This window comes from Burkholderia diffusa (assembly GCF_902499115.1).
In the GTDB taxonomy this organism is placed as follows: Bacteria; Pseudomonadota; Gammaproteobacteria; order Burkholderiales; family Burkholderiaceae; genus Burkholderia; species Burkholderia diffusa.
The window spans coordinates 1-114,104 of record NZ_CABVPN010000027.1 but is presented as its reverse complement, the minus strand read 5'-3'; the positions used below and the strand labels follow the sequence as shown (position 1 = coordinate 114,104).

The 114,104-nt window shown below is 65.8% G+C and carries 100 protein-coding genes and 2 pseudogenes (1 of these 102 running past the window's edge); 55 read left to right on the top strand and 47 right to left on the bottom strand.

The annotated features are described in order from the left end of the window. From BTE28158_RS25290 to BTE28158_RS25270, 5 genes are all read right to left on the bottom strand, one after another. Nucleotides 1-2,249 carry the 5' portion of a YhaN family protein gene (locus BTE28158_RS25290; RefSeq protein WP_151048486.1) on the bottom strand. 1,222 nt of this gene lie to the left of the window's left edge, so only the first 2,249 of its 3,471 coding nucleotides appear in the window; its start codon is at nt 2,247-2,249; its stop codon lies beyond the left edge, outside the window. 3 nt (nt 2,250-2,252) lie between these two features. Then, nucleotides 2,253-3,503: a metallophosphoesterase family protein gene (locus BTE28158_RS25285; protein ID WP_151048485.1), complete on the bottom strand. Its 1,251-nt coding sequence runs from the start codon at nt 3,501-3,503 to the stop codon at nt 2,253-2,255. A 534-nt stretch (nt 3,504-4,037) separates the two neighbouring features. Further along, a complete protein-coding gene (locus BTE28158_RS25280; protein WP_124629238.1) occupies nt 4,038-4,577 on the bottom strand; it encodes a hypothetical protein in 540 nt (179 codons plus the stop codon). 566 nt (nt 4,578-5,143) lie between these two features. Further along, nucleotides 5,144-5,413, bottom strand: coding sequence for a hypothetical protein (locus tag BTE28158_RS25275; protein WP_151048484.1), 270 nt, complete (start codon nt 5,411-5,413; stop codon nt 5,144-5,146). Then, complete coding sequence (locus BTE28158_RS25270) at nt 5,410-5,691, bottom strand: DUF4148 domain-containing protein (RefSeq protein WP_151048483.1); 282 nt, start codon at nt 5,689-5,691, stop codon at nt 5,410-5,412. Before BTE28158_RS25270 ends, BTE28158_RS25275 begins: the two co-directional genes overlap by 4 nt. A 269-nt stretch (nt 5,692-5,960) precedes the next feature. On the opposite strand from BTE28158_RS25270, the gene BTE28158_RS25265 reads away from it, so the two are divergent. From BTE28158_RS25265 to BTE28158_RS25255, 3 genes are read left to right on the top strand one after another with little or no spacing between them, the layout of a single operon-like run. Further along, nucleotides 5,961-9,191, top strand: coding sequence for an efflux RND transporter permease subunit (locus BTE28158_RS25265; protein WP_151048482.1), 3,231 nt, complete (start codon nt 5,961-5,963; stop codon nt 9,189-9,191). Between the two features lie 49 nt (nt 9,192-9,240). Continuing rightward, nucleotides 9,241-10,608 (top strand): efflux RND transporter periplasmic adaptor subunit, encoded by a 1,368-nt coding sequence (locus BTE28158_RS25260; RefSeq protein ID WP_151048481.1) that lies wholly within the window; start codon nt 9,241-9,243, stop codon nt 10,606-10,608. 30 nt (nt 10,609-10,638) lie between these two features. Beyond that, nucleotides 10,639-12,132 (top strand): efflux transporter outer membrane subunit, encoded by a 1,494-nt coding sequence (locus tag BTE28158_RS25255; protein WP_151048480.1) that lies wholly within the window; start codon nt 10,639-10,641, stop codon nt 12,130-12,132. On the opposite strand, the gene BTE28158_RS25250 is transcribed toward BTE28158_RS25255, so the two are convergent. The 5 genes from BTE28158_RS25250 to BTE28158_RS25230 all read right to left on the bottom strand — a co-directional run bounded on the left by BTE28158_RS25250 (nt 12,113) and on the right by BTE28158_RS25230 (nt 16,489). Continuing rightward, a complete protein-coding gene (locus tag BTE28158_RS25250; RefSeq protein ID WP_151048479.1) occupies nt 12,113-13,594 on the bottom strand; it encodes a heavy metal sensor histidine kinase in 1,482 nt (493 codons plus the stop codon). The genes BTE28158_RS25255 and BTE28158_RS25250 overlap by 20 nt on opposite strands. Continuing rightward, entirely contained in the window at nt 13,591-14,268 is a 678-nt protein-coding gene (locus BTE28158_RS25245) for a heavy metal response regulator transcription factor (RefSeq protein WP_006759651.1), read from the bottom strand. The genes BTE28158_RS25250 and BTE28158_RS25245 overlap by 4 nt, the downstream gene beginning before the upstream one ends. A 335-nt stretch (nt 14,269-14,603) precedes the next feature. Further along, the gene (locus tag BTE28158_RS25240) at nt 14,604-15,083 is read right to left on the bottom strand and encodes an RES family NAD+ phosphorylase (RefSeq protein ID WP_124904301.1); all 480 of its coding nucleotides are present in this window, start codon (nt 15,081-15,083) and stop codon (nt 14,604-14,606) included. Further along, nucleotides 15,080-15,535, bottom strand: coding sequence for an Xre family toxin-antitoxin system antitoxin (locus BTE28158_RS25235; RefSeq protein ID WP_151048478.1), 456 nt, complete (start codon nt 15,533-15,535; stop codon nt 15,080-15,082). The genes BTE28158_RS25240 and BTE28158_RS25235 overlap by 4 nt, the downstream gene beginning before the upstream one ends. 312 nt (nt 15,536-15,847) lie before the next feature. After that, complete coding sequence (locus tag BTE28158_RS25230; protein ID WP_059600803.1) at nt 15,848-16,489, bottom strand: HD domain-containing protein; 642 nt, start codon at nt 16,487-16,489, stop codon at nt 15,848-15,850. Nucleotides 16,490-16,711: 222 nt separating this feature from the next. Between BTE28158_RS25230 and BTE28158_RS25225 the strand changes: the two genes are divergently transcribed. From BTE28158_RS25225 to BTE28158_RS25215, 3 genes are all read left to right on the top strand, one after another. Then, the gene (locus BTE28158_RS25225; RefSeq protein ID WP_151048477.1) at nt 16,712-17,677 is read left to right on the top strand and encodes a GlxA family transcriptional regulator; all 966 of its coding nucleotides are present in this window, start codon (nt 16,712-16,714) and stop codon (nt 17,675-17,677) included. A 414-nt stretch (nt 17,678-18,091) separates the two neighbouring features. Further along, nucleotides 18,092-18,403: a DUF4148 domain-containing protein gene (locus BTE28158_RS25220; RefSeq protein ID WP_059600798.1), complete on the top strand. Its 312-nt coding sequence runs from the start codon at nt 18,092-18,094 to the stop codon at nt 18,401-18,403. A 312-nt stretch (nt 18,404-18,715) separates the two neighbouring features. Further along, a complete protein-coding gene (locus BTE28158_RS25215) occupies nt 18,716-19,429 on the top strand; it encodes a dienelactone hydrolase family protein (protein WP_124629259.1) in 714 nt (237 codons plus the stop codon). A 351-nt stretch (nt 19,430-19,780) separates the two neighbouring features. Here BTE28158_RS25215 and BTE28158_RS25210 read toward each other — a convergent pair whose 3' ends face one another. Then, nucleotides 19,781-20,722 carry a LysR family transcriptional regulator gene (locus BTE28158_RS25210; protein ID WP_124629261.1) on the bottom strand — a complete coding sequence of 314 codons (942 nt, stop codon included), beginning with the start codon at nt 20,720-20,722 and terminating at the stop codon, nt 19,781-19,783. Nucleotides 20,723-20,947: 225 nt separating this feature from the next. Beyond that, a complete protein-coding gene (locus BTE28158_RS25205) occupies nt 20,948-22,237 on the bottom strand; it encodes an adenylosuccinate synthase (RefSeq protein WP_151048476.1) in 1,290 nt (429 codons plus the stop codon). Between the two features lie 140 nt (nt 22,238-22,377). On the opposite strand from BTE28158_RS25205, the gene gcvA reads away from it, so the two are divergent. Next, nucleotides 22,378-23,280, top strand: coding sequence for a transcriptional regulator GcvA (gene gcvA / locus BTE28158_RS25200; RefSeq protein WP_059600791.1), 903 nt, complete (start codon nt 22,378-22,380; stop codon nt 23,278-23,280). Between the two features lie 366 nt (nt 23,281-23,646). Here the strand turns inward: gcvA and BTE28158_RS25195 are convergent, their stop codons facing one another. Further along, complete coding sequence (locus BTE28158_RS25195; protein WP_151048475.1) at nt 23,647-23,973, bottom strand: DUF4148 domain-containing protein; 327 nt, start codon at nt 23,971-23,973, stop codon at nt 23,647-23,649. A gap of 2,524 nt (nt 23,974-26,497) precedes the next feature. Between BTE28158_RS25195 and BTE28158_RS25190 the strand changes: the two genes are divergently transcribed. Beyond that, nucleotides 26,498-27,814, top strand: a complete 1,317-nt coding sequence (locus BTE28158_RS25190) for a replication initiation protein (RefSeq protein ID WP_059682318.1) — start codon at nt 26,498-26,500, stop codon at nt 27,812-27,814. Nucleotides 27,815-27,909: 95 nt separating this feature from the next. Here BTE28158_RS25190 and BTE28158_RS25185 read toward each other — a convergent pair whose 3' ends face one another. Then, nucleotides 27,910-28,941 (bottom strand): ParB/RepB/Spo0J family partition protein, encoded by a 1,032-nt coding sequence (locus tag BTE28158_RS25185; RefSeq protein ID WP_059600783.1) that lies wholly within the window; start codon nt 28,939-28,941, stop codon nt 27,910-27,912. Continuing rightward, complete coding sequence (locus tag BTE28158_RS25180) at nt 28,934-29,629, bottom strand: AAA family ATPase (protein WP_006759638.1); 696 nt, start codon at nt 29,627-29,629, stop codon at nt 28,934-28,936. The genes BTE28158_RS25185 and BTE28158_RS25180 overlap by 8 nt, the downstream gene beginning before the upstream one ends. Before the next feature lie 376 nt (nt 29,630-30,005). Between BTE28158_RS25180 and BTE28158_RS25175 the strand changes: the two genes are divergently transcribed. Next, the gene (locus BTE28158_RS25175) at nt 30,006-30,320 is read left to right on the top strand and encodes a hypothetical protein (protein WP_174920148.1); all 315 of its coding nucleotides are present in this window, start codon (nt 30,006-30,008) and stop codon (nt 30,318-30,320) included. A 1,106-nt stretch (nt 30,321-31,426) separates the two neighbouring features. Here BTE28158_RS25175 and BTE28158_RS25170 read toward each other — a convergent pair. Next, nucleotides 31,427-32,554, bottom strand: coding sequence for an MBL fold metallo-hydrolase (locus BTE28158_RS25170; RefSeq protein WP_151048474.1), 1,128 nt, complete (start codon nt 32,552-32,554; stop codon nt 31,427-31,429). Nucleotides 32,555-32,638: 84 nt separating this feature from the next. Here BTE28158_RS25170 and BTE28158_RS25165 point away from each other — a divergent pair, with 84 nt between their 5' ends. Both BTE28158_RS25165 and BTE28158_RS25160 read left to right on the top strand, forming a co-directional pair. Further along, the gene (locus tag BTE28158_RS25165; RefSeq protein WP_059600777.1) at nt 32,639-33,274 is read left to right on the top strand and encodes a TetR/AcrR family transcriptional regulator; all 636 of its coding nucleotides are present in this window, start codon (nt 32,639-32,641) and stop codon (nt 33,272-33,274) included. A 211-nt stretch (nt 33,275-33,485) separates the two neighbouring features. Further along, on the top strand, nt 33,486-33,977 hold the full coding sequence (locus BTE28158_RS25160; protein ID WP_151048473.1) for a flavodoxin family protein: 492 nt from the start codon (nt 33,486-33,488) through the stop codon (nt 33,975-33,977). Between the two features lie 177 nt (nt 33,978-34,154). Here the strand turns inward: BTE28158_RS25160 and BTE28158_RS33115 are convergent. Next, nucleotides 34,155-34,250: pseudogene (locus BTE28158_RS33115) on the bottom strand (DUF2889 domain-containing protein); the annotation flags it as partial. 568 nt (nt 34,251-34,818) lie between these two features. On the opposite strand from BTE28158_RS33115, the gene BTE28158_RS25155 reads away from it, so the two are divergent. Continuing rightward, nucleotides 34,819-35,475, top strand: coding sequence for a ProQ/FinO family protein (locus BTE28158_RS25155; protein ID WP_059600773.1), 657 nt, complete (start codon nt 34,819-34,821; stop codon nt 35,473-35,475). Between the two features lie 780 nt (nt 35,476-36,255). Further along, nucleotides 36,256-37,317: a DMT family transporter gene (locus tag BTE28158_RS25150; protein ID WP_151048472.1), complete on the top strand. Its 1,062-nt coding sequence runs from the start codon at nt 36,256-36,258 to the stop codon at nt 37,315-37,317. 129 nt (nt 37,318-37,446) lie between these two features. Here the strand turns inward: BTE28158_RS25150 and BTE28158_RS25145 are convergent, their stop codons facing one another. From BTE28158_RS25145 to BTE28158_RS25105, 9 genes are all read right to left on the bottom strand, one after another. Further along, the gene (locus tag BTE28158_RS25145; RefSeq protein WP_151048490.1) at nt 37,447-37,812 is read right to left on the bottom strand and encodes a bleomycin resistance protein; all 366 of its coding nucleotides are present in this window, start codon (nt 37,810-37,812) and stop codon (nt 37,447-37,449) included. 118 nt (nt 37,813-37,930) lie between these two features. Continuing rightward, entirely contained in the window at nt 37,931-38,521 is a 591-nt protein-coding gene (locus BTE28158_RS25140) for a nitrogen fixation protein NifQ (RefSeq protein ID WP_151048471.1), read from the bottom strand. A gap of 85 nt (nt 38,522-38,606) precedes the next feature. After that, nucleotides 38,607-39,032 (bottom strand): TOBE domain-containing protein, encoded by a 426-nt coding sequence (locus BTE28158_RS25135; RefSeq protein ID WP_151048470.1) that lies wholly within the window; start codon nt 39,030-39,032, stop codon nt 38,607-38,609. A 180-nt stretch (nt 39,033-39,212) separates the two neighbouring features. Continuing rightward, on the bottom strand, nt 39,213-40,712 hold the full coding sequence (locus tag BTE28158_RS25130; protein ID WP_151048469.1) for an efflux transporter outer membrane subunit: 1,500 nt from the start codon (nt 40,710-40,712) through the stop codon (nt 39,213-39,215). After that, nucleotides 40,709-41,680, bottom strand: a complete 972-nt coding sequence (locus tag BTE28158_RS25125; protein WP_059600760.1) for an efflux RND transporter periplasmic adaptor subunit — start codon at nt 41,678-41,680, stop codon at nt 40,709-40,711. The genes BTE28158_RS25130 and BTE28158_RS25125 overlap by 4 nt, the downstream gene beginning before the upstream one ends. A gap of 2 nt (nt 41,681-41,682) precedes the next feature. Then, the gene (locus BTE28158_RS25120; protein WP_044849171.1) at nt 41,683-41,895 is read right to left on the bottom strand and encodes a DUF1656 domain-containing protein; all 213 of its coding nucleotides are present in this window, start codon (nt 41,893-41,895) and stop codon (nt 41,683-41,685) included. Nucleotides 41,896-41,929: 34 nt separating this feature from the next. After that, a complete protein-coding gene (locus tag BTE28158_RS25115) occupies nt 41,930-44,080 on the bottom strand; it encodes an FUSC family protein (RefSeq protein ID WP_151048468.1) in 2,151 nt (716 codons plus the stop codon). Next, entirely contained in the window at nt 44,077-44,556 is a 480-nt protein-coding gene (locus BTE28158_RS25110; protein ID WP_059600755.1) for a MarR family winged helix-turn-helix transcriptional regulator, read from the bottom strand. The genes BTE28158_RS25115 and BTE28158_RS25110 overlap by 4 nt, the downstream gene beginning before the upstream one ends. Before the next feature lie 519 nt (nt 44,557-45,075). After that, nucleotides 45,076-46,785, bottom strand: coding sequence for a dihydroxyacetone kinase family protein (locus tag BTE28158_RS25105; RefSeq protein WP_174920146.1), 1,710 nt, complete (start codon nt 46,783-46,785; stop codon nt 45,076-45,078). A gap of 336 nt (nt 46,786-47,121) precedes the next feature. Between BTE28158_RS25105 and BTE28158_RS25100 the strand changes: the two genes are divergently transcribed. Next, nucleotides 47,122-48,318 (top strand): collagen-like triple helix repeat-containing protein, encoded by a 1,197-nt coding sequence (locus BTE28158_RS25100; RefSeq protein ID WP_151048019.1) that lies wholly within the window; start codon nt 47,122-47,124, stop codon nt 48,316-48,318. A gap of 165 nt (nt 48,319-48,483) precedes the next feature. Here the strand turns inward: BTE28158_RS25100 and BTE28158_RS25095 are convergent, their stop codons facing one another. Then, the gene (locus BTE28158_RS25095; RefSeq protein WP_151048020.1) at nt 48,484-49,608 is read right to left on the bottom strand and encodes a sigma-54 interaction domain-containing protein; all 1,125 of its coding nucleotides are present in this window, start codon (nt 49,606-49,608) and stop codon (nt 48,484-48,486) included. Nucleotides 49,609-50,066: 458 nt separating this feature from the next. On the opposite strand from BTE28158_RS25095, the gene BTE28158_RS25090 reads away from it, so the two are divergent. From BTE28158_RS25090 to BTE28158_RS25075, 4 genes are all read left to right on the top strand, one after another. Beyond that, on the top strand, nt 50,067-50,270 hold the full coding sequence (locus BTE28158_RS25090; protein ID WP_409364590.1) for a hypothetical protein: 204 nt from the start codon (nt 50,067-50,069) through the stop codon (nt 50,268-50,270). A gap of 36 nt (nt 50,271-50,306) precedes the next feature. After that, nucleotides 50,307-51,410 carry a dimethylsulfone monooxygenase SfnG gene (gene sfnG / locus BTE28158_RS25085; protein WP_124629296.1) on the top strand — a complete coding sequence of 368 codons (1,104 nt, stop codon included), beginning with the start codon at nt 50,307-50,309 and terminating at the stop codon, nt 51,408-51,410. Between the two features lie 175 nt (nt 51,411-51,585). After that, nucleotides 51,586-52,815: an SfnB family sulfur acquisition oxidoreductase gene (locus tag BTE28158_RS25080; protein WP_151048021.1), complete on the top strand. Its 1,230-nt coding sequence runs from the start codon at nt 51,586-51,588 to the stop codon at nt 52,813-52,815. A gap of 63 nt (nt 52,816-52,878) precedes the next feature. After that, nucleotides 52,879-54,327 (top strand): APC family permease, encoded by a 1,449-nt coding sequence (locus BTE28158_RS25075; RefSeq protein ID WP_151048022.1) that lies wholly within the window; start codon nt 52,879-52,881, stop codon nt 54,325-54,327. 97 nt (nt 54,328-54,424) lie between these two features. On the opposite strand, the gene BTE28158_RS25070 is transcribed toward BTE28158_RS25075, so the two are convergent. Next, nucleotides 54,425-55,072: a LysE family translocator gene (locus BTE28158_RS25070; protein WP_151048023.1), complete on the bottom strand. Its 648-nt coding sequence runs from the start codon at nt 55,070-55,072 to the stop codon at nt 54,425-54,427. Between the two features lie 106 nt (nt 55,073-55,178). Here BTE28158_RS25070 and BTE28158_RS25065 point away from each other — a divergent pair, with 106 nt between their 5' ends. Next, entirely contained in the window at nt 55,179-56,030 is an 852-nt protein-coding gene (locus BTE28158_RS25065) for a LysR substrate-binding domain-containing protein (RefSeq protein ID WP_124629304.1), read from the top strand. A gap of 37 nt (nt 56,031-56,067) precedes the next feature. Here BTE28158_RS25065 and BTE28158_RS25060 read toward each other — a convergent pair whose 3' ends face one another. Then, a complete protein-coding gene (locus BTE28158_RS25060) occupies nt 56,068-56,958 on the bottom strand; it encodes a LysR substrate-binding domain-containing protein (protein WP_151048024.1) in 891 nt (296 codons plus the stop codon). Nucleotides 56,959-57,110: 152 nt separating this feature from the next. Between BTE28158_RS25060 and ydiJ the strand changes: the two genes are divergently transcribed. Continuing rightward, entirely contained in the window at nt 57,111-60,170 is a 3,060-nt protein-coding gene (ydiJ, locus tag BTE28158_RS25055; protein ID WP_151048025.1) for a D-2-hydroxyglutarate dehydrogenase YdiJ, read from the top strand. A 100-nt stretch (nt 60,171-60,270) separates the two neighbouring features. On the opposite strand, the gene BTE28158_RS25050 is transcribed toward ydiJ, so the two are convergent. The 3 genes from BTE28158_RS25050 to BTE28158_RS25040 form a co-directional block, all read right to left on the bottom strand. Then, entirely contained in the window at nt 60,271-60,573 is a 303-nt protein-coding gene (locus BTE28158_RS25050; RefSeq protein ID WP_059509270.1) for a hypothetical protein, read from the bottom strand. Nucleotides 60,574-60,661: 88 nt separating this feature from the next. Next, nucleotides 60,662-61,816, bottom strand: a complete 1,155-nt coding sequence (locus BTE28158_RS25045; RefSeq protein ID WP_151048026.1) for a branched-chain amino acid ABC transporter substrate-binding protein — start codon at nt 61,814-61,816, stop codon at nt 60,662-60,664. Between the two features lie 593 nt (nt 61,817-62,409). Next, entirely contained in the window at nt 62,410-63,330 is a 921-nt protein-coding gene (locus BTE28158_RS25040) for a DMT family transporter (protein WP_124904255.1), read from the bottom strand. 57 nt (nt 63,331-63,387) lie between these two features. On the opposite strand from BTE28158_RS25040, the gene BTE28158_RS25035 reads away from it, so the two are divergent. The 4 genes from BTE28158_RS25035 to BTE28158_RS25020 all read left to right on the top strand — a co-directional run bounded on the left by BTE28158_RS25035 (nt 63,388) and on the right by BTE28158_RS25020 (nt 66,497). Beyond that, nucleotides 63,388-64,374, top strand: coding sequence for a LysR substrate-binding domain-containing protein (locus BTE28158_RS25035; RefSeq protein ID WP_151048027.1), 987 nt, complete (start codon nt 63,388-63,390; stop codon nt 64,372-64,374). A gap of 170 nt (nt 64,375-64,544) precedes the next feature. Further along, complete coding sequence (locus BTE28158_RS25030) at nt 64,545-65,207, top strand: hypothetical protein (RefSeq protein ID WP_059600726.1); 663 nt, start codon at nt 64,545-64,547, stop codon at nt 65,205-65,207. A 112-nt stretch (nt 65,208-65,319) separates the two neighbouring features. Next, on the top strand, nt 65,320-65,781 hold the full coding sequence (locus BTE28158_RS25025; RefSeq protein WP_151048028.1) for a sodium:proline symporter: 462 nt from the start codon (nt 65,320-65,322) through the stop codon (nt 65,779-65,781). A 224-nt stretch (nt 65,782-66,005) separates the two neighbouring features. Continuing rightward, complete coding sequence (locus BTE28158_RS25020; RefSeq protein WP_124629330.1) at nt 66,006-66,497, top strand: hypothetical protein; 492 nt, start codon at nt 66,006-66,008, stop codon at nt 66,495-66,497. Between the two features lie 146 nt (nt 66,498-66,643). On the opposite strand, the gene BTE28158_RS25015 is transcribed toward BTE28158_RS25020, so the two are convergent. Together BTE28158_RS25015 and BTE28158_RS25010 are read right to left on the bottom strand one after the other, a co-directional pair. Beyond that, entirely contained in the window at nt 66,644-67,816 is a 1,173-nt protein-coding gene (locus BTE28158_RS25015) for a porin (protein ID WP_151048029.1), read from the bottom strand. 202 nt (nt 67,817-68,018) lie between these two features. After that, nucleotides 68,019-69,872, bottom strand: a complete 1,854-nt coding sequence (locus tag BTE28158_RS25010) for an ABC transporter ATP-binding protein (RefSeq protein WP_151048030.1) — start codon at nt 69,870-69,872, stop codon at nt 68,019-68,021. A 327-nt stretch (nt 69,873-70,199) separates the two neighbouring features. Here BTE28158_RS25010 and BTE28158_RS25005 point away from each other — a divergent pair, with 327 nt between their 5' ends. The 6 genes from BTE28158_RS25005 to BTE28158_RS24980 all read left to right on the top strand — a co-directional run bounded on the left by BTE28158_RS25005 (nt 70,200) and on the right by BTE28158_RS24980 (nt 74,507). After that, the gene (locus tag BTE28158_RS25005) at nt 70,200-70,766 is read left to right on the top strand and encodes a TetR/AcrR family transcriptional regulator (protein WP_151048031.1); all 567 of its coding nucleotides are present in this window, start codon (nt 70,200-70,202) and stop codon (nt 70,764-70,766) included. 224 nt (nt 70,767-70,990) lie between these two features. Beyond that, nucleotides 70,991-71,416 carry an organic hydroperoxide resistance protein gene (locus BTE28158_RS25000; RefSeq protein ID WP_059449252.1) on the top strand — a complete coding sequence of 142 codons (426 nt, stop codon included), beginning with the start codon at nt 70,991-70,993 and terminating at the stop codon, nt 71,414-71,416. A gap of 58 nt (nt 71,417-71,474) precedes the next feature. Beyond that, complete coding sequence (locus BTE28158_RS24995; RefSeq protein WP_151048032.1) at nt 71,475-72,509, top strand: alpha/beta hydrolase; 1,035 nt, start codon at nt 71,475-71,477, stop codon at nt 72,507-72,509. Between the two features lie 337 nt (nt 72,510-72,846). Then, nucleotides 72,847-73,218, top strand: coding sequence for a CidA/LrgA family protein (locus BTE28158_RS24990; RefSeq protein ID WP_059600713.1), 372 nt, complete (start codon nt 72,847-72,849; stop codon nt 73,216-73,218). Then, complete coding sequence (locus BTE28158_RS24985; RefSeq protein ID WP_124629464.1) at nt 73,215-73,949, top strand: LrgB family protein; 735 nt, start codon at nt 73,215-73,217, stop codon at nt 73,947-73,949. The genes BTE28158_RS24990 and BTE28158_RS24985 overlap by 4 nt, the downstream gene beginning before the upstream one ends. Nucleotides 73,950-74,192: 243 nt before the next feature. Continuing rightward, on the top strand, nt 74,193-74,507 hold the full coding sequence (locus tag BTE28158_RS24980; RefSeq protein ID WP_124904239.1) for a hypothetical protein: 315 nt from the start codon (nt 74,193-74,195) through the stop codon (nt 74,505-74,507). Nucleotides 74,508-74,610: 103 nt separating this feature from the next. On the opposite strand, the gene wrbA is transcribed toward BTE28158_RS24980, so the two are convergent. Together wrbA and BTE28158_RS24970 are read right to left on the bottom strand one after the other, a co-directional pair. Further along, a complete protein-coding gene (gene wrbA / locus BTE28158_RS24975; RefSeq protein ID WP_059600705.1) occupies nt 74,611-75,213 on the bottom strand; it encodes an NAD(P)H:quinone oxidoreductase in 603 nt (200 codons plus the stop codon). A gap of 61 nt (nt 75,214-75,274) precedes the next feature. After that, nucleotides 75,275-76,000 carry a pirin family protein gene (locus tag BTE28158_RS24970; protein ID WP_151048033.1) on the bottom strand — a complete coding sequence of 242 codons (726 nt, stop codon included), beginning with the start codon at nt 75,998-76,000 and terminating at the stop codon, nt 75,275-75,277. A gap of 127 nt (nt 76,001-76,127) precedes the next feature. On the opposite strand from BTE28158_RS24970, the gene BTE28158_RS24965 reads away from it, so the two are divergent. From BTE28158_RS24965 to BTE28158_RS24935, 7 genes are all read left to right on the top strand, one after another. Continuing rightward, nucleotides 76,128-77,012: a LysR family transcriptional regulator gene (locus tag BTE28158_RS24965; protein WP_151048034.1), complete on the top strand. Its 885-nt coding sequence runs from the start codon at nt 76,128-76,130 to the stop codon at nt 77,010-77,012. 457 nt (nt 77,013-77,469) lie between these two features. After that, nucleotides 77,470-78,453 (top strand): lysozyme inhibitor LprI family protein, encoded by a 984-nt coding sequence (locus tag BTE28158_RS24960; protein WP_239007400.1) that lies wholly within the window; start codon nt 77,470-77,472, stop codon nt 78,451-78,453. A gap of 317 nt (nt 78,454-78,770) precedes the next feature. After that, nucleotides 78,771-79,184 carry a DoxX family protein gene (locus tag BTE28158_RS24955; RefSeq protein WP_151048036.1) on the top strand — a complete coding sequence of 138 codons (414 nt, stop codon included), beginning with the start codon at nt 78,771-78,773 and terminating at the stop codon, nt 79,182-79,184. A 163-nt stretch (nt 79,185-79,347) separates the two neighbouring features. After that, the gene (locus BTE28158_RS24950; RefSeq protein ID WP_151048037.1) at nt 79,348-80,292 is read left to right on the top strand and encodes a dTDP-4-dehydrorhamnose reductase family protein; all 945 of its coding nucleotides are present in this window, start codon (nt 79,348-79,350) and stop codon (nt 80,290-80,292) included. Nucleotides 80,293-81,052: 760 nt separating this feature from the next. Then, nucleotides 81,053-81,382: an H-NS histone family protein gene (locus BTE28158_RS24945; protein WP_124904229.1), complete on the top strand. Its 330-nt coding sequence runs from the start codon at nt 81,053-81,055 to the stop codon at nt 81,380-81,382. Nucleotides 81,383-81,648: 266 nt separating this feature from the next. Next, nucleotides 81,649-82,896 carry an MFS transporter gene (locus BTE28158_RS24940; RefSeq protein ID WP_151048038.1) on the top strand — a complete coding sequence of 416 codons (1,248 nt, stop codon included), beginning with the start codon at nt 81,649-81,651 and terminating at the stop codon, nt 82,894-82,896. A 77-nt stretch (nt 82,897-82,973) separates the two neighbouring features. Further along, on the top strand, nt 82,974-83,540 hold the full coding sequence (locus BTE28158_RS24935) for an SLOG cluster 4 domain-containing protein (protein WP_151048039.1): 567 nt from the start codon (nt 82,974-82,976) through the stop codon (nt 83,538-83,540). Between the two features lie 42 nt (nt 83,541-83,582). On the opposite strand, the pseudogene BTE28158_RS24930 reads toward BTE28158_RS24935, so the two are convergent. The 3 genes and pseudogenes from BTE28158_RS24930 to BTE28158_RS24920 form a co-directional block, all read right to left on the bottom strand. After that, nucleotides 83,583-83,726 (bottom strand): annotated as a pseudogene (locus BTE28158_RS24930) (polyamine ABC transporter substrate-binding protein); the annotation flags it as partial. A gap of 211 nt (nt 83,727-83,937) precedes the next feature. Then, nucleotides 83,938-84,630: a pentapeptide repeat-containing protein gene (locus BTE28158_RS24925; RefSeq protein WP_059600681.1), complete on the bottom strand. Its 693-nt coding sequence runs from the start codon at nt 84,628-84,630 to the stop codon at nt 83,938-83,940. An 84-nt stretch (nt 84,631-84,714) separates the two neighbouring features. Beyond that, nucleotides 84,715-85,353 (bottom strand): TetR/AcrR family transcriptional regulator, encoded by a 639-nt coding sequence (locus BTE28158_RS24920; RefSeq protein ID WP_059600679.1) that lies wholly within the window; start codon nt 85,351-85,353, stop codon nt 84,715-84,717. A gap of 264 nt (nt 85,354-85,617) precedes the next feature. Between BTE28158_RS24920 and BTE28158_RS24915 the strand changes: the two genes are divergently transcribed. Further along, a complete protein-coding gene (locus tag BTE28158_RS24915; RefSeq protein WP_151048040.1) occupies nt 85,618-86,805 on the top strand; it encodes a beta-propeller fold lactonase family protein in 1,188 nt (395 codons plus the stop codon). A gap of 168 nt (nt 86,806-86,973) precedes the next feature. Here BTE28158_RS24915 and BTE28158_RS24910 read toward each other — a convergent pair whose 3' ends face one another. Both BTE28158_RS24910 and BTE28158_RS32850 read right to left on the bottom strand, forming a co-directional pair. Next, nucleotides 86,974-87,732: a hypothetical protein gene (locus BTE28158_RS24910; protein WP_151048041.1), complete on the bottom strand. Its 759-nt coding sequence runs from the start codon at nt 87,730-87,732 to the stop codon at nt 86,974-86,976. Nucleotides 87,733-87,876: 144 nt separating this feature from the next. Then, nucleotides 87,877-88,011, bottom strand: coding sequence for a hypothetical protein (locus tag BTE28158_RS32850; protein ID WP_006750603.1), 135 nt, complete (start codon nt 88,009-88,011; stop codon nt 87,877-87,879). Nucleotides 88,012-88,402: 391 nt separating this feature from the next. Between BTE28158_RS32850 and BTE28158_RS24905 the strand changes: the two genes are divergently transcribed. From BTE28158_RS24905 to BTE28158_RS24880, 6 genes are all read left to right on the top strand, one after another. Continuing rightward, entirely contained in the window at nt 88,403-88,834 is a 432-nt protein-coding gene (locus BTE28158_RS24905; protein ID WP_151048042.1) for a hypothetical protein, read from the top strand. Nucleotides 88,835-88,936: 102 nt separating this feature from the next. After that, nucleotides 88,937-89,749 carry an alpha/beta fold hydrolase gene (locus tag BTE28158_RS24900; protein WP_151048043.1) on the top strand — a complete coding sequence of 271 codons (813 nt, stop codon included), beginning with the start codon at nt 88,937-88,939 and terminating at the stop codon, nt 89,747-89,749. A 185-nt stretch (nt 89,750-89,934) separates the two neighbouring features. Continuing rightward, nucleotides 89,935-91,104 (top strand): class C beta-lactamase, encoded by a 1,170-nt coding sequence (gene ampC, locus BTE28158_RS24895; protein ID WP_151048044.1) that lies wholly within the window; start codon nt 89,935-89,937, stop codon nt 91,102-91,104. Between the two features lie 93 nt (nt 91,105-91,197). After that, on the top strand, nt 91,198-91,551 hold the full coding sequence (locus BTE28158_RS24890) for a hypothetical protein (protein ID WP_151048045.1): 354 nt from the start codon (nt 91,198-91,200) through the stop codon (nt 91,549-91,551). Nucleotides 91,552-91,711: 160 nt separating this feature from the next. After that, nucleotides 91,712-91,966 (top strand): hypothetical protein, encoded by a 255-nt coding sequence (locus tag BTE28158_RS24885; protein WP_151048055.1) that lies wholly within the window; start codon nt 91,712-91,714, stop codon nt 91,964-91,966. 144 nt (nt 91,967-92,110) lie between these two features. After that, on the top strand, nt 92,111-93,283 hold the full coding sequence (locus BTE28158_RS24880; RefSeq protein WP_151048046.1) for a 4-hydroxybenzoate 3-monooxygenase: 1,173 nt from the start codon (nt 92,111-92,113) through the stop codon (nt 93,281-93,283). A 78-nt stretch (nt 93,284-93,361) separates the two neighbouring features. Here the strand turns inward: BTE28158_RS24880 and BTE28158_RS24875 are convergent, their stop codons facing one another. After that, entirely contained in the window at nt 93,362-94,261 is a 900-nt protein-coding gene (locus BTE28158_RS24875) for a helix-turn-helix domain-containing protein (RefSeq protein ID WP_151048047.1), read from the bottom strand. Nucleotides 94,262-94,444: 183 nt separating this feature from the next. On the opposite strand from BTE28158_RS24875, the gene BTE28158_RS24870 reads away from it, so the two are divergent. The 4 genes from BTE28158_RS24870 (at nt 94,445) to BTE28158_RS24855 (ending at nt 99,100) form a co-directional block, all read left to right on the top strand. After that, nucleotides 94,445-95,281 carry an SDR family NAD(P)-dependent oxidoreductase gene (locus BTE28158_RS24870; protein WP_151048048.1) on the top strand — a complete coding sequence of 279 codons (837 nt, stop codon included), beginning with the start codon at nt 94,445-94,447 and terminating at the stop codon, nt 95,279-95,281. Between the two features lie 85 nt (nt 95,282-95,366). Continuing rightward, on the top strand, nt 95,367-97,148 hold the full coding sequence (locus tag BTE28158_RS24865) for an FAD-dependent oxidoreductase (protein ID WP_239007403.1): 1,782 nt from the start codon (nt 95,367-95,369) through the stop codon (nt 97,146-97,148). A gap of 14 nt (nt 97,149-97,162) precedes the next feature. Continuing rightward, nucleotides 97,163-97,504, top strand: a complete 342-nt coding sequence (locus tag BTE28158_RS24860) for an NIPSNAP family protein (protein WP_059600837.1) — start codon at nt 97,163-97,165, stop codon at nt 97,502-97,504. Between the two features lie 222 nt (nt 97,505-97,726). Further along, nucleotides 97,727-99,100, top strand: a complete 1,374-nt coding sequence (locus BTE28158_RS24855) for an MFS transporter (protein WP_059600660.1) — start codon at nt 97,727-97,729, stop codon at nt 99,098-99,100. A 146-nt stretch (nt 99,101-99,246) separates the two neighbouring features. Here the strand turns inward: BTE28158_RS24855 and BTE28158_RS24850 are convergent, their stop codons facing one another. Continuing rightward, on the bottom strand, nt 99,247-100,188 hold the full coding sequence (locus tag BTE28158_RS24850; RefSeq protein ID WP_059525958.1) for a dihydrodipicolinate synthase family protein: 942 nt from the start codon (nt 100,186-100,188) through the stop codon (nt 99,247-99,249). Between the two features lie 591 nt (nt 100,189-100,779). On the opposite strand from BTE28158_RS24850, the gene abaF reads away from it, so the two are divergent. Then, nucleotides 100,780-102,159 carry a fosfomycin efflux MFS transporter AbaF gene (abaF, locus tag BTE28158_RS24845; RefSeq protein ID WP_124629442.1) on the top strand — a complete coding sequence of 460 codons (1,380 nt, stop codon included), beginning with the start codon at nt 100,780-100,782 and terminating at the stop codon, nt 102,157-102,159. A 288-nt stretch (nt 102,160-102,447) separates the two neighbouring features. Here abaF and BTE28158_RS24840 read toward each other — a convergent pair whose 3' ends face one another. Continuing rightward, on the bottom strand, nt 102,448-103,371 hold the full coding sequence (locus BTE28158_RS24840; protein ID WP_059600656.1) for a recombination-associated protein RdgC: 924 nt from the start codon (nt 103,369-103,371) through the stop codon (nt 102,448-102,450). A 230-nt stretch (nt 103,372-103,601) separates the two neighbouring features. Between BTE28158_RS24840 and BTE28158_RS24835 the strand changes: the two genes are divergently transcribed. Continuing rightward, complete coding sequence (locus BTE28158_RS24835) at nt 103,602-104,546, top strand: DMT family transporter (RefSeq protein ID WP_151048050.1); 945 nt, start codon at nt 103,602-103,604, stop codon at nt 104,544-104,546. Nucleotides 104,547-104,797: 251 nt separating this feature from the next. Then, on the top strand, nt 104,798-105,478 hold the full coding sequence (locus tag BTE28158_RS24830; RefSeq protein WP_059600652.1) for a GntR family transcriptional regulator: 681 nt from the start codon (nt 104,798-104,800) through the stop codon (nt 105,476-105,478). Between the two features lie 122 nt (nt 105,479-105,600). Here the strand turns inward: BTE28158_RS24830 and BTE28158_RS24825 are convergent, their stop codons facing one another. Further along, nucleotides 105,601-105,795: a hypothetical protein gene (locus BTE28158_RS24825; protein ID WP_151048051.1), complete on the bottom strand. Its 195-nt coding sequence runs from the start codon at nt 105,793-105,795 to the stop codon at nt 105,601-105,603. A gap of 742 nt (nt 105,796-106,537) precedes the next feature. Between BTE28158_RS24825 and BTE28158_RS24820 the strand changes: the two genes are divergently transcribed. From BTE28158_RS24820 to BTE28158_RS24805, 4 genes are all read left to right on the top strand, one after another. Beyond that, entirely contained in the window at nt 106,538-107,524 is a 987-nt protein-coding gene (locus BTE28158_RS24820) for a TRAP transporter substrate-binding protein (RefSeq protein ID WP_059600647.1), read from the top strand. After that, nucleotides 107,521-108,099, top strand: coding sequence for a TRAP transporter small permease (locus BTE28158_RS24815; protein WP_124629435.1), 579 nt, complete (start codon nt 107,521-107,523; stop codon nt 108,097-108,099). The genes BTE28158_RS24820 and BTE28158_RS24815 overlap by 4 nt, the downstream gene beginning before the upstream one ends. Before the next feature lie 4 nt (nt 108,100-108,103). Beyond that, complete coding sequence (locus BTE28158_RS24810; RefSeq protein WP_059449222.1) at nt 108,104-109,456, top strand: TRAP transporter large permease; 1,353 nt, start codon at nt 108,104-108,106, stop codon at nt 109,454-109,456. A gap of 396 nt (nt 109,457-109,852) precedes the next feature. Beyond that, nucleotides 109,853-110,677 carry an alpha/beta fold hydrolase gene (locus BTE28158_RS24805; protein ID WP_151048052.1) on the top strand — a complete coding sequence of 275 codons (825 nt, stop codon included), beginning with the start codon at nt 109,853-109,855 and terminating at the stop codon, nt 110,675-110,677. A gap of 82 nt (nt 110,678-110,759) precedes the next feature. Here BTE28158_RS24805 and proP read toward each other — a convergent pair whose 3' ends face one another. After that, nucleotides 110,760-112,229 carry a glycine betaine/L-proline transporter ProP gene (gene proP / locus BTE28158_RS24800; protein ID WP_151048053.1) on the bottom strand — a complete coding sequence of 490 codons (1,470 nt, stop codon included), beginning with the start codon at nt 112,227-112,229 and terminating at the stop codon, nt 110,760-110,762. A gap of 489 nt (nt 112,230-112,718) precedes the next feature. Beyond that, a complete protein-coding gene (locus BTE28158_RS24795; protein WP_151048054.1) occupies nt 112,719-113,786 on the bottom strand; it encodes a porin in 1,068 nt (355 codons plus the stop codon). Nucleotides 113,787-114,104 lie beyond the last annotated feature (318 nt).

Sequence of the window (114,104 nt, the reverse complement as noted above, 5' to 3'; positions counted from 1 at the left end):
AGCGCATCGCGCCATTGCGCTTGCCACCCATCGTAGGCCGCCTGGGCCTGGCCGGCGCGTGAACGGGCCGTCGCGCAGCCGCGTTCGGCTTCGCGCGCGCGGTCCTCCAGGCTGTCCTTCTGCGCGAGCGTCTTTTCAGCCGATTGCACGAACGTCTCGGCGATCGCGATGAGCGCCGCCAGCCCGTCGGCGTCGCTGCCGCGCGAAACCAGGCGCAGCGCCGTACGCAACGTAGCCTCCGCGCCGGCCCGTGCTTCGCGGATCGTCTCGAATTCGCGGCGCTGGCGGTCAAGCTCGAGCTGCGCGGCAAACACCACGTCGCGCTTCGCGAGCCAGTCGCCCATCGCTGCCAGCGGCATGCCGGGCACGCCGGCCGTCGTCGCGAGGTCGGACCATGCGTCGCGGTGCGCGGCCAGCTCGCGCTCACGCTCGTCGACTGCCGCCTGCCGGCGCGTCAATACGGCGCGGGCGGACTCGACCTGCTGACGCAGCGATTGCAACGTCGCCGCCGCTTGCATGGCACCGAGCTGCGCATCGACCAGTTCGTCGGCGAGGCGTATCGCATCGTCGACGGCCGGCGCACCCGTTGCGAGATCGACCGCGCCGCTGCGGATATCGCCCCACGCATCGTCGCGGCGTGCGCGCGCCGCCAGCACCTCGGCGGTCGTGACGACCTTGTGAGTCTCGGCGAAATGCTTCTCCTGCAGTTCGAGCCGCTCGAGTTCCTCCTGCGCGCCGTCCCGCGCATCGCGTGCGGCAGCCGCCGCACTCGCGCGCTCGCTTGCTTCGTTGAGCAGCGCGCCGAGCCGCGCCGCCGACGGCACATCGAGCACCCGCAGCGCGTCGACCGGCTTGCGCCACTGGCCGAGCGCATCGAGCGCATCGGCGAGCGCGCGCTCTGCGGCGGCAATGTCGCGTTCGAGCGCCTGTTCGCGCTGGCCGCTGCTGCGAAAGCCCTGCGCGTCGGCAAGCGCCGCTCGAAGCACTTCCGGCACGTCGACCGTCGACAGGCGCGCCAGTTGTTCCTGCGCCTGCGCGAGTTCCTGCGTGCGTTCGTCGAGCGATTCGCGCGCGCCGGCCAGCGCCTGATGCAGCGCGCCGTGATCGCGCAACAGGTTCGCGACCGTCTTCAGCGACAGTGCGCTCGGCAGTGCCGCGCGCAGTGACGCCTCGTCGGTCGGCCAGCCGAGCTGAGCCGCGGCGGAAGCGGCAGCGGACAGATGCCGCTCGACGTCCGCGCCGAGCAACAGCAGATCCTGTGCGTGATTCATGCAGGCGCCGCGCAACCGGTCGAGTGCTTCGATGTCGCCTTCGAGAGCCAGCGCGTCGGCATCCGGATCGATCGCGTCGCGCGCCTGCCGTTTCGCGAGCAGGTCCGCGCGGCGCTCCTCGAGCACCTTCTGTTCGGCCGCGAGATCGCCTTGCGCTTTCAGCAGGTCTGCGTACGCGGTCGGCGGCAATTCGACGACGGCGCCCAGTTCGGCAAGCGCCGCTTCCTTGATCGTCAATTCCTTCAGGTACGGCGCCAGCCGCCGCACGCGCTCGAGCTTCGAGCGCAGCGCTTCAAGCCGGCGCTGCTCCGCGCGCGCCTGCTCGATCTCCTGCTCGACCGCATCGCGCGCTTCCTTGCGATCGACCCAGTCGCGCGTGCGCACCTGGACCGCCTTCAGTTCGCCGACCGCTTCGTTGAACGAGGTCTCCGCCTGCGCGAACGCGCTGCCGCTGCGTCGCGGCGCCCACAGCTCGCCCGCGCGCGCGTCGAGTTCCTCGCGCACAGACCCGAGCGTGCCGACGCCCGCCGCCGATTCGAACAGCACCTGACCGAGTTTGTCGGACGCATCGAGTATGCTCCGGCCGCCGTCGACGAGCCGACCGTGGTCGAGCCCGAACATCTGCTCGAAGAATTCGCGCGTCGCGCCGTCGACGATGGCGTTCAGATAGTCGTCCGGCAGCTTGTCGTCGGCGGGTGTGCGCAGCGGGCTGCGCCCGCGGGCGCGATGAAATGCGAGCGCGCCCGTGCCGCTCTCCAGCACGCCGCCGAGCCGGAGTTCGGGCGTCGCATGCAGGAAGTCGAGCGGCGTCTGCAGCTTCATCCCGAACAGCAGTTCCGACACGGCCGTCCGGATCGTCGACTTGCCGGCCTCGTTCGGCCCCACGATCACGTGGAAATCCTGGCCGGCCGACGGAAAGCGCAGCGTCTCGTCGGTGAACTTGCCGTATTTGATCAGATCGAGCTGGCTGATGCGCATCGCTTATTCCCCCCGCGCCAGCCGCGCGAGCAACGCGGGCCCGACCTGCTCGACCATCGCCGTGAGTTCGCCGGCGCGCGCCATCGTCAGCAGCGGCACCTCCTCCTTCACGTCGCTGCGCACCTTGCCGATGAACGGCTTCAGGTCGCGCTCAAGCAGCGCGAGGAAATCCGGATCGTGCGCGGCATCGGCCAGGATCTGCTTGAGATCCTCCAGCGCCTCGAGTTGCTCGCTCTCGCCCTGCGGCTGCTCGGGCGCGGATGTCGCGAGCCGAACCTTCTCCAGCCACAGCCGTTCGTTGCCGATGACGCCGATCTGGTTCAGCACCTCCGCGCGCAGTTGCGGGGCGCGCCCGAAAAAGAGGCCGTGCGCGGGCGTACGCCCCGTGACCGTCACGCGCACCGCGCGCGGCACATGGCCATCGACGTTCAGCAGCGCCTCCAGCGACTGGCCGATCTTTCTCGACAGGTCGGCGACCGTGAGGCAGTCGGACGCGTCGACCGACACGGCTTCCCAGCGCAATACGTCGAGATACAGACGTTCGATGTGCGTGCGCCCCTGCTCGATCGTCACGAGCACCGCGCCGCGGCGGCCCGTCTCGCGGATATGACGACCCTGCAGGTTGCCGGGAAACACGACGGTCGACGGCCCGGACCATTGCTGGAACTCGTGCACGTGGCCGAGCGCCCAGTAGTCGTAGCCCTTCGCGTGCAGTTCCGCCAGCGTGCACGGCGCATAGTTCGCATGCGCCGCATAGCCTTCGAGCGCGGTGTGCAGCACGCCGATGTTGTAGTAACCCGGCACCGGGTCCGGATAGCCGATCGCGAGATTGTCGACGACAGCCTTGTCCTTGAAGCTCTGCCCGTGCAACGCCACGTCGAATTCCGGCAGCCGGTGGGTTTCCGGCTTGCGGTGGCCGAACACGGTGACGTTGTCGGGCAACGTGAGCTTCTTCGTCATCTCGCTTTCGGCATCGTGATTGCCGCCGAGCACGAATGCGCGAATCCCGGCCTTGCGCAGGCGGCCCATTTGCTGGCCGAAGAAAATGCCGGTGTTGTGGTCCTTCCAGTCGCCGTCGTACAGGTCGCCGGCGATCACGAGGAACGCAATTTCCTCTTCGATCGCACGATCCACGAGCTGCCGCAGCGCCTCGCGCGACGCGTTGCGCAACTGCGCGGCCGGCGCGTCGGGATACGCGCTCAGGCCGTGCAACGGACTGTCAAGGTGAATGTCTGCCGCGTGGATGAACTTCACGAAGATTCCTCTGTTTCATGACGATGGGGCGATGTCGACCGGCATCGTGCGCGATCGAACGCCGGGCACGGCCGCCCGTCGCCAGCGGGTCGGGATGGTACCTGAAAGCGGGTACCGCGCAGACCACGGCCCAGCATCCCGACGACGGCGAAGTTCGTCGCGCCGCGTCACTCGCCGCGCGTCACGGGCGGCAGTGCAAAGCCGTTGTCGTTGTCCGGGGCGGATTCGCGTTGCGACGCAGCGCTTCCTCGGCGCTTTCCTTCCGCGCGAACAATGCGACGCCGATCACACCGGCGTTCGCCGTCTCCCCGTACTTCGAATTCGTGATGCCTCGGCATGTTACCGGACCATGCCGGGAGCCCCGGTGACCGGGAGCCCCGCTATTTAAGCATGGCGTGCAGGCAATGGGCAGAGAGTATACGGACCGCCTGTTTCGGTCTGCGGCCCACGCTTCCTGTCACGATGCACGGCGCATCAATAAAAAAAGCCCGGCCCGCATCGAAGCGGGCCGGGCCTGTGCGGGAGGCAGGTTGCTTACAGCGCGCCGCCTTGCGCCGACGCCGAACCCTTCAAGCCGACCGATGCACCGCCCTGCACCGAGTTCGCCGCGCCTTCGAGCGCTTCGCCAGCCTTCGCCTTCGCGCCGCCGGCGACATCGCCCGCCGTCGACACCGCGCCTTGCGCATGGTTCTTCGCCGAGCTCGCGACGTGCTTCACGTGCGACTTCGCCGCGTGCGTGGCCGATACCGCCGCGTCCTTCGCCGAACCGGCGGCCGAGCCGACTGCCTGCGTCGCGCCACCGACAGCGTTACCGGCCGCCGAGCCGACGCCGCCAACCGTCTTGCCCACGCCGTTCAGCGCACCGCCGACGACGTTGCCTGCGCCCGAACCCGAGCCCGCGGCATTCGCGCCGGCACCTGCCTGCACGCCCACGCCGCCGCCGAGCAGCGGCGTCTGGACTTGGGCGCCGACGCCGGCGGAACCCTCAGCGCCCGTCTGGGCCGTTTGTGCGAAAGCCGCCGATGCGATTGCCGTCAGCGCGGCGCCAAGCAGAATCGTGCGAATCTTGTTCATGGTCATTCTCCCCAAAGACGTTGTTGCTGCGGGCCGCGTTCCGCGGCTGGTCGCATGCCTCACCGCGACGTGCGGCAGGTGGAGCTAATGTAGCGGCGGCGCCGCCCAAAACCGTCGAATTGCGGGGACTGTTACTTCCGTTGCAAATGCTGACGATTGACTCACACTGCTTGACAATCATCGGAACCGGCTCGTGATTGGCGCCGTCCCATGGCTTGCTTCGGTGCGCCGGGCACGACGCACCGGCTAGCAGGGAAAGCGACCATTCCTGTAGGCATCCCAAAGGCTTGCTTGACGACGCCGGCGCTTACTCCGCCGCTCTCCCGTGCCAATCCGCACGACACCTTTTTGACACCATCGTCCGGGCCGGCATGCGGGCTCCGCATGCGTGACCGTGCGTACGGATTCGGTATCGGGACTTCAGACACGGTGGGCGAAACTGGCGATGCGAACCAGCCGATCGCCTGCGTGATGGCCGACGCGCGACAGGGTTGCACCGTCGCGGCTCACTGTCGCGCCGACTTCGACATACGTGCGTGAAAAGGATCTCGAGGCGGCCCCCCGGATCACCCCTGTGGGCGCGACGAGGCTCGGACCCGCCAGGTCGCGGCAGTCCCGTGTGCACTGCCGACGCCATGCGAGGAGGCGAATGCCGTGCGCGATCGCGCAACATCCGACGCCTGCGTCGGATCGAGCTCGCGCAGCACACTCGCACGGCTGCCGTCGTCGCTCGGCAATTCCGGCTGCCCGCGCGCAAAGGCCGGCATGGCCGTCGCCGCGAGCAGCGCGGCGACCACCATCCGGGAACGGAGCTTCGTCGCGTTCCCCTGCTTCATTGCGCGCTCGCGGTCGATACGGTCGTTGCCGCGGCGGCCATGCCGGTGCGCTGGTCACCGTGCGCGAGCGCGTAGAGCTCGCGGTTGCGTGCGACCGTCGCCGCGCTCGGCGGATAGTCGGAGTTCGACGTGGGCACGGTGCCGTCGCGTTGTGCCTGAACGAGATCGGCGATTACCTCGGCACGGGTCACGCCGGACGACGAAGTTTGTGCGAAGGCGGCGACCGGCGTTCCGACGACGACGGCGAGCAGCGCGGCTGCGATCAGTTTGCGATTCATGATGAAACTCCCGAGAACGGTTCAATGAAGACGCATCGTCGATGCGCCGCCGGCGTGACCGCAATTGCGATTCGCCGCCTGACACGTCCATTCTGGCGATCGACCCGCACCCCACGCTGACCGGCAGATGACAACTTTGAAATCCGTCGCCCACGCACGGATAACGGTTTCGTAATGTTCAGGTCAGCAACGGGTCAACGCCGCGCCAGCAGACTGCATGCTCACCGCATCGAATGCGGCACCCATGCCCTGCTTCGAGGAAAAAAATCATGTGGATCGTCCGGCTGGCGTTGCGCAGGCCCTATACATTCGTCGTACTCGCACTGCTGATCTTCATCGCGGGACCGCTCGCGATCCTGCGCATGCCGACCGACATCTTCCCGAACATCGACATTCCGGTCGTCAGCATCGTCTGGTCATACAACGGCTTTTCCGCCGAGGACATGGCCAAGCGAATCACGTCCAACTACGAGCGCGCACTGACGTCGGACGTCGACGACATCGAGCACATCGAATCGCAGTCGCTGAACGGGGTGTCGGTCGTGAAGATCTTCTTCCACCCCGGCGCGGACATCAATCGCGCGATCGCGGAAGCCGCGAGCAATTCCGCGTCGATCCTGCGGATCCTGCCGCCCGGCACGCTGCCGCCGAACATCATCACGTACAACGCGTCGACGGTGCCGATCCTGCAGCTCGGACTGTCGAGCAACACGCTTGCCGAACAGCAACTGTACGACCTCGGCAACAGCTTCATCCGCACGCAGCTCGCGACGGTGCAAGGCGCGGCGGTACCGCTGCCGTTCGGCGGCAAGATTCGCCAGATCGTCGTCGATCTCGACACGCGCGCGCTGCAGGCGAAGGGGCTCGCGCCGATCGACGTGGTGAACGCGATCAACGCGCAGAACCTGATCCTGCCGGGCGGCACCGCGAAGATCGGCACGCGCGAGTACAACGTGCAGATGAACGGCAGCACACAGACGGTCGCCGCGCTGAACAACCTGCCCGTCAAGACGATCGACGGCAACGTGGTCTATGTGCACGACGTCGCGCACGTTCGCGACGGCTACGCACCGCAGACCAACATCGTGCGCGTCGACGGCAAGCGCGCGGCGCTGCTGACCGTCGAGAAGACCGGCAGCGCGTCGACACTGACGATCATCGACCAGGTCAAGGCGATGCTGCCGAAGATCGCGGCCGGCTTGCCGAAAGCGCTGCACATCTCCGCGCTCGGCGATCAGTCGGTGTTCGTGAAGGCGGCGGTGCAGGGCGTCGTGCGCGAAGCGCTGATCGCCGCCTGCCTGACCGCGCTGATGATCCTGTTGTTCCTCGGCAGCTGGCGCGCGACGTTGATCATCGCCGTATCGATTCCGCTCGCCGTGCTCACATCGCTGCTCGCGCTGGGCGCGCTCGGTCAGACCATCAACATCATGACGCTCGGCGGGCTCGCGCTCGCGGTCGGGATACTCGTCGACGACGCGACCGTCGCGATCGAGAACATCACGCACCATCTCGAACGCGGCGCGCCGCTGGAAGACGCCATTCTGACCGGCTCGGGCGAAATTGCCGTGCCGACCTTCGTATCGACGCTGTCGATCTGCATCGTGTTCGTGCCGATGTTCATGCTCACGGGCGTCGCGCGCTACCTGTTCGTGCCGTTGGCCGAAGCAGTGATCTTCGCGATGGTCGCGTCGTATTTCTTCTCGCGTACGCTGGTGCCGACGCTCGCCATGGTCCTGATGCGCGCAAAGGCACAAGGCCGCCCGCCGCGTGGCGTGTTCGCGCGCATCGCACGATTCCAGGCCGCGTTCGAACGTCGCTTCGAGGCGGTCCGGCTGCGCTATCGCGCGCTGCTGTCGGCAGCAATCTCGAATCGCCGCCGTTTCGCGGCCGCATTTCTTCTTGCGTGCGCCGCATCGACCGGCCTGTTCGCATTCGCCGGCCAGGACTTCTTCCCGTCGGTCGACACGGGCGAGATCCGTCTGCATCTGCGCGCACCGACCGGCACGCGGATCGAGGAAACCGCGCGCCTCACCGACGAAGTGGAAGCGCGCATCCGTACCGTGATTCCGGCGAACCAGCTGGCCGGCATGCTCGACAACATCGGCGTGCCGGTGAGCGGGATCAACCTCACGTACGACTCGTCCGACCCGATCGGCACCGAAGATGCGGACGTGAACATCACGCTGAAGCCGAACCATGCGCCGACGGCGGCGTATGTCGCGAAGCTGCGCAACCTGCTGGCCCAATCGTTCCCGGGTGTAACGTTCGCATTCCTGCCGGCCGACATCGTCAGCCAGATTCTCAATTTCGGACTGCCCGCGCCGGTCGACATCCAGATCGTCGGCAACAAGCTGGACCAGAACCGCGCGGTGGCGAACGCGCTGCTTGCGAAGCTGCGCGGCGTGCGCGGCCTCGTCGATACGCGCATCCAGCAGCCGGGCGACGAGCCGGCGATCAACGTCGACGTGGACCGCACGAAGGCGATTCAGGCCGGCCTCGAACAACGCGACGTCGCGCAGAACTTGCTGATCGCGCTGTCGGGCAGTTCGCAGACGACGCCGAACTTCTGGCTCGATCCGCGCAACGGCGTCAGCTACCCGTTGATCGTGCAGGCCCCGCAGTATTCGGTCGATTCGCTGCAGGCGCTGGCGAACATACCGCTGCCTGCGGGCACCGCGCGCCCGCCGCAGACGCCCGCCGGCGGTCCGGCCGCAGGCGCGCCCGCACAGAACCTGCTCGGCGCAATGGGTGCGTTCTCCCGCGCGACGCAGCAGGCCGTGGTGTCGCACTACAACGTGCAACCCGTGCTCGACATCTTCGCGTCGGTGCACGGACGCGATCTGGGCGGCGTCACGGCCGACGTGACGAAGCTCGTCGACGATGCGCGCGCCCAACTGCCGCCCGGTTCGTCGATCGTGCTGCGCGGCCAGGTGCAGGCGATGCACGAATCGTTTACCGGACTGCTCGGCGGCCTCGCGATCGCGATCGCGCTCGTCTACTTGCTGATGGTCGTCAACTTCCAGTCGTGGCTGGACCCGCTCGTGATCGTTGGCGGCCTGCCCGCGTCGCTGGCGGGCATCGCGTGGATGCTGTTCGTCACGCGCACCACGCTGTCGGTGCCCGCGCTGACCGGCACGATCCTGTGCATCGGCATCGCGACCGCGAACAGCATCCTCGTCGTCAACGCGGCGCGCGAGCTGATCGCAAGCGGAGCGTCACCGTGGCAGGCTGCGCTCGAGGCCGGATTCAGCCGCTTCCGTCCGGTCGTGATGACCGCGCTCGCGATGCTGATCGGCATGCTGCCGATGGCGCTCGGCCTCGGCGACGGCGGCGAACAAAATGCCCCGCTTGGCCGTGCGGTGATCGGCGGGCTGGCGTTCGGCACGCTGTCGACACTGCTGTTCGTACCCGTGCTGTTCGGCTTCATCCACGCGTGGCTCGACCGACGCCGCGAAGCGGCCGCCGCCCGCCGCGTGCAGGACATGCCGGTGGTGCGCTGATCAAGAACGCATCCCGATTCCCTACGACTCGCCCGACATCGAACTCATCATGAACGACACGATCGAACCGCTGACCCCGCCGCCGGCTGCCGAACCGGCAACGATGCCGCCTACCGCGCGCGACGCAACGCCAGAAACACCGCCGTCCCGGCGCGGCCGCAAGCTGGCCGTCCCGCTTGCCGCGATTGCCTTCGCCGCCACGCTGCTCGCGATCGGCATCGTGCCGCGCATCGCCGCGCGCGCCGCGCAGCGCCACCAGGTGGCGGCGCAGCAGGCGCTGCCGGTGACCGTGATCCAGCCCGGCGCCGCACCGGCCGATCAGACGCTCACGCTGCCGGGTGCCGTGACGCCGTATGCGGAAGCGTCGATCTACGCGCGTACCAGCGGCTACATCGCCCACTGGAGCGCGGACATCGGCACGCATGTGAAGGCCGGGCAAACGCTCGCGCAGATCACCGCGCCCGACCTCGATGCGCAGCTGCGCCAGGCGCGCGCGGACGCGGCGACCGCGCAAGCGAACTACGACTATGCGAAATCGACCGCGCAGCGCTGGCAGGACATGCTGAAGACGCAATCGGTGTCGCAGCAGGACACCGACACGAAGGTGGCCGACATGAACGCGAAGCGCGCGATGCTCTCATCCGCGCAGGCCAATACCGCCCATCTGAACGAACTCGTATCGTTCGAATCGGTGAGCGCGCCATTCGACGGCGTGATTACCGCGCGCAACGTCGACGTCGGCACGCTCGTGACGGCGGGCGGCACGCCGGGCAGCCCCGGACTGTCGGGCGAACTGTTCCATCTGGAGCAGACGGACACGCTGCGCGTGTTCGTCGACGTGCCGCAGGACAGCGCGGCCGGCGTCTCCACCGGCACGGCCGCCTACCTGACCACGCAGCAGTATCCGGGGCGGCGCTTCGCCGCGCACGTCGCCCGCAGCGCGGGCGCGATCGACCCGGTCACGCGCACGCTGCGTGTCGAGATCGACGTCGACAATCGCGATGGCGCGTTGCTGCCCGGCGCGTATGCGCAGGCGCACCTGCTCGTGCCGAGCGCGGCGCCGACGTTCGAGCTGCCGGTCAGTGCACTGCTGTATCGACCGAACGGCGTGACGGTTGCAACGGTCGACGCGAATGGACGCACGGCGCTGAAGACCGTGCAGATCGGACGCGATTTCGGCACGCATGTCGAGATCGTCGCCGGGCTCGGCGCGACCGATCGCGTGATCGACAACCCGGGCGATTCGATCGCAAGCGGCGAAACCGTGAAGATCGTGTCGGTCGAGCACAGCGCGGTGCCGGCCGCTTCGCCGGCAGCGCAACCGGCCACGGCAAGCGGTGTGCCGTCAGCGCCACGCGCGGCGACGTCCATGCCCGCCTCCGCGCCGGTTGCGCGTACCTCGAACGCCCGCACCTGACCCGCCATGCCTACCTGTGAGATTCCCGCCATGCGCCTTCCTCACCCACTCCCCTTCGCCCGCCGCGTCGTCGCGCTCGGCGTTGTCACCGCGCTGGCCGCTTGCTCGACGCTGCCGCCCTATTCGCCGCCGACCGTCTCGGTACCCACGCACTATGCCGGCACGTCGGCCGCGCAACCGGGCTGGCAAGTCGCGGCGCCGGCCGATGCCGCGTCGCGCGGCGCGTGGTGGACGGTGTTCAACGACGCGGATCTGAACGCGCTCGAAGCGCGCGTCGACGTGTCGAACCAGACCGTCAAGAAGGCCGTTGCCGACCTCGAGCAAGCGCGCGCGACGGTCGACTACCAGCATGCGGGGTTTCTGCCGACAGTCACGGCGGGCGTGGCGCAAAGCCGTTCACGCATATCGCGGAACAAGCTGGGTTCGTCGCTCGCCGGCAAGACGACACCCGACCATCAGGTCGGCGTGGCGGCAAGCTGGGAACCCGACGTGTTCGGCCGCGTGCGCGATGCGGTAGCAGGTGCGCAGGCGAACGCCGACGCAAGTGCGGCCGATCTGCAAGCCGTCAAACTGTCGGTCACGGCCGAACTCGCGACCGACTATTTCGCGCTGCGTTCGCTCGACACGCAAAAGCAGCTGCTCGACGACACGGTGCGGGCCTATGCGGATGCGCTGAAGCTGCTGAAACAGCAGCTCGCGGCCGGCGCGATCGATGCGTCCGCCGTCGCACAAGCCGAAACGCAACTGGAAGCGACGCGCACGCAGGATACCGACATCGACGCGTCGCGTGCGCAGCTCCAGCATGCGATCGCAACGCTCGTCGGCGAAAACGCATCGACGTTCGCATTGCCGGCGCGCGTTCAAGCGTTCGACGTGCCTGCCATTCCGGCAGGCATGCCGTCGCAACTGCTCGAACGACGGCCGGACATCGCAGCTGCCGAGCGCCGCGTCGCGGCCGCGAACGCGCAGATCGGCGAAGCGCGCGCCGCGTTCTTCCCCGACCTCGTGCTGTCGGCGAGCGCGGGGCTCGAAAGCGGGTTCTTCACGCCGTGGCTGACCGCGCCAAGCCTGTTCTGGTCGCTCGGCCCGCAACTCGTCGGCACGCTGTTCGACGGCGGCAGGCGCAGCGCGACGCTGCGCGGCACGCACGCGCAGTACGATGGCGAGGTCGCCGACTATCGGCAGACCGTGCTGGGCGCATTCCAGCAGGTGGAGGATCAATTGTCCGCGCTCGATGCGCTCGCGTCCGAGGCCGCCAGTCAGCAGCGCGCGACCGACGCGGCCGACCTGTCGCTGCGGCTGACGACGAATCGCTTCAATGCCGGCGCCGTCAGCTATCTGGACGTGGTGACCGCGCAGACGATCGCGCTGACCAATCGGCGCCAGGCCGACGAGATCGCCGCACGTCGGATGGAAGCATCGGTCGGATTGCTGAAGGCGCTGGGCGGCGGCTGGCACTCGGGCGCGGATATCGCCGCTCGCGCCGCCGGATCGGGTACAGCGATCAAGACGCAGGGTTCCTGACGAAGATGAGGATGAACCGCGTGCCCGCCGCGTCGCTTTCGACGCGCGCGCTGCCGCCGTGCAGCTCCATCACCGAGCGCACGATCGCGAGCCCGAGCCCGGCCGTGCCGCCCGGCACGCCGCCGCTGCGCGCGGGGTCGCCGCGCACGAATCGGTCGAAGATGCGCGGCAGCAGCGCGGGATCGATCGGCTCGCCCGGATTCTCGACGACGACGCGTACCGTGTCCGCCGTTTCGTCGACGCTCAGCGCAATGACGCCGCCCGCAGGCGTATAGCGCAGCGCATTCGCGAGCAGGTTGCCGACCGCGCGGCGAAACAGTTCGACATCGGCAATCAGCTGGCCGTGCCCTTCGACGCGCAGCGTCGAACCCGCTTCATCGGCGAGCCCTTCGAAGTATTCGGCGATGCGCGTCAGCTCGTCATGCACGTCAAACGCGCGCTGCCGCGTCACGAAGGTCGGGTGTTCGGCGCGCGCGAGAAACAGCACGTTCTCGATCATGCGTGCGAGACGGTCGTATTCCTCGAGATTCGATTCGAGCAGCGCCTGGTATTCGCCGGGCGAACGCGGCCGCGCAAGTGCCACTTCGGTCGCGCCGCGCATGTTGTTCAGCGGCGTGCGCAGGTCGTGCGCGAGATCGGCGCTGAATTGCGACAAATGTCCGAAAGCTTGCTGCAGGCGGCCGAGCATCGCGTTCTGCGCATCGACGAGCGCACGCAGTTCGCGCGGCGCACGCGCGGCGTCGAGCCGCGCGTCGAGCTTGTCGACGGTGATCCGGCCGGTGTTCGCGACGATCTCGCGCAGCGGTGCGAGCGCCGTGCGGATCAGCCAGTAGCTTAGCAGCATTGCGCACAACGCGCCCAGCCCGCCGGCGAGCTTCAGCTTGTTGCGATAGCCGTCGAGCAGTTCGGCGCGATCGCTCATGTCGCGCGCGATCGCGATGCGGATCTGCGTACCGTCGCGCAGCATTGCGCCGGCCACGACACCGCGCACGGACGTGCCGTCGTCGGCGCGCCATGTCGCGATCCGGTCGACGGTGATCCGTTCGGCCGCCGGCACCGGCGTCGCGTGGGGCGGAAACAGTTCGGCATCGGGCAACGCAGGCGGTGCGGGCGACGCCGTGCCCGACGCAGGTGGGGGCAGATCCTCGCGCTCGGTCCGCCTGACGTTGTGCCGCGCGAGCACATTGCCCCGATCGTCGACCACGGCCATCGAGAGTGCCGCGTTCCCGAGCACCTGGCTCGTCAGCCGGTCCGCGTGCGCGCGCACGGCGTCGAGCGAATCGAGTTCGCCCGCGAGCCGGCGCGTGTGCCGTGCGGCAAGCACGATGTCCAGATCGTCCTGCGTCCTCACTTGCCGGTCGAGGCCGGTATACACGTACGTGCCGACGAGCGCGAAGACCGCGAGCATCGTCGCGCCAAACGAGAGCGCGAGCGTCGCGCCAAGCGATCGACCGAGCGTCATGCACCGTCCTTCGGTTCGAGCACGTAGCCTACGCCGCGCACCGTGTGGATCAGCTTGACCGGAAACGCATCGTCGATCTTCGCGCGCAGTCGCCGAATGGCGACTTCGACGACGTTGGTGTCGCTATCGAAGTTCATGTCCCACACATACGACGCGATCTGCGTGCGGCTCAGCACTTCGCCTTGTCGACGCGCGAGCAACTGCAACAGCGAGAACTCGCGTGGCGTCAGGTCGATCCGCACCGTGCCGCGCTTCACGCGGCGGCGTACGACGTCGATTTCCAGGTCGCCGACCACAATGCGCTCGGTCTCGCGTGGTGGGCCGCGGCGAGCAAGCGTGCGGATGCGAGCGAGCAGTTCGACGAATGCGAACGGCTTCACGAGGTAATCATCCGCGCCCAGTTCGAGACCGTGCACGCGGTCCTGCACATCGTCGCGCGCGGTCAGGAACAGCACCGGCGTGGTATGGGTATCGCGCAGGCGCTTGAGCACGCCCCACCCGTCGAGCACGGGCAGCATCACGTCGAGCACGATCACGTCGTAGTTCTCTTCCTGCGCGAGCATCAGCCCTTCCGCGCCGTCCTTTGCGAGATCGATGCTGAAGCCGGATTCCTCGAGCCCTTTCTTCAAGTACGCGGCCGTCTTCGGTTCGTCTTCGACTATCAGGATGCGCATGCTCGGCTCCATCGCATTCGGTTGGAATATGCGGCGATGTTACCGGTAAACCGGCGGGTGAAAGTCTTCGCCGACCAGCGGGACAGCTCGATTACGAAAATGTAATCCGAGGGTCAGCGCATTGACTGTCGCGGCATTGCGCACGTCATGACGACGCGTCGGCGATTTGCCATACCGCGGCCTGCGCCGCACGTTCGCTTCCTGCGTAATGGGCTGCTGGTGGGATGGCGGTCGATGTCGGCGGGTGCGCCTGCGGCGGCGCTACCGTTTCCCGCGGCACGCTGCGGCGACGCAATGAACGACATGTTCCTGCGGCTCGTCGTGCGCGACGCGCTCTATTCGCTCTTGTTCGACTGGACCAGCCGCAGAATCCGGCTGTCATACGGCGACTCCATGACTTCCGCGACGCGGACGTCGGATGCGGCCGGGTGCAGCGGATTCAACAGGAAGTTGTGCGCGTGCGGCACGACGACGCTCGGTACGCGCAGCAGTGCGCTCGGCTGCGTGTGCAGCCACTCGGTGCCGGCGCTGCGGGTCCAGTCGACGTTCTCCCGCCAGTCGGCCGGCGCATCGCCTTCCGCGATCTCGGCAACGTCCACCGATTCGGACACCTCGACGCGCAGCAACTGGTATGCGCTCGGCAATTGCGCAACGGTGGCCATTTCGAAGTGGACGAGCGTCTCGAGCAGCGCGAGCGCCGGATGCTCGGCGAGATAGACGACGGGCTGCCCGGCAAAATGCCAGCGCCCGCCGGCCCGCAAGCCGCCGATGCCTTTCAGATCGGCGTAATTGCTGATGCGCCACAGCGTCGTCAAGCGAAATACCCCTCGTCGATCTGCGTGAGCGCCTCTTCGACGAGTCGGGCGCCGTGCTCGGTGCTCGACATGTCGAGCGACGTGCGGCCGCCGAAGCGCTGGAGCCCGTTGCGCAGCCACGCCATTGCCTTGTCCTGGTCGCCGAACGTGGCCGTCGCCTGCGCGACGATGCGTGCAAGCCGGATCGCCTTGTCGGATTCCTCCGGCGACAGGCGCTCGTGCGCCTGGCGACGATGGCTCAACGTGCGCCGCGGGATGATGAAGGCGAGTTCATCCGACTTCAGGCCGCGCTCCGACAGGCGATCGATTACCGCGAGGTCGACGCGCGCACTCGCCAGCTCGGCGAGATCGGCGCCCGAGCGCACGCGAATCGCGAGCAGTTGCTCGAGTATCGTGAATTCGGCCTGGCGCGGGTGCGCGACGCCCGAAGGGTGAAACGCGATCGTGCTCATGATTCTTCTCCGGCAATTTGCCCAATCATTATAGGCGTTTTGCCGAAGGCGGGCGGATTCTTGTCGTCAGGGGTTCACCGGGCGTCGGACCGGGCTTTCGGCACCCGACTCCGGCCCCATTACCCGTCGCCCGGATCGAGCGAATCGACGATTCCCTGCGGAAGCCAAGGCGATGAAATTCAGGATATGAAGGCCTGCATCGACGTCATGTGGTTGTCACGTAACAACTTTTCTAAGGAATAGTGATCGGCAGGCGCGACGTGCGCGGCCCAGGGCGCCCCCCTCCCACGCCCTGCCCGGCGCCGATGCCGATCAGCCGGCCCATGCCGACGATCGGATCACGCTGCAGAAATTTCCTGCATGGAAATGCGGATCCTTGTCGGCCAGCACATCGGCCTTCACGTTGCCGAACGTCGTGTCCGGCTTGTGCCGGATGCCGTCGTAGAACGCCTGGATGATGTCTTCCTTGAAATGCGGCGTGCGCGGATGTGCGCGGACGACGGCATCTCGTTCGACGTCGCTGTACTCCGGATACGCGAGGCCCAGCACGTCCATCTCGACCCCTGCGGTGACGAGCGCGACGACCGGATGCATATGCTTCGGAATACCTGGCGTAGTGTGCAGCGCGATCGCAGTCCACACGACCTCGATGTCCTGCTGCGAAATGCCCTTGCTCTTCAGAAAATCGCGGGCGGCATTGGCGCCGTCCACTTCGAATCGTTCGCACGCGCTGCTGTGCCGATGCGTGAGCCCCATGTCATGAAACATGCAGCCGCAATAGAGCAGTTCGGGATCGTAGCGGAGCCCGCGGTGCTGCCCCGCAAGCGCGGCGAAGTAGTAGACGCGGCTGGAATGGTGAAACAGCAACTCGGACTCGGTATCCCGTACGAGTTCGGTGATCTCGCGAGCGAGTTGGCTATCGGGAACGGTGATGCCGGCGACGTTCACAGTCATGATCGACCTCCATTGAAGACAGCACCCATTCTCCGAAGGCCCGGGTTTGGCATCAATCGCCGTGTTACGACGAATTCTGCCATTTCGCGCGATCGACGGCCATCGCGGCCGCAACCCTTGAACCGCGCCCGCGAAGTGCGCCGATGCCCCTCGTCGCCTCGCGTTGCGCGTCTATACTGCTACGCGTCACGTTCGACACATCGATACCACACGCAACCGAACATGCCGAAGGTCGTGGGAATTTTCGCGGTACCGGGCGTACAACTGCTCGACGTTTCCGCGCCGCTCGACGTATTCGCCCAGGCTAACGCCGAATGCGGCAAGCCGTTCTATACGCTGCGGATCATCGCGAGCGAGCCCGGGCCGATCCGCGCGTCATCGGGCGCGCAATTGCTGGCCGACTGGATCGCTCCCGACATTCCCGATCGCCTCGACACGCTGCTCGTCGCCGGTGCGCCGGGTGCCGCCGCGGTCGCGCTGCGAACCGACGTCCTCGCGTGGCTGCGCTCGGCCGCCGTGCAAAGCAAGCGGTATGGCTCGATCTGCACCGGCGCGTTCATCCTCGCGGCGACCGGCCTGCTGAAAGGACGACGCCTGACGACGCACTGGGCCGCCGCCGACACGCTCGCCGATGCGTATCCGTCGCTCACGGTCGAAGCGGACGCGCTGTATGTACGCGACGGCAAGCTGCGCACCGGAGCGGGCGTCACGGCCGGGCTCGATCTCGCGCTCGCGCTGGTCGAGGAAGATCTCGGCCGGGAAATCGCACGGCGCGTCGCCGCGCAACTGGTCATGTTCTTCAAGCGCCCGGGCGGACAGCTCCAGTTCAGCCGCAGCGGCGAGGCACGGCCGGCCGGGCGCTCCGTGCTGCAGGAAGTCCAGCGCTGGATCGCCAGCCATCCTGAACTCGAACACTCGGTGGCGGCACTCGCGAAGCATGCGGGCATGAGCCCGCGCCACTTCGCGCGGCTCTTTCGCGCGGAGGTCGGCATGACGCCGGCTGCGTGGGTCGAAGCGACCCGCATCTCCGCTGCCCGGCAACTGCTCGAAAACGGACATGACACGCCGAAGCAGGTCGCCGCAAAATGCGGCTTCGCGAATGTCGATACGCTCAGACGGTCGTTCGCGAGGCACGTCGGGATCACGCCCGCCGAATACCGGAAACGACAGTCGGTCGTCGAGGAGTGAGTGACGCGGTACGCACGACGATGCGGCCGTTAATACTCACGTCGATGTGCGAGAAGGCGGAGTCGGCCCGGATTGCACAGCGAGGGGCGAACACACTCCCTCGCTCGCGACCAATGATTCGTTATCCGATTTAATTGATCTTTCCATCGGCCGAAGTCGGCGTGCGGTTGCAATACACCTCTGTCCCGGATCGCGCCAGCTCCCGGTTCGGCGCCCGCAATCACACTCATCGAATGCGCGCCGGCATACGGATAATCATCAGACAAAACCCCGCATTCCCCGCGAATCGTTTACCCAGTTGCAATAATTATTCGCCGGAACGCCTATTTCCGACCGGTATCGCGATCGCTACGATGCAATCAACCGCTGAACGCAACAAGCGAAGCGCGAAATCTACGAAAACCGGAGGTCACCATGAAGTCGTTCATCTACGCAGTCGCCGCTGTCGCCGCCCTTACCGCATCCGTTGGCGCATTCGCCCAGTCGAACTCGTCGGGAGAACTGACGCGCGCCCAGGTCCGCGCAGAACTCGTGCAGCTCGAGCAAGCCGGTTACAAGCCGGAAGTGTCCGACGCCCACTATCCGAATGCGCTGCAAACCGCGCAGGCCCGCGTGACGAACAGCGACGCAACGGGTTACGGCGCACAAGCCGCCGCCGGCGTGCGTGCCGGCCGCGTGATCGCGGTCAAGCAAACCGCTCGAGACTCGGTCTATTTCGGTCAGTAAGACCGACGTACGCAGCGCGTACCTCGATACGCGCGCTGTCGACGCAACACCCCGCTCCCGTTCATCGGGGCGGGGTGTTGCGTTTTCGGTGGCTCCGACTTACGCGCTCCGCGACGCACGATCGATGCGCAGCGTGGATCGGCTGCAGCCCCGAACCGTTCACGCAGACGGCCGGCGTTTGCGCATAGAATGGCCGCGTGGTCGGCGCCGGCCTAAGCGAACGCGAGCGAAGCCTCGAGTCACCCGGGCATACCTCACTCGCTGGCCGACCCGATGCCGCACTCATCGCATTTTTCGAAAAGGAGCGGTTTCATGTCTCAAACATCCGGTTCCATGATCACGTTTCGCCGCCCCGACGGCCAGGAACTGCAGGGCTACCTCGCGACGCCGGAAAAGACCGAAGGTGCACCCGCGGTCGTCGTCATCCAGGAGTGGTGGGGCCTGAACGACCAGATCCGCGGCGTTGCCGATCGCCTCGCGCGCTGCGGCTACTTCGCGCTCGTGCCCGACCTGTATCGCGGCAAGTCGACGGTCGAGGAGGAAGAAGCGCACCACCTGATGACCGGCCTCGATTTCGGCGACGCCGCGTCGCAGGACATTCCCGGCGCAGTGCAATACCTGAAGACGCGCGCGTCGCGCGTGGCGGTCACCGGCTTCTGCATGGGCGGCGCTCTCACTCTGCTGTCGCTGCAGTTCGCCGATGTCGATGCCGGCGTCACGTGGTACGGCTTCCCTCCGCTTGACTACCTCGATCCGTCGAAGATCAAGGTGCCGCTGATGGGTCACTGGGGTACCCAGGATGCGTTCTTCGCGATCGACCAGGTCGATGCGCTGGAGAAGAAGCTGACCGACGCGAAGGTCGGTATCGAATTCCACCGCTATCTCGCCCATCACGCGTTCGCGAACGAAACGGCCGTCGGCCCCGGCCGCATCGGCGGCACGCAGTTCGATCCGGTGTGGTCGCAGATCGCGTGGGACCGCACGCTGACGTTCTTCGGGCGCACGCTCTGGGGCCAGCAGCAGTAATACCGCAGCAGGCACCTGCCGCTGACGGGTAACGATCCTCATGAAGCGAAACGCCACGGACTTGCAGCCGTGGCGTTGTCGTTTATGGGATGAATTTCTTATGCGACCGTCTCGCGCATCACGGGTTCGACACCGAAGCACGCACGACGAAATGCGAGTGGCACGGCCGGCTCCGGACTGGGGTTCTCATAAACGCGCGAGTCGATCGACGCATCCAATCGAAGACGTCATGCCGCAGTGCCGTCATCATCAAGTTCGGTATGCTAAATATCCCGCACGGCTGAACGTCGATTCACGGACGACGTTGCAAGTGCCGAGTCATTCGACCCGAAACTCGTTGTTCGCCTCCGCTCAGGACTCGCAGGAACCGCGCAGCGCGGCCTCGTCGGCGGCCAGCATTTCGGGCACGCATTCCCGCAGGAAATCGACGAACGTCCGGATCTTCGCGTCGAGGTACTGGCGCGACGCATACAGCGTGTAGACCGTCAGCTTCTGCAGCCGGTACTCGGGCAACACGCGAACCAGCGCGCCGCTCGCCAGGGCGGGCACCGCACTCGACATCGGCAATGAGCCGATCCCGAGGCCGGCGCGCAGCGCGGCGCCGAGCGCATCGGCGATATTCACCTGGAAGTCCGGCAGCGGCAGCTCGAATGTCTCGCGACCGTCGGGGCCGTCGAGGTGCCAGCGGTCGCGTGGAAAGATCGGCGTGACGATCTGCAGGCATGAATGCGCTTCGAGATCGCGCACGGTGCGCGGCGTGCCGCGCTCCTTCAGGTACGCGGGCGACGCGCACAGCACGCTGTGAACATCGCCGAGACGCTGCGACACCAGGCCCGAGTCGGGCAGCTCCGTCGCGCTCAGCTGCAGCGACACGTCGTAACCTTCGTCGATGATGTCGGGCACGTGCTGCGACAGCGTAAGTTCGACCGCCACCGACGGATAGCGCTGCCGGTATCGCACCACCGCGGGCACCACGTAGGCCTGGCCGAAACTTGTGGTCGCGTGCACATGCAGGCGCCCCGACGGCTTCGCCTGCGCGTCGGCCGCCTCGGCTTCCGCTTCGTCGATATAGCCGAGGATGCGCTGGCAGCGGTCGAGATAGCGCTGTCCGGCGTCGGTCAATGCGATGCGGCGCGTGCTCCGGTTGAGCAGACGCGTGCGCAGATGCGTTTCGAGTTGCGCGACCGAACGAGAAGCATAGGCGGTGGTGATGTCCAGGCGCTGGGCCGCGCTCGTGAAGCTGCCCTCCTCCGCCACCCGGACGAAAATGCGCATCATCTGTAACGTGTCCATCGACATGTCCCCGGGATTGAAATCGCTTCGCGGCGGCGCCCGCCCCGGCACAGCCCGGTCTGGCGCGAATTGTGCGGAACAGTACCGCAGCGGTGCAGGCGTGTCCAGTTTGCCGTGCGCCGCTCCGGCGCGCCCTCGCTCACGCGACAACCGCTGCCGGCATCGGCTCGATGCAGGCCGCACGGCGGCGGCCTGCCGCGCACGCATTGCACGTGCGCGTCGCGCTCAGCCCTGCTCGAAGGGGTTGCTCAGCACGATCGTGTCGTCGCGCTCGGCGCCGGTCGTGATCATCGATACGGGCGCACCCGCGACCGCCTCGACGCGCGCGATGAAATTCTGCGCGGCACGCGGCAACGCCGCAAACTCGCGCACGCCCTTCACGGTGCCGTCCCACCCGGCGAACGTTTCGTAGACGGGCGTTGCGCGCGCCTGCGCATCGCGGCTCGCGGGCAGATGGTCGACGCGTGCGCCATCGAGCTCGTAGCCGACGCACAGCTCGATCGACGCGAAGCCGTCGAGTACGTCGAGCTTGGTGAGCGCGAGCGAATCGATACCCGAAATCCGGACGGCCTGCCGCAACTGCGCGGCATCGAGCCATCCGCAGCGGCGCGGCCGGCCGGTGTTGACGCCGAACTCCTGCCCGCGTGCGCGCAGCGTTTCGCCGGTGGCGTCGCTCAGTTCGGTGAGGAACGGGCCGCCGCCGACGCGCGTCGCGTACGCCTTGGTTACGCCCAGCACGTGGCCGAGTTTCGACGCGCCGAGCCCTGTGCCGGCCGCCGCGGCCGATGCAACGGTGCCCGACGACGTCACGAACGGATAGGTACCCCAGTCGATGTCGAGCATCACGGCCTGCGAGCCCTCGAACAAGATGCGTTCGCCGCGGTCGTTCGCGTCGTTGAGGTCGGCCCACACGGGACGCACGAACGGGAGGATCTTCGGCGCGATGTCGACCAGCGTTGCCAGCATCGCGTCGCGCGAGCACGGCTCGAGCCCCAGGCCGCGGAACCATGCATTGTGGTGATCGACCAGCACGTCGAGCTTGTCGGCAAGCCGGCCCGGCTCGGCCAGATCCGCGACCCGCAGCCCGCGGCGCCCAACCTTGTCCTCGTAAGCTGGCCCGATCCCGCGCAGCGTGGTGCCGATGGGTTCGCGACGCAGACGCTCCTGCGCCTGGTCGATCGCACGGTGAATCGGCAGGACCAGCGTGGCGTTCTCCGCGATCGACAGATTGTCCGGCGTCACCGACAGCCCGAGTTTGGCCATCCGCCCGATCTCGTCCAGCAGCGCCTCCGGATCGAGCGCCACGCCGTTGCCGATCACACCGCGCTTGCCACGCACAATCCCGCTCGGCAACAGCGCGAGCTTGTACGTCTTGTCGCCGACGACCAGCGTATGGCCCGCGTTGTGGCCGCCGTTGTAGCGTGCGACGAGATCGGCCTGCGCCGCCAGCCAGTCCACGACGCGCCCCTTGCCTTCGTCACCCCATTGGGCGCCCACCACCACCACGTTCGGCATGCTCCATACTCCATGTGAGAAATCCAGACATCCGTTTCGGCCGCATCGGCCGTTCGTGTGCCATATTGGCGGACTAGGATCACCCGATCAAACGATTAAATCTGAGCAGTCGTGTGAGTAAATTTCACACGAAACGATGCATGGCCCGACGACTCCCTCCATTGAATTCGCTGCGCGCCTTCGAAGCCGCGGCCCGCCTCGGCAGTTTCACGCTCGCCGCCGACGAGCTGTGCGTGACGCATGGCGCGATCAGCCGGCATGTTCAGCAACTCGAGGCATGGCTTGGCCGACCGCTGTTCGAGCGGCACAACCGGCGCGTCGAACTGACCGACGCCGGTCGCGTATACCTTGCCGAGGTCGGTGCATCGTTCGACCGGATCGCGCTCGCCACCGCGCAGCATTTCGGCCAGGGGCAGCAGCGCGTGCTGCGCGTCAGCGCGCCCGCGACGTTTTCGCTGCGCTGGCTCGTGCCGAAGCTGTCATCGTTCCAGGTAGCGCATCCGGCCATCGAGGTGCGGCTGTCAACGTCGAACGAGCCGATCGAGAAGTTGCGTGACAAGGTCGACCTGATCGTCCGCGGCGGCCCGCAAGCGATCGACGGATATGTTGCCGAGGAGTTTCTGTCCGAAATCCGGCTGCCCGTATGCGCGCCGAAGCTGCTCGAGGGCCGGCCGCTGCGTACGCCGGCTGATCTCGCCGGCTTCACGCTGCTGCACGCGGCGACGTACCCCGGTATGTGGCCCGAGTGGCTCGCGGCGGCCGGGCACGCGAATCTGGTGCCGCGGCATTCGCTCACGCTGGAGCATTTCTATCTGACGCTGCAGGGCGCGCTCGACGGCCTCGGTGTCGCAATGGGGCCGATCGCGCTCGTCGCGGACGACATCGCCGAAGGCCGGCTGGTGCGGCCGTTCAGCGAACCGGCACTGCCGCCGTGGCGCTATTTCACTTACGTCGCGACTGCGCGCGCGGAAGACGAAGCCGTGCGGGCCTTCAAGGACTGGTTAAAAGCGACTGGGAACGCGACGGCGGAAGCGCGGCGCTGACCAAGTCGATATGTCGGCGACCAGTCGTTGCGCCACGCGCACCGTCTCAATTTGTGCGGGTTTCGTGTGCCTTTGTGCGGAGCCGTATTGCTCGTGCATGATTGTTTTTCGTCTCGTGATTCATCCAGCGATCTGTTGTATTCCGTAGGATTCCTCTGAAACTGAACAAGCAGAATGGCGCGTGTCGTTCACGGAGAGCAGGAAAATTCAACGCATCGAGATGGCATTCATCTCACCTAGAAACGAAGGACGCCGAATCAATTGACTCGGATGTCACACCTGCACGATGACCGGTCGCGCATCGCGTTTCAGCAGCATAAACGACAAACCCCGGCTCGCGCCGGGGTTTGTCTCGTGGGGGAACGTTTATTGGCTTGCGCCAGCGGCTTCGCCCGCCTTCTTCTGAGCGTTCTGCAGATTCTGCGGATAGTTCGGATCGTTGGCCGCCGGCTTGTAGCCAGCGTCTTCGAGCTTCTTCAGCTCGGCGTTGTTCTTCGCGCGCGCTGCCTTGTGTTCGGCTTTGCGTTTTGCCCGAGCTGCCTTGCGTGCTTCACGCTTCGCGGCTTTCGCATCCGATGCGGCGGATGCGGCCGGTGCACTGGCGACGGTCTGCGCGAACACCGGAGCGGCCGAGCCGAAGAGGAACGCTGCTGCTGTAGCAGCCAGCGTCAGTTTTTTGATCTGGATTCGCATCGCTGAACTCTCTTTTCTGATTAGTCACGGAGTGAAAGCACATCGAGATACCGCCCCTGCCCCTGGCCGGTCTTCATGTCGCGGTCAGGGCCTTTGCATCATAACCGCGTTGCAAAAAATGTGGCGCCATCATGCGTGCATTCTTGGGGATACACGTATGGGAGACGTCGTATCGTCACGTATCCCGCGCCCGCCCGATCCGCGTTTCGCAGGGGCCACGACGACGCATCGCGCTCGGGAATCACGCAGCGTGCACGACCGCGGCAACCGCGTGGCGAAGCGGATCGTTCCACCGATACGGTGCAGATTGCCGGTGAGGATGAGATCGATTTCGGTGATGCATGCACTCGCACGACGCCGACTGTTTCACCTGTGGAGTCTGCTGCTCGTGCAATGCGATCGTCGCCCCATGAGCGGGATAGACGACGAAATCGCGAACCTGTGCGCCATGTTGTGACTCGCTCCCGCGCGAACGACGGTTCCTCCCATAAACGACCACGATTCATTCTGCACCGAGCCTGTCGCATTCCCCCGCATGTCGCACGCATGGCTACCTGTTCGATTCTATTCGTCGCCAGATGTGGGAGATGACGTTTGCAGGTAGAGGCGACCTTTGCCACGCAAGGTGAACTCTTCGATCGGCATTCGTTCACGATTGCGCACGAGCATCACGCGAGCGGTCGCCTGTGCGAATGCGTGGCGCTTGGCATCGTACCGACGTCACGAAGCGTCTCGAGCTTGTGCGGCAAGGACGGCGACACGTCCAGCGCGTGGCGCATTCATCACAGCTTTTCCATTGTGCGGCCGCATCTGGTGCGGAGGCGTCGCGCGCACGGTTTGTTAATCCGACGGACACCTTGTAGGTGAGCTTTTACAGGACGGGGCAACTTCCAGCGGTGAGAATTTTCGGGAGTCGAGTGCGGATCCGATGAGGATGAGCCATGTTGATGACGCCAGCCTCACGTTCGAGGCAGTTGCCAGGATCGTCGTGATCAAGCGGCCGCGGTCAGCGTCTCGCTCGGCACAGCGATGCGATTCTGGTCGCGTCGATCGGAACGCTGTCCCAATTCCGATACTGACCCAAAGGTAGAAAACCGCGATGCAGAATGAGCGGGACGAGAGCCAGCCAATTTCGTCTGTGCACGCGCCATCGACTGGAAAGTGACAGGCAGATCAACAGGTGACAGCCGAAGACTTTTCTGCGGAAGCCTTGGCGCTGACGAAAAAAAACGGCCTGAGAATGAATTCCGGCGATTTTTCACCGCCGTGACGGAAACTCGCGGTGCTTCTGTGTCGAGCGGGGCTGCCGTCGTCTGCGGGTAATCCCTGACGGGAAACCGACCGCTATCTGCATTTTTCAATCCCATAGGTGGGAACCTATGTCCCGAAAACACCGATTCCCTCCCATAAGTTTCTACGTTTAAGCATTTGTTAGTAGGTACTCACCTTCATTGGAAGCCTTGTCAGGCCTGGAACGCTTGCAAAATGAGGCAGATATCGAGGGATCCACAGGCCTCGAGTCAGGATTGCTGTGCTTGTCGAGCCTCACTGGTTCGCTTGGGTAGCGGTTTATGGGGGTTGTTTTTCTGCACAGACGCACGTGTGTTTACATCTTTGATAAACAACGTTTACATCTTTAACTACTTTTAGACGGCTCACAGCCTTGTCTGGTAAGGGTTTGACAGGGGTTCGGTACCCATTTATGGGGGCACAGGCGGAAGAATATGGGGTTTCAGGTCTGTGGATTTGGGGCATCGGGTACCGCGCTGTGGGAAATGGGGGTTGTGGATATGGGGCACGCGTAGCCAGCTATGGGAATCGGCCCCAAAAACGCCTCAGGTAGCCCTCTATGGGGGAATCTATAGGTACCCGGTTATGGTGCCCTCTTGCTTGTTCGTCTAGGGTCCCGCGCACAGCATTTCATATTGGGTTGCCGGTTATGGGATGGATTCCAGGTAGCCGTTTATGGGTATCGGCGTGGACAGAGTGATCTCGTTCTGCTTGTTCCAGAGGAACCGGGGTCCCATAAACAGGATCAGGCCTGCGGATAGGTCACCATCTGTGGGGAAATCTTAAGGTAGTCATTTATGGGAGGTATTTCCGCCTGCCCGCCACAGATGAAGACAAAACGCCAAGCTGGCGGATCTTGATAGGTACCTATCCATGGGACGTGCTAAAGGTAGCGTTTTATGGGAGACCGCAGACCGTGTTGCAGGGCACCACGAATCGGGTCCGCACATCCAGTTCCACCGGATTATTTCCCATGAATGGGTACCTTCAGTAGGGCAAGTCCCGTGCCGGATTCTGGCGACAGCCAACACAGGTAGCAGGTTTTGGGAGCTGTTTTTGGTGGAAAGGTATATGGATATGGGGTTTCGCACAAATCGTGAAAATGGAATTTTTCATTTTGAGACAATGCTTTATCGACGATAGTGAAAGTGATACTGGAGATGAAGGCGTTGCTCGATGGCTCGAAAAGGTATAAAGTCCGCCATCAACACGGTCACCTTCTCCGGACATCACGATGCCGCGCAAGCCCGCAATCAAAGGCTCCGACAAGCAGGTTTCGCTATTTCAGACGCCCGAGCCACCCGATCTGCTGCGCAAGGCGGTCCAGGCAATTCATATCGCTCCGAAGTCCGGAAAGATCGGTCTGCAGCAGCGCAAGATGTTCAGCTCGCTGATCAAGAACGCCCTTCGTCAGGAAGCATTCGAGCCCGGCCGGACGAGCTTTTCGATCTCGATCGCCGCGCTGTCGCACGAGAGCGGGTTGAACAGCAACAACACGAAGTATGTGAAGGACACGGTCAACTCGCTGATCAGTACCGTCGTCAACTGGGACTACCTTGCCGCCGACCGCTCGACGGTGTGGAAGGCGTCAGGCCTGCTCGCCGGCGCCGAGCTCGAGCAATCGGTGCTGAAGTACAGCTTCTCCGACCAGATTCGCAGCGAGCTGCTCAACCCGGAAATCTACGCGCTCATCGATATGCGGATCGCGCGCGAGTTTCGGCGCTCGCACTCGCTTGCCCTTTGGGAAAACACGGTGCGCTACGAGGGGATCGGCATCACGGCAAAAATTCCACTGCCGAAATTCCGTGATCTCATTCTCGGTCAGGACAAGGCGTCGCAGTCTTATAAGGAGTACAAGCTCTTCAAGAGCAAGGTCCTGGTGCCGTGCATTCAGGAGGTAAACGAAGTTTCCGACCACACGCTCGAGTTGATCGAACACAAGTCAGGTCGCAGCGTGGAGGCCGTCCAGTTCAAGGTGACGCGCAAGCAGAGCGCGGATACGGTCGAGGAAGGCGACGTCAAGAACGAAGCACTCGTCGACGAGGTCGCCAAGTTCGGCATCCCGCGTTCGGAAGCGCGCCGGTTGATTACGCAGTACGGTGTGCAGCGCATCAAGGCGGCGATCGCCTATACGCTCAATCGGACTACGAAAAAGAATGCAGCGCCGGTCGACAACGTGGCCGCGTATTTCCGCAAGGCGCTGACGCACGGTTATACGCTGGCCGACGGACAGGGGACCGAGACGGCCGCGCCGGCAAAGGAATCCGGGCAGAGCAAGCAGGAACAGATTCGCGACAAGTACCTGGCCGCGAAGGTCGACGAAGCCGGCGCGTATTTCCGCGAGCTGGAGATCGACGACCAGACCAAGCTGATCGAGCGCTACAACGAAACGGTGGCCGGGTCGAAGGATCTCACGCTGTCGCCGAAGAAGAAGGCGAGCAAGCTGGCGCAAACCAGCTTCTTCCGATGGCTGGCGCTCGACACCTGGGGCGAACCGACCTCGGACGATTTGCTGGAATTCCTGCTGAAAAGCAGCCTCGCGACCAACTGATCAAGGCCTCGCAGCCTGGCATGCACCGTGCACCGGACTTCATCGGACGCGCGGTGTCATGCAGGTGCGAGGCCTTTGCTTTTGGGCGCCTTCTTTTACTTTTGCGCGGCTACCGCCAGTTCGGCGACGTATGCATCGATCACGGTCTTTAGCCGGTCGGCGAGCGCTTCCTGATGGGACGCATCGACTCCCTTCAGTTGCAGATCCAGACGCCCGTCCGGATAGGTTTTCAGCTGACCGATTGCGCGTGATTCGAGCGCGAAATCGTGTCGAACGCTGTAACGCGTGCGCCCCGTCTTCTTGTTGCCGTCGGTCTGTGCGCGCAGGAAATTCTCGAGGTCGCGCACCGACTTTTTACGGTCGATCACCGCCGTGAGCAGACGGTCGGCAGCGGGTTCGCCCAGGCGCTCGAAAATCAGTTTCAGGAAGTACGCGGCCTGCAACCCGACCACATCGTTCGCGCTGGCCATCCGTTCGAGCAGCGTGTTCGGCAGTGCGTTCAGCGATAGTGTCTTGCTGATCGATGCCTTGTCCTTGCCTATCTTCTCCGCGAGCGTGTTCTGGTCGGGGAAGACCTTTTCGTCGAGGAGACGCTTCCATGCGACTGCATCGTCGAAGATGGTCTGGCGTTCGTGGTCGTGGTTGGCGCGATACGCGATCGTGTACAACTGCTCGGGTGTGTGGTCCGTGCGAAACGTCGCGTTGATCGTTTCGTCGCCGTTGATGCTCGTCGCGCGCAAGCGGCGTTGCCCGTCGATCACGACGAGCTTGCCGGGAAACTCCGGGAGACGCGTGACCTTGATCGGCTCGATCTGTCCTTCCCGCTTCAACGTCAAAGCGAGCTCGTGCAGGCTCGACTCGGAATAGAACACGCGCGGGTTGAACGGGTTCGGGATGCAGTCCTTGACCGCGACCTTCTGCGGCGCGCCCAGGTCGAGCGCGTCGGAGGAGGCGGCGGCGGTCGGGGCGACGGGGGGTGTGGCTTCGGCGGCGGGATTCGATGCGGGCGTCGGCTCCGGCAGGCGCGTTTCCAGCGCCGCGTTTTCCTGTGCGAGCCCACGCAGCAAGCCGGCTGCGAGATGCAGGTTGCCGGTCGGCTTCTTCTCTTTCGATGTGTCCTTAGCCATGAGCGGCTCCGGTAGCGCGCGTCGACGCGATGTATTGGGCCATTTCGGTGACCAGTCTCTCGATTTCCGCGCGGGCTTCCTTCAGCCCCTTCAGGTATCGATTGTGATGATGGATTGTGGTGCCGAGGGCGAACGTCTGCCGGTAGACCTCGCGCTGCGCGATCTGGCTGTCGAGCAGATGCTCCCCTATTTCTTCAGCCCTTAGAATTTTTAGAATTTCTTCTCGCATTTTAGTTTTTCCATTGACGCTATTCAGCATCAATGCGGAAGACAAATTCGGGTTACGAACGGCACGCATCGATTCGATCATGCGAATCATCGCGACGGTGCTATACAGGTCGGCCGGCGACGGAGACAGCGGCACGAGGCAGAAATCGGCGACCTCGAGCACGGACGCGATGCGTGGGTCTTCGAGGTTGCCCGGGCAGTCGACGACGATCACATCGAAATTCGCATCCTGCTTCTTGATCTCGCCGCCGATGCCCCGGCCGGCGGGGGCCAACGACAGAACCGTCATCGGGAGCGTATTTTCACCGCTCGTCACCCATCTCACTGATGTGCCTTGAGGGTCGGCATCGATCAAGGCGACCTTGTTGCCACCTGCCTCGAAGGCAGCAGCGATATTGACGGAGATGGTGGTCTTTCCAGTACCACCTTTTTGATTACTGACGGCGATCTTGAAAGCCATTAAATTCCCTCCTAGGAGTTTTTCGTAATATATGCATTTATTGTTGGAAAGTCCAGAAAGTGCTATATGAAAAGAGAAATTTTCTTATAGATGTTGTTGTCACGTGACAAGTACGTCAAATGGCAAGCAAGTATTTGTGATTTGAAAGTGGGTGAAAAATAAAAATAAATGGCATTGCATTCGAGACGGAAGGTGCTGATGAAGTACTGAGGACTTCAGTGCTGGTAGCGAAAAAAGGTCACAGTGCCGATTCCCGAATGTGTCTCGCGACCGGTGAGAATTCTGCCGTAGTTTGGCATTCAGCTTGTGGCCCTCGGCGGCGTCGGGATGCAAAGTTGTCACGTGACAAGTCGAATTTGGCTGGCTCGGATCTCAAATGGTGCTCGACGGCAGGCATGCCGATGCGACGCGCGCCGATAATTCCGGTGCTTTTTTCCTCGCTCCTCATTACGGCGGTCTGTGTTCAGATATGACGGCTGGTGCTGGTGCTGGTGCTGGTGCTGGTGCTGGTGCTGGTGCTGGTGCTGGTGCTGGTGCTGGCGACTGCTGCGTGTTGTTACGTGACAACCCGGCAAGGCGTTGCTTCTGGACACATATCGTCAGCCTCGGCGCACCCACTGTAGAAGTCGCGGGCGTGAAGAAGTTCATGGGATATATGGGTTGGTCGTGTTCGATTGGGCCAGGTCACTGACGCGAAAGCGATCGGGTTGTTGTCACGTGACAACCGTTGCGGATGGACGCCGAAAGGATCAACTCGACATCGACGCGGCATCGTCAGTGACGAAGTACGAGGAGGTGCTGGCTAGCCGGCGATAAGTGAGTGATCTATGTTGGCCGAGAAAATCACGCCCGAGCGAGCATGCTCTCAGCGTCCGATGGAACACTAATTCCAGCGAGTGATGTGGCCCTAATAAATGGGCTGATCAGCATCTACAGGCAACGACGATGAGACAGGGGAGGGGTACGGCAGAGTCTTATTGTGCGGGCCGTCGATCGGACGATCGAGAGCATCGGCGTCGCCTCACATTCTTGATGGGCTTTTTGAGCGCGAATTCCTGCGCGTCGCCGAGGGGAAATGGCGTAAATCAGCAGGGCGTGAAACAATTCTTCTAAATGGGTGTATGTGCGGAAACCCTTGCCCAGCAATGGGTTGCGCTACTTTCTTCATGTTGTTTCACGCAAAATGAGCATCGACGACGGTTAAAATGGGGGCGCATGAACCCGGCGCGCGCTATTGGGTCTAGGTAACGACGGCTAAAGCATCGACGTATCAATTGAGACGTGTTTTGTGATAATTGATACGTTTCGCGGATGGGCGCGCAGTTCGATCGATCTGCGGGGATCTCAAACATCGAGCGGAACAGGCCAGCAGCGGATTCAAGAGGTGTAGTGAGTTCGTCATCGCTAGTTGTCACGTGACAACGCGCTGCGCCAACAGCGCGGATTGCAAACCTGTACGTGACGGGAGAAGCCGAAGCGGGCGCCTCGTCCCAACGGCGGCGTTGAGCGAAGACGGATTCTACAGACGGCCTCGGAAGGCAGTTTCCGATGGGCTTGGCCTGTATCTATCACTGTGCAGATGGAGCGGGGATTTGCAGACTTTGCGTCAAGAGGGTGAAGCGCATCGCCACAATTGGTTCGACCGTGTATATCTCGACCTTCGCCGGATGTCTGCTGTCGGGGGCGAATGATCATCGTCGCCGACGATCGACCAAAGAGTCCGTTGCGAAGCCGTATATCACCAGGAAAATTCACCGCCGCGGCGTTCTCGTCCAGAAACCGCCGCGGCCAGCGAACCTACTTCGTCGCCTGCCATACGCACAGCTGCTGCCACCAGCGCGTCTTCGTTGCTGGAGTCTTTGCTGGCTCATCGACCGTTCGCCACCAACGTTCGCCGCGATGCGGCGCATTCAAATCGAGTCGCTCGCCCATCCTGGGTGTCGACAACTCGACCCCGCGTACCATGGCCAACGCGGTGACGCGCTCAAACGGCTCTTGCCAACGGTGCATCGCGAGATCGAACGTGCCGTTGTGAATAGGCATCAGCGTGCGACCGCGCAGGTCGATGTGCGCTTGCACGGTTTCTTCCGGCTGCATGTGCACGTAGGGCCATTGTGGGTCGTATGCCCCGGTCTCGATCAGCGTCACGTCGAAGGGCCCAAGCCGTTCGCCGATAGTCCGGAAACCGTCGAAGTAGCCGGTGTCGCCGCTGAAGAACACCCGCAAATCGTCGTCGACGATGACCCACGACGCCCACAGCGTGCTGTTGCCGTCAAACAGGCTGCGTCCGGAGAAGTGCTGTGCCGGTGTCGCGGTCAGCGTCAGACCATCGACGTCGATACTTTGCCACCAGTCGATCTGGCGTACCTTTTTCGCGTCGATACCCCATTCGATCAGCCGGTCGCCGACGCCCAACGTGGTAACGAACACGCCAGTGGTGGCTGCCAGTGCGAGCACCGTTTCACGGTCGAGGTGATCGTAGTGATCATGCGACAGGAGCACGCCACGCAACGGCGGGAGGTCCACGAGCGCGATCGGCGGCGCATGAAAGCGCTTGGGGCCGATGCGCCGGAACGGCGATGCGCGTTCGGCAAATACAGGATCGGTCAGCCAGAATTCGCCGCGTAGTTTCAACAGCAGTGTTGAATGCCCTAGCCGATACAGGCTGCGGTCGGGGGCCGCGCCGAGTTGTTCGCGAGTCAGTGAATCGATGGGCAATGCGCCTGTCGGAACCGTGTTGCGTGGCTTGTTGACCAGCATGTTCCATGCGATGCCAAGTGTTTTGCCGAAGCCTTCGGCCGGTGCCGGTGCAACGTTGCTGAAGCGTTCGCCGTTGTGCTGCGGCGACTCGCCGGACAGTGTGCGGCCACGCCTGGCGGCGGCGAAACCCAGTACGCGATGAAGAAATACGAGAGGCGAAGCCATGTCGATTCGTCCGGAAAATAAAGTACACCGAGCAGTGTAGTTTATCCCTGGGAAAAGTAAACTCAGGGGTGTAAAATTTTTTGAATGGATACGAGCACTTCTCCTCAACGGCTGACCGACCGAAAGCGTGCGGCAATACTCGCCGCGGCGATCGAGGAATTCCTTGCGGCTGGCTATGACGGGACCAGCATGGATCGCATCGCAGCGCGCGCGGACGTGTCGAAGCGCACCGTCTACAACCATTTCCCGGGCAAGGAAGCATTGTTCGCGGCGATCCTGAATCAGCTGTGGGACGCGACGCTGAGCGCCGGCGCGCCGGCCTACTGCGCCGACGTCCCACTGCGCGATCAACTGCTCGCGCTGCTGGGCCGCAAGTTGCGGTTGCTGAATGACGAAGCATTTCTTGCACTTGCCCGCGTCGCGATCGGTGCGGCTATCCATTCGCCGGAACGCGCGCGCGACATGGTCGAACGTATGGGCGAGCGCGAAGAAGACGTGACGGTCTGGATTCGTGCAGCCGCGGCGGCTGGCCGGTTGTCGGTGACCGATGCCGTTTTCGCCGCGCATCAACTGCACGGGATCGTGAAAGCGTTCGCGTTCTGGCCGCAAGTGACGATGGGCCAGCCGCCGCTCGGCGCGCAAGAACAACAGAAGGTCGCGGAAACGGCTGCCGACATGTTTCTTGCGTACTACTCGCGCGCAGACCACGCCGGTGTGTAAGGTACCGGGCGGGATTGACCGCGCGTCGTGCGAAGCACGAAGCGGAACAATTGCGTCGATATACGCAAGGCGAGTCTCATCCTCTGCCTCGAGGAAAGCGCCATTCGACAACCAGCGGACGCAGGCACTGATACGCACGTCGACGTAGCCGGATCGAGCCGTACCGGCGCGTGCGGCAGGCGCAAATGAAACCGAACGTGAGCGAAAACCGATGAAGACGCTGTTGATCGTCTATCACACGATGACGGGAGGCACGCAGCAGATGGCCGAAGCGGCTGCGGATGCCGCGCGCGAGCAATCCGGCGTCGACGTCAGATTGCAGCGTGCGGATGCGACCAGCGCGGACGACGTACTCGCCGCCGACGCTTATCTGTTCGCTACACCGGAAAATCTCGCCGCGATGTCCGGGCTGATGAAGGACTTCTTCGATCGCTGTTACTACGCTGCGCTCGATCGCGTGAACGGCCGCCCCTATGCGGCGATGATCTGTGCTGGCAGCGACGGTCAGAACGCGCTGCGCCAGATCGACCGGATCGCGACCGGATGGCGGCTCAGGAATGTGGTGCCGGGCCTGATCGTCTGCACCCATGCGCAAACGCCGGAGCGGATCCTCGCGCCGAAGACGATTGGCAGCGAGGATCTCGCGCGCTGCGCGGAGGTCGGCGCGGGGCTCGCTGCGGGCCTTGCACTCGGCGTGTTCTGATTGCCGGCGATCAAGCCAGCGGAAGCGGAGCCGCGGCCGCGCGCAACGACTGGAGCGCGACGCCTGCCGTGCATTGCCCGATTGCAGCGAATGCCGGCGACGCGCAATTTTCGCGAGACACCGCTCGTGCGAATTGCATCCTCGTTTGCGGCAGCGGCACCATGGAATGTCGATGCCCTAGTTGGCCTTTGTCGACACTGGCGGCTGATGGTATTCGGGCCACAGGCTTTTCACGAGATCGCGTGAAGCGCCATACGCATGGCAGCTGTCGAGCCAGCCCATACTGCTCACTTTCCGATGCCGTCGTACGCTCGACGATCGATGCGGGCGCAACTAATAGCGTGGCGGCAGAGATCGATGCACACTCGCCACGCCGCACGGATCGTATGCGAAAGCCCGGTCTTCCGGACGATGCGAGTCGGCAGAATTTGGCGTCTTTGCTATCCGTACCATCGCTCGCCATTTCGGACTGTGGAGTAACCGATGCGTCGCGTGACCGGCGCACTGAAGCCGAGAGTACCGGAAACGACACTACGTAACGCGAGTGTCGATCTACCGAGAAAACGCCGCCATAATGCGCAACACGACCGCGCGGACGCATTCTCGTTCCCCCGGATCCGTCAAATGCGAACCGGTGAGTCAACCGGCGGCCGCGGGTACCGGTATACTTCCACTCCTGCCTTTGTCCGGCATCGTGGCCGGGTGCCTGAAACAGTGGTGGTGGCGATGCGGCCCCGCAATGATCCGCGTCGGTGGCAGACGCGCCGCAGGCGATGCGGCGAACGCCGATGTGCGGAATGGCTGCACGAACCACACCTTATATTCCTGGTGGATTGAATTTATGGGTTTTGAACAACTTGCCGAATTGCGGGCGCAGCTCGCAGCAAAGGCCAAGCAGGAGCGCAACGCGAAGCGACCGGCTACGCAACCGGACGCAGGCGCGAAGCCGAAATCCGGCGACCGGCCAGCTCGGGGGGCCAAATCGGGTGCCGGGGCGAAAGCGTCGTCCGGCGCGAAGCCCGCTTCGGCGAAGCCGTCGACGCCGGTCGATCCGGTCATCGTTGCGATCGGCAAACTGCAGCGCCGGTTCCCGCGCGCGTTCCCGAAGAATCCGGCTCCGAAGGTGCCGCTGAAGGTCGGTATCTGGGACGACCTCGCTCGCGAGGCGCAAGCCGTCGGCCTGAGCGAGGCCGAGCTGCGCGAGGCGATGTCCACGTGGTGCCGCGGCAATCGTTACTGGTCGTGTCTCGTCGAAGACGCGGTGCGGGTCGATCTGCAAGGTAACGAAGCGGGGCGCGTGACGCACGACGACGCGGCGCGTGCGCGCCGGCTGAAGTCGCGCCGTCCGGGCAACAAGGGTGGCGCGCAAGCGGCGAAGGGCGCACCGCAGCAGCCGAAGGTGGAAGCGCAGGCCGCCGCCGCGCCGCAGCAGGCGACCGCGGAAGCACCGGAGGACGCAGCACCGCAGCCCGAGCAGCAAACGGCCGCGAGCGAGTAACGCGCGATGTGTCGCCGCGCGACCGCGCGGTGACGGCCTGCCTGCGCCGCGCATGCAGCGCATCACATGACAGACCGACCTGTCCTCCGGGGCAGGTCGGGACTGCCGCCGCTGGCGGCACAGTCAGTCAGCCTCACCCAATCCTCATCGAACTGTGACCCGACGACGAAAGCGTGTCAGCGGACGCCGTGTGCGCAAGCTATCTGTCACACCGGGCAAGCATGGCGAGGCGACGGGATATCGATCAGGGGCGGCGTGCATCATGAAAACGCGGTGGCGCCGCAACCCGGCGAACGTTGCGTAGACGGGCGTCGCGCGCGGCTGCGCATCGATGCTTGCGGACAGACGGCCGACGCGTGTGTCATCGTGTTGGTGACCCACGCCCATCCACTCGTGTTTCATCACAATAATTCGTTTTCCTAATGTGGTTGGATCCCAGGTGAAAACCGGATTCGCCCCCACGCGAATTTCTCGCACGTGAGCCGCTGTCAAACGTGAAGTGCGGCCGTATTCGACAGACCACGGGGTGATGTCCGGACGCACCGCACGGTCGCCCGTCCGTCAGTTGGCGACCCGTGACACACGCGCGATAATCTCCCCAGCACGAATCGTCGGGCCGGCACGTTGCCGGCACCGCATGACGCGACAGGTACCTCAAAGCCAGCGCAACTCGCCCGACATTCCCCGAAATTGAATGGCATCTGGCGAACCGTACGCGCCACTGCATCACACGAAGCTTGCCGATTCCATACGCACAATGCTCTACGCAAAGACCGCATCATGATTTCGAGACATTCCGCGATCCTCGTCGCACTCACCGCCGCCGCGCTGTTCGGCGCCGCGACGCCGCTAGCCAAGGCACTGATCGGCGCGATGTCGCCGTTCATGGTCGCCGGCCTGTTCTATCTCGGCAGCGGGATCGGTCTCGGCGTCGGGATCCTGCTGCGCGGGTTGCACCGCCGCCGCGCGCCGGCCGAGAACGCCGCGCCGCTGCAACGCTCGGATCTGCCGTGGCTTGCCGGCGCGATCGCGGCCGGCGGCGTCGCGGGCCCGGCGCTGCTGATGCTCGGGCTGTCGAGCACACCGGCTGCGACGAGTGCGTTATTGCTCAATCTCGAAGGCGTGCTGACGGCGGTCATCGCGTGGGTCGTGTTTCGCGAGAACGTGGATCTTCAGGTGTTTCTCGGCATGGTAGCGATCGTCGCCGGCGGCACGCTGCTGTCGTGGGGCCCGGGGCGCGCGGGCGTGCCGATTGGCGCGTTGCTGATTGCCGGCGCATGCCTGTGCTGGGCGATCGACAACAACCTGACCCGCAAGGTCGCCGCGAATGATGCGATGGTCATCGCCTGCGCGAAAGGCCTGGTCGCCGGGCCCGTGAACATCGGTATCGCGCTCGCGACCGGCGCGGCGCTGCCCGCCATTCCGGCCGCGGCCGCCGCGATGCTGACCGGCCTCGGCGGCTACGGGATCAGTCTCGTGTTGTTCGTCGTGGCGCTGCGCCATCTCGGCAGCGCGCGCACGGGTGCGTATTTTTCGGTGGCGCCGCTGTTCGGCGTCGTGCTGTCGCTGCTGATCTGGCCGGCTCTGCCGTCCGTCACGTTCTGGATCGCGGCCGCGCTGATGGCGCTCGGCATCTGGCTGCACGTGCGTGAACGGCACGAACACGAGCACGCGCATGAACGACTCGAGCATACGCACCGGCATCGGCACGACGAACATCATCAGCACACGCACGATTTTCCGTACGATGGCGATGCACCGCACACGCATCCGCACGTGCACCTGCCGATCACGCACAGTCACGCGCATTTCCCGGACATTCACCACCGCCATCGGCACTGATTTGCGCGGCAAAGGAGAATGACGCGCGCTGCGTGCAATGCGCATCGCAAAGGTACCAGTTTATGGGGACGTTATTGGGTGCCCGCGGCGCCGCGTCGGCGTTGCTCGATGCGGCCGGCCGGTCGCGACTCAGTCTTCCGTCTGAATCAATCGGATCAACGACCCGTCCGGGTCGATCAACGCGCCGACGGTACCGCCCCATCCTTCGCGCTTCGGTCGATGCGCGCGTGGCCAGCCGGTCATCTGCTCCGGAATGCCGGCGGCGAGTACCTCGTCGAAAAACGCACCGACGTCAGCGAGCCGGAAACAGCAACTGAACCAGCTCATGGCCGGATCGAGACCGGGATGCGGAAAGAACTCCAGCAGCAGATCGCCGCGTCTGAGGATCATCCAGCCATCGTCGCGCCAGGTTTCGACGAACCCGAGCTTCGCGTAGAACAGCGACGTGGCTTCGAAATCGCGCGACGGCAGATTGGGACTCGCAAAGTCGGTCAAGGCTGTTTCTCCAATGAGCGTTGCGGTCGAACGAACGCGCGGGAAAACGCGCGGACGGATGGCGCGCATCATCGGTCAAACGATGCGCTCCGGCAAGCCGCGCAGGCCGCGGTCGCGATTATCGTCCCGGGGTAAAGCAGAATTCGAAATCCTCGCAGCCCGGGCATCCGGGCACGGGCCCGGGCTGGAGGCCAAGCAATGCGGCCACTTCCTGGGCGAGGAATTTCTTCCAGCGCAGCTGCGCGACATTGCGTGCGGCAAGCGCGGGGAAATAGCGATCGAGCATCGCGGTGACCGCGTCGCGTCCGTCAAGACCAAGATCGCGCCACAGGTGATCGGGGCGCAGGCACGCATGCGCGACGATTGCAGCGACGCAGTCGGCATCGTCGTGCGCGACGGCGGGATGCGCATCCCGCATCAGCAGCGCGTGCAGCGTCGCGACGAACCGCGCGTGCACGGCCGGCAGCGGTGCGATGGTGAGCACCGGAACGAACGCGGCCGCATCGGTGGAATTCAGGTGCGGAAACTGGCGCTCAAGCAGGCCGCTCAACCGGGCGGGAGACAGGCCGAGCAGCGCGAGCTCATTGCGGCATGCACGTGCCGCAATGAGCTCACCGAACAGACTTGCATCCGGGGAATCGGCGTCGGCCGCGCCGGACAGCAGCGCTTGCAATATGCGCCGATGCGCATGCTCGAGCGCAGACGTCATCGTATGCGCCTGCAAGCCGGCCGCGCGTTGCGCGCCCCCCGGGCGCGGCGAATGGCGGGACGTCGTTGCACGATCGACCGGGCGATCACTCGACCCCGACGATCACGCTCGACGCCTTGAAGAGCGCGGACGCGGCCTTGCCGCTTGCGAGGCCGAGACGATCGACGCTGTCGTTGGTGACGATCGCGACGATCTCCGCACCACCTGCGGCCTTGATCACGACTTCCGAATTGACCGCGCCCTTCGCGATCGACGACACGGTGCCCGCGACACAGTTTCGCGCCGACACCTTGCTGCTGTCGACGTCGACCATCACGATCACCGACGATGCCTTGACGAGCGCAAAGGCCTTCGCGCCGGACGCGAGGCCGAGCGATGCTACGCTTCCGTGCGTGATCACGGCGACGATGTCGAGGCCGTCCTCGGTACGCAGCGTGATTTCGTCGTTGACGGCACCGGGCTTGACGGCGCTGATCTGGCCGGCGAATTGATTGCGGGCGCTGGTGAGCATGATGACTCTCCGGGAAAGGGCCGCCCGGCGGGCGGCGAGCGAATGGCGGAAACCGCGGACGAGTTTACCGGCAATGCAGGTGAAGCGCGACGTCGGCATCGGCATACTGGACATGCGAAACCGCGCACGATGCTGCGCGACAACAGGCATTTCGTGTACGCCGTGACGCCCCGCGCGCGCTTACTTTACAGCGGCCGACGCGGCAGCCGGCGCGCCCGCCGCCGAGGTCTGCTGCGCCGCAGCGGCCGTTCCATTGCCTTCCCATCCGCCGCCGAGCGCGAGGAACAACTTCACCTGGTCGGCGGCGACCTGGCCTTCGGCTGCGGCGACCTGCGCACGCACGCTCGTCAGCGTGCGCGTCGCATCGAGATCCGAAATGAACGACTCGCGGCCGGCGGTATACAGCCGGTGCGTTTCGTCAGCGGAACTACGCGCCGATTCGTAGGCCGTGCGCAGCGCATCGGTGCGTTGCACGTCGGCCGCATAGGTCGCGAGGCTCGACTGCGTTTCGCGGAGCGCGTTCAGCACGACGCCGTCGAAGTGCGCGAGCGCGCCGCCGGTCGCCGCCTCCGCTTCGCGCACGCGCGCGCGCTGGCCGTTGACCGGAAACGACCAGCTGATCAGTGGTCCGAACGACCAGCGATTCGTGTTGGAAGAGAACAGGTCGGCGGCCACGCCGACCGAACCGGCGGACGCGCCGATGCTGATCGATGGATACAGCGCGGCGGTCGCGACACCGATCCGCGCGGTCGAGGCGGCGAGCTGACGCTCGGCTTCGCGAACGTCGGGACGGCGGCGCAGCAACGCGGCACCGTCACCGATCGGAATCGGCTGGCGCAGCTTCGGCAGGCGCTCGCATTCGGCGACCGCCTTCGGCAGGTCGGCGGGCGAACGCGCGAGCAGCGCGGCGAGCTGGTATTGCGCGATCTTGCGGCGCCCTTCGAAGCGCGGGATGTCGGCCGCGAGCGTGCGCACCTGCGTGACGCCGCGCGTGACGTCGGTCTGGTTGCCGCGTCCCGCATCGCGCAGGCGCTGCGACAGCTTCACGCGCTGCTGCTGCAACGCGAGCGACTGCTTCGCGATCGCGAGTTCGTCGCCGGCGGAGCACGATTCGACGTACGCACGCACGACGTCCGCGACGACGGTGATGCGCGCGAGGTCGGCGGCCGCTTGCACGGCTTCGCTGTCCGCGCGCGCGGCCTCGACGCCGCGCCGCAGCTTGCCGAACAGATCGAGCTCGTATGACACGCTGATGCCGACCGCGCCTTCGTTCACGACCGGCAGCTTGTTTTCGAGCAGATATTGCTCGGCCGATTCTTGCGCACGCTGCACGGCTGCTTCCGCGCTACCGGAGAAGCCGCCTTGCTCGTTCGCGACTTCCAGCGCTGCCCGTGAACGCGCGAGGTTGGCCGCGGCGACGCGCAGGTCGGTGTTCGATTTCAGCGCACTGCGCACGAGTTCATCGAGCACGGGATCGTCGTACAGCTGCCACCAGTTGCCGGGCACCGCATCTCGCGACACGAGCGTGCCGTTCGCGTCGTCGAGCGCGTGGTTCGCGAGCGGCGCATTCACGTATGCCTGCTGCGGCAGTTTGTAGTCGGGGCCGACGGATTTGCACGCGCCGAGTGCGAGCGCGAGCGGCGCAAGTGCCGCCGCGAGGCGCAAGCCGTGCCGCTTCATTGCGATGCTCCCGTCGCGCTGACGGCCGCGTGTGCGGATGCCGCAGGCGGCACGGCTGCCGCGGAGGCGCCGGCGGCCGGCTTCGCATTGTCGTCGCGGCGCGTGTGGGTGCGCACCGCGACGGTCGCGGTGCGACCGGCGATCATCCGGAAGTCGTCTGGTACCTCGTCGAGCACGACGCGCACCGGCACGCGCTGCGCGAGCCGCACCCAGCTGAATGCGGGGTTCACGTTCGGCAGCAGGTTCGCGCCTTGCGTGCGGTCGCGATCCTCGATCGCGGCGACGATGCTCTGTACATGGCCACGCAGCGGATGCGGCTCGCCCATCACGACGATGTCGACCGGCTGGCCGATATGGATGCCGCGCAACTTGGTTTCCTCGAAGTAGCCGTCAACGCGGAACGAGTTGCGGTCGACAACGGACAGCACCGCGCGGCCGGCCGGCACGTATTCGCCGACGCGCGGCGCACGGTCGTTCAGGTAGCCATCGACGGGGCTCACGATCGTCGTGCGCTGCAGATTGAGCTTCGCGGTGTCGAGCGACACCTGTGCATCGGCGGCGGCGGCTTCGCCCTGCTCGACGCGCGTGCGGCTTTCCTCGACCTGCTCGCTGGCGACCAGGTTGCCGAGCTGCAGGTTGCGCGCATATTCGCGCTTTGCCTGAGCGAGCGTCGCACGGCGTTGCGCGAGCGTCGCTTCGGCCAGCCGCTCCGCGAGCGTGTAGCGGGCCTGGTCGATCACGAACAGCACCTGGCCGCGCTTCACCTCCTGGTTGTCGGCGACCTGCACCGCGGTGATGAGCCCCGACACGTCGGGCGCGACCTGGATCACGTCGGCGCGCACGTGGCCATCGCGTGTCCACGGCGAGAACATGTAGTAGTTGATGATCCGCCACAGTACGAGGGCGGCCACGACGACGACGATCAGGGTGAGCAGGATCTGCCCTGCCGAGAGCCAGGTTTTTTTCATGGTTAGCTAGCCACGAGATGGTGAGACACGATGACGACCGCGGCAAGCACGAACACGTAGATGCCGAGGTCGAAGATCGAACGGTGCCAGACGAGGCGGTAAAAGCCGACGCGTTCGAGCAGCGCGCGCACGACGATGTTGATCAGATAGGCAATCAGCATCAGCACGAGCGGAGCCGGCACGAATACGCCGAAGATGTCGATTTCGCCGATCATGGTCGCGGTCGGAAAGACAGGTTGGAAAGCGGGATCATGCGCGCGCTCCGTCCGTTGCGGCATGCGGCGGCTGCGCGGACGCGGCGGGGTACAGCGACAGGCGCAAGCCGACGAGCGCGTGAAGCGTATCGCGCAGCCGGCGGTGTGTCGCGGGCGTGGGCGCCGCCGCGGGAGCGTCGTGCGTCGTGCCGTCGCCCGCCGATGCGGCCGACGTGCCGGGCAGGTTGCGGCCGGCCACGCGCTGCAGCGCGTCGTCGATCAATCCGAGCAACGCCGGCGGTGCAGGCTGTCGCGCATTCGCGGCCGCGCAGCGCGCGTAGTGATCGGTGACGCCGGCCAGCACGCGGTCGATCGCGTCGGGCACGTCGCCTGTCAGCTTGCGGCGCGAGCGGCGCAGGTCGAGCGCGTTCAGCGCGATGCGCAGGTCGCGGAAGCTCTCGATCGACGGATGGCGGTGGTCGTCCGACGCACCGAGGCGCGGCAGCAGCTGCGTGACGCGATCGAGCATGCGCGATGCGTGGTTGCGCTGGTCGTCGAGCGGCTGCGTCGACGCGGAGCGCGCGACGTCTTCCCAGCCCGAACGCAGCAGGCGCCGCACCGCGAGTTCCGCGCCGAACGGACGGGTCGCGCGCGTCCACACGTACGCGAACAGCAGCCCGGCGACGCCCGCGAGGTTGCTGTTCAGGAACACGAAGAAATCGGCATCGTACGCGCTCTGGATGCTGATGAAGGTGGCGGTGTTCACCGCGACGAGCATCGTCACCATGTTGAACTGCGGGCGCGGCAGCAGCGTGCCGATCAGGATGAACGGCCCCGCGAACATCAGCACGAGCATCGGGAAGTCGTGCACGTGCGGCAGCACGACGAACAGGTACAACCCGGCGAACACGACGCTCGCGGCCGTCGACAGAAAGAACTTGAACACCAGCGGCGCGGGTTCGTCGAGCGCGGCGAAGAAGCTGCACGACACGGCCACGAGCGTGACGGCCGCGGCACCGTCGTGCCAGCCTGACGAGATCCAAAGCGAGCATGCGAACACGATCGCGAGCACGACGGTGAGCGTCGAGAACAGCATCATCCCGCGATCGAAGAAGCGCTCGGTGCCGCCGAGCCGCCAGTGTCGGTAACGCGGCTGCCAGACGCCCGACTCATTCGCGATCAGCGCGCGCAGCGAGCGGCAGTCCTGCCAGATGTCGATGACCTGATGTAGCCGCCACAGCGCGTTCGACAGCAGCGCACCGTCCCAGCTCGCGAGCGCGCTGTCGGACGGCTGCAGCGACGCGATGCGCTCGCGCAGATTGTCCGCGACCGGATCGTGGGCCACATCGCCGTCGGTGCCGGCCTTCACGGCCGGCAACGGCGCGTCGAACCACTTTGCCGCGTCGGCGAGCAGCGCGTCGAGTGCTGGCGGTCGCACGTGCAGGTCGCGCATCAGCGCGATCAGCGGATCGGCGAGCGAGGACATCAGCGGCAGGAACAGCTGCATGCGGCCCGCGAGCGCCTGCGCACGAGCGAGCACGCGCGGGTGCGCATGGTCGTAGCTCAGCTGGCTCAAGAGGAATTCGAGGCCGGTGATGGTCGCGGCAAGGCGTTGCCGGCATGCCGACAGCGCCTTGCCCGCGATGTGCCCCGACAGCGTCTCCCGGCCGTAGAACGCGGCGTCCTTGAACCATGCGTCGGTGCGCTCGATCAGCGCGGGCGCGAGCCGGTTCGGGAACACGGCGCTGCCGACCACGCTCGCGCACACGATGCCGAGCACGATTTCCTCGGTCCGCGCGATCGCGACGTCGAAGATCGTCGACGGATCGGTCACCGTCGGCAGCGCGACCAGCGGCATCGTATAGCCGGCGAGCATGAACACGTAGCTGCGCGCGGTGCGGTCGGAGATCGCCAGGTAGAGCAGCGTGCCGCACCAGGTCGCGACGATGATGCTGAACAGGAACGGCGTCTCGACGAACGGCGGCACGAACAGGATCGCGGCGGCCGCGCCGAGCGCGGTGCCGAGCGCGCGATACAGCGCCTTCGAGCGCGTGGCGCCGACGAACGGGTTCGACACGATGTAGACGCTCGCCATTGCCCAGTAAGGGCGCGGCAGCTGGAAATACAGGCCGAGGTACAACGCCAGCATCGACGCGGCGAACGTCTTGCCCGAGAACAGCCAGTCGCGAAGGCTCGGATAGGTCATGACGCGGAATCGGCGGGATGAGACGGACGCGATGCCGGATGCTGCGCATCGGCCGCGTTGAACGCATTCAGCACGCGCAGCGTCGCTTCGAGATCGGCACGCGTGACACCCTTCAGCACCTGGGCGCGCAGCATGCGCAGGTCTTCCTCCATCTTCGCGGTGACCGCGCGGCCGGCGGCCGTCAGCGAGATCGTCTTCGCGCGGCGGTCGTGCGGATCCTCGTCGCGGCGAGCGAGGCCGGCCGCGCACAGCTGGTCGAGCAGGCGCACGAGCGACGGCCCCTCGATGCCGACGTGTTCGGCGAGCGTGCCCTGACGCACGCCTTCGCCGAGGCGGCCGGCAATCAGCAACGGCGTCGCGCACGCTTCGGACACGTTGTACGCAGTCAACACGGTGTCGCTCGTGCGGCGCCATTTGCGCGCGGTGAGCACCAGCAGGCTGCTGACGGCGAGGCGGAGGTCGTGCAGGTTGGTCATGGGCGAGATGATAGGGGCAAAAACATTCGATAGCAAACTATCGGTTGTGTCATCCGCATGTCATGCCGCACGCCGGGGCGCCGATCTGCAACGAGCAATTTAGGCGGTCGATCCGGGGATGGTCAAGTTGTCAGATTGCAAGCGTGCGGCGGATTCTTATGCATCGCCTGCAATCCGGCTCGAACGCGGCGATCGCACGTGGGGGTTGGCGGTCAGCTCAGGGTTGTAGGGACGTTGTAAGCCCGATGCGATCCTGGATGACCGCGCACCGGCCACGCCAACCAACCGGATCGCGCCACGCGCGCCGCACCGTCCCGGTTCCGCACACGATTGCACTCTTTCTGAGCGACCATGTGGAAGCAACGACGGAGACATCGAGATGGGACGGACCGAGGTATCGGCGCGCTGGCACGACACGATCGGCACGGTGCACGGCATCGAGTCGAAATACAAGCGGCTCGTGTGTATATCTCGGACGAGGGCCTGCGCGCGTTGGCTCGCGCAGCCCTCGACCGCTGTTTAGCGCACGTGCGGCAACAACGCGCGCAGCCAGCATGCGACCGCCACCGCGCCGCCATCCGGCGTGCCGATCGCGCGTTCGCCGAGATAGCTCGCACGCCCCGCGCGCGGCGTCATGCCGGCCGTTCGTTGCGCGCCGTGTTCCGCCGCCTCGATGGCTTGCGCCAATGCGCCAGCTGGGTCGCGATCATGATCGAGCGCGCGATCGAACGCATCGGCGGCAGGCACCAGCGCATCGAGCATCGTCCGATCGCCGGCACGTGCGCCGCCCAGTTCGGAGATCGCATCCACCGCGCTGCGCAATGCCGCAGCCCAGTCGCGTGCCGACGGTGCGGCGGTATCCGCGGCATCGGCGAGCCGCCGCGACGCGCGCAGCAGCGCGGTCGCATAGAACGGCCCCGAACTGCCCGCGATCGCGCGGCGCAACGCGGTGCCCAGCGCCGCGAGCGTGCCGGCCGGCGTGCCGTATGCGGCTTCCGGCAACGCGAGGATCGCCTGCGCGGCGCGATGCATGCTCGCGCCGAGATCGCCGTCGCCGGCGGCCGTGTCGAGTTCCGTCAGCGTGGCTTCGTTGTCGATCAACGCTTGCGCGATCGCGTGCAGCGCCGGCTGCAGCCGCGCCGCCCACGCGTGGCCGGCCGCATCGAGCGGCGGCAGCGGCTGGTCGGGCGCGGCAGCCGCGGCCACCCGGATCTGCGCGTTGACGGTGCCGCCGCCGGGCCATGCGCGCGCGTGCGTCAGCGCGTCGAGCAGGGCCACGCGTTCGTCGTTCAGCCGCAGCAGCGAGATCGAGCAACCGGGCATGTTCAGCGCCGACAGGAACGTGCCGCCCCATGCCCGCGCGACGGTGATGCCGCGCCGGCTCAGGTTGTCGTACGCGGCGCGCAGCACGATCGCCAGTTCCATGTCCGGCGTCGCGCCGAGACCGTTGACGAGCAGCGCGACGCGTTCGCCGCGATCGAGCACGAGGTCGGCGACGATGCTCGACAGCAGCGTCTCGACCAACGCGTCGGCCGCCTGTGGCGCGGTGCGTTCGACGCCTTTCTCGCCGTGGATGCCGAGGCCGAGTTCGATCTCGTGATCGGCGAGGCTGAATCCCGACTTGTCGGCGCCGGGGATCGTGCAGCCGTCGAGCGCGACGCCCATCGTGCCGAGTTCGGCCGCCGCGTCGCGCGCGATTGCCGCGACGCGGGCAAGCGGCAACCCGCGCGCGGCGGCCGCGCCGGCCAGCTTGTGGATCAGCACGGTGCCCGCGATTCCGCGTCGCTGCCCGCGCTCGACGCGGCCGCGCAGCGACACGTCGTCGGCGACGATCACGGTCTCCACCGGAATGCCCTCGGCGCGCGCGAGTTCGGCGGCCAGCCCGAAATTGAGGCGATCGCCCGTGTAGTTCTTCACGACGAGCAGCGCGCCGTTCGGGCCGGCGCACGCGCGGATCGCGGCGAGCACGGCGTCGGTCGGGGGCGACGTAAACACCTCGCCGCAGACGGCCGCGCTCAGCATCCCTTCGCCGACATAGCCGCCGTGCGCGGGCTCGTGACCGCTACCGCCGCCTGACACGATCGCGACGGGGCGCTGCGACGGCTCGGGCAGCGGCTGGCGCACGAGCACTTGCTCGTCGCCGAGGATCGCGACATGCGGCGATTGCCGCGCGATGCCTTCGAGCATTTCGCGCACGACAGCGGACGGGTGGTTCACGAGCTTTTTCATGGCAACGGGTTCCTGACGGTGGGCCGAGGCCCGGCGGCACGCATGCGGTGCCGTCGGTTTTCGTACTGTGAATGGTAGGCGCCGCGCCGAATGCGGCGTGCCGCGGCCGGCGTTACGTAACATCGAAGCATTCGTAGCACGAATGTAACGAAAACAGAGCCGCTCATGGGCCAGAAATGTATCGATCGTGATCGCGGGCAGGCGCTTGCACGGGCGCGCGGATGCTGGCGTGGCGGCGGGACGGCCCGTTCGATTGGCGCCAATGGCATGGAAAATGCTGTTTCTCCTCCGGTCCTCAATCGAACATTCCATCGCCCGGACCGCGAGGAGACCATCATGTATCGAACCCGCATTGTCACGTCCGCGGCGTTGCTCGCCGCCGCCGGCATGCTGGCCGCCTGTGGCGGCACCGACGTCGCCGCGCCGTCGAGCGCGGCCGCGAGCACCGGCGGCGCAACCATCGGCGGCAATACACCCGGCAGCAACACCCCCGACGGCGGTTGGGGCACCAGCGGCGCCCCCGGCACGCGCGGCGTCGTGAGTACTGCGGGCGCGCTCGCGGCCGGCGTCGGCTCGACCGTCAGCGCGATGTCGTTACCGGTACTCGGGAATACCGTGACGCGCAGCGCAGGCGACACGATCTCGAGCGTCAGCACGATTTCGCGCGCCGCGGCCGATGCGCTCAGCGACGGGCTCGGTAAGATCGGTTCGACGCCCAACCCGGTCGGTACGACGGTCGCCGGCCTCGGCGACGTCGTCGGCGCAACGGCGAATCCGGTTGCGGGCCTCGCGCAGACCGTCCGCGCGCTCGGCTCGGGGCCGCTGGCGCCGCTCGCGCCGGTGACGACACCCGTCGGCGCAGTGCTCGACACCGTGGCCGGCGGACTCGGCGCGGCGGGGAACACGGTCGGCGCGACGCTGGCATCGGGTGCCGTGCAGCAGGTCACGCAGCCGCTCAGTTCGGCCGTCACACCGCTGGTCATCACGGCCGGTCAGGCGACGCAACAGATTGGCGCGACCACGAGCCTCGGGCAGCCGGTGGCGGGCTTGCTTGGGCAGGTCGGCAGCGCGCTGGCGACGACGGGCTCGCGGATGGGATCCGTTTCGTCACAGCCAGCCGTCGGCTCGGTGGGGGCGCTCGTCGGCGCGATCGGCAATACCGTCACGAACGCGGGTGGACTCGTGAACTACAACGGTCCGAACGGCGTCGCGCCGATTCCCGGGCTGATCGTGAGTCTTGCGGGCGCTTCCGTCGCCACCGTGCAGAACGGCCCGTCGAACGGTTCGAGCCCGTCCGGCCCGCTCGGCGGCTTGCTGTCGGGGCTCGGCTCGACGCCGCTCGGGTCGCTGACCGGTGCGCTCGGCGGCACGAACGGTGCCGGCGCGGCGAGCCCGCTGGCGCCGGTGACGAATCTCGTGTCGACGGTCACCGGCACGCTCGGTGGCGCGGCGGGCGGAGCGGGTTCCTCGGCGAATCCGCTCGCCCCCGTTACATCGTTGCTCGGCGGCGTGACGGGCGGCGTCGGGAAATAGTGGCGTACCGCACGGCGAGCGGCTGGACCACGCGCTGCTCGCCGTTGCGGAGGCGAGTCGCGCATCGGCTTCGCCAGCTCATGCCGGCGATGAATTGCGACGTGCCGAAGCGTCCGCCGCCCGCATTGCTGACTCGCGGCACCGCATGCAGCCGCGCGATCGCGCTTACTTGACTGCCGCGATCACCTTCGCGCGAATCAGCCGCGCACGCAACACGTTCCGGCTGATGCCGAGCAGTCGCGCGGCCTGGATCTGGTTGCGGTGACTGAAATCGAACGCGACCCGCATCACGGTATCCTCGATGCGTTCGAACAGGTTCTCGTGCGCCTCGTCGAACAGCGCGCACAGTGCCAGTTCGAGCGCATCCTGAGCGGGCACGCGACCTACCGCTTCCCGCACGCCGGCAGCCACGGCCGGCACGCATGACGACGACAGGTTCAGGTCGGTGTCCTGCAGCGCATCGTGGCGGCTCACCAGCAGCGCGTGATGGATCACGTTCTCCAGTTCGCGGATATTGCCGGGCCACGAATGTGCTTCGAGCCGGCGCGCCGCGCGCGGGTCGATGCTGCGCGGCCCATGGCCGAGGCGGCTGCGGTATTCGTCGAAGAAGTGGCGCGCGAGCGGCAGGATGTCGCCCGGCCGTTCGCGCAACCTCGGCACGTCGAGCCGCACGACGTTGAGCCGGTAGAACAGGTCGCCGCGAAACCGTCCGTCCACCACCGCCTGCTGCAGGTCGACGTTGGTCGCGGCCACCACGCGCACGTCGATCGAAATGCCCGTGCGCGAGCCGAGCCGCACGACCTCGCGCTCCTGCAGCACGCGCAGCAGCTTGACCTGCATCGACAGCGGCAGGTCGCCGATTTCGTCGAGAAACAGCGTGCCGCCGTTCGCGGCTTCGAACCAGCCGGGCTTCGCGCCGACCGCGCCCGTGAATGCGCCTTTCTCATGACCGAACAGTTCGCTGTCGACGAGCGTGTCGGACAGCGCGCCGCAGTTCACGGCGACGAACGGGCCGTCGCAACGATGACTGCCGTCGTGCACCTGGCGCGCGATCAACTCCTTGCCGGTGCCGGTCTCGCCGACGATCAGCACGTTTGCGTCGCTCGGCGCGACGAGCCGCACGCGTTCGAGCAGCGCGAGCGAACGCGGGTCGACGAACACGGGCGCGCGGGCGCGGGCCCGCACATGGTGGGTGGACCGCTCGAGAACGGGCGCGCCGCGCGATTCGTCCGGCTGCGCTGTGACGACACGAAGATTGACAGGACGCGGCGTTGCAAACAGGGAGGTCATGGCGATGAAGGCGTGAGTCGATCGAACGGTTTGAACCAGCGTCGACTGGCGCCGCGGTCCGGTTGCTGCCTGGTCATCAGAGTGTTCAGTGTTTTGGGCCGGACGGGAAACATCGATTTCTGATAACGAAAGCCGGATTGCTGTGCAGGATGAAACGGTGTCCGATCGCAGCGATCCGACGAACGGAGGGCGCGAAACTGCTGATTGAGCAGCAGCGCATCAGCAACGCTGTTTCCGTCGGTTCATCGCGCTGTGGAATATCGATGCGATGCGATTGGTGAAACGCTTTCCATGGCTGGCTATTTGTCCGCGTAAGCCTTACCCGATGGGCGATTGAATAAAACTTCGTGATGCAGATGATCTCTACGATCGCGCATCCGTCGAGAATGGCACGCTCCTTGCGAACCCCACACCGTATCGGCGCGGCAACGCGCGGCTCGACAACGGGAACGCATGGCATGAGCAACACCCTCGACGTGGTCGCCCTGTCGGGCGGCCTGCAACGTCCGTCACGCACGCTGCCGATCGGCCTGTATGTAGCCGAAAGCGATTTCGACCACTACGAATTCGCGAACCCCGCACTGCGCGTACGCATCGCGCTCGCGATGGAGCGTGCGGCGCCGCAACTGTGTCCGAGAACGCTTGCCGCCGCGGCCGCATAGCCCGTCTTTCGTTTCACCCTTCGATCAGGACCTCTCATGAGCATTCACAAATCTCCGGCCGACGGCGTCAAATTCGCGTACTGGGTGCCGAACGTCAGCGGCGGACTCGTCGTCAGCACGATCGAGCAGCGTACCGACTGGAGCCTCGAATACAACCAGAAGCTCGCGCGCACGGCTGAAGCGGCCGGATTCGACTACGCGTTGAGCCAGATCCGCTTCACGGCCGGCTATGGCGCCGAACACCAGCACGAGTCGGTCTCGTTCAGCCAGGCGCTGCTGCACGCGACCACCAAACTGAAGGTGCTCGCCGCGATCTTGCCGGGGCCGTGGCATCCGGCCGTGGTCGCAAAGCAGCTCGCGACGATCGACCACATTTCGAATGGACGTATCGCGATCAACGTCGTCAGCGGCTGGTTCAAGGGTGAATTCACCGCGATCGGCGAGCCGTGGCTCGAACACGACGAACGCTATCGGCGCTCGAAGGAGTTCATTCAGGCGCTGAAGGGCATCTGGACGCAGGACAATTTCACGTTCAAGGGCGACTTCTACCGCTTCAACGATTACACGCTGAGCCCGAAGCCCGTGCAGAAACCGCACCCGGAGATCTTCCAGGGCGGCAGTTCGCGTGCGGCGCGCGACAACGCGGCCAGCGTGTCGGACTGGTATTTCACGAACGGCAATACGCCGGAGAACCTGAAGGCGCAGATCGACGACATCCGCGCGAAGGCGGCCGCGAACAACCACCGCGTGCGGATCGGCGTCAACGCGTTCGTGATCGCGCGCGACACCGAGGAAGAGGCGCGCGCCGTGCTCGACGACATCGTCCGGCACGCACACGTCGAGGCCGTGCATGCGTTTGGCGATGCGGCGAAGGAGGCCGGCAAGGCGTCACCGGAAGGCGAGGGCAACTGGGCGAAATCCACGTTCGAGGATCTCGTGCAGTACAACGACGGTTTCCGCACGAACCTGATCGGCACGCCGCAACAGATCGCCGAGCGGATCGTCGCGCTGAAGGCGATCGGCGTCGATCTCGTGCTCGCCGGGTTCCTGCATTTCATCGAGGAAGTCGAGTACTTCGGCCAGCGCGTGCTGCCGCTCGTGCGCGAACTCGAGGCGCAGCGGCAGGCAGTCGCCGCGTGATGTAGGCGGTCAGCGAGTCGCAGGCGGTCAAGCGGGCCGCACCGGACGATCGAAGGGTGCGCCGGCGGCGGCCATCGTGAGCGTACCCGGTTTGACGTTTCGGATATCGAAACAGGAGGTCGGCGGCTGCCTGCACGGCGTCGTCAACCGATTCAAGGGATTTGCCGGAAATTTCATGTCGACGGAAATCATCGAAGAAAACACGCAATCGCAAGCGGGCGCTACGTCCGTTCCCGTCATCGGCTCCGACGCCGAAGCGATCGACGTCGCACACCAGGTCGCGGCGCGACTGGCGGAGCACGCCGCGCTGCGCGACCGCGAGCGGAAACTGCCGTTCGTCGAGATCGAGCTGTTCTCGTCGAGCGGCCTGTGGGGCATCACCGTCCCGCGTGAATACGGCGGCGCGGAGGTGTCGAGCGTGACGCTCGCCGAAGTGATCGCGATCGTGTCGCAGGCGGACCCGTCGGTCGGCCAGATACCGCAGAACCACTACTGCCTGATCGAGTACATCCGTCTCGAAGGCAGCGACGCGCAAAAGCGCTTCTTCTTCGATCTCGTTCTGAAGGGCACGCGCTACGGCAATGCGTTTTCCGAGGCCGGCGGCAAGAACGTGCTCGATATCCAGACGCGCGTGCGCCGCGACGGCGACGCGTTCGTGCTGAATGGCCGCAAGTTCTATTCGACCGGCACGCTGTTCGCGCACTGGATTCCGGTGCTTGCGCTCGACGAGTCGGACCAGGCGGTGCTCGCGTTCGTGCGGCAGGGCGCGCCGGGGCTGACCGTGGTGGACGACTGGAGCGGCTTCGGGCAACGCACGACCGCGAGCGGCACGGTGATCGTCGAGAACGTGCGTGTGAGCGCGTTCGAGATCTTCCACACGCAGCGTTCGTACGACCGCCCGACCTTCGCGGGCCCGTTTGCGCAGATCACGACCGCCGCGATCGACCTCGGCATCGCGCGCGCCGCGCTGCAGGACACGATCGCGTTCGTGCGGCAGCATGCGCGCCCGTGGATCGACAGCGGCGTCGAACGCGCGAGCGAGGACCCGCTGACGGTCGCGCAGATCGGCGATATCGCGTACCGCGTGCATGCGGCCGAAGCGCTGCTCGCGCGCTCGGGGCGCTTCGTCGACGCGGCGAAGCACGAGCCGGGCGAGGAGGCGGTCGCGCAGGCCGCTATCGCGGTCGGCGAGGCGAAGATCGCGACGACCGAAGTGTCGCTGCTTGCCGCGAGCAAGCTGTTCGAACTCGGCGGCAGCAAATCGACGCTGGCGAAATACAACTTCGACCGCCACTGGCGCAACGCGCGCGTGCACACACTGCACGACCCGGTGCGCTGGAAGTACCACGCGATCGGCAGCTACTACCTCAACGGCGTGAAGCCTGCGCGCCATTCCTGGAATTGACGGGCGGCCGCCGACGCCGACGCGGCGCACGCCGCACCGGTTCATCCCTGACGAGGCAAATCGATGAGTTATCCGGCAACATCCGCGCAGGCGCTGCCTGCGCAAGACGCCGCGCGGCAGGCGGGCGGCCTGCGGCGCAACTACCTGAGCCTGCCCGAACTGATCGCGCAGTCGATCGGGCTCGTCGGCGTGTCGGGCGGGATCGGCGTGCTGATCCCTGCCGTATTCGCGACGGCCGGTAACGGCACGTGGCTTGCATACGTGTTCGCCATCGTCGCGCTGCTGTTCTCGTCGTGGAGCATCTCGGTGTTCGCGCGGGATTCGGCGTCGCCGGGCGCGCTATACGCATACGTGTCGGCCGGCATCGGACCGATCTGGGGCGCCATCTGCGGCTGGTCGCTGCTGATCGCCTATGCGGTGGCAGCAGCAGGCATCCTGCAGGGAACGATCAACACGTTTCTCGTGCTCGGCCGCGAAACGGGGCTGCTCGGCAGCGCGACGCCGGTCGGCACGGTGCTGGGCCTCACGATCGTTACCGCGTTCGCCGCGTGGTATATCGCGTTTCGCGACATCCGGCTTTCCACGCGCTTCACGCTGCTCGTCGAACTCGCGACGTTGCTGCTGATCGCCAGCGTCGTGATCGCGACGATCGCGTTCGGCACGCATCCGGTCGATCGCGCACAGCTCACGCTCGAAGGCGTGAAGCCGACGCAGCTTCAGCTCGGGATGGTGCTCGCGTTCTTCAGCTTCACGGGTTTCGAGAGCGCGACCGTGCTCGGCGCCGAGGCGCGCGATCCGTTTCGCGCGATTCCGCGCGCGGTGCTGATCAGCGTGGTCGGGCCCGCGATCCTGTTCGTGATCGGCGCATACGGAATGGTGAGCGCGTTCCACGGCCAGACGCCGCCGCTCGACCGCGTTGACGGCCCGCTCGCGGTGCTGGCGCATCGACTGGGCGCCGGGTGGATCGGCGTGCTGATCGACGCGGGAGTGGCGTTGAGCTTCTTCGCGGCGTTCTTCTCGTCGATCAATGCGGCGGCGCGGATCGTCTACACGTTCGGGCGGCAGGGTGTGCTGCATGCGTCGACCGGGCGTGCGCACGCGACGAATGCGACGCCGCACGTCGCAGTCGCGTTGATTGCGGCGCTGGCGCTGGCGACCGCGCTGGTGTTGACGGCGCGGGGCACGGCGCTGCTCGATTCGTACGGCTATCTCAGCTCGATCGCGACGTATGGCTGGCTGCTCGCCTACGTGCTGGTCGCGATCGGCGCGCCGCTTTATCTGCACCGGCAGCGCAAGCTTCGCGCGCGGCACGTGGCGATCAGCGTCGTTGCCGTCGTGCTGCTCGCGATTCCGCTCGCCGGCAGCGTGTATCCGGTGCCGGAAGGCGTCTACGCATGGCTGCCTTATGTGTTCGTCGCGCTGCTGGCGATTGGGCTCGGGTGGTTTCTGGTGCTGCGCGTTCGGTTTCCGGAACGGTTGCGCGAGCTGGAAGCCGAACTGCTGACGAAGTGAATGCGCTGCATCGACGGCGCGTTCAAAGCTTGATGTGCGTGACAGCCGGCAGTGTGGCGTCTGCTGGCCGATTTCATTTCAGACATACTCGCGGCCATTACGCCACACCCGCCATCTTCGATGCGTCGACAACCATCTGCACACCGAGGCCGCCGAGGATAAGACCCATCGCCCAGCGCTGCGCGAGCAGCAGCATCGGGCGCCCGTGCAGGAACTTCGCGATGCTGCTCGAGCAGATCGCCACCAGCCCGTTTGCCGACGCGAACGCGACGATCAGCAGTGAACCGAGAAACAGCGACTGGCCGAACACACTACCTTGCCGGTAGTCGATGAATTGCGGCAGCAGCGACACGAACAGCATCGCGAGCTTCGGATTCAGCACGCTGGTCGTCGCGCCCATCGCCAGCAGCCGCAGCGGCTGCTCGTTAGGCAGTGTCCGCACCTCGAACGGCGAACGGCCGCCGGGCCTGACCGCCTGCCAAGCGAGGTACAGCAGGTAGGCCGCACCGATCGCGCCCAGCACGCTGCCCGCATAAGGCACGCTCATGAACAGCGTCGTGATGCCGAACGCCGCGCCGAACATGTAGAACAGGTAACCGATCATCACGCCGGCCAGCGAAATGAGCCCGGCCGCGCGCCCTTGCGCGATCGAGCGCGACATCACGTAGACCATGTTCGGCCCCGGCGTGACCGCGAGCATGCCGCCGATGGCGAGAAATCCGTAGAGCGATCCGGACGTATGCATGTTTTCCGCTTCCTGCAACGAGTGCTGACGGGATTCATTGTCCGACCGTGGAGGTGAACAGTAAAACGGGATAAACTGAATCGATTGATCAGATTTTCTGAATAAAATGAAGAAGCTCGACCTCGATGTGCTGGCGATGGTGGTGGCAGTTGCGGAATCCGGATCGTTCGCGCAGGGCGCGCAGGCCGTGCATCGGTCGCCGTCGGCGGTGAGCATGCAGATCAAGGCGCTGGAAGATGCGCTCGGCAAGCCGCTCTTCATCCGCGATACGCGCAACGTGACGGCCACCGACGACGGCAGGACGCTCGCCGAATACGGGCGCCGGATGCTGGCGATGCGCGACGAGGCGTGGGCGTCGGTGGTGCGCCCGGAGATCCGCGGTCGCGTGACGATCGGCGTGCCCGACGACTACATCTCGTCGCTGCTGCCGCAGGTGCTCGGCAAATTCGCCGCAATGCACCCGCGCGTGGAAGTGCGCGTGATCGGCCAGCCGAGCAGCGCACTCGTGCCGATGCTGAAGGACAACACGGTCGACCTCGCGTGTCTCACGCGGATCAAGGGCGTGACCGGCGAGCTGATCCGGATGGAGCCGATCGTCTGGACCGGGTCGCCGAAACGGAACGTCTGGGAAGAGCGGCCGCTGCCGGTGGCCTTTTTCACGCACGGCGGCAGCATGGCGCGCGATCACGCGATCAAGGCGCTGAACCGGCAGCACATCCCGTTCCGGATGTCGTATGAAAGCCCGAGCTACCTCGGGCTGCTCAGCATGGTCGAGGCCGGGCTCGCTGTCGCGCCGCTGGCGCGTTGCTGCATTCCCGATCATCTCGTTCAGCTTTCGGAGGCCCACGGGCTGCCGCCGCTGGGGGAGCTCGAGGTCGTGCTTGCGCGCAGTGCGCAGTCCGCGCGTGCGCCGTGCGACTACCTCGCCGAGCAGATTCTCGACGAATGGCGCGCGTGACCGGCGATCATCGGATCGCGGCCTGACCCGCGGTGTTTCAGCACGAGTTCAGCAACCATTCGCGGAACGCCACGAGCGACGGCAGCGTTTCGTTCCCCGGCGGATAGACGAGGTAATAGCTGCGCTGGCTGGTAATCGCGTCACCGATCGACACGAGCTCGTTGCGGCTCAGTTCGTCTTCCACCAGCACCTTCGGCACCAGCCCGATCCCCATCCCGGCCCGCACGGCCTGGATCAGGTGCGACGTCAGCTCGAAGCTCGGGCCGATACGCATCTGGCGATGGTCGAGCCGATAGTGCGAGAACCATTCGGCCCACGCCTGCTGGTTGCTCGTTACGCCCAGCAGCGTCTGCTGCGCGGCCCAGGCAGGCGTGCGTGCTTCGGCCTTGCGGCGCCTGCCCGCGTCGGGGCTCGCGATCGCGATCAGGAACTCGTTGTACAGCCGATGCGCGTGCAGGCCGGGCCAGTCGTCCGCGCCGACGGTGATGGCTGCGTCGAGGTCGTCGTTGAGGAAATCGATCGCGCCGATCCGCGAATGAAGGTGCACGGTCACACCCGGATGCGCCGCGTAGAAGTCGTGCAGGTGCGGCAGCAGCCATTTCGATCCGAACGTCGGCAACGTCGCGAGCCGCAGCGTCCCGGCGCCGGCCTGGTGGGACATCGCCTGCAGCGTCGCGCCGCGGATGCGCCCCAGTGCGCCGCTCAGCTCGACGAAGTAGCGGCGCCCGACTTCGGTCAGCTTCACGGAACGGCCCTCGCGCCGGAACAGCGGCACGCCGAGTTGATCCTCGAGCGTCTGGACCTGCCGGCTGATCGCGCTCTGGCTCAGCGACAGTTCCTCGGCTGCACGCGTGTAGCTTTCGTGCCGCGCGGCTGCCTCGAACACGAGCAGCAGCGACATCGATGGGGTGAGGCGACGGTAATTCATGAGTTTTATGCAATATTCGCCGGATGAGAATTCGTTTGTTTCTCGCGGAATTTACAAAGATACTGGAATTCCCGGTCGCGTGGAAACTTGCTCAAAACTCATGTTTCCGAGCACGCGAGCACACCGGTTCGTCCACCTTGCGCTTTTACCCCATGTCGATCGCCCCGTTGCCCCGTCCCGCCAGCCCGCCCGCGAACGCGTACCGTGACTTTCTCGCCGCCCTCCAGGCGGCCGGATTCGCCGGGGAAATCCGCGCGGACCATGCGAATCGGACGGTTCAGGCCACCGACAACTCGATCTACCAGCGCCTGCCGCAAGCGGTGATCTGTCCCGCGCATGCGGACGACGTCCGGCTGGTGGCCCGGCTGCTCGCCGAGCCCGCGCACCGCGACGTCGCGGTGGCGGCGCGAGGCGGCGGCACGGGCACCAACGGGCAGTCGCTGACCGACGGTGTGGTCGTGGATCTGTCGCGCAACATGAACCGGATTCTGGAAATCAACGCGGACGAGCGCTGGGTGCGCGTGCAGGCGGGCGTCGTCAAGGACCAGCTCAACGCCGCGCTGAAGCCGCATGGCCTCTTTTTCGCGCCCGAGCTGTCGACGTCGAACCGTGCGACGGTCGGCGGGATGATCAACACCGACGCGAGCGGGCAGGGCAGCTGCACGTACGGCAAGACACGCGACCACGTGCTCGCGCTCGACTTCGTGCTGATGGGCGGCGAGCACTTGCACAGCGACGCGCTCGCGGACGACGAACTGGAGCGCCGCTGCGCGCGGCAGGACCGCATCGGCAAGGTCTATCGCACCGCGCGCCGCATCAGCGACGACAAGGCCGCGCTGATCGAAGCGAAGTTTCCGAAGCTCAATCGCTGCCTGACCGGCTATGACCTCGCGCACCTGCGCGAACCGGACGGCCGCTTCAACCTGAACAGCGTGCTGTGCGGCGCCGAAGGCTCGCTCGGCTTCGTCGTCGAGGCGAAGCTGAACGTGCTGCCGATCCCGAAGTATTCGGTGCTGGTCAACGTGCGCTACGCCGGCTTCATGGACGCGCTGCGCGATGCGCGTGCGCTGCTCGAACTCAAGCCGCTGTCGATCGAGACGGTCGACTCGAAGGTGCTGATGCTCGCGATGAAGGATTTCGTGTGGAGCAGCGTGGCCGAGTATTTTCCGCAGGACGACGCGCGTCCGACGCTCGGCATCAACCTGATCGAATTCAGCGGCGACGATGCCGACGACGTCGATGCGCGCGTGCGTGCATTCGTCGAGCATTTGCGCACCGACACGAGCGTCGAGCGGCTGGGGCACACGCTCGCGGCCGGCGACGACGCGGTGAAGCGCGTGTACGCGATGCGCAAGCGCGCGGTCGGCCTGCTCGGCAATGTGCAGGGCGAGGCGCGCCCGCAACCGTTCGTCGAGGACACGGCGGTGCCGCCCGAGAATCTCGCCGCGTATATCGCCGAATTCCGCGCGCTGCTCGACGGCCACGGGCTGCAGTACGGGATGTTCGGTCACGTCGACGCGGGCGTGCTGCACGTGCGCCCGGCGCTGGACATGAAGGACCCGCGGCAGGCCGCGCTGGTGCGGCCGGTGTCGGACGCGGTGGCCGAACTCACGCGGCGGCACGGTGGCCTGTTATGGGGCGAACACGGCAAGGGCGTGCGCTCCGAATATGCGCCGGCGTTCTTCGGAGAGCTGTATCCGTCGCTGCAGCAGCTGAAGGCCGCGTTCGATCCGCACAACCAGTTCAACCCGGGCAAGATCGCGACGCCGCCGGACAACACGCTGCGGCTGCTGAAGATCGACGAAGTGCCGACGCGCGGCGACCACGACCGGCAGATCGACGAGCGCGTGTGGCAGAGCTACGGCACGGCGATGCACTGCAACGGCAACGGCGCGTGCTACAACTTCGATCCGGACGACGCGATGTGCCCGTCGTGGAAGGTGACGCGCGAACGCGTGCAGTCGCCGAAGGGGCGCGCGTCGTTGATGCGCGAATGGTTGCGTCTGCAAGGACAGGCCGGCATCGACGTCGTCGCGGCGGCGCGCGCGCGGCAGCCGTTCATGCGTGGCCTCGTTGCCCGCTGGCGCAACAGCCGCGCCGCGCGCAGCGGGGAAGCCGACTTCTCGCACGAGGTGTACGACGCGATGGCCGGCTGTCTCGCGTGCAAGTCGTGTGCGGGGCAGTGCCCGGTCAAGGTCAACGTGCCCGAGTTTCGCTCGCGTTTTCTCGAGCTGTATCACCAGCGCTACCTGCGGCCGCTGCGCGACTACCTGATCGGCTCGCTCGAATTCACGATGCCGTGGATGGCGCGCGTGCCCGCGCTGTACAACGGCCTGATGCGCGCCGGCTGGGTGCGCATGCTGCTCGAGCGGCACCTCGGTATGGTCGACAGCCCGCTCCTGAGCCGCTTTGACCTCGCGGCCGTGATCCGGCAGTGGAACGTGCGGCCGGCCGATCCGCGGGCGCTCGCCGCGCTGAGCGATGTGCAGCGCGCGCGCAGCGTCGTGATCGTGCAGGACACGTTCACGCGCTATTTCGATACCGAGCAACTGGCGACGCTGATCGAGCTGGCGGCGCGCGTCGGCTTCCAGGTGTGGCTCGCGCCGCTCGCGCCGAACGGCAAGGCGCTGCACGTGCAGGGCTTCCTTCGCGCGTTCGAGCAGGCGGCGATTCGCAATGCGACCCAACTGGCCGCGCTCGCACGCTCAGGCGTCGCGCTGGTCGGCCTCGATCCGGCGATGACGCTCACGTATCGCCAGGAATACCTGAAGGTGACGGGGCTCGCCGACGTGCCGAAGGTTGCGCTGCCGCAGGAGTGGTTGCTGCACGCGCTGCCGGAGGCGGCGGCGGGCGCGGGTTCGGACAGCGTATCGGCACCGTATCGGCTGCTGCCGCATTGCACCGAGAAGACCAACGCGCCGGACAGCGGCAAGCAGTGGGCACAGGTGTTCGCGCGTCGCGGGCTGCGCCTGGCGGTTCAGGCGGCCGGCTGCTGCGGGATGTCGGGGACCTACGGGCACGAGGCGCGCAACCTGCAGACGTCGCAGGCGATCTATGCGCAATCGTGGGCCGCGCATGTCGATGCGCCGGAAGAGGAGGGCGAAGCGCTGGCGACCGGGTATTCGTGCCGCAGCCAGGTGAAGCGCATGTCCGCGCGGCAGGTGCGTCATCCGCTGCAGGCGCTGCTCGATCACGTGCGTGCGGCGGGGTGACGGGCGGGCCGCGCGTGTGGCGCGGCAGCAGGCGTGACGGTATCGGGCGCGCGCAGGATCGAGCGACACGTGCGATGCCGCGACTGGCGCCCGTCCCGGCTCACGAGCCGGCTTTCGCGGTCTTCCGCACGCGCGGCTTGCGCGCTGCCGGAAACGCACCGACGCCGCGCGGCCGTTTAGGCTCGATACCCGTTTTACCGATGACGTGCCGGAAATCGATCTCGTGCGCGGCCAGCGCACCGATCAGGGTCGCGATGACCGCGAGGTGGGAAGGGACGGTGCCCTTGCTCGAATAGTTCGTGATGGAACTTTCGTTCATCCGGATCAGGCGGGCGAATTCCCGAGCCGTCAACTGCGCTTTCTTCAACTCCTGTTGAAATTCCGCATACGCCATTGCACACATGTTGCTTCATCTCCGCAAAACTTGAATCGGCACCGCACGGCGCCGGCGCCGACGGATGGCGTTCCCGTCGTGCCGGCGTCGCGGGGCGTTACATCTTCACCTGGTCGAGGAAGGTCTTCTTGCCGCTCTTGTAGCCGTAGATCGAGATGATCCCGTGCGTCAGGTCGCCCTTCGCGTCGAACGTCGTCGTGCCGATCACGCCTTCATACTTCGTCGACGGCATCGCCGCGAGGATCTTCGCCGCGTCCGTCGAGTTCGCGCGCTTCATCGCGTCAACCGCGATGTAGACCGCGTCGTACGCGAACGGCGCATCGAACTTGATACCCTGGTTGAAGCGCTTCTGATACTTGGCGAGGAACGCCGCGCCGCCCGGCATCTTCTCGAGCGCGGCGCCGGCCTGCGAGCACAGCACGTTGTCTGCCGCCGGGCCGGCCAGTTCGGCGAGCGAGTCGGTGCACACGCCGTCGCCGGACAGGATCTTCGCGCGCAGGCCGAGCTGCTTCGCCTGCTTCGCGAGCGGGCCGCCGGTGGCGTCCATGCCGCCGTACATGATCGCGTCCGGGTTCTCGCCCTTGACCTTCGTCAGAATCGCGCGGAAGTCGACCGCCTTGTCGTTGGTCGCGTCGTGCGACAGCACCTTCAGGCCGAGCGCTTTCGCCTTCTTCTCGAACTCGTTTGCGAGACCCTGGCCATAGGCGGTCGAATCGTCGATCACCGCCACGCTCTTCACGCCCTTCGACTGCGCGTAGCTCGCGAGCGCCGGGCCCTGCTGCGCGTCGGTCGCGACGACGCGGTAGGTCGTCTTGAAGCCTTGCTGCGTGTAGGTGGGGTTCGTGGCCGACGGCGAGATCTGCACGATGCCCGCGTCGCTGTAGATCTTCGACGCCGGGATCGACGTGCCCGAGTTCAGGTGGCCGATGACGGCGACGACCTTGTCGTCGACGAGCTTCTGCGCGACCTGGGTGGCCTGGCGCGGGTCGGCCGCGTCATCCTGTGCGTCGAGCTGCAGCGTGACCTTCTTGCCGCCAATCGTCAGCCCCTTCGCGTTGATTTCCTCGACCGCGAGGCGCGCGCCGTTCTCGTTGTCCTTGCCGAGGTGCGAGATGCCGCCCGTCGTCGGTTCCACGCTGCCGATCTTCACGACCTGGTCGGCCATCGCGGTCGACGCGGCCGCGAACGCGGCGGCGGCCAGTGCGACGGTGATCAGGGGTTTGCAGCGCATGCCGACAGTGCTTCGTTCCATCTGCCATCTCCGAATTGAATGTCTTTCTATTGACGTCTCGACCGGCCGGCTGCGGGCCGGGGCGATCGGACGAGTCTCCGTACCCATCATGGGCTTCGCTTGCATGCCGCCCGGGCGAGCGACTGCCCCGCGCCTGACGCCATGCAATTCGTATGAATATATCCGAAGCCGATTTTGCGCGCCGCGGCGAATCGCGTAGTGGGCGGCGCGGCACGGTTCGGCGCCCGGACTGCCAGGGTGCCGGATGCCGGAAATCGTGCGCCGCAGCGAGCCAAAGGCTGCGATTCGCTGTCGATGGCCTTACGACGGTATCCATTATTCGGCCGGTCGCAGGGGCGAAGCCATGGACACTGACGTGCGGTCAGTCGGGAACTGTTCGGTCGATTTGTCTGCACAGTTTGGGCGCTCGCCATCGCGCAGCCGGGTTCATGGAAAAGCTTCCTAGAGTGCGACATCTGTCGAGCGCAACTAACGGTCAAGCCCGTCGGCATCGACGAATTGGCGCAGGCCGACGGCCCGCACATTGCACTCGGCTCCGCAGATACCGGAGTTCGCCTGGGCCTGCCCGCTTCCGGCTCGACGGACAGGTGAGGTTACGCGTTGCGATCGCGACCCTGCGACCGCCCGCGCAAGGCGACCAGGATCACGCCGGCAATCGCCAGCAGGCCGCCGCATACCGTCTCGATGCCGGGCCGCTCGCCCGTCAGCATCATCGACAGAGCTGTCGCCACCGCTGGCGTAAGATAGAGAAAGTTGGCGGCGCGCGCCGCACCGAAGTAGCCGAGTGCGAAGGTCCAGGTCGCGTAACCGAGTGCCGCGGGAAATACGCCGAGGATCAATACCGCCAGCGTCGTGTCGTGCGACGCGCCGCCGAGCGAGTCGAGCGCGCCGGGCAGCCAGGGCGTGAGCAGCAGCGCACCGGCCAGCAGCGTGTACGCGGCGCAGGGCAGCGCGCCGTATACGGGAATCAGCCGCCGCTGCAACACGAAATAGCTCGCCGAACACAGGGCCGCACCGAGAATCAGCGTGCTCCCCGAGCCGAGCACAAGCCCGCCCGGCTGCCCGTGCGCAATTACGCCGATGCCGGCGAGGCTGACCAGCGAACCGAGCCATCCCCACCGATTGAATCGTTCGCCGAGAAACATCGCGGCAAGCAGCGCGGTGAAGATCGGCAGCGTGTTCACGATGAAACTCGCCGCGCCGGCCGATACGGTTTGCTCGCCGGTATTGAGCAGTGCGTTATAGAGTGCGATGCCGAGGAAACCGCAGGCCAGGAAGCGCAACGCATCGCGTTTCGTGGGCCTTGGAGGCCGTCGCCATGCAAGCCACGCGATCACGAGCAACGCGGCGGTAGCAAAGCGCGCCGCCGCGAGTTGCAGGGGCGCCAGGCCGTGCAGGCCGATCCGGATGAACGGGAATGCGGAGGCCCACGACATGATCGTGAACGCGACCGCGCCTGCCGCGACGAGCGGTTGTCGCGCGCCGCGCGACGACGGTGAGGAAAGGGTATTCATGCGGCAATGGTGCGATGTCGCGAGATGTTAAGCTAGCGCACAGATCAACATCCAGATATGACCATGACTCACAGCTCGGTTCGGCGGCGAGCCGCGAGTCCGGCGCGCGCACGTCAGGTGACGGATGCGCTGCCGCTTGCCGCGCCGGCACCTGGCCCGCGGCCGCCGCTCGCCAGCCTGGAGACCGTGTGTACGGTTGCGCGTCAGGGTTCGTTCCTGGCGGCCGCAGACGTCTCCGGCGTGACGCACGGCGCGATCAGCCGGCGGGTGGCCGCCGTGGAAAACTGGCTGGGCATGGCACTGTTCGAACGTCATGCACGCGGCGTGCGCCTGACGCCGGACGGGCAGCGCTTCGTCGGGCGGATCGAACAGGCGTTTGCGATCATCGACAGCGCGGCCGATCAGTGGCGCTCGCCGCGTACACCGCGACTGGTCAGGATGAGTGTGGTGCCGGCATTCGCGCAGCTCTGGCTGCTCGAGCGGCAGCAGGCGCTCGAGAGCGAGGCACCCGCGTTGCGCATCGAACTCGGCATCGAGCTTCGCAACGTCGATATCGCAGGCGGCGAAGCGGATCTGTCGATCCGGTATGGGCGCGGCAACTGGCGTCAGCTTGAGACGCGCGCATTCATGCCGGAACGGCTTTATCCGGTCGCGCATCCGCGGCTCGCCGCGCAACTGGCAAAGATGCGCCGCCGGCGCGGCGATGCCGCGCTGCTCGAGATGCCGCTGCTGCACGATTCCGACGTGACCGGATGGCGCACCTGGTTCGAGTCGCTGGGCATTCCGTTCAAGCCGCGGGCGCAGGATCGCCGTTTCGAGGATTACAACCTGGTGCTGGCGGCAGCCGAAGCCGGGCTCGGCGTGGCGCTGGCGCGAACGCCGCTCGCGGACGCATATCTGAAGCGCAGCGAGCTCGTTCGGGTGAGCCGTCGTGAGGTCGATTCGCCGCTCCGTTATCACTTCGTGCATGCGAAGGGGGAGAATCGGCCGGAGGTGCTCGCGTTGATGGAGCGGATGCGGGCGGCGCTGGGGGAACAGAGTTAGGTTGTGTGGGCGTGGGGGCCTGCTTCGGCGGCGCGCCCGAGGCCTGTGCGTGGATACATACAGATGGGCCGCGGGATCGTCGACAATGCGACCGCGGAAAATGATGAGGTTGGAGAGATGAACGTAAATCGAGTAATTTTGCAGTCGTTCGGATGCACCGGAGGTACACGATGAACAGACCAGACAAGTCGTCGAAAGCGCGTGCTGCGCTCGATCAGTTGTTCTCGGGCATTGCGCCGGCGGATGCGAAGAGCGCGTCACGCCCGGGCAATCCGTTCGATGCGGCGGGGGACGATGTGTCTACCGACGCCGACGGCCGGGTGGAAGTGACGCTATCGACCAGAATCCAGTTGCGCGGCTATCCGGGTGCGGACGCGTTCATGAAGCGCATGGCCGAAGCGTGGGGCCTCGAGTGGGGGACGTACGATAGCGTTCAGGCCATCGCGAAGCTGCCTGCCGGATGGCGATCGCGCCGGCTTCCGGAAGTCACGCAGATCGTCGACGGACACGACGTGCTGCGCGCAGAGAGCAGCCTGCAGGGCGGCGAGATGTCGTATCTGAAAGTGAACCCGCGGTACTACATCGACGCCCGCAAGGGGTTCGGCTGGGGCAAGTCATCGAAGGCGTCCGACGATCCGGATCTCGATGGCCCCGACTGGAACTGCTTCGTGATCGATCGGGAAAAGTCAATCGAAGTGCACGAATTGACGACCTCGTCGCTGAAGGCCGATATGGACAATGCCCGTGCGACGTTGCTGAAATGGCTTGACGAGAACTATCCCAAGCATCGCGATCCGTTTGCGTACTGGACGGACTGCGAAGGGGCGTCGTAACGTTGCGTGGCGGGCCGGGTCGGTATCGCACGCACGCGTTGCCCGATCGTAGTCGCAGCGGATGGGCCGCACGCCGCGTCGATGCAACCGCCGGTCGCCATGGGGGCGCCAATTGAAACAAGCCAGTCCGGTCCCGATTCTCTGGGCGGCGTTTGGCGCGGCGGTCGCGTCGACCGTCATCGAGCTGCTGCTCTGGTCGATCGCCGGCGATGATGCCATCCGGAACCTGTTTCGCGACGCGCGCCTGACTGCAGCCATCGTGATGGGGCGCAGCGTGCTCGGAACGTCCACCGGCTTCGATCCGATCGTCATGGGTGTCGCGACACTCGTGCATGCCGCGCTCTCGCTTGCCTATGCGGCCGTGCTGGCGATGGTGGTGCGGAACATGTCGCTCGGGGCCGCGCTTTTCGCAGGCGGCGTGTTTGGACTCATCCTGTACGGCGTCAACCTTCACGCCTTCACGGCGATCTTTCCGTGGTTCATCGCGGTTCGCGGCGCGATCACGCTGGTTGCCCATCTGGTATTCGGGGTCACGGCAGCGGCTGTCTACCACGTCGTCAAACGCCCGGGTTGACGCTCACCGCGGCAACGATTGCCGACGGTTCCCGCTTCCTTCATTCGCATCCCGACCCCTGGAATAACCGGGCGTGCTGCTTCGTTCTGCTGTCAGGAGACCCGATACGAAGCGGCGGCCCGTTACCGCCGCGCGATGAATCTTGCGCAAGCAAACCGGCGTGCCGGGCGCCGCCAGTGACACCGGTGGTGGAGTGGTCGGGGGCAACAATGCGGGAGCCGATCATGTGCACCGTGTTTCGATTCGGAATAGGCATCGTCTGTCTTTGTCTTTCCGCGCCTGTCCTTGCGCAAATGGACGACGAATTGCCGGACTACGGCACAAACTGCCGCGCGGTCGTCGCGCACGCGAACATCGACGGCACGGAACAGCAAATCGTAGGGCGGGCGTGCCTGCAACGCGATGGCACATGGCAGATCGTGCAAAGCGACGACGGCAGCGTGCTGTGGTACCCGGCGGCGGCCTATCCGTATCCCGACCCGTGGTACTGGGGGCCGCCGCTTTTCATCGGCGCGGGCGTGAGCTTCATCTTCGTCGATCGGTTCCGTCATTTCCACCACTTCGATCACTTCAACCGGATGGATCATCGCCACTTCGGCATGCCGATGGGGTCGGGCTTTCACCGCGGCCCGTTCATCGGCGGCGGGGGCCACGGGTTCGGCGGCATGCATTCATTCGGTGGCATGAGCGGGGGTGGCGGATTGCGGCGGCATTAGGCCGGCGTTTCGACGTGCGGCAACCGCGTCGCCCGGTTCGAACGCCAGGTCGATCTGAACGTCTCGAGTGGGAACGCGACAGCGTAAACGGCGCAGGCGCGCACCATGGTGCGCGCCTGCGTGGTTCGCGCGATGCGATGTCGCGATCAGAACTTGTGGCGAATCCCGACGACCGCGAGTTCCTGCGTATCGGTGCCGGAGTTCACGCCGTACGAGCCGACCGACGCGGCGGCCTTCACGGTCGCACCGCTCGCGTTGAGCGTATTGCCGCTCGCCTTCTGATAGCCGAACAGCGCATACAGGTCGGTGCGCTTCGACAGCGCGTAGTCCGCGCCGAGGTTCACCTGGTTGTAGTGCGCGGAAGCCGGGCCCGTCAGCGACGTGTAGTTGTAGCCGACGCCCGCGCGCAGCGCCGGCGAGAACTGCCAGTTGAAGAACGCTGAGCCGTTGTTGAACTTCGCGTTCTGCGTGAAGGCCGACAGCGTGTCCGCGCCGTACTGCGTGTTCGAATACGCGAGGCCGAAGGTCGCCGGCCCGGCCACGTACTGACCGGCCACGCGCACGATCTGGATCGACTTCGCGCTCGAGAAGCCCTGGTTGATCACGGTGTTGAACAGCGTGTCCGAGCTGCTCGACCACGTGCGCACGCCATTCGCGACCGTCGAGCCTCCGTTCGCGTAGAAGAAGCCGGCGCCGAGCGACAGCGGGCCGTTCGCGTAGCTCGCGCCGAAGCTGTACGTGCGGCCGTTGCCGGTGGCGCCCGCGACGCCGCCGAAGCCGTACAGCGCCTCAAACTGGAAGCCCGAGATCAGCGGGCTCGTGTACTTCACCGAGTTGCTGACGCGCAGGCTGTTGTCGTAGTTGTCGAGGTCGCCCGGCGTCGAGAATACGCCGCCGAAGTAGTTGTCCTGCGTGAGGCCCTGCACGAGATCGACGACCGGATCGTACTGGCGGCCGAGCGTCACGGTGCCGTACGTGCTGCTCGCGAGGCCGACGACGGCCTTGCGGCCGAATTCGCGCTGGCCCTGGCCGAGCGCGCCGGTGCCGATGTTGAAGCCGTTCTCGAGCTGGAACAGCGCGGACAGGCCGCTGCCGAGATCCTCGATGCCGCGCAGCCCCCAGCGGCTGCCCGACAGGTTGCCGCTGCTGAACTTGACGAGAGTCGACGCGTTGCCGCCGCTCGCGTTCTGCGCGTTGTGCACGTATGCGATGCCCGCGTCGGCGATGCCGTAAAGCGTGACGCTGCTTTGCGCGTGCGCGCCTGCGGCGCAGAGCGCGGCCGGTAGCGCGAGCAGTGCGAATGAGCGGATTCGTTTCATGGTCGGATTCCCCCGTTGGTCGATTTGTCTGACGAGTCGGTGAACGATACGGACAGCGCACCGTCAAGGGAACCAACAAATTTTCGAATCGTTATGAGGCGCGGTGGTGTATCGCCGTATCGTTGCGTGTGCAACCTGTTAAACGAGGCGCGGCATCGGGCATCCGCGCGCGCGTGGCGAATGCCCGATGCGTTGGCGTGCGTTACTGCTCCGCGCCTTCCGCCTCCGCCGTTTCGCCGAGAAACCCGCCGCTCTGGTGCGCCCACAGCGCCGCATAGATGCCGCCAGCCTGAAGCAGTTGCTGGTGCGTGCCTTCCTCGACGATACGCCCTTCGTCGAGCACGATCAGCCGGTCCATCGCCGCGATCGTCGACAGCCGGTGTGCAATCGCGATCACCGTCTTGCCGCTCATCAGGCCGTCGAGGCTGCGCTGGATCGCGATCTCGACTTCGGAGTCGAGCGCGCTGGTCGCTTCGTCGAGCACGAGGATCGGCGCGTCCTTGAGCATCACGCGCGCGATCGCGACGCGCTGCCGCTGGCCGCCCGACAGCTTCACGCCGCGCTCGCCGACCTCGACGTCATAGCCGCTGCGCCCGTGCCGGTCGCGCAGCCGTTCGATGAAGTCGGACGCTTCCGCGCGCACGGCCGCGTCGTGCATCTCGCGCTCGGTCGCGTCGGGGCGACCATACAGGATGTTTTCGCGCATCGTCCGGTGCAGCAGCGACGTATCCTGCGTGACCATCCCGATCGCCGCGCGCAGGCTGTCCTGCGTCACGTGCGCGATGTCCTGCCCGTCGATCCGGATCGCGCCACCGTCCACGTCGTAGAAGCGCAGCAGCAGGTTCACGAGCGTCGACTTGCCGGCGCCCGAGCGGCCGATCAGGCCGATCCGCTCGCCCGGCCGGATCGTCAGGTTCAGCCCGTCGAATACCGCGCGCTCGTTGTCCTCGTGCGCGAAGCGCACGTTGTCGAACACGATACCGCCGCGTTGCACGACGAGCGCCTTCGCGTCGGGTGCGTCGACCACGCTGCGCACCTTCGTCAGCGTGTTGATGCCGTCCTGGATCGTGCCGACGTTCTCGAACAGCTCGGTCATCTCCCACATGATCCAGTGCGAATAGCTCGACAGGCGCAGCGCCATCGCGATCACGGCCGCGACGACGCCCGCGCTTGCTTCGCCATGCATCCACAGATACAACGCGAGGCCGGTCGAGCCGACCAGCAGCAGCGTCGACAGCAGGTGATTGACGATCTCGAACGCGCTGACGAGCCGCATCTGCGCGTCGCCGGTCGCCTTGAACGCCTCCATCGCGCGGCGTGCGTGGTCGGCCTCCCGCCGCGTGTGCGAGAACAGCTTCACGGTCGTGATATTCGAATACGCATCGGTGATGCGGCCCGTCATCAGCGCGCGTGCGTCGGCCTGCCGGCTGCCGACGGCACCCAGGCGCGGCACGAAATACGCGCAGGCCGCGCCGTAGCCGAGCGCCCACAGCGCGAGCGGAATCATCAGCCGCCAGTCGAAGCTCGCCGCGAGCGCGAGGATGCCGATCAGGTACGCTGCGACGCCGATCACGACGTCGACCGACATGAACAGCGCATCGCGCACGGCAAGCGCTGTCTGCATGATCTTGGTCGTCACGCGGCCGGCGAACTCGTTCGCATAGAACGACAGGCTCTGGTCGAGCATCAGCCGGTGAAACAGCCAGCGCAGCCGCATCGGGAAGTTGATCGCGAGCACCTGGTGCTTGACCATCGTGTGCAGCGCGATCAGCAATGCGCTGCTGGCAAGGATCGCCGCGAAGCCAGCGAGCGTGCCGAAATGCCGGCCACCGAATTTGGCCGGTGTAGCGGACGACAGCCAGTCGACCACGCGCCCCATCATCGCGAACAGCGCGGCTTCGTACGCGGCCAGCGCGGCCGAGGTCAGCGCGATCAGCAGGATCCAGCCGCGCACGCCTTTCGTGCATGCCCACACAAACGAGAAGAACCCCTTCGGCGGCGTGACGGGATCCTCGAGCGGGAATGTCGGCAGGCGCCGTTCAAACCACGAAAACATTGAAGCTTCTCCTTGATGCGGCGCGGGCAGGTGGCCCGGCCGGTCATGCGTGTTTCATGTGCGCCGTGCGGCGCGCATTCGTTCCGCGAACGAATCCATCACCCGATCGCGCCGAGCGTATGCGACGCATCCGCGTGCGCGAGCATTGCATTGTTGGGGCATCGTCCGGCAGCAAGTGTCGCATTGATTCGATTGGGCCGCAGGCCGGTTGTAAGCAGCCGCGGCTGAGCGGGGCGGGTGTGACCGCGCCCGGGGTCTCGAGGCTTTACGATTCCACCCCATAAAAAGTCCTTGACTATCTATCTATGAGTAGATAAAGTTCGATCCATGGAAACGAAACCGACCGTCCGCGAACAGATTCTCGACCACGCGATCACGCTGATGATGCTGCGCGGTTACAACGGCTTCAGCTATCGAGACCTGTCCGACCTGGTGGGCGTGAAGACGTCGAGCATCCACTACTACTTCCCGTCGAAGGACGACCTCGTGCTGGAAGCGGTGGTGGCCTACAGCGACGAAGTCCTCGCGGACATGCGGGCGATCGATCCGGCGCTGCCGGCCGACGTGAAGCTGAGCCTGTACACGAAACTGTTCGGCCGGACGCTCGGCGACGGCAACCAGATTTGCCTGTGCGGGATGCTCGCGGCCGACATCGAATCGTTGCCGGAGAACGTGCGGCAGGCCGTGCAGGCGTTTTTCAAGGCCAACGAGAACTGGCTTGCGGAATTGCTGGCGCAGGGCGCGAAGGAACGCACGCTGCAGTTCAGCGGCAAGCCCGAAACGGCGGCGCGCACGTTGTACGCGGCGTTCCAGGGCAGCGTGCTGGCCAGTCGGCTGTTTCACACCAGGGCGCGTCTCGAGGATGTCGAGGCCGTCTGGAAAGTCCGGTCCTGACGGGCGGGGCGAGCAGTCAGGCGGTTCGCCGCCTTTTGTCGGGCTTTGCCGTCTATCTTTTGGTAGATAGATTATCGGAGCAGGTGGATCGACCGCCTGCATTTTTTGGGGATGTTTATCTATCTATGAGTAGATAAACAAGCGTGATGCCGGCGGCAAGGCTTTCGGTACGCGGTCCCCGGGTTGGAAGGCTGCTTCACTCACTGGTTGAAAAGGAGTCTGTCATGTCGATCGAAAAAGTGCTGTACCGCGCCCATGCAAAAGCCACCGGCGGCCGCGACGGCCGTGCCACGGTGCCCGAAAGCGGCCTGGACCTGAAGCTGACGACGCCGCGCGAACTCGGCGGCGCGGGCGGCGCAGGCGCGAATCCCGAGCAACTGTTCGCGGCCGGCTATAGCGCGTGCTTCATCGGCGCGATGAAGTTCGTCGCGGCCCGCGACAAGATCGCGATCCCCGCGGACGCCGCCATCGAAGGCAGCGTTGGTATCGGCGCGATCCCGAACGGCTTCGGCATCGAAGTCGAACTGAAGATTTCGTTGCCGGGCCTCGATCGGGAGACCGCGCAAACGCTGATCGACCGCGCGCACATCGTCTGCCCGTACTCGAACGCGACGCGCGGCAACATCGATGTCACGCTCACGCTCGCCTGATCAATCGCACTGCGAACCATTAATCGTCATTCATCGGGTTGAACCCAGGAGTTTCATCATGAAGATCGTCAAGCCGCTGCTGGTCGCCGCCGCTGTTGCAGCCACGTTGTCCATCGCGTCCACCGCATTTGCCGCCGGCGCCGAAGCCGCTCGGCCCGATGTGGCGACGAGCGGGTTCCTCGCCGCGCTGAACGGCCAGAAGGGCCCCGGACTCGAAACGTTGAGCCCCGCGAAGGCACGCCAGGTGCTCGTCGACGCGCAGAACGGCGCGAAGGTCGACCTGTCAGGCGTCGACGTGTCGAACCGCACGATCGAGCAGGACGGCTTGTCGGTGCCGATCACGATCGTTCGCCCGCAGGGCGCACCGGGCACGCTGCCGGTGTTCATGTTTTTCCACGGCGGCGGCTGGATTCTCGGCGACTTCCCGACGCATGAACGCCTCGTGCGCGATCTCGTCGTGCAATCGGGCGCCGTCGCGGTGTTCGTGAACTACACGCCGTCGCCCGAAGCGCATTACCCGGTCGCGATCAACCAGGCGTATGCGGCGACGAAGTGGGTGGCCGCGCACGGCGCGGAGATCGGTGTCGACGGTAGCCGCCTCGCGGTGGTCGGCAACAGCGTCGGCGGGAACATGGCGGCCGTGGTGTCGCTGATGGCGAAGGACAAGGGCGGCCCCGCGATCCGCTTCCAGGGCCTGATGTGGCCCGTCACGGACCACAACTTCAATACGGGCTCGTACAACGCGTATCAGCAGGGTCACTTCCTGACGCGGCCGATGATGAAGTGGTTCTGGGACGCCTACACGAAGAACGAAGCGCAACGCAACGACATCTACGCGTCGCCGCTGCGCGCGAGCACCGCGCAGTTGAAGGGCCTGCCGCCCGCGCTGATCCAGGTCGCGCAGTTCGACGTGCTGCGCGACGAAGGCGAAGCGTACGGTCGCAAGCTCGATGCGGCCGGTGTCGATGCGACGACCACGCGTTACGACGGCACGATCCATGATTTCGGTCTGTTGAACGCGCTGGCCGCGGATGCACCGACGAATGCCGCGACGAAGGCGCTGGCGAATGAAATCGCGACGCGGCTGAAGTAACGCGGCGGGTGGCATTCGAATGCGTTCGAATGCGAACGACGAAACGGCGGGCTCATGCCCGCCGTTTCTGCATGCGGCCGACGGGCGCGGTGAAAGGCGGCACCACGGGCGTCCGGACCGGCGCTATCGCTCCTTCGTCTTGCCCGGTTCCTCCCGATCTCTTGCCTGATCCAACCAGATTGAAACGGTGGAAGCGGGATCGTGCGATCGCACCGTCGCGGCTGGTTGCGAGCATTGTTGATACGATCGCGCGTATCGTCCACGTCGGCGCGGCACGCCGCCGGCAAATCGGTCGCGCGGCCGCCCGGTATCGCGACCACCTTCGGGAGAGCGGTTCATGCTGCAGGCGTTCGCGGTCTTGCTGACCTTCCAGTGTCTCGGGGAAGGGGTGTCCTATCTGTTCGGCCTGCCGGTGCCGGGCCCGGTGATCGGCATGTTGCTGCTGTTCGGCTTCGTGATGCTGCGCCCGCAGGTCGCCGACGCGATCGAGCCGACCGCGCTCGAGCTGCTGCGCCATCTGTCGCTGCTGTTCGTGCCGGCCGGCGTCGGCATCATGGTGTCGGCCGATCGCGTGCGCGGCGACGCGGTTGCGGTCGTCGTCGCGCTGGCGGTGAGCACGACGCTCGCGATCGCGGTGACGGCGCTCGTCACGCGTGCGCTGCTGCGGCGCCAGCGCCGCACGGGCGGTACCGCGGAGGGCACGCAATGACGGCCTTCCCGAAACTCGGCGCGATCTGGGTGTATCTCGCCGCGAGCCCGCTGCTGGGCCTGACCATCACGCTGGTCGCGTATCTGTTCGCACAGGCCGTCTATGCACGCGCGCGCTTCAACCCGCTCGCGAACCCGGTGCTGATCGCGGTCGCGCTGATCGTCGTGCTGCTGACGATCACGCACACGCCGTATCCGACGTACTTCGAGGGCGCGCAGTTCGTCCACTTCCTGCTCGGCCCGGCGACCGTTGCGCTGGCCCTGCCGCTGTATCGCCAGTGGGCGAAGTTGCGGCGCAGCGCGGTGCCGCTGCTCGTCGGGCTGCTGGCGGGCTCGCTGACCGCGATCGTGTCGGCGGTCGGCATCGCCGCGCTGTTTGGCGCGTCGCACCAGACGATCGCGTCGCTTGCGCCGAAATCCGCGACCACGCCGATCGCGATGGCCGTCGCGCAGGAAATCGGCGGGATTCCGTCGTTGACCGCCGTGCTGGTGATCTCGACCGGAATTTTCGGCGCCGTGTGCGCCCGTGCGATCCTGAACGCGCTGCGCATCGAGGAGCCGGCGGTGCGCGGTTTCGCGCTCGGCGTCGCGTCGCACGGGATCGGCACCGCGCGTGCGTTTCAGGTCAGCGAGGAGGCCGGCGCGTTCGCGGGCCTGGGGATGGGGCTGAACGGCGTGCTGACCGCATTCGTCGTGCCGATCCTGCTGCCGGTGCTGTCGCGCTGGATCTGAGCGGCGCCGGGTGCTGGCCGCGCGCGATGCTATCGGTTTCCCTGATGGCACGTGCGCCGCGCTGTCTGGCCGGGCGCCTGCCGCGCATGTATCGTTGCCGTTATCAGGAGAATTCAGGAACCGGCACGGACATTTGCGCAGCGATCGGCTAACGTTGCATCGGCGCCGTGGTCGCACGCCGACGTCCGTCGTGTGCGTGCCGGCGTTCGACCCACAACCAACAATCGACAAGGAGATCCGGCCATGACGAAGTCTCGCGTGGTTTCGGTTGCAGTGGCAGTAACGGCGTCGTTCGGTCTGCTGTTGACCGCCGCGCCGGCGGCATACGCGCAGGATCCGGCGTCCGCACCGACGCAGAAGCAGCTCGACAAGGCGCAGAAGAAGGCAGCCCGCAAGGCGGCCCGCGCGCGCCACGCGAAGGACCTGAAGGCGATCGGCACGGGCACCGGCTACCGGCTGACCAACGATCAGAGCAACTATCCGCAGAACGCGGTCGAGAAGGCGCCCGCGACGAAGGCGGCGCCCGCTGCTCCCGCCGCGCCGGCATCGGGCCAGTAACGGCCGGCGTTCGCGCGACGGAAAACGGCGCCGGGTCGACCGGCGCCGTTCGTGCTCGTGCGCGCCGTGGTCCCGGGGCTTTCCGGGACGGACGGCACCCGCGTTACGACGCGAGTTTCGCGGCGAGTTCCGCGACGTGCTTGCCCTGGTAGCGCGCGATGTCGAGTTCGTTCGCGCTCGGCTGACGGCTGCCGTCCGCGCCCGCGAGCGTGGTCGCGCCGTACGGCGTGCCGCCCGTGATTTCGTTCATGTTGACGAGCCCGCTGCACGCATAGGGCACGCCCACGATCACCATCCCGTGGTGCAGGAGTGTCGTGTGGAACGACGTGATGGTCGTTTCCTGGCCGCCGTGCTGCGTGCCGGTCGATGCGAACACGCTGCCGATCTTGCCGACGAGCGCACCCTTCATCCACAGGCCGCCGGTCTGGTCGAGGAACGTGCGCATCTGGCCGGCCATGTTCCCGAAGCGGGTCGGCGTGCCGAAGATGATCGCGTCGTAGCCCGCGAGTTCGTCCACGGTGGCGACGGGTGCGGCCTGGTCGACCTTGACGCCGATCGCCTTCGCCTGGTCGACGGGAATGGTTTCAGGCACGCGCTTGAGCGTGACCTCGACGCCGGGCACCGATTTCGCGCCTTCCGCGACGTGCTGCGCCATCGTTTCGATGTGCCCGTAGGACGAGTAGTAGAGAACGAGTACCTTGGCCATGTTGCGAATCTCCGATTAAGAAGGCCCCGCGATCAGCGGGGCCCGATGTTCCGAACGGGCGTCATGCCCACTCGGCCGTCACTTCGACCGGACGCAGGTCGAATACCAGCACTTCGGCATCCTTGCCGTCCGCGAACGTCAGCACCTGCTCGTCGCGGATACGTGCGCCGTCGCCTTCGCCGAGCGTCACGCCGTTGACCGTCACGCTGCCGCGTGCGACATGCACGTAGGCGAAGCGGTCCGGTGCGAGTTCGAGCGTTGCGCGTTCATCGCCGTCGAACAGGCCCGCGTAGATCCGCGTGTCCTGGCGGATCTTCAGCGAACCGCCGTTTCCGTCGGGCGACACGATCGGCGTGAGCTTGCCGCGCTTGTCCTCTGCCGCGACGTTCGTCTGCTGATAGCGCGGCTCGGCACCTTTCTCGGCCGGCCCGACCCAGATCTGCAGGAAGTGGACGGGCGTCTCGTGCGAGTGGTTGAACTCGCTGTGACGCACGCCGGTACCCGCGCTCATCAGCTGGACGTCGCCCGGCACGATCACCGACCCGGTGCCCATCGAATCCTTGTGCTCCAGCGCGCCTTCGAGCACGTACGACAGGATTTCCATGTCGCGGTGCGGGTGCGTGCCGAAGCCGCGGCCCGGCGCGACGCGGTCGTCGTTGATCACCAGCAGGTCGGAGAAGCCGACTTGCTTCGGATCGTAGTAATTCGCGAAAGAAAACGTGTGACGGGAGCTGAGCCAGCCATGCTCGGCACGGCCACGTTGGTTTGCTGAACGAGTCTCGATCATGATTTTTTCCTGGATGTCGCCGGACCTCGGAAGTGGGGCCGGCCGTTCGTTGAGATGAATCTTAGGTCAATCGATTTGACAAATAAATGGCTGTAGAGATAATGACTGTCACTTTGGAGTGGACAATATGGAACTCAACGACCTGAGGATCTTCGTTGCGACTGTCGATGCGGGCAGCTTCACGGCGGCGGCCGATCAACTCATGCTGTCCAAGCAGTTCGTGAGCCGGCGCACGATGGCGCTCGAGGCAGCGCTCGGCGTGCGCTTGCTGCATCGCAATACGCGCAATCTCGCGGTCACGGAATCGGGGCAGGAGTTCTATGCGCGCGCGCAGCGGATCCTCGCCGAGGTCGCCGACGCCGAGCAGGCGATGTCGGTGCGCAGCACCGAGTTGCACGGCTCGCTGAAGATCAGCGCGCCGCTGTCGTTCGGGATCACGCACGTGTCGCCGCTGATCGCCGAATTCCTGTCCGCGCATCCGGCCGTGCGGCTCAACGTCGACCTGACCGACCGGCGGGTCGACCTGATCGGTGAGGGCTTCGATCTCGTGCTGCGGATCGGCACGCTCGAGGATTCGACGCTGATCGCGCGCCCGCTCGGCGCGTGGGAGATGATCGCGTGCGCGAGCCCCGCTTACCTGAAGCGGCACGGCACGCCCGCGACGCCGGCCGACCTCGCCGGCCACACGTGTCTGATGTATGGGCGCGAGCGGCGCGTCGGCTGGGAATTCCGGGTCGCCGGCGCGTCGCGCACGTTCGATGTGCAGGGGCCGCTCGTCGCGAACAACGGCGAAGTCGTGCGCGACGCGGCGATCGCGGGGCTCGGCATCGCGCTGCTGCCGCATTTCATCGTCGGCGCGGCGCTCGACAGCGGCGCGCTCGTGCCGGTGCTCGACGCGTATGCGCCGTCGCCGATCACGCTGAACGCGGTGTTTCCACAACACCGGGAAGGGTTCGTCACGCTGCGCACCTTCATCGGGTTTCTGGCGGAGCGGTTGGGCGCGCGGAGGTAGCGGGCGCGGTGTGCGTCGGGTGGCGTTTTTTTTGACCCGACGAAGGAGACGTTGCGCGCGCGGTGGGAGTCGCGACGGCTTCCGTCGAGCGGCATGGCGAGTGGCGTGAGCTCGTCGGCGGCCGGCATGCGGGCCCGTGCGTCGAGCGCGCCGATGGTCTCGTTTCGGCGCTCGCGTGCCGGTGTCGGACGGTTTTCCATTCGCTCGCGCGCGGCGCCGCGCGATTGATCGGCGGCGCGCATTCGCGTTAGGCTTCGCCGGGGGCGACGGCCGGCAGTGCATGGCGGGCCGGGTGTTTTTACCGCGAATCGCATCGAGCACGTAGCTTCTACTCACCGCCATTCACGACGAGTCCAGTCCAATGACAATGAAGAATCGATCGAATGCTCGCGCGGGCGAGCGAGGGCAAGCCACGCTTCACCGCCGGCATGCGCGGCGTGCGAATCTGCGATCCGTCATGATGTTTGCAGTGCTCACGATCTCGTCGATGGCCGCGCATGCGGCCGGCTTCGATTGCGCGAAAGCCGCTTCGCCGACCGAAAAGGCCATCTGTGCGGACGCCGGGCTGTCGTCGCTCGACGGCGAACTGGCGGCTGCGTGGAAGAGGGTGCTCACGAAAGGCGGCGATACGGCCGCGCTGAAGGCCGCGCAGCTGAAATGGCTCAAGCAGCGCGATCGCTGCGGCAACGATGCGCCGTGCCTCGGCGACCGCTATCGCGAGCGGCTCGCGAGCCTGAACGGCACACCGCTTGCCCCCGATCGGTGGCAGCAGACGTGGTATCGCGACAGCGCGAACCCGTCGTTCGGCGGCGTGCTGACGTTCACCGGCACGGCACCGCGTCTTCACTTCGAATTGGGCGGCAACAACGGCGCGAATACCGGTGGTCTCAGCGGCGATATCGAACTGCACGGCGACAGTGGCACGTTTCGCCAGGATCGATGCCGGCTCGATTTCAGCCGCAAGGGCGGGCACTTGAAGGTCGCGCAGCAGGGCGGCGATGCCGATTGCGGCGCCGGTGCGGGCGTTGTGTATTCGGGTGACTACGTGACGGCGTCGAAGGCGCAGGCGAGTCAGGCGCCGGATCTCGTGACCCTGAAGGTGCTGGCCGATGCGCGGGAGAACGCGATCGCGCACAAGCTGCTCGGCGCCGATTATCAGACGCTCGTCGACACGGTCAATTCCAGCGCGGACGAACAGGATCTCGACGGCCTGAATGCCGGCGTGAAGTCGTACTGGGTACGCGGCATCGCGACGACGAACGCCGCAATCGTGATGCGCCGGGGTACCGATCTGTGGATCGGTCTGCTCGTGTTCGATGCGCAAGACAAGGTGCGGATGCGCTATTACACCAGCGCGCCGGCGTGGAAAAAGACCGTGCCGAAGACCATTCGCGCATGGCACGACAATCTCGACAAGACGCTGCCGGTCGATTTGATGTGATCCGGCAGCCTGGCGCGCCGGCCGATGTGCCCGGCCGCAATAATGTGTTTGTTGCGTGACAATTGTCCACTACATAGCGACAGCCAATCTTGTTTCGGCGGATTGATGATTTCCGGTGAGACAGTAGACTGCACCCGTGCTTCGCCAGAACCGCACCGCAGCGCGCCATGACGGCGCGACCGGACGGATTCTTCGGCAGCGGGCCGGCTGGCCCGCAGTTCGATCGTGCGAGGCGGGTTCGTTGCCGATCCGTGGGTTCGCCGTTGCGGCGGCCATCGGCACCGAATGCGTCAAACCGTCAATTCAAGGTGATTGCTATGCGTTACATTTCGCTGGAGTCGAAGAAGGACGAGCTGCTGCTGGCGGCTCGCGTGCTGATGATGATCCTGTTCGTGCTGTTCGGCTGGCAGAAGCTGAACGGCTTCTCGGGCACGGTCGCGTACATGGCATCGACGGGCGCACCGTCGCCCGAGCTGTCGGCGGTGATCGCGGTGGCGGTCGAGCTGCTCGGCGGCGCGCTGATCGCGGTCGGGTTCTATACGCGTCCGCTCGCGCTGGTGTTCGCGGTCTATACGCTCGCGACCGCGTTGATCGGGCATCGCTACTGGGCGCTGCAGGGCATGGACCAATACCTCGCGATGATCAACTTCTACAAGAACATCAGCATCATCGGCGGCCTGCTGTTGCTCGCGGTGAGCGGGCCGGGGCGCTATTCGTTCGACCGGAAGTAAGCGGGCGCGAGGCTTGGTGCCGCACGACGGGCCCGGTGCGCGGAATCGCGCACCGGGCCTTGTTTTCATCGATCGCACGTCATCGACGTGCGATCGAAATCGACATCGGCCGCATGTTCTCGTATAGATTGGGGGCCCTCATCCCCTTTCATCGTTGGCTACCGTGTCGCATCCGACCATCCTCCTCATCGGCGCGTCCGGCCTGCTCGGCCGCGCGGTTGCCGCATCGCTGTCCCGCGAATCGTCGCTGACGCCGATCGGAACGATCCGCAATCCGGACACCGCGGGCGCACGGCGGCTCGCTTTGCCGCCGGAAAACGTCGTCCGGCTCGACGCGCTCGATCAGCCGGCGCTCGAACACCTCTTTGCAACCCGTCGCCCGGCCGCCGTAATCATCTGCGCCGCCGAACGTCGCCCGGACGTCTGTGAACGCGACCCCGCGGCCGCGCGCGCGATCAACGTCGACGCACCGGCCCGCATCGGCGCGCTCGCCGCGCGCTACGGCGCGTGGACGCTCGGCATCTCCACCGACTACGTATTTGACGGCAAGGCTGCGCCGTACCGCGAAGACGCCGCGCCGAACCCGCTGAACATCTACGGCCGTACCAAGCTGGAAGGCGAGGCCGCATTGCTCGCCGCGTCGCCGCTTGCCTGCGTGCTGCGGCTGCCGTTGCTCTACGGCCCGATTGTCGATTGGCGCGAGTCGGCCGTCACGAGCCTCGTGCCGGCGATCGTCGCGTCCGCGCGACCGGGCGCGGACGCAGTCGGGATGGACGCATGGGCGATCCGCTATCCGACCTACACGCCCGACGTCGCGGCGGTCATCCGCGACCTGACGCTGCGCCATCTCGCGGGCTCGCCCGTCACGGGCATCCGTCATTGGTCGGGCGAGGAGCCGATGACGAAGTACGACATCGCGCAGCGGATCGCGGCCGCGCTCGGCGTCGACGCGGCGCTTGCGCCGATCGACACGCCGGCCGATGCGACGCCGCGTCCGTACAATTGCCACCTGGATGCATCGCGCGTGCGCGCACTCGGGATCGATCATGCGACGCCGTTCGCGACAGGGCTGCAAGCCGTGCTGCGCGACGCGCCGCGGCTGCCGTAAGCGCGGCGGGTTGCATGGTGTGACGTCGCACCGAGATGCCGCAACGCGTGGAAGCGGCCGCTCATCGCGGGTGCAAGGCAAGACACGCCACCGCGCAATATTCCCGTTTGGCGGGAAGCGTCGGGGCCGCGTGGTGGTGTGTCCGGTTCGCCGACGCCCTGACGCATTCGAAAAATCACGAGAGCAAGAGAGGACCCATCGTGACGTGTCTTCGTCTCGGATGCGATCGCGCGCGCGACCTCGCGCGTGCCCGCTCCGGGCGAGGCCGACAGCTTTCTTGCCGCGTCACCCGGAGAAATGGAACGTTACGTCGTCCATATCGATGTCGACACGTTCCATGCGCTGCGACTCGCCGCTGCATCACTACACGCACGCGTGCAGCTTCGGCACGCAAATCGCCGCACCGGCGTCGACGCTCGCCGGCTGGCGCAGGCAAGTGTGCGCCGGACCGCAAAAGTCCTCGAACATGACGGATGCGCACTGCTATCATTCGCGGCATGCCGCGCCTGTGCCCGGGCGCGGCGCAAGGTGGCGAGGAGGTCGTCACCGATGGCTCGCCGCGCGCTTGGACGCGGCGCGTCATGTGTTGCGTGCCGATCCCGTGCGGTTTTCGACGACGGCGTGGCGTTCGGCACACTTCGAAAATCTTACAGGTCCAGGCCAACGAGTCACATATCGCAACACCGATTGGCGGAACTTCGTGATAGGTTCGGCCATCGGAGGTTTTTTGAATAAAAACATGCCCAAAGAGGATGAATACATGACCCAGGCTCTGCGGGATCTCGAAGCACAACTTCGGGACCTGAATATCAAGCTGTCGGAAGCCAAGCAGAAGGAGAAGCAAGCCGCGCTCGCGGCATTCAAGGAGCAGGTCGAGTTGTTGGGCATCTCGCAGCAGGAAGTGCTGAGCGCCCTCGGCTACATCGTCCAGCGAAAACGCAAGGCGCCTGCCAAGTATTACGATCCGACGACCGGCCGCTCGTGGTCGGGCCGTGGCCCGCGACCCAAATGGCTCGAAGGCAAGGATCTCGATACGCTGCTCGTCGATCGCGAAGCCAAGACCTGGTGGCCCGGCGACGATCAGGGCTGAGGCTGCACCGCACCGGCACCGCTCCGGTGTCGTTCGACCCGCGCCGGAGGCGACGTCGGCCTCGCAACACCCGCTTCATCGCGTTCTTTTGGTGTCCCGCCTGACTGCGGGATCGCCGGCTTCAATATCTTTCAGATTCATTTCATGTGCTGCCTGCTTCCATTTCCGGAAGCGGGCAGCGCGGCGCTTTCCGCGTGCGCGTCCGGCGCCCGTCATGCGCGGGAACAGGCTTTAGAATGTCGCCCGGACATTTCCGGCAGGACACCATGGCAGCAAACATGAAATCTTCGGCGCTTGGCGATCTGGCGGCGCCGCGCGACGAGCAGGTCGGGGCATACGCGTGGAAGGCGCTGGCCGGTTCGGCGATCGGCTATGCGATGGACGGCTTTGACCTGCTGATCCTCGGCTTCATGCTGCCGGCGATCACGGCGGCATTGCAGCTGACGCCCGGGCAGGGCGGCGCGCTCGTCACGTGGACGCTGATCGGTGCCGTCGCGGGCGGCATTCTGTTCGGTGCCCTGAGCGATCGTTACGGCCGCGTGCGGGTACTGACCTGGACGATTATGCTGTTCGCGGTCTTCACCGGCCTGTGCGCGTTCGCTCAGGGTTTCCGGGATCTGCTCGTGTATCGGACCATCGCGGGCATCGGCCTCGGCGGCGAGTTCGGAATTGGCATGGCGCTCGCGGCCGAAGCGTGGCCGGCCAGCAAGCGGGCACGCGTCTCGTGCTACGTCGCGCTCGGCTGGCAGGCCGGCGTGCTGCTCGCCGCGCTGCTGACGCCGATGCTGCTGCTCCATGTCGGCTGGCGCGGGATGTTCGTGGTCGGCGTGCTGCCCGCGCTACTCGCGTGGATGCTGCGCAACCGGCTGCACGAGCCGGAAGTCTTCGTGCAGCGCGCGACGCGGCCGCGTGCCAACGCGTTCCGGATGCTCGTCGCCGACGCCCGCACCGCGCGCACGAGTCTCGGCATCGTGATCCTGTGCTCGGTCCAGAACTTCGGCTACTACGGGATCATGATCTGGCTGCCGACCTTTCTGTCGAAGCAGATGGGCTTCTCGCTGACGAAGTCGGGGTTATGGACGGCGGCGACCGTCGTCGGGATGATGATCGGCGTCTGGGTGTTCGGGCAGCTCGCCGATCGCATCGGCCGCAAGCCGACGTTCCTGCTGTACCAGCTCGGTTCGGTCGTGACGGTCATCGTGTATGCGCGGCTGTCGGATCCGACGGCGATGCTGTGGGCCGGCGCGCTGATGGGGATGTTCGTCAACGGGATGGTCGGCGGCTACGGCACGCTGATGTCCGAAGGCTATCCGACCGCCGCGCGCGCGACCGCGCAGAACGTGCTGTGGAACATCGGCCGCGCGGTCGGCGGCTTCGGGCCGGTGGCGGTTGGCGCGCTGGCCGCGCACTACTCGTACCAGACAGCGATCGCGCTGCTCGCCGGCCTCTACGTGCTCGACATGGTCGCGACGCTGTTCCTGATCCCGGAACTCAAGGGCGTCGAACTCGAATGATGCTGCGCGGCGCGCGCCGGGTTTCGCGACCCGGCGCCACGGCACGGTTCAGATCAATTTCATCACCGGAATTCACGATGCAACGCAACAACCGAACGATCGGCGTGATGGGCTCGGGCAAGGAACCATGGCTCACGTTTTCCGAGCCGCTCGGCGCATGGCTCGCGCAGGCCGGCTTCAACCTGCTGACGGGTGGCGGCCAGGGCGTGATGCTGGCGGTCGCGCGCGCATTCGTCGGCGTGCCGGGGCGGGCCGGCCGGTCGATCGGCATCGTGCCGACGCAGGCCGATCCGCACGCGGGCTTCGTGCCGCTAGACGGCTATCCGCATCCGTTCGTCGAGATCCCGATCCTCACGCCGCTGCCGCGCCGCGAACCGGGCGCCGATCCGCACACCATCAACCGGAACTACGTGAACGTGCTGAGCAGCGACCTGATCGTCGCGCTGCCCGGCGGGCACGGGACGGCCGAGGAGATCGCGCTCGCGCAGCGCTGGCGCAAGCCGCTCATCTGCCTCGGGCCGGAAGGCGAGTTTCGGGAACGCGCCGCGGGCGCGACGTGCACGTCGTCGCTCGACGACGTGATCCGGTTCATCGACGCAACGTGCGCGGCGGCGTTGCCGCATGCGGAGCGGGCGCAGGGATAGTGGCCGTGGCTGTCCCGCCGTTGTCTGACGCGAGCTGCCCCGTCAGCGTCCGGTCTTCAGTTGCGCACACAACCGGTTCTGGAGCCGGCGAATCTCCGGCCGCATCGGCTTGAGCAGCGTCATCTTGCTCAGTACCTCGTCGGCCGGATAGACCGACGGATCGCGCGCGATCGCGGGCTTCACGAAGGATGTTTCAGGATTTTCCCTAGTCATTCGAGTGCCGATGGGTTCGGTCGGCGAATACGAGCGCACGGGGCATGCGTGACATGCGCCGGTCGGAATGCCGCTGACGTGATGAGAATATTCGACAGATTGCCGGGCGGCATTTGCCGCATGCGCGGCTCGCGAGCGAAGTCGCGAATATCGGCCGCGACGCGAAGAAATGCGTGTGCAGTCGTCAAGCGACCCGGATCCCCAGATTCTCGATCAGCATCGCGGCCTGGTCATACGAGATGGTCGCGCCGCGCAGCACGCCCGACGCGAGCAGCTTCGGCGTGCCGCCGAGCTCCACGTCGCGCAGGTCGGCTCCATCGAACCGTACGTCGTTCAGATGCGCGTTGCGCAGGCTGCCGCCTTCGAACACGGCGTCGCGAAAGTCCGTGCCGGCGAGATCGGCATCCGAGAAGTCGAGCGCCACGAGCCGCGTCTTCCGGAACGAGAAACGGCGCAGGCTCGCGCCGACCAGCAGCGTGTTCGAGAATTCGATGCCGAGCGACTTGCATTCCTCGAAGTCGGCGCCGGTGAGCCTGCATTCGTCGAAGCGTGCGGAGCCGAGCTTGCTGCGGCGCCAGCTCGTGTTGTTGAGATCGCAGGACTGAAACTGCGCGTCCTCGAGATCGGCCGACGCGAAGCTCGCCTGGCGCGCGCGGCAGCGAATCCACGCGGTCTGCGCGAGCGTCGCGCCGACGAACGACGCTTCCGCGAGCGCGCAGCGCTCGAACCGCACGCCGCGCAAATCGAGCCGCGACAGGTCCGCGCCTTCGAGGTCGCAGTCTTCGAGACGAATCGGCGCGGGCGAGCCTTCGACGAGAAGCAGCAAGTCGGCGCGATCGAGTGTTCGGCCGGAGACGGAAGCTCCGCAAGTCGTCATGGGGAAATCCAGTGTGAGTTGAAAGGTACGTGGCCGGTATCGGATGGCATCGGCCGGGTTGCGCGACATCGCGCGCGCTGCCGTTCAGCGCGCCGCCTTCATCCTGGCCGCGGCCGGCTTGCCGGCCGGCTCGCGCCGGAACGTCCACAGGATGCGCATCTGCGCGCGCATTGCCTGCTCGTCAGCCGGAATCAGGGAGTACGCCAGCGCGATGCGGCTGATCAGCGCGATGACGTTGTCAAGTGCGGGCACCTGCGCGCCATGCAGGGCAGCGTATTCGCGGTACGGCTGTTCCAGCACGCGTTGCCACATCGGCGCGACGTTCTCGACGATGTAGCCGAACACTTCCGTCGAGACGCTCGTGGCGAGATAGTTGTGGTGAAAGCCGCCGTGATGACGATCGCGGTAGCGCACCGCGAAGCACACGCTTTCCTCGCAATAGGCCTCGAAGTCGTGCTCGAAGCCGGTAAGCGCGCGCTGCATCTCGTCGAAGAAAGCGGCATTCTCGACGCCGATCACGCCCTGGATCAGTTCCTTCTTCGTGCCGAAATAGCGGTACAGCGTGCGTCGAGAAATGTTCGCGCGACGTGCGACGTCGTCGATCGACAGACGGTCGATCCCGTGCTCGATCATCGCGTCGAGCGTCGCGCGCAGGATTGCATTTCGCCCGTCGTTGACACTGTCCATCCTGCTGGCGTCGCCCCAGCGCAGTTGCCGATCCATCCTTTTCCTCGATGCCGTGCGTTGCGCGGCGTGTGCCGGTGTGCCGACCGGATGCGTCGGTTCGGAATTCTCGCATACTTTGTCACAAATTAATTAGTCTGTGACATAGCGTTGGGCGCATCAACCCGCCCGGCGCATTCTTGAGCGGCGGGCGCGAGACGCCGGATTCGCGCGCTTTCGTGCATCATGCGGTTGCATCGGCCCGTCGAGCAGCAGGGCCGTGCGAATCATTGCGTCCGCAACCGATCCGGAGAACCGACCGCCATGCATTCGAATCTCTTTCGCCTTCGTCGCGCCCGCCTGCTCGCCGCGCTGACGCTCGTCACCACTGCCGTCGCCGCGCACGCGGCCGACTGGATCGTGTCCGGCAACGACGGCAAGTACCAGCGCGTCGAAGGGCGCGATACCTATCTCGCGTCACCGCCCGCCGACACGCTGACGCTGCTCGACGCGAGCGTATTTCCGCCGAAGGTCGCGTTGCAGGTCGATGTCGAGAACGGCATCCAGGGGCCGCCGCAGGCCGTCGCGATCGCGCCGGGCGCAAAGCTCGCGCTGGTCGGCGCGCCGACGCGCTACGACATGAACGCGAAGCAGCTCGTGTACGACACGTTCCTGCAGGTCGTGGACCTCGATGCGTCGCCGCCGGCGATCACGCGTATCGAACTCGGCACGCACCCGCAGGGGGTCGTGATCGACCGATCGGGCCGGCTCGCGCTGGTGGCGAACCTCGACGGCAGCGTGTCGATCCTGCGGATCGACGGGACGCAGGTGACGCTCGACGGCAACCTGAAGATCGGCAAGAAGCGGCTCGCGGGGATCAGCTTCACGCACGATGGCAAGCATGCGCTCGTGTCGCTGCGCGACGAGCAGGGCGTCGCGGTGCTGAACGTCGACGACGGCAAGGTGACCGACAGCGGCACACGACTGAGCACGGGCGTCGCGCCCTATACGATCGACGTGTCGAGCGACAATCGCTGGGCCGTCGTCAGCAACGTCGGCCTCGCGGGGCTGCCGGGCTACACGGGCACGCTCGCGGGCGATGCGGATTCGGTCGCGCTGATCGACGTGTCGCGCACGCCGTTCCGCACGGTCCAGTACCTGACGGTGCCGTCGCTGCCGGAGGGCGTCGCGATCTCGCCGAACGGGAAGTGGATCGCCGTGCAGGCGATGGACGGCTCGAACCTGACGGCCGACAACCCGGGCCGCCGCAAGCTCGGCAAGGTGGTGCTGTTCGAGATCCGCGACGGTCGTGCGGTGCAGACGAGTGAAGTGCCGGGCGGCGAAGCCGCGCAGGGCATCGCGTTTACCGCCGATAGCCGGCACGTGATCGTGCAGTTCAACGTCGAGCGCCAGCTCGCGCTGTATGCGGTCGAAGGCGGCAAGCTGCGCGACACGGGCAAGCGCATTGCGCTGTCGGGCGGGCCGTCGTCGTTGAGGACGTTGCCGCGGTAATGTGTTGAAGCGTTGACGGGCTGGTCGATGCGCGCATCGACCAGCCCGGGATGCGGGGCTGCGCACGCAGCTCGACGCTGCGGCGCTGGCGGCGGTCAGCCGCCTTCCGCAAGCCGGACGGCTCGCGCCGCTACGCGTCGCGCAGCGCCAGCCGTTCGCGCCCGCGGGTCATTGACCGAGCAACGCCGGCAGGTTGCCTTCATAAAGATGAACGCCCACGTGGACGGTCTTGAACCACGAACACGCATACAGCTTGCCCCCGCACATCCGCCATTTCCTGCAGAAAGACAGATCCTCCGACAGCGAGCGACCGTCGGGTTCCCTCAGGAATTCGAAATGCTCGTACATGGTGGTCGAATTCGGCGACAGGTTTTGATAGCTCGGCGGGAACTGGACCTTCGTCTCGGGAAAAGCTTGCGCCATCTTCTCGAACACGCCGCGCGCGATCATCATCAGACCGGCGCCGCCCGAGTGGATTTCGGAAACCGAATCGAGCTGGATCCGGGGCGCTGCACCGTCCACCGCATACACGGTCTGGCTGTAATCGGAGCTGAACAAGGCGAGCCGTTCGGGCGGTGCCGACGGATCCGAGCGCGCGGCCTCGGCGACCGCCGGCCAGTTGATGCTCTTGGACGGATACAGCCCGAGCATCACGTCGTGCTGCTGTTCGAACATCCGGATCACGTCGCTGCCGCGAAAGCCGATGTCCGCATCGATGAACATCATGTGCGACAGGCCGCTATGCAGGAAACGCTCGACCGCGACGTTTCGTTGCTGATGCAACAATGCGGTGCCGCTCACGTAGAAGTATTCGAACGCGAGGCCGGCACTCAGGCACGCACGCTGAAGCTCCAGCAACCCGTTCACGTAGGGCAGATAGCACATGCCACCGTAAGCGGGCGTGGCGACGAAAATGCCTTGTTTCATGGTCGGATGGCGGTCGTGGGTGATTGCCGTGTTCGCACTGCGCGAGGATGACGATTCCGACCAGCATCTTACGCTGCGTCACGGCCCGCCGGTCGGCATTTTTCAGCGCAGCGGCAAATCGCGTCGCTGCACGCGCCGTCGCCGTTACGGACGCAACAGGTCGAATCCGCCGAATACGACCACGCCGCTAAGCGCAATCATCGCGACCGAATGCTGGCCGAAATAGAGAATCGCGGCAGCGAGCCACGTGGTCAGGCAGAAGGCGCCGATGCGGGCCATCGTGAGTTCCTCGAAATGCGTGATGAAGGGCGTGCGTGCCGGAGTCGGCGCGTCGTCATGTCGATGCGGGCGCGGGGCTCGCGCATCGACGGCGCCGGAGGGCATCGCGTATCGGGCCCGACCGGGCGGGCGCTAACGCGGGGGTAGCCCGCGAGACCTTGCCGGAAGCAGCCGGTGTGCTGCGGCAGCAGGCCAGCGGGCGATTTTACCAGCGTCGACGGTCGGCTAATCTGGCCCCTTCGCGACAATCGACCGTACGCGCTTGGCAACCGCCGCTTCAAGGTACTTCGGAGGTCGGGGCTAAAGTTTTATCTGACGAATACCGTAAACAAGTTGCAAGGTATTCCCTGTTCAACCAACCCGAGTTGCACACTCATTACGGACCGACACGATGCAGATCGATCTTTCTTCCGCCGCTCAGACTTCGCTTGCCACCGGTCAGGCGACTGCCAACCCGTCCGGCACCGGTGCCGCGTCGACGGCGACGTCCACCGCGTCGTCGTCGACGGGCAGCGCCGCGCCGGCAGGCGGCGCGGGGCAGACGCAGGGCGCGTCGGGATCCTCGGCCGCGGATCCCGCAGTCACGCAGCTCAAGCAACTCATCGAGCGCTTGCAGAAACAGCTTGCGCAAGTGCAGCAGCAAATGGCGGCCGCCGCGCAGCGCGCGAAGAACGATCCGGCCGCGGCGATCGAGCAGCAGACGCTGAGCGCGGAAGCCAGCACGATTTCCGCCGCGCTGTCGACGGCGATCGCGCAGCTCGCGCAGGCGATCCAGAAGTCGGGCGGCTCGACGTCCGGCGGGCTGGTGTCGACGCAGGCCTGACGGCACGGCGCCGCATCGTTCCGCCGCGCGCGCACGCGTCGCGGCACGCCACCCCGCGCATTACAATCCGAAGCTCGTCTCCCTCGAAAGGACGGCAGAACGATGAATGCGGAATTCACCGACGACGATCTCGTCCGCTTCGACGCGCAAGGCGGCACGCCGCTGCCGGCGGCCGACACCGAAGGATGGCTGGACCACGACGGCGCGCGCATCTGGCACGCGTCGTTCGGCCATGGCGCGCCGGTCGTGCTGCTGCACGGCGGCCTCGGTCACGGCGGCAACTGGGGTAACCAGGTGCCGGCATTGCTCGCGGCCGGCTACCGCGCGATCGTGATCGACAGCCGCGGCCACGGTCGCAGCACGCGCGACGATCGCCCTTATTCCTACGAACGCATGGCCTCCGACGTGCTCGCGGTGCTCGATGCGCTGCGCATCGGGCGCGCACGCTTCGTCGGCTGGAGCGACGGCGCGTGCGTGTCGCTCGTGCTGGCTGCCCGCGCGCCGGAGCGTGCGGCGGGCGTGTTCTTCTTTGCGTGCAACATGGATCCGGGCGGCGCAAAGGAGATGGTGCCGGGCCCGCTGATCGACCGCTGCTTCGCGCGGCACCGCAAGGACTACGTGCGGCTGTCCGCGACGCCGGGCGAGTTCGATGCGTTCGTCGCGGCCGTCAGCGAAATGATGCGCACGCAACCGGATTACAGCGCGGCCGACCTCGCGGCGATCGCCGTGCCGGTCGCGATCGTGCAGGGCGAGCACGACGAATTCATCCGCCTCGACCATGCAGCGTATCTCGCACACACGATTCCGGGCGCGACGCTGACGATCCTGCCGGACGTGAGCCACTTCGCGCCGCTGCAGCGGCCGGCGAGCTTCAACACCGCGATGCTGGCATTTCTCGACCGGTTGCCGGACTGACGTCCGCATGGCCGGTTCACGCGCCGCATAAGATTTTCTTTAGGCTCGCGCAAAATTTCATCGATTGTTGGCGAGCAGCCGGCGGGCGATAGTCCTGCTCGACAGGCCGGCTGCCCACGGTCCTCGCGCGGCGCGGCCGGACCTGTTGTTCACGCAACCATCATAAAATCGAAGGAACCGCAATCATGCGATTCAACGCGATCCGCATCGCCGCGACCCTGTTCGTCGCCGCGTGCGCCGCTGCCATGGCTGGCCGCGCGGCCGCTGCCACGCAGGACGAAATTCACGATACCGTGACCCGCCACGTCGCGCCGCTGATGAAGCAGTTTGCCATTCCCGGCATGGCGATCGGCGTCGTCGTCGACGGCAAGCCTTATGTGTTCGACTACGGCGTGATGTCGACGCAAACCGGCAAGCCGGTGACCGGCGAGACGCTGTTCGAGATCGGCTCCGTCAGCAAGACGCTGACCGCGACGCTTGCGGCGAACGCACAGGAAGGCGGCGAGCTGTCGCTCTCGGACCCGGCCGGCAAGTACCTCCCCGCGCTGCAGGGCAAGCCGTTCGGCGTCGTCACGCTGCTCAATCTCGGCACGCATACGCCCGGCGGAATGCCGCTGCAGGTGCCGGACAGCATCCGCGACGACGCGGACCTGATGCGTTATCTCGACGCGTGGCGGCCTGCGTACGCGCCGGGCACGCGTCGCACGTACTCGAACGTCGCGATCGGGATGCTCGGTTTTCTCACCGCGAAGGCGATGCATGAAGACTTCACAGTGCTGATGGAACAGCGGCTGTTCCCCGCGCTCGGGATGACGCATACCTACATCGACGTGCCCGCCGCACGCCAGGCCGATTATGCGCAGGGTTATACGCAGGACGGCAAGCCGATCCGGATGACCGGCGGCATGCTGTGGCAGCCGGCGTACGGCGTCAGGACGACGGCGGCCGACCTGCTGCGCTTCGTGCAGGCGAACATGGGGCTCGTCGAAACGTCGCCGCGGCTGCAGCGCGCGCTCGAACGCACGCATACCGGCTATTTCCGTGCGGGCCCGTTCACGCAGGACCTGATCTGGGAACAGTATCCGTATCCGGTCGCGTTGCCGACGCTGCTCGCGGGGAATACGCCGCCGATGCTCCACAACGCGACACCCGCGACCGAACTCGAGCCGCCGCTCGCGCCGCGCGCGGACACGTGGATCAACAAGACGGGGTCGACCAACGGCTTCAGCGCCTATGTCGCGTACGTTCCCGCGAAGCGGATCGCGATCGTGATGCTCGCGAACCGCAGCTTCCCGATCGAGGATCGCGTGAAGACCGCGTACGGGATCGTCGAGTCGCTGCACGGCAAGCCGTAACCTGAGTCGCGTCGGCCCGCGTGGTCCGGCAACTGGACCGGACGAGTGCGCGAACCGCCGGCAGGCAAGGGCATGCGCGGCCGGCGCCGCTGAGTGGGTTCGGTCGCCGCACAGCGTGCCGAGACCCGCGCTTCCTCTCACGCCCGTCCTTGCGACGATCGCCTTGATCTTGCTGCGCATGGTGCCAATGCGCACGCCGTGCGTGCCGCTGCCGATGTCGGTCGTGATGGCCATTTCCGCACGCATGAGCGTGCCTTGGATATCCCCATTCCCAGATTGCCGCACGCGCCGCATCGCGCGGATGCGGTGCGATCGATTCAAGCAGTCATCCTCAATATTGTGGATGCCGTCGCGAGGCGGAGCATCTACGATCGTCAACTGAGGATCGCAGTGCGGATGCAACCGACGCGGCACAACGGCGACGTTTCGAAGGCCACGCGGCAATGATCCGATGATATGAACTAAATCGTTGCGCGGATCGGCGGTGTTCTGACACAGAGCGCGCGTACCGTGACGGGAAGCGAGTACGACGCGTTCCCCGAAAAGACCATGCGGTGACGCGGCGATGACGACAGGCCAAGGCAGTGTTGCGGGGGGTATCGATCAGATGCTCACGAGAGACTATGTGGAGCGCGAGCTCTCTCATATCGAGAGAATGGTCGCGCTGCTGGAAAGCGATGCCGATAGCGGCGATGCGGCGATGCCGTGTGCGATGCGTGTGAGTCGTCCGAGTTACTGGCGCGGGCGGATCGAAGCGCTGCTGGCGATCCCCGGCATGCCGCGCCATGTGACGGAACTCGCCAATGGCCTGCTCGCGAAGATCGACGGGATGGAGTCGCGCCTGGCGACGGTGAAACCCTGACCGAGCGGGTACACGCCACGGATGGCGTGAAGCGCATCCGGCCTTTATCTATTATCGAGATAGTCCATATTCCGGATATCGCATTGCGGGATAGCGCGTGCCGCCGCCAAACTTGCGCAAAATCAATTGCACCCGGAGACATTCATGCGTACGCAAGTCGGCATCATCGGCGCGGGGCCCGCGGGCCTGCTCCTTTCCCATCTTCTTCATCTGCGCGGCATCGAGTCGGTCGTCCTGGAGTCGCGCAGTCGCGAACAGATCGAGTCCACCATTCGCGCCGGCGTGCTCGAACAGGGCACGATGGACGTGCTGACCGAAGCCGGTGTCGGCGACCGGATGAAAGCGGAAGGCGCGCTGCATCACGGCTTCGAACTCGCGTTCGAAGGCAAGCGCCGCCGCATCGATCTCACCGAACTGACCGGCAAGGCGATTACCGTCTACGCGCAGCACGAGGTGCTCAAGGATCTCGTGGCCGCGCGTGTCGCGGCCGGCGGTGCGCCATACTTCAACGTATCCGGGACGACGATTTCCGGCATCGAGACCGATGCACCGTCGATCCGCTTCGTGCACGATGGTGTCGAACAGACGCTCGACTGCGATTTCGTGATCGGCTGCGACGGCTCGCAGGGCGTGTCGCGCACGATGATCCCAGCCGAATTGCGGCAGGACTACGAACGGGTCTTTCCGTTTGGCTGGTTCGGCATTCTCGTCGAAGCGCCGCCGTCGTCGGACGAACTGATCTATGCGCGCCACGAGCGCGGCTTCGCGCTCGTGAGCACGCGTTCGCCGAACGTGCAGCGCATGTATTTCCAGTGTGACCCGAAGGATTCGGTCGACAACTGGTCCGACGATCGTATCTGGGCGGAGATGCATGCGCGTGTCGATTCCGCCGACGGCCAGCGGGTCGTGGAAGGCCGGATCTTCCAGAAGAACATCGTCGGCATGCGCAGCTTCGTGTCGACGACGATGCAGCACGGCCGGCTGTTCCTCGCCGGCGATGCCGCGCATATCGTGCCGCCGACCGGCGCGAAGGGCCTTAATCTCGCGGTGTCCGACGTGCGCATCCTGACGTCCGCGTTGCAGGCGTTCTATGACGAAGACCGCACCGACCTGCTCGACGCATACAGCGAAACCGCGCTGCGCCGGATCTGGCGCGCCGAACACTTCTCGTACTGGATGACGCGCATGATGCATCGTCTCGACGACGCGTCGCCGTTCGAGCAGCGTTTGCAGGTCGCGGAGCTCGAGCACGTGACGACGTCGCGCCCGGCGGCGATGGCGATGGCGGAAAACTACGTCGGTGCCGTCGCGGTCTGACGTGCCGCTAGCGGGTCGGCTGTTCCGGTCGCGACACCCGGGCGTCGCGACCGGCTCCACCGGCTGAATCGGGCCGGTTCAAGACTGGCCGGGCATCAGATCGCGATGGGCCGATTCCCTGAATTCGCCCGGTGTCTGGCTGGTCTGCTTGCGGAAATAGCGGCTGAAGTACGCGCTGTCCGCAAAGCCCATCTCGTGCGCAATCTGCTTTACGCTCAGATTCGAATAAACCAGCTCGCGTTGCGCTTCCCGGATCAGATGCGCGTTGACGACCGCCGTCGTCGAAATCCCCAGCTCCTCGCGGCAGACGCGCGCAAGCTGCGCGGCCGTCACGCCGAGCCGCTCCGCATAGAATTCCACCGGTCGATGCTCGCGAAAATGCGCGTCGATCAACTCGCGAAAACGTCGCAGCAACGTCCCGCGCCGGTCGATGCCGGCATGCGACGGCGCTGCCGCGAGATCGCTCAAGCGCGCGACATGCACGACCAGCGCGACGAGCAGCGCCATCCCGGCCGCGCCGCGGCCGCGTGACGTGCTGCGGAATTCCTGTTCGAGCAACGCGAACAGCGGCATCAGCATCGACACGCTCGCGTCCGGCCCCTTGACCGGAATCATCGCCGCACGTTGCAGGGTCGACAGCGCGCCCGGCGCGACCGTCTTGACCAGCTTTTCCAGCGCGTGCTGCACGACCGTGACCACGAGGCCGTCGATTTGCGGCGAGAACTCGAAAGCATGGACCGTCTGCGCGGGCAGCAGCACGAGGCACGGCGGCGCGAACGTGTGCTTCCCGCTCTCGATCACGACATGCCCGTGCCCGCCGCGGATGTACAAAATCTGCAATAGCGCATCGTGGCGGTGCGCGGCGATATGCCAGTCGTTCGGCCGGCTGCGCTCCGGTATCCATTCGAAGTTGAACGCGTCGTACCAAGGCGGACGAGCCGATTCGCCATACAGATCGTAGTTAGGGATTCTCCTCATGCCGCGCGGCCTCCTGTGTACAAATTGTCCTGTTGCTTGCGGCGTTTGTCCAGTTTTCACGCGATGCGCGCTTCTATACTTTTCTCATCGACGTAGCGCTTGCAACTGACGCATCGCGCGACGTTCCGGCAGCGTATGCCGGATCGATCCGGACATTTCAAGCCTATTTAAAGAGGAAACCTAATGATATCGCAAGCAGACACCCGACAGGCGGACTGGCTTCGTCTCGACGGGCAGGTGTGTGTCGTGACGGGGGCGGCGGGCGGCATCGGTACATCGATTGTCGAAGCGCTCGTGGCAGCCGGTGCGCGGGTGGCGTTGCTCGACCGCGACGCGGACAGGACGATCGCCGTCGCGGAGCGGCTGCGCACGGCAGGCGGCGATGTCGTCGCGATCGAATGTGACATTGGCGACGCGGCGAGCGTGAGCCAGGCCGCGGAGCGCGTCGAGCGCGATTTCGGCCCCGTCGACGTACTCGTGAACAACGCCGGCCTGTTGCGTGCCGGCGGCATCGAGACGATCAGCCTGGACGCATGGAACGCGATGCTGCAGGTCAATCTCACCGGCTACATGCTCTGCTCGCAGGCGTTCGGCCGCGCGATGCTGGCGCGCGGCTCGGGCTCGATGGTGCATGTCGCGTCCATCGCGGCGCGCTACCCGCAGACGCATAGCGGTGCATACAGCGCGAGCAAGGCAGCGGTCGCGATGCTCGCGCGGCAGCTGGCGGCGGAGTGGGGGCCGCGTGGCATCCGCAGCAATACGGTGTGCCCGGGGATGATCCGCACGCCGCTGTCCGAAGCGTTCTATCAGAGCGGCGACATCGAGGCGCGACGCAGCGCGATGACCGCGAGCCGGCGCATCGGCCGCCCCGACGACATCGCGAACGTCGTCGCCTTTCTCGCGAGCCCGCGCGCCGCGTATGTGAACGGGGCGGAACTGGTGGTCGACGGTGGACTCGACGCGATGCTGATGGATCTCGTTCCGCGGCCTGGCTATGAGGCCGGTGCCGGCGCAAGGTAGTTCAACGACATTGCCGCGCGTGATGCGGACACGCCGCGTTCGGCGGCGTGGCGGCGCGGCTGTTCCATCCATGGAGGAAGACATGATGAACGATCGGCATCGTTCGAAGCACGTCACGTGCGATCTGCTCGTGATCGGATCGGGAGCGGGCGGCCTGTCCACCGCGATTACCGCGCGCAAGGCCGGCCTCGACGTGATCGTCGTCGAAAAGGACGCGTGCTTCGGCGGCACGACCGCGTTTTCCGGCGGCGTGCTGTGGATCCCCGGCAATCGCCACGCGAGTGCAAACGACGTGCGCGATACGCGCGAGGCGGCACGCACGTATTTGCGCGGCGAAACGGGCGCGTTCCGTGACGACGCGGCAATCGAGGCCTTTCTCGAGCACGGCCCGCGCATGCTCGAATTCTTCGAGCGCGAAACGGACGTGAAATTCGTCCCGACGCTGTATCCCGACTATCACCCGGACCAGCCAGGCGGAGTCGACATCGGCCGCTCGGTCGTCGCCGCGCCGTACGACGCGCGGCGGCTCGGGCAGGATCTCGAGCGCCTGCGTCCGCCGTTGAAGACGATCACGTTTATCGGGATGATGTTCAATTCGTCGAATGCGGACCTGAAGCATTTCTTCAACGCAACGCGCTCGCTCAAGTCCGCGTGGTACGTGACGAAGCGGCTCGCCGCGCATCTGAAGGATCTCGCGCTGTACCGGCGCGGCGTGCAGATCACGAGCGGCAACGCGCTCGCTGCACGACTCGCGAAGTCGGCGCTGGACCTCGGGATCCCGATCCTGACGAACACGCCCGCACGTGAACTGGTGACCGACGGAGGCCGCATCGCCGGCGCGACGGTCGGGGCGGATGGCGAGACGTATCGCATTACCGCGCGCCGTGCGGTCGTGCTGGCGAGCGGCGGCTTCTCGCACGACGTCGCGCGAATCGCGCGTGCGTATCCACACGTTGCGCGCGGCGGCGTGCATGTGTCGCCCGTGCCGGCCGGCAACACCGGCGACGGCGCGAAGCTGGCCGAGCAGGCCGGCGGCCGCGTGGAGATTCGCTATCCGCAACCGGCCGCATGGATGCCCGTTTCGCGCGTGCCGCTCGGCGATGGCCGTTTCGGGGTGTTTCCGCATCTGCTCGATCGCTACAAGCCGGGTGTCATCGGCGTGACCCGTCGCGGCACGCGTTTCGCGAACGAATCGAATTCCTACCATGACGTTGGTGCGGCGATGATCGCCGCATGTCGCGACGAGACAGAGACGGCGATGTGGCTCGTGTGCGATCGCGCAACGATCCGCAAATACGGGCTCGGCTTTGCGAAGCCCGCGCCGGTGCCGCTCGGGCCGCTGCTGCGCAACGGCTATCTCGTGCAGGGCCGAACGTTGGCGGAACTCGCGCAGCGGGCCGGTATCGATGCGGCGAATCTGGAGGCAACCGTGCGGCGCTACAACCGCGATGCCGCGCGTGGCGAGGATCCCGAATTCGGCCGCGGCACGACGTCGTTCAACCGCTATCTCGGCGACGCGGACCATCGTCCGAATCCGTGCGTGGCGCCGCTCGGCGACGGGCCGTATTACGCACTGAAGGTCGTGATGGGCGATCTTGGCACCTTCGACGGAATCCGCACCAACGCGGTCGGGCAGGTGCTGGCAGCCGACGACCGGCCGATCGCCGGCCTGTACGCGGTCGGCAACGATCGCGCCAGCATCATGGGCGGAAACTACCCGGGTGCAGGGATCACGCTCGGTCCGATCATGACGTTCGGCTATCTGAGCGCGCGCCATATCGCGGGGCTCGTCGACCTGACCGGCCTCACCGAACCGACACCGGGCGCTGCCGTGGCGCATCCCGCCGACGCGCGCGCGACCGCGTGAACCCGGAGCACACCATGACTACCGCGAAAGCATTCATCGACCATCGCATCTATACGATCCGCCCGCGCGGCATGGCGGAATTCATCGAGATCTTCGACCGACTCGCGATGCCGATCCAGGTGAAGTATCTCGGCCCACCCGTCGGCTTCTACATGAGCGACATCGGCGCTTTGAACCAGGTTGTCCACCTGTGGGGCTACGACAGCATCGCCGATTACGACGCGCGGCGCACCGCGCGCGATGCCGATCCGGACTGGCCCGCGTACCTGCAGGCGTCCGGCCATCTGATCGTCGCGCAGGAGAGCCGCATCATCCGCCGCGTCGAGTTCCCGAGCCTCGCGTACCTCACGCGCTGAGCCCATGACGACGACACCCCGATACGACATGGACGCCATTCGCATGGAGAGAGTGGCAATGATGACGAGCTGCGCGGACGGCATTGGCGCCGGGGATTCGCCGCCTGGCTGACCTGCGCACGTCACCCGGACGCCGGGCCTACAACGAAACATGAACATGGAGATGTCCGCGTGCGTGCGGCGCATCAGCGCCGTCTTGCACCGGATCGAAGGAGACACACGATGAAAACCCAACCGCGTACGCTCGACGTGCAGTCGTTCATCGACGCCGAGCGCTTTTCCCCCTGCCAGTGGCTGATCCTGATCCTGTGCTTTCTGGTCGTGGCCGCCGACGGCTACGACACGGCCGCGATCGGCTTTATCGCGCCGGCGCTGACCCACGACTGGGGCATCGCGCGCAGCGCGCTCGGCCCGGTGATGAGCGCGGCGCTCGCCGGGCTCGGCATCGGCGCACTCGCCGCCGGCCCCTGCGCGGACCGGCTCGGCCGCAAGACCGTGCTCGTGCTGTCGGTTGCGTGCTTCGGCGCGTGGAGCATCGTGTCCGCGCACGCGCAGTCGATCGAGGCGCTGACCGCCTTTCGCTTCCTGACCGGGCTCGGCCTCGGCGCGGCGATGCCGAACGCCGTCACGCTGATGGCGGAATATGCGCCGGCCCGGATCCGCGGCGTGGCCGTCAACGCGATGTTCTGCGGCTTCTCGTGCGGGCTCGCGGTGGGCGGCATCACGTCGGCATGGCTGATTCCGCACTTCGGCTGGCAAAGCGTGCTGACCGCGGGCGGCATCGGGCCGATCGCGCTGGCGGTCGCGCTCGTGATGTTGTTGCCCGAGTCGGCGCAGTATCTCGCGGCACGACCCGGCACGCATGCGCGCATCGCGCGCATCCTCGCACGGATCGCACCGAACGAGCGCTTCGACGACCGTGCGTTCGTGGCCGCCGGCGCGCGCCCGCAGGCCGGCGGGGCGTCCGCGCTCGCGCAGGTGCTGTCCGCGCAGTTTCGTTCGCGCACGCTGATGCTGTGGGCGGCCTACTTCATGGGGCTGCTGATCTATTACCTGCTGACCAACTGGATGCCGACGCTGCTTCGCGATGCGGGCTTCAGCGCCGAAGGCGGCGCGCTGATGACGTCGCTGTTCCCGCTGGGCGGCGTGCTCGGCAACCTCGGTGTCGGGTGGCTGATGGATCGCTTCAATCCGAACCGGACGATCGTGATTGCGTATGTCGTCGCAGCGCTGCTGGTGCTCGTGGCGAGCCGCACGATCGGGCATGCCGCGTGGCTCGGCACGCTGATCTTCCTGTGCGGCACCGTGGTGACGAGCGCCGTGACGTCGATGTCGGCCTATGCGGCGAGCCTGTATCCGACGCGTTGCCGCGCGACGGGCGTGGCCTGGATGCTCGGCATCGGACGGATCGGCGGCGTGGCCGGCGCGTTCGCCGGCGCGATGCTGATGGGGTTCGGCTGGCGCTTCGGCGATGTGTTCAGCCTGCTTGCGGTACCGGCGCTCGTCGCGGCCGGTGCGTTGCACGCGATCGGCCGCTGCCGCACGGAACTCACGGAACAGGAGCGCGCGAGCGGCGCGGCCGTGCAGCAACACTGATGCGGCGGATGCCTGCCGAGCGTGTGCGGGCGTGCTGATTCAGGGCGGGGCGTAGACAAAAAAAGCCACGGAGCGATCCGTGGCTTTCCCTTTCCATCACGCAGCCGTGTCATGGCCGCATATTGCACTGCATCGTGCGAGCGCGCTTACGCGATGCTCTTCGACCAGTTCGCGTACCAGTTGCGGAACAGCGTGTACTGCGCTTCCGCGTAGTTCCGTTGCGCGTCGCTCAGTGCATCGGTTTCGTTGAAGTGCAGCGTGTATTCCTTGTCGCCGTTCAACACCATCAGGTGCTTGTAGAACAGGACCAGGTCGCAGCCTTCGTCGAACGAGGACAGCACGGCCAGCGCCGCTTCCAGTTCCTTTGCACGGACGCGCGCCACCGCATCGCCTTGCGCGGCCTTCTTGCACAGATCGACGAGTTGCAGCACTTCGCGCGGCAGCGCGTTGCCGATGCCGGTGATCGCGCCCGCGGCACCGCAGTTCACGAAGCCGTGGAACACTTGCGTGTCGACGCCGGCCATCAGCGTCACGCTGTCGTCCTGCGACGTGATGTTCTCGGCTGCGTAACGCATGTCGGCCGCACCACCGAATTCCTTGAAGCCGATCAGGTTCGGGTGCTGGCGACGCAGTTCGAAGAACAGGTCGGCACGGGTCGCGAAGCCGTAGTACGGGCTGTTGTAGATCACGGCCGGCAGGTTCGGCGCGGCGTTCAGGATCGCGGCGAAGTGAGCCTTCTGTGCGGCCGGCGATGCGCCGCGCGACAGCACGCGCGGGATCACCATCAGGCCGTGCGCGCCAACCTTCGCGGCATGCGCGGCGTGCGACACGGCTTCCTTCGAGTTCACCGCGCCGGTGCCGACGATCGTCGGGACGCCGGCTTCGACCAGGCGCGCGACGCCTTCCTGGCGCTGCGCTTCAGTCAGCAGCGGCCAGTCGCCCATCGAGCCGCAGTACACCACCGCGCGCATGCCGAGTGCCACCAGTTCCTTGCCCTTCTTTACCAGCGCGTCGAAATCCGGCTGACGGTCAGCGGTGCACGGCGTCATCAGGGCCGGAATGGTGCCGGTAAAAATGTTGTCGCTCATCTCGTTTCCTCACATTCAGATAGGGTCAACTGCCATTGCTGGCACAACCTGGGCAGTACGCGCGCTCGCCGTCTCGTCGGTGCTTCACGTGATCCGGACGGCGGCTGGCCACCTCTTGCGTGCCTCGGTGCCGAAACGTTGCCTCCGGTTTCGCCCGAAAGTCAGCCATCGACGAGTGCATTCTAGCCAGTCAGCATATTTTATACAATATAAAATAAAAAGGGCGTGACACAGGCCTTGGTTTCGGGGCATCGGCGACGGCGGCGAACCGCGCCACGGCGGCCTCCGGCGAGGATGGCGGGCGATCCCGGCGAAGGCGGCGCGATGCGCGTCCCGGCTCCACCGGATGCCCGCGAATCCCGAACAGCGTTGCGCAAGCCCGTTCCCGTCGCGCTTTCATCTGACCGAAATCCGTTCCCCCGCAGGCTCCCGGAACGGCCGGCGGCGGCTCGCCGACGTGTCGCATTTCCGCCGAAAGCATTTTTGAGATTGCTTGGATTGTGTATTGGATATTGTATAAAATCTTTCGGCGCGCTTACCCGCGAACCGGCCCGTCAAGGGAAATGGAAGACAACGAGAGGAGATACGGAGATGACAAGTCAGGTCGGCGAGGCAGTCTCGCCTGGTGGTGCGACGGCCGTGCAGGACACGGCGTCGAAACGGGAATTGAAGCGGGTTGTCGCGGCGTCGATGGTCGGATCGGTGGCGGAGTGGTACGAGTTCTTCCTGTATGGAACGGCCTCGGCGCTGGTGTTCGGCACGCACTTCTTCAAGAAGACGGGCAACCCGATCGACGGCCTGCTCGCGGCGTTCGCGCTGTATGCGGTGGGGTTCGCCGCGCGCCCGATCGGCGGGCTGGTGTTCGGCTACTACGGCGACAAGTTCGGCCGCAAGTATCTGCTGCAGGTCAGCCTGATCGTGGTCGGCATCACGACGTTCCTGATGGGCTGCCTGCCGACCTTCGATGCGATCGGCTACTGGGCGCCGGTGCTGCTGGTGTCGCTGCGCCTGATCCAGGGCTTCGCGTTCGGCGGCGAGTGGGGCGGCGCGATCCTGCTGGTCAGCGAGCACAGCCCGGACAACCGCCGCGGCTACTGGGCCAGCTGGCCGCAAGCCGGCGTGCCGGCCGGCAACCTGGTCGCGACCATTATCCTGCTGGTGCTGTCGAGCTCGCTGTCCGAGGCCGACTTCCTTGCGTGGGGCTGGCGCGCGGCGTTCTGGTTCTCGGCGGTGGTCGTGCTGATCGGTTTCTGGATTCGCCGCAAGGTCGACGATGCGCCGATCTTCAAGGAAGCGCAGGCGCGCCGCGCGCAGAAGCAGGAAAGGCAGCTCGGCGTGGGCCACGTGCTGAAGTACCACTGGCGGCAGGTGCTGATCGGCATCGGCGCGCGTTTTGCCGAGAACATCCTGTACTACATGGTCGTCACGTTCTCGCTGACCTATCTGAAGCTGGTCGTCGGCTTCGATACCACGCGGATCCTGAAGCTGATGTTCGCCGCCAACGCGATTCACTTCTTCTTCATCCCGCTGATGGGGCTCATGTCGGACATCGTCGGCCGCAAGCCCGTATACCTGACCGGCGCGGTGCTGACCGCGGGCTGGGGCTTCGTTGCGTTCCCGATGATGGACACCGGCAACGACTGGATCATCATGGCCGCGATCGTGCTCGGCCTGTTCATCGAATCGATGACCTACTCGCCGTACTCGGCGCTGATGACCGAGATGTTCCCGACCAACGTGCGCTATACCGCGCTGTCGCTGTGTTACCAGGTCGCGCCGCTGATGGCCGGCTCGCTCGCGCCGTTGATCGGGCTGTCGTTGCTCGAGCGCTATCACTCGTCGACGCCGATCGCACTGTATCTGGTCGCGGCGGCGGCGATCTCGATCGTTTGCGTGGGCCTCGCAAAGGAAACGCGCGGCAAGTCGCTGCGCGACGTCGATGCCGAGGCGAGCCGGCGCACCCACGCGTGACGTATGCGACCGAAGCCCGGTCGAACGCACCGAAGCCACCCGCTAGGGTGGCTTTTTTCGGTTCAGCGCGGATTTCCCGGGGAGAGCGGGGAAGACGGTCGGTGGTCTTATACGAATTGCCTGGCGACCTTGACGATCGCGGCCGCGTTCAGGGATTGCACCGGTCTCCTACGGATCGCGAGCGCGCAGCCGCGACCCGCGCCAGAGCGGCGACGCTCCTGCTCGACATGTCGCGTCAGCGCGAAGCCACGCCGCCGCAGGGCGATGATCCTTGACAGCCGGCGAGACTCAGGCTGCTGCCGCCTGATGAATCGCGTCGTGCCGCTCACCACCCAGGATATCGACCAGATCGGTCAACATCCGCGCCAATTCACCCGTCATCAGCGTGACGTCCGAGTCGAAGCGTTCGTCGTCGTTCTGCGCGGTGGGATCCGTCGCTTCCTTGATCACGTCGAGCGGCGTGACGCGCTTGATCGTCAGCGACGGTGTCAGCACGAAGGAGATTCGGTCATCCCAGGTCATGGCGAGGCGCATGCATTGTTTGCCGGCCTCGATGTGCCGGCGCATGTCGTTCGCTTCCAGCGCGTGGCCGACGTATCGCACCGTGGCCCCGCCTTCGCCGCTCGAGCGCAACTCGGCGTCCTGGTCCACGGTGAACCCGCCCGGCGCGTCACCGGACAGCAGCCAATCCGTCATCGCGGCGACCGGCGAAAGCGCCACTTGAACGCCGGCGAGCGGCAATTGATCGATCGATTTGACGAGCAGGCCGCGGACGTCGTCGGCAAGAGCCTGTGCAGCCGCATCGATAACGAGCCAGCCGTTCACCGTATCGATCCACACGCGGGTATCGCGGCGAATGGTGAACGCGCGCGGCAGCAGTTCGTCCGTCACCTGCTCCTTGAGTTCGCGCAGCTGTTTTCGCCCGACCTTGAAGCCCTGCTGCTCCTCGACTTCAAGCGCCCGGGCCTTGGTCACCTGATTGACGACCGAGGCCGGGAGCAGTTTCTTTTCGGCACGAAACATCAGCAGCATCTGCCGGTTGATCGAATACACAAGCGCGCCGTCGTCACGCGGCGACGCCCATCCGAAGCGCTGCATCTCGACGCTGGTGCCCGGCTGAAACGCGTGGGGCGCCAGCCATTCTTCCATCTGATCGGGGGTAACGGCCCACGGTGCCGGAAGACGATGAAGCTGAAGATTCTTGAACCACATAGGCGTGCGGGCAAAGCGCATCATTCTATATGACGGTGAAGTTTACCGGCCATCAAGAGTCGCTGACGTTTTCCAGTGAGCGGCCGCACCGAGGGCCGCTTATTACCGGGTTGGCGTCATAAAACTTGTCGTTCCGGGGTAAGAACAAGGCTGTTTTCGGAAGGTCGACGGCGCTGCACCCGCTAACCTGATTACGTTGACTCCGGGAGCTGAGAATGCAGGCGCGGTCTATGATGGGTGTGTTTGCTGCCGTTTTCGCGGCATTCTCCTGGTCGCTCAATTTTGTTGCGCCTTACGTGATCGGTCCATACTCCATTTACGACCTGGCTGTTACGCGATTTCTGCTTTCGGGAATATTGGGCGCTGTTCTGTTCATCGCCGTGAAGGATCGCGGGTCGCACGCGACCTTAGTCGACTGGCTGGTCGCGGCATGGCTAGGCCTCGTCGGGTATGTAGGCTATTTCGTGACGATCATGTCAGCCGTACGCTTCGCCGGGCCGATTGTCCCGCCAGCGATTGTCGCGACTGTACCCGTGGTGCTTGCCATCGTTGGGAATCAGGGCGCTCAGGCCACATCGTGGAGAGTTCTGAGTATCCCTCTGGGCTTCATCACGTTGGGCTTGATGATGGTCAACTCGTCCGGGCTGATGGAGGCGCTTGATGGCCTGTCGACTCGAGTCATCGCTGGCATCGCAATCTCGTTTGGCGCAGTATCGCTGTGGACCGCCTTCGCCCTATCCAATCGAAACGCGCTAAGAAAGCGCCCGGGGATGGACCCGAGGAAGTGGACGGCGATGATGATGATCGGTGGCGCGCTGGAGATTGCGCTCTTTATTCCAATCGCTGCACCGCTGTCGCTGCTGAATATCACCAGACTTGGCATCCAGTGGTCGTCATTCGGACTTGTTCTGGCGAGTTCACTTGTTCTGGCCGCAGTAGGGTCGATTGGTGGTTCGTGGGCGTGGACGATAGCATCGAAGAAGCTGCCAATCGGGCTTGCAGGTCAGCTTATCGTGACCGAGACGGTATTCGCGACGTCGTTCGGGCTCGTGGCAAGTCATCGGTGGCCTACGTTCGACGAGGCATTCGGCATCGGCGCCATCGTTTGCGGAGTCGTTATAGCGTTGAAAGTCTTGCATTCACCGGCAGCACAGTCGAACCGGATTTCCAGGTAAGTCGTGCTGGAGATGCGCAGCATTGTTGAGCGGCTGCTTCCGATCCGGAACCGGTCGCTCAAGGGCACATCGCGTGGGTGACCGCTTCGGGATGGCAAGCGACATACGCAGGCGGCCGAACGCAGGGCGCGACAGCATGAAGCCCCATGCGGCGGCGGCTCGACGGCGCGGGCCCTCTGCTAATATTGTAGAAAATATGCAATATCCGCCGCCGCGCCGACATCTGCCTGACCGCCTTCCCCAGTCCGAACATGAACGAGAAACGCCCTCCTCTTGTCTACGCCACGCGCGCCGAAGCCGCGGCGAACGAATTGCGCCGCCGTATCCTGACAGGGGAGTATGTCGACGGCTATCAGCTTCGCCAGGATGCGCTGGCGACCGAGCTCGGCATCAGCCGGATTCCGCTGAGGGAAGCGCTCGTGCAGCTCGAGAGCGAGGGGCTCGTCAAGATCCTGCCCCACAAGGGGGCGATCGTCTCGGAACTGTCCCCGGAAGACATCACCGAATTGTTCGAACTGCGCGCGCTGCTGGAGCCCGTGCTGCTGAAGAAGTCGATTCCGAAGCTGACCGCCGAGGATTTCGCGCGGCTCGATGCGATCCTCGAGGAATACAGCGAAGTGCTGCATGCGAGCCAGTCCGGGCGCTGGGGCGAACTGAACACCGAGCTGCATCAGGTGTTGTTGTCGCGGGCCGACCAGCCGAAGACGGCGGCGATCGTCGCGTCGCTGCTGCAGCAGACCGACCGCTACACGCGCGTGCAGTTGTCGCTGTCCGAGGCCGCGCGTGACGTGGCCGAATCCGAACACGCCGAACTGGTCGCGTTGTGCCGCAAGGGCGACGCGCGCACGGCGGCATCGCTGCTCAAGCGGCATATCGAGCATGCGGGCGGCGAGCTGAACGCGTTCCTGCGGGATCGACGCCTCGGTCGTTGAGAGCGCGTCCGGCCAGGACGCTGCGAACACCGCGTTGCGGCAGATTCCGGTGCCGAGGCGTCGCATGTGAGGCGCGGCCCGTCCGGGCATCGCGGCAACCGGCCTGCATGCGTGTCGTTCGCCTATCCGCCGCCAATACCCTGCAGCACCTTGCCCGTTCCGCCGCACACCATACATGGCTGTCCTTCGACCATGCCCGTGCCGCGGCACACGCCGCACAGGTCCTCGCCCACGCCCGGCGCATCGGGTGGCCCTTCGTCGCCCGGATTCAGCGGCGTGTCCTGATTCGGACCGGCCGACGTTCTGGTCGTCTGCATCGCACACCTCCATTCGCATTTCCGATGTCGCCGCAAGCACGCATCGCGCGTGCCCGCGGCGTGTACACGCGCGCAGGCGCCGGCCCGCATGCCGGAAGCGCGCAACGACGGGCGCACCGGGCCCGATGACGCCATTCCCGCGTGAGGGCGGGGAATAGCGTCATCGCATCATCATTACAACGGCGGCGCCCACGTCGAGCCGAATGGGTTTGACTGGTCCGATGCCGGAGGAAGTCGACGAACTCGACCACGTTGGCCGGACGCATATTGCGCGTTGCCTCGCCGTTCACGACGACGCGGTTCGCGGTCGACGCTCAAACCGACAGGTTCACGTTGTGCAGCGTGAGGTTCACGGCCGATTGATCGTCCTGGCTTGGCGTCGTGCGGCTGCGGGCGCGCAGTAGTCAGTCATCCTATGACAAATGAAATAGAAGCGAAAGCCGGCGTCCGGTCTCGCGAAAGCGATTCAACATCGTGCCGATTCAAATGCAGACCTGTTTCCGGAAAACGTTTTGCAGGTCGTCCACCGAGTTGAGGCGACTTTTTCCCATCTCCCGCCGCAAGCCCGCTACAGAGCCCGTTATAGGGTATGCACCAATCGAGTTAAACGATTAACCGACGTACATTCGCTCCGACACGTCATACAACGTATGACTGCGAATCCGCGAAGGCCGTGCATCGATGCATGCGGATGCCGAGCGGATCGCCGCCAAACAACGAGCAACCAGCAAGGAGACTGACGATGAAGCACCGATTCACCCGCTCCCGTACCGCACTGGCCGTCGCGCTGATGGCCGGCTTCGCGGTGTCCGCGCAGGCCCGCGTGTTCCGCTCGGCGGACGTGCACGGCGACAGCTTCCCGACCAACATGGCGGTCAAGTACATGGGCGACGAGCTGTCGAAGCTGACGGGCGGCAAGGACTCGATCAAGGTGTTCGGCAACAGTGCGCTCGGCTCCGAGAAGGACACGGTCGACCAGGTGCGGATCGGCGCGATCGACATGGCGCGCGTGAACGGCGCGTCGTTCAACGAGATCGTGCCGGAGTCGCTGATCCCGTCGTTCCCGTTCCTGTTCCGCGACGTCGACCATTTCCGCAAGGCGATGTACGGCCCGGCCGGCCAGAAGATCCTCGACGCGTTCGCGGCGAAGGGGATGATCGCGCTGACGTTCTACGAGAGCGGCGCGCGCTCGATCTACGCGAAGCGCCCGGTGCGCACGCCCGCCGACATGAAGGGGCTGAAGGTGCGCGTGCAACCGTCCGACCTGATGGTCGACGAGATCAGGGCGATGGGCGGCACGCCGACGCCGATGCCGTTCGCCGAGGTCTACACGGGCCTGAAGACGGGCCTCGTCGACGCGGCGGAAAACAACCTGCCGTCGTACGAGGAAACCAAGCACTTCGAGGTGGCGCCCGACTACTCGGAGACGCAGCACGCGATGACGCCGGAAGTGCTGGTGTTCTCGAAGAAGATCTGGGACACGCTGTCGCCGCAGGAACAGGCCGCGATCAGGAAGGCCGCGGCCGATTCGGTGCCGTACTACCAGAAGCTGTGGACCGCGCGCGAGGCATTGGCGCAGCAGACGGTGACGAAGGGCGGCGCGAAGATCCTGCCCGCCGCGCAGATCGATCGCGCGGCATTCGTGAAGGCGATGCAGCCGCTGTGGGCCAAGTACGAGAAGACGCCGCAGATGAAGCAGATCGTCGACGAGATCGAGGCAACCAAGTGACCCGTCGCACTTCCTTGAATGGCGCGGCGGCTGCGGGCTCGCCGGATGCGGCCGTCGCGGACGGTGCGGCACCGTGCCGGCCGCGCGCGGCGGCGCCGCTCCTGCGTTGCGTGAACGACCTGCTGTTCCGCGCGCTGGCCGTGGTCGCGTCGCTGTGTCTCGCGGCGCTCACGGTGCTGGTGTTCTACGCGGTCGTGATGCGTTACGTGTTCGAGAACGCGCCCGATTTCGTCGAGCCGATCGCGTTGCTGCTGGTGATCGTGATCGCGATGTTCGGTGCGGCGATGAAGGTGCGCGACGGCGGCCACATCGGCCTCGACTCGCTCGTGAGGCGCCTGTCGCCGGGCGCGCGCACCGTGGTGATCGCGATCCAGCACCTGAGCCTGATCGCGTTCGCGATCGCGATCATGGTCGGCTGCGGCAGCATGGCCGCCGAGACGATGGGCGATCGCATTCCGATCATCGGGCTGCCCGAGGGCGTGCGCTACCTGATCACGATTCCCGCGGCGATCGCCATCATCCTCTTCTCGCTCGAGCACCTGCTCGCGCTTCGTCGTTCTTCGTCGGGCCAATAACGCCATGGAACTCGCGATCCTGTCCGTCAGTTTTCTGATTTTCCTCGTGCTCGGCGTGCCCGTTTCGTTCGCGCTCGGGATTGCCTGCGTGCTGACCTATATGGTCGAAGGGCTCCCGATCGCGACCGCGATGCAGTCGATGATCTCGGGAATGAACGCGTTCTCGTTCCTCGCGGTGCCGTTTTTCATCTTCTCCGGCGAGCTGATGCTGCACGGCGGCATCGCGGACCGGATCCTACGTTTCGCGCAGGCAACCGTCGGCCACTTCCGAGGCGGCCTCGGGATGGCCAACGTCGTCGCGTGCACGCTGTTCGGCGGCGTGTCGGGCTCGCCGACTGCCGATACGTCCGCGATGGGCGGCGTGGTGATTCCGCTGATGAAGCGCGAAGGCTACAGCGCGGCCTACGCGGTCAACGTGACGACCCACGCGTCGCTCGCCGGCGCGCTGATGCCGACGTCGACCAACATGATCATCTACGCGTTCGCCGCACAGGGGATCACGGGAATGCTGCACGGCCAGCAGGTGAGCGGCGTGTCGATCGGCGACCTGCTGTTTTCCGGCCTCCTGCCGGTGCTGTGGGTGATGGGCTTCGTGCTCGCCGCCGCGTACTGGCAAGCCGTGCGTCACGGCTATCCGCGCCGTGAAGACGGTTCGTCCGCGCTGCCGGCGTTCCCGGGCTGGTATGCGGTGCTGCGCAGCTTCGTCGGCGCGGTGCCGGGCCTGATGGTGATCGCGATCATCCTCGTGTGCGTCGCGAAGGGGATCGCCACCGCAACCGAAGCGGCCGCGATCGCCGTCGTGTATTCGCTCGTGCTGACCGCGATCGTGTACCGCACGCTGACCGTCGAGAAACTGCGTCGCGCGCTGTCGCATGCGGCGCGCACGACGGGCGTCGTGCTGCTGCTGATCGCCGTGTCCAACATGCTGCGCTTCCAGATGTCGTACCTGGAGATTCCGGATGCGATCGAAGGGCTGCTGAAGCAGTCGACCGCAGCGCCCTGGCTGATGCTGCTGTACATCAACATCATTCAGGTGTTCCTCGGCACGTTCGTCGACATGGCCGCGCACATCCTGATCACGACGCCGCTGTTCCTGCCGATCGCGATGGCGTGCGGCGTCGGGCCGGTGCAGTTCGGGATCATGCTGCTGCTGAACTGCTCGCTCGGTCTCGTTCACCCGCCGATCGGTTCGGTGCAGTTCGTCGGCTGCGCGATCGGCAACGTGTCGATCGGCGAGACGACGAAGATGGCGTGGCCGTATTACCTCGCGATCTTCAGTGCGATCAACATCGTCACGTACATGCCGTTCTTCTCCACCTGGCTGCCGAGTCTCATCAGCGGGCACGCGGTGTTCTGATCGTGCGTTTCGCCCGTCGCGGCACCGGACGACCGAGGTTGTCCGGTGCCGCGAACACGTTAACGGTCGCTTCACGCATGGCACATTCACATCAACATGAAGACAGCATGGCGGGCCATCGCGGCCGCCGCGTTCGCGCTGGCCGCATCGCTCACGCACGCAGCGACTTAAGGGTATGTCTCGAACGGCGACAGCCTCGACATTCCGGTGTCCGGCGTCGTCCCGGTCGCACGGCGGAAGTGCACGACGCCATGCGTCGCGGGACGCGCGACGGCAGTCACACGCAGCGCGGGCAAGCTGTGCGATGATTCGCCGCTTCGCGTTCGTCGCAGAACGCCGCGGATCGCGGCGCCCGTTTCCGGGCCGCCGCCGATCGCATTGACATCCGGAGACGACATGCCCGCACACATCGTTCATGGCAGCACCCTGCATTACCAGGATCACGGCACCGGATTTCCGGTGCTGCTCGGACACAGCTACCTGTGGGATTCGGCGATGTGGGCGCCGCAGATCGACGCGCTGGCGAGCCGCTATCGCGTGATCGTGCCGGACCTGTGGGGGCATGGTGGGTCGGGCCCGCTGCCCGACGGCACCGAGACGCTCGACGACCTCGCCGCGCACGCGAGCGCATTGCTCGATGCGCTGGAGATCGAGCAGTGCGCGGTCGTGGGGCTGAGCGTCGGCGGGATGTGGGGCGCGCGGCTCGCGTTGCGCGAACCGCAGCGCGTGCGCTCGCTCGTGCTGATGGATGCGTCGCTGGAGTCCGAACCCGACGCGACGCGGCTGCGCTACTTCGGGATGCTCGACGCGATCGCCGCCGCCGGTTGTATCGCGCCGCCGTTGCTGGATGCGATCGTGCCGCTGTTCTTCCGGCCGGACGTGAACCTCGCCGACCCGGTGCCGACCGCGTTTCGCGCCGCGCTCGCGAACCTTCCGGCCGACCGGCTGCGGCAGTCGATCGTTCCGCTCGGTCGACTGATCTTCGGGCGGCCGGATACGCTCGTCGCGCTCGCCGAACTGGATGCCGAGCGCACGCTGCTGATGTGCGGCGCGGGCGACATGGCGCGGCCGCCGTCGGAGACGGTGAAGATGGCGGGCGTGATCGGTTGCCGCCATGCGCTGGTGCCGGACGCCGGCCACATCTCGAACCTGGAGAATCCCGCGTTCGTCACGCGGACGTTGCTCGACTGGTTCGACGAACAGCAGCTCGCGGCGGGCTGACAGTCAGATGCGCGGCGCCCGCGAGGGGGTGCCGCGCGGCGTCCTATGACGACGCAACGGCTTGCATCACTGCAGGACTGGATTACGCGCGTTCGCCGACCGGCTCGAACTTGCGGTCGCGCACGCGTCCCTCGTCAACGCCGCGGCGAATCAGGTCTTGCGCTTCCGCGCGGCTCGCGACACACGGCGCGGAGCCGGGCAGCGGCCGCCGTGCGGTTTCGCGCAGCGCGAGCACCGACACGATGCCGATGAACGATGCGCCCATCAGGTAGTAGGCCGGCATCATCAGGTCGCCGGTGCGATCGACGAGCCATGCGGTGACGAGCGGCGTCGTGCCGCCGAACAGCGACACCGACACGTTGAAGCCGATCGCGAGCGCGCCGTAGCGGATCCGCGTCGGGAACAGCGCGGGCAGCGCGGACGGCATCACCCCTGTGAAGGTCGACAGCAGCGTGCCGTAGATCATCATTCCGCCGAACACCGACAGCATCCCGCCGGAGCGGATCAGCAGCAGCGCGGGCACCGACAGCACGAGCAGGCCGACGCAGCCGAACATCATCACCGGCTTGCGGCCGAGCCGGTCCGATAGATGCCCGGCGTAAAGCGTCATCGGCATCATCAGCACCATCACGAGCAGCACCATGAACAGGCCGTGCGTTTCGTTGAAGTGCAGCGTCGCCGACAGGTAGTTGGGCAGATACGACAGCGCCATGTAGTCGGTCACGTTGAAGATCAGCACGAGGCCGACGCACTGGAGCAGCGGCTTCCACTGTTCGACGAGCAGCGTGCCGAACGACTGTTTCGGGCGCGATCGTTCGTCCGCTTCGCGTGCTTCGGCTTCCTTCTTGAACGCGGGCGTCTCCTCGAGCTTGATCCGGATGTACAGGCCGACGAGGCCCAACGGACCGGCGATGAAAAACGGCACACGCCAGCCCCACGACAGCAGGGCTTCCTGCGAGAGCGTCGCCGTCAGTATCGCGACGGTGGCCGCGCCGAGCGTGTAGCCGATCAGCGTGCCGAACTCGAGGAAGCTGCCCATGAAGCCGCGGCGCTTGTCGGTCGAGAATTCGGCGATGAAGGTGGCGGCACCGCCGTATTCGCCGCCGGTCGAGAAGCCCTGCACGAGGCGGGCGACGAGCAGCAGTATCGGCGCCATGATGCCGATCGACGCGTAGCTGGGGATCAGGCCGATCGCGAAGGTGCCAACGGCCATCATGATCATGGTGGCGGCGAGCACGCGCTGGCGGCCGATGCGGTCGCCGAGCGGGCCGAACACCATGCCGCCGAGCGGACGTACGAGGAACGCGGCCGCGAACGTGCCGAAGGTCGCGAGCAGCTGCGCGGACGGGTTGCTGGACGGGAAGAACACCTTGCCGAGCGTGACGGCGATATAGCTGTAGACGCCGAAGTCGAACCATTCCATCGCATTGCCGAACGCCATGGCTCCGACCGCTCGCTTCAGGACGGCGGGGTCGACGATCGTGATGTCGTCCAGCTTGAGGGACTTGCGCGAAGACCGGGCTTTCGCGGGGTGCGCTTGCGATGAACTCAAAGAACGCTCCTGGAGGAGCCTTCGGCTGGCCGAGCGGATGCGGAACCGTCGGGGACGAAGGCGGTTGTCTCGGGATCGCCGTGATGTCGGTGATGCGGCGCGCGTCATGCGACATCCGGCAGGTGTGTGCTGGTGTGAAGCAGTGTAGAGAAACGGGAAACGCGGACTATCGGTCATGCGCCCGGAAACCGGTCGAAAACGACACGGATGGCGCAGCCGGGCAACTCCGCGTATCAGCAGGTCCGGCGCGCGGCGGTCCGGGCCGCGCCGATGGCGGTCTATACCGGACGCTGATCTTGCGGTGTGCGTGGATGCCGCACGTGGCGGATCGCGCGGGCGTGAGATGGGCGATACGTCGGGCACGGATTCGTGCGCGATGGAGATCGCGCCGAATCCGAACGCGTCCTGGCGTACCGAAATCGGCGCGAGATGATTCGGACTGCGAATGCATGGCGGTGGCGATTCGGCACCGAAACCGCCTCCTGCGCATCAGAACATGTGGCGGATTCCGACGTTCGCGCCGACGGTCGTGCCGGTGACCGCATAAAGCGCGTTGTTGATCCCGAGCCCGGTGTTCATCGCACCATGGTTGTTGACCATCGCGACCTGCGCGTACAGCGCGGTTGCCTTCGACAGGCTGTAGGTCGTGCCGACGGCCGCGAGTAGCGAGTGATTGGCCGTGTCGTTGCGATCGCTGGTGAACCAGACACCGCCGTTCAGGTCGACGGCCGGCGTCGCCTGGTAATCGAGGCCGCCGCCATACACGTTGTTGCTGAACGATCCGCCGACCTTGTAGCTCGTGAACGACGCCTTCGCGGTGACGGGGCCGAAGCGGTATGCGGCGCCGATCGTGCGCCCGACGAACGCGACGGTGCTCGGCGTCGGCGTCGGGTTGGTGCCGTCGTTGCCGTCGTAGAACGCGGCGTCGATCATGAAGCCCTCATGTTCGTACTTGAGGCTCGCCGAATACTGGCGGCCGGCCTGGAAGTCGCCGGCCTTGCCGCCGAACGCGAACATCGCGCTGCCGGTGAGGCCGGCGATCGTCGGGCTGGTGTACGACACGGCGTTCGGGTTGAACAGGCCCGTCACCAGCACGTTGTCGACGTAGTTGATCAGCCCGCTGCCGAAGTGCGAGAAGCTGCGCGGATCCGAATCGAAGATCGCGAGCAGGAATGGCGAGTACTGCACGCCGGCCTTGACCGTGCCGAAGCCGCCGTCGAGCCCGACCCACGCCTGGCGGCCGAAGAAGTTGCCGTTCGAATGGGCGAACGCGCCGTTGGTGACGGCAAAGCCGCTTTCGAGCTGGAATTTCGCCTTGAGTCCGCCGCCGAGATCCTCGGTGCCGGTCATCCCGAACGTCGTCGGCGTCATGCCGGTGTCGGTCATCGCGAACTGATGGCCCGCGTTCGCGCCGGCGGCGGCGTCGAGCGTCTTGCTCGTGTACAGCACCGCGGCGTCGAGGTTGCCATACAGCGTTACGCTGCTCTGTGCGAAGGCGCTGCTGCTGACCATCGCGCCTGCCAGCGCGGCGCAACCGATCACGATTCTGTTTTTCATTGGGTGTCTCCAGTGTTGTTGTACGTCGATGCATCGAACGGGGAATGCGACGGACCGCCGCGAAGCGGTGTCCGGCGCGCGGGCCGCATACGCACGATGGGGCGCGGCGGAACGCACGTGCGTGGCCGGGTGTCGGCCGCATGCGACGCGTTCATGGCGGGGATGGCTGCCCGAACGCGCGTGCGTCGAAGAGATTGGGTAAGGCCGGCGGATGCCGGCCCCGTCATTCAGAGCGACTGGCCGAGCTGCTCGAGGATCGCGGGGTTCTCGAGCGTGGACGTGTCCTGCGTGATCGCCTCGCCCTTCGCGAGCGAGCGC

Bases quoted from the DNA above. Each gene is read 5' to 3' on its own strand.
- BTE28158_RS24910 (WP_151048041.1), bottom strand. From the start codon at position 87,732: ATGAAACAAGGCATTTTCGTCGCCACGCCCGCTTACGGTGGCATGTGC.
- BTE28158_RS25150 (WP_151048472.1), top strand. From the start codon at position 36,256: ATGATTTCGAGACATTCCGCGATCCTCGTCGCACTCACCGCCGCCGCG.
- BTE28158_RS25220 (WP_059600798.1), top strand. From the start codon at position 18,092: ATGAAGTCGTTCATCTACGCAGTCGCCGCTGTCGCCGCCCTTACCGCA.
- BTE28158_RS25110 (WP_059600755.1), bottom strand. From the start codon at position 44,556: ATGACCAACCTGCACGACCTCCGCCTCGCCGTCAGCAGCCTGCTGGTG.
- BTE28158_RS24990 (WP_059600713.1), top strand. From the start codon at position 72,847: ATGCTGCAGGCGTTCGCGGTCTTGCTGACCTTCCAGTGTCTCGGGGAA.
- BTE28158_RS24865 (WP_239007403.1), top strand. From the start codon at position 95,367: ATGAACGATCGGCATCGTTCGAAGCACGTCACGTGCGATCTGCTCGTG.
- BTE28158_RS25255 (WP_151048480.1), top strand. From the start codon at position 10,639: ATGCGCCTTCCTCACCCACTCCCCTTCGCCCGCCGCGTCGTCGCGCTC.
- BTE28158_RS25180 (WP_006759638.1), bottom strand. From the start codon at position 29,629: ATGGCTTTCAAGATCGCCGTCAGTAATCAAAAAGGTGGTACTGGAAAG.
- BTE28158_RS25280 (WP_124629238.1), bottom strand. From the start codon at position 4,577: ATGAACAAGATTCGCACGATTCTGCTTGGCGCCGCGCTGACGGCAATC.
- BTE28158_RS25260 (WP_151048481.1), top strand. From the start codon at position 9,241: ATGAACGACACGATCGAACCGCTGACCCCGCCGCCGGCTGCCGAACCG.
- BTE28158_RS24805 (WP_151048052.1), top strand. From the start codon at position 109,853: ATGCCCGCACACATCGTTCATGGCAGCACCCTGCATTACCAGGATCAC.
- BTE28158_RS25060 (WP_151048024.1), bottom strand. From the start codon at position 56,958: ATGAATTACCGTCGCCTCACCCCATCGATGTCGCTGCTGCTCGTGTTC.
- sfnG (WP_124629296.1), top strand. From the start codon at position 50,307: ATGAGCATTCACAAATCTCCGGCCGACGGCGTCAAATTCGCGTACTGG.
- BTE28158_RS25015 (WP_151048029.1), bottom strand. From the start codon at position 67,816: ATGAAACGAATCCGCTCATTCGCACTGCTCGCGCTACCGGCCGCGCTC.
- BTE28158_RS24985 (WP_124629464.1), top strand. From the start codon at position 73,215: ATGACGGCCTTCCCGAAACTCGGCGCGATCTGGGTGTATCTCGCCGCG.
- BTE28158_RS25265 (WP_151048482.1), top strand. From the start codon at position 5,961: ATGTGGATCGTCCGGCTGGCGTTGCGCAGGCCCTATACATTCGTCGTA.
- BTE28158_RS25160 (WP_151048473.1), top strand. From the start codon at position 33,486: ATGAAGACGCTGTTGATCGTCTATCACACGATGACGGGAGGCACGCAG.
- BTE28158_RS25135 (WP_151048470.1), bottom strand. From the start codon at position 39,032: ATGCTCACCAGCGCCCGCAATCAATTCGCCGGCCAGATCAGCGCCGTC.
- BTE28158_RS25195 (WP_151048475.1), bottom strand. From the start codon at position 23,973: ATGCGAATCCAGATCAAAAAACTGACGCTGGCTGCTACAGCAGCAGCG.
- BTE28158_RS25185 (WP_059600783.1), bottom strand. From the start codon at position 28,941: ATGGCTAAGGACACATCGAAAGAGAAGAAGCCGACCGGCAACCTGCAT.
- BTE28158_RS25020 (WP_124629330.1), top strand. From the start codon at position 66,006: ATGTGCACCGTGTTTCGATTCGGAATAGGCATCGTCTGTCTTTGTCTT.
- BTE28158_RS25050 (WP_059509270.1), bottom strand. From the start codon at position 60,573: ATGTGTGCAATGGCGTATGCGGAATTTCAACAGGAGTTGAAGAAAGCG.
- BTE28158_RS25125 (WP_059600760.1), bottom strand. From the start codon at position 41,680: ATGAAAAAAACCTGGCTCTCGGCAGGGCAGATCCTGCTCACCCTGATC.
- ydiJ (WP_151048025.1), top strand. From the start codon at position 57,111: ATGTCGATCGCCCCGTTGCCCCGTCCCGCCAGCCCGCCCGCGAACGCG.
- BTE28158_RS25210 (WP_124629261.1), bottom strand. From the start codon at position 20,722: ATGGACACGTTACAGATGATGCGCATTTTCGTCCGGGTGGCGGAGGAG.
- BTE28158_RS25070 (WP_151048023.1), bottom strand. From the start codon at position 55,072: ATGCATACGTCCGGATCGCTCTACGGATTTCTCGCCATCGGCGGCATG.
- BTE28158_RS25270 (WP_151048483.1), bottom strand. From the start codon at position 5,691: ATGAATCGCAAACTGATCGCAGCCGCGCTGCTCGCCGTCGTCGTCGGA.
- BTE28158_RS24835 (WP_151048050.1), top strand. From the start codon at position 103,602: ATGATGGGTGTGTTTGCTGCCGTTTTCGCGGCATTCTCCTGGTCGCTC.
- BTE28158_RS24995 (WP_151048032.1), top strand. From the start codon at position 71,475: ATGAAGATCGTCAAGCCGCTGCTGGTCGCCGCCGCTGTTGCAGCCACG.
- BTE28158_RS25140 (WP_151048471.1), bottom strand. From the start codon at position 38,521: ATGACGTCTGCGCTCGAGCATGCGCATCGGCGCATATTGCAAGCGCTG.
- BTE28158_RS25250 (WP_151048479.1), bottom strand. From the start codon at position 13,594: ATGACGCTCGGTCGATCGCTTGGCGCGACGCTCGCGCTCTCGTTTGGC.
- BTE28158_RS24860 (WP_059600837.1), top strand. From the start codon at position 97,163: ATGACTACCGCGAAAGCATTCATCGACCATCGCATCTATACGATCCGC.
- BTE28158_RS24820 (WP_059600647.1), top strand. From the start codon at position 106,538: ATGAAGCACCGATTCACCCGCTCCCGTACCGCACTGGCCGTCGCGCTG.
- BTE28158_RS25005 (WP_151048031.1), top strand. From the start codon at position 70,200: ATGGAAACGAAACCGACCGTCCGCGAACAGATTCTCGACCACGCGATC.
- BTE28158_RS24940 (WP_151048038.1), top strand. From the start codon at position 81,649: ATGGCAGCAAACATGAAATCTTCGGCGCTTGGCGATCTGGCGGCGCCG.
- BTE28158_RS32850 (WP_006750603.1), bottom strand. From the start codon at position 88,011: ATGGCCCGCATCGGCGCCTTCTGCCTGACCACGTGGCTCGCTGCCGCG.
- BTE28158_RS24945 (WP_124904229.1), top strand. From the start codon at position 81,053: ATGACCCAGGCTCTGCGGGATCTCGAAGCACAACTTCGGGACCTGAAT.
- BTE28158_RS24840 (WP_059600656.1), bottom strand. From the start codon at position 103,371: ATGTGGTTCAAGAATCTTCAGCTTCATCGTCTTCCGGCACCGTGGGCC.
- BTE28158_RS25170 (WP_151048474.1), bottom strand. From the start codon at position 32,554: ATGGCTTCGCCTCTCGTATTTCTTCATCGCGTACTGGGTTTCGCCGCC.
- BTE28158_RS25010 (WP_151048030.1), bottom strand. From the start codon at position 69,872: ATGTTTTCGTGGTTTGAACGGCGCCTGCCGACATTCCCGCTCGAGGAT.
- BTE28158_RS24925 (WP_059600681.1), bottom strand. From the start codon at position 84,630: ATGACGACTTGCGGAGCTTCCGTCTCCGGCCGAACACTCGATCGCGCC.
- BTE28158_RS25205 (WP_151048476.1), bottom strand. From the start codon at position 22,237: ATGCCGAACGTGGTGGTGGTGGGCGCCCAATGGGGTGACGAAGGCAAG.
- BTE28158_RS24980 (WP_124904239.1), top strand. From the start codon at position 74,193: ATGACGAAGTCTCGCGTGGTTTCGGTTGCAGTGGCAGTAACGGCGTCG.
- BTE28158_RS25100 (WP_151048019.1), top strand. From the start codon at position 47,122: ATGTATCGAACCCGCATTGTCACGTCCGCGGCGTTGCTCGCCGCCGCC.
- BTE28158_RS25000 (WP_059449252.1), top strand. From the start codon at position 70,991: ATGTCGATCGAAAAAGTGCTGTACCGCGCCCATGCAAAAGCCACCGGC.
- wrbA (WP_059600705.1), bottom strand. From the start codon at position 75,213: ATGGCCAAGGTACTCGTTCTCTACTACTCGTCCTACGGGCACATCGAA.
- ampC (WP_151048044.1), top strand. From the start codon at position 89,935: ATGCGATTCAACGCGATCCGCATCGCCGCGACCCTGTTCGTCGCCGCG.
- BTE28158_RS25040 (WP_124904255.1), bottom strand. From the start codon at position 63,330: ATGAATACCCTTTCCTCACCGTCGTCGCGCGGCGCGCGACAACCGCTC.
- BTE28158_RS24810 (WP_059449222.1), top strand. From the start codon at position 108,104: ATGGAACTCGCGATCCTGTCCGTCAGTTTTCTGATTTTCCTCGTGCTC.
- BTE28158_RS24900 (WP_151048043.1), top strand. From the start codon at position 88,937: ATGAATGCGGAATTCACCGACGACGATCTCGTCCGCTTCGACGCGCAA.
- BTE28158_RS24960 (WP_239007400.1), top strand. From the start codon at position 77,470: ATGATGTTTGCAGTGCTCACGATCTCGTCGATGGCCGCGCATGCGGCC.
- BTE28158_RS25065 (WP_124629304.1), top strand. From the start codon at position 55,179: ATGAAGAAGCTCGACCTCGATGTGCTGGCGATGGTGGTGGCAGTTGCG.
- BTE28158_RS24880 (WP_151048046.1), top strand. From the start codon at position 92,111: ATGCGTACGCAAGTCGGCATCATCGGCGCGGGGCCCGCGGGCCTGCTC.
- BTE28158_RS24905 (WP_151048042.1), top strand. From the start codon at position 88,403: ATGCAGATCGATCTTTCTTCCGCCGCTCAGACTTCGCTTGCCACCGGT.
- BTE28158_RS24935 (WP_151048039.1), top strand. From the start codon at position 82,974: ATGCAACGCAACAACCGAACGATCGGCGTGATGGGCTCGGGCAAGGAA.
- BTE28158_RS24875 (WP_151048047.1), bottom strand. From the start codon at position 94,261: ATGAGGAGAATCCCTAACTACGATCTGTATGGCGAATCGGCTCGTCCG.
- BTE28158_RS24885 (WP_151048055.1), top strand. From the start codon at position 91,712: ATGCTCACGAGAGACTATGTGGAGCGCGAGCTCTCTCATATCGAGAGA.
- BTE28158_RS24830 (WP_059600652.1), top strand. From the start codon at position 104,798: ATGAACGAGAAACGCCCTCCTCTTGTCTACGCCACGCGCGCCGAAGCC.
- BTE28158_RS25120 (WP_044849171.1), bottom strand. From the start codon at position 41,895: ATGATCGGCGAAATCGACATCTTCGGCGTATTCGTGCCGGCTCCGCTC.
- BTE28158_RS25165 (WP_059600777.1), top strand. From the start codon at position 32,639: ATGGATACGAGCACTTCTCCTCAACGGCTGACCGACCGAAAGCGTGCG.
- BTE28158_RS25225 (WP_151048477.1), top strand. From the start codon at position 16,712: ATGCCGAAGGTCGTGGGAATTTTCGCGGTACCGGGCGTACAACTGCTC.
- BTE28158_RS24870 (WP_151048048.1), top strand. From the start codon at position 94,445: ATGATATCGCAAGCAGACACCCGACAGGCGGACTGGCTTCGTCTCGAC.
- BTE28158_RS25030 (WP_059600726.1), top strand. From the start codon at position 64,545: ATGAACAGACCAGACAAGTCGTCGAAAGCGCGTGCTGCGCTCGATCAG.
- BTE28158_RS25235 (WP_151048478.1), bottom strand. From the start codon at position 15,535: ATGAGCACGATCGCGTTTCACCCTTCGGGCGTCGCGCACCCGCGCCAG.
- BTE28158_RS25045 (WP_151048026.1), bottom strand. From the start codon at position 61,816: ATGGAACGAAGCACTGTCGGCATGCGCTGCAAACCCCTGATCACCGTC.
- BTE28158_RS24915 (WP_151048040.1), top strand. From the start codon at position 85,618: ATGCATTCGAATCTCTTTCGCCTTCGTCGCGCCCGCCTGCTCGCCGCG.
- gcvA (WP_059600791.1), top strand. From the start codon at position 22,378: ATGGCCCGACGACTCCCTCCATTGAATTCGCTGCGCGCCTTCGAAGCC.
- BTE28158_RS24965 (WP_151048034.1), top strand. From the start codon at position 76,128: ATGGAACTCAACGACCTGAGGATCTTCGTTGCGACTGTCGATGCGGGC.
- BTE28158_RS24970 (WP_151048033.1), bottom strand. From the start codon at position 76,000: ATGATCGAGACTCGTTCAGCAAACCAACGTGGCCGTGCCGAGCATGGC.
- BTE28158_RS25130 (WP_151048469.1), bottom strand. From the start codon at position 40,712: ATGAAGCGGCACGGCTTGCGCCTCGCGGCGGCACTTGCGCCGCTCGCG.
- BTE28158_RS25275 (WP_151048484.1), bottom strand. From the start codon at position 5,413: ATGAAGCAGGGGAACGCGACGAAGCTCCGTTCCCGGATGGTGGTCGCC.
- BTE28158_RS24955 (WP_151048036.1), top strand. From the start codon at position 78,771: ATGCGTTACATTTCGCTGGAGTCGAAGAAGGACGAGCTGCTGCTGGCG.
- BTE28158_RS25175 (WP_174920148.1), top strand. From the start codon at position 30,006: ATGGTGCTCGACGGCAGGCATGCCGATGCGACGCGCGCCGATAATTCC.
- BTE28158_RS25080 (WP_151048021.1), top strand. From the start codon at position 51,586: ATGTCGACGGAAATCATCGAAGAAAACACGCAATCGCAAGCGGGCGCT.
- BTE28158_RS25190 (WP_059682318.1), top strand. From the start codon at position 26,498: ATGCCGCGCAAGCCCGCAATCAAAGGCTCCGACAAGCAGGTTTCGCTA.
- BTE28158_RS24825 (WP_151048051.1), bottom strand. From the start codon at position 105,795: ATGCAGACGACCAGAACGTCGGCCGGTCCGAATCAGGACACGCCGCTG.
- BTE28158_RS25075 (WP_151048022.1), top strand. From the start codon at position 52,879: ATGAGTTATCCGGCAACATCCGCGCAGGCGCTGCCTGCGCAAGACGCC.
- BTE28158_RS25105 (WP_174920146.1), bottom strand. From the start codon at position 46,785: ATGAAAAAGCTCGTGAACCACCCGTCCGCTGTCGTGCGCGAAATGCTC.
- BTE28158_RS24850 (WP_059525958.1), bottom strand. From the start codon at position 100,188: ATGAGCGACAACATTTTTACCGGCACCATTCCGGCCCTGATGACGCCG.
- BTE28158_RS25215 (WP_124629259.1), top strand. From the start codon at position 18,716: ATGTCTCAAACATCCGGTTCCATGATCACGTTTCGCCGCCCCGACGGC.
- BTE28158_RS24795 (WP_151048054.1), bottom strand. From the start codon at position 113,786: ATGAAAAACAGAATCGTGATCGGTTGCGCCGCGCTGGCAGGCGCGATG.
- BTE28158_RS25035 (WP_151048027.1), top strand. From the start codon at position 63,388: ATGACCATGACTCACAGCTCGGTTCGGCGGCGAGCCGCGAGTCCGGCG.
- BTE28158_RS25095 (WP_151048020.1), bottom strand. From the start codon at position 49,608: ATGACCTCCCTGTTTGCAACGCCGCGTCCTGTCAATCTTCGTGTCGTC.
- abaF (WP_124629442.1), top strand. From the start codon at position 100,780: ATGACAAGTCAGGTCGGCGAGGCAGTCTCGCCTGGTGGTGCGACGGCC.
- BTE28158_RS25230 (WP_059600803.1), bottom strand. From the start codon at position 16,489: ATGACTGTGAACGTCGCCGGCATCACCGTTCCCGATAGCCAACTCGCT.
- BTE28158_RS25115 (WP_151048468.1), bottom strand. From the start codon at position 44,080: ATGACCTATCCGAGCCTTCGCGACTGGCTGTTCTCGGGCAAGACGTTC.
- BTE28158_RS24920 (WP_059600679.1), bottom strand. From the start codon at position 85,353: ATGGATCGGCAACTGCGCTGGGGCGACGCCAGCAGGATGGACAGTGTC.
- BTE28158_RS24855 (WP_059600660.1), top strand. From the start codon at position 97,727: ATGAAAACCCAACCGCGTACGCTCGACGTGCAGTCGTTCATCGACGCC.
- BTE28158_RS25245 (WP_006759651.1), bottom strand. From the start codon at position 14,268: ATGCGCATCCTGATAGTCGAAGACGAACCGAAGACGGCCGCGTACTTG.
- BTE28158_RS25155 (WP_059600773.1), top strand. From the start codon at position 34,819: ATGGGTTTTGAACAACTTGCCGAATTGCGGGCGCAGCTCGCAGCAAAG.
- BTE28158_RS25090 (WP_409364590.1), top strand. From the start codon at position 50,067: ATGAGCAACACCCTCGACGTGGTCGCCCTGTCGGGCGGCCTGCAACGT.